Origin of the sequence: Amycolatopsis melonis (assembly GCF_040064235.1) — a bacterium.
Classification (GTDB): domain Bacteria; phylum Actinomycetota; class Actinomycetes; order Mycobacteriales; family Pseudonocardiaceae; genus Amycolatopsis; species Amycolatopsis melonis.
On sequence record NZ_JBDZYD010000023.1, the window covers coordinates 1 to 103,671 of the forward strand.

The 103,671-nt window shown below is 71.2% G+C and carries 91 protein-coding genes; 51 read left to right on the forward strand and 40 right to left on the reverse strand.

The window, feature by feature from the left end; all coding sequences use genetic code 11:
- Positions 1-62 precede the first annotated feature (62 nt).
- Positions 63-992, reverse strand: a complete 930-nt coding sequence (locus ABJI51_RS42295; protein ID WP_348956844.1) for an o-succinylbenzoate synthase — start codon at positions 990-992, stop codon at positions 63-65.
- A gap of 74 nt (positions 993-1,066) precedes the next feature.
- Between ABJI51_RS42295 and ABJI51_RS42300 the strand changes: the two genes are divergently transcribed.
- A complete protein-coding gene (locus tag ABJI51_RS42300) occupies positions 1,067-3,868 on the forward strand; it encodes an AfsR/SARP family transcriptional regulator (RefSeq protein WP_348956845.1) in 2,802 nt (933 codons plus the stop codon).
- 101 nt (positions 3,869-3,969) lie between these two features.
- On the opposite strand, the gene ABJI51_RS42305 is transcribed toward ABJI51_RS42300, so the two are convergent.
- Positions 3,970-4,815: a DUF72 domain-containing protein gene (locus ABJI51_RS42305; protein WP_348956846.1), complete on the reverse strand. Its 846-nt coding sequence runs from the start codon at positions 4,813-4,815 to the stop codon at positions 3,970-3,972.
- An 806-nt stretch (positions 4,816-5,621) separates the two neighbouring features.
- Complete coding sequence (locus ABJI51_RS42310; protein WP_348956847.1) at positions 5,622-6,383, reverse strand: DUF4253 domain-containing protein; 762 nt, start codon at positions 6,381-6,383, stop codon at positions 5,622-5,624.
- Positions 6,384-6,675: 292 nt separating this feature from the next.
- Between ABJI51_RS42310 and ABJI51_RS42315 the strand changes: the two genes are divergently transcribed.
- From ABJI51_RS42315 to ABJI51_RS42325, 3 genes are all read left to right on the forward strand, one after another.
- Entirely contained in the window at positions 6,676-9,729 is a 3,054-nt protein-coding gene (locus ABJI51_RS42315) for an AfsR/SARP family transcriptional regulator (RefSeq protein ID WP_348956848.1), read from the forward strand.
- 128 nt (positions 9,730-9,857) lie between these two features.
- Positions 9,858-11,300 carry a glycoside hydrolase family 19 protein gene (locus tag ABJI51_RS42320; protein ID WP_348956849.1) on the forward strand — a complete coding sequence of 481 codons (1,443 nt, stop codon included), beginning with the start codon at positions 9,858-9,860 and terminating at the stop codon, positions 11,298-11,300.
- Positions 11,301-11,327: 27 nt separating this feature from the next.
- Positions 11,328-12,707, forward strand: a complete 1,380-nt coding sequence (locus ABJI51_RS42325) for a CHAP domain-containing protein (RefSeq protein ID WP_348956850.1) — start codon at positions 11,328-11,330, stop codon at positions 12,705-12,707.
- Between the two features lie 326 nt (positions 12,708-13,033).
- Here ABJI51_RS42325 and ABJI51_RS42330 read toward each other — a convergent pair whose 3' ends face one another.
- Positions 13,034-13,681 (reverse strand): DedA family protein, encoded by a 648-nt coding sequence (locus ABJI51_RS42330; protein ID WP_348956851.1) that lies wholly within the window; start codon positions 13,679-13,681, stop codon positions 13,034-13,036.
- Between the two features lie 106 nt (positions 13,682-13,787).
- On the opposite strand from ABJI51_RS42330, the gene ABJI51_RS42335 reads away from it, so the two are divergent.
- Together ABJI51_RS42335 and ABJI51_RS42340 are read left to right on the forward strand one after the other, a co-directional pair.
- Positions 13,788-14,903, forward strand: a complete 1,116-nt coding sequence (locus ABJI51_RS42335; protein ID WP_348956852.1) for a sensor histidine kinase — start codon at positions 13,788-13,790, stop codon at positions 14,901-14,903.
- Entirely contained in the window at positions 14,894-15,538 is a 645-nt protein-coding gene (locus ABJI51_RS42340) for a response regulator transcription factor (protein WP_348956853.1), read from the forward strand. The genes ABJI51_RS42335 and ABJI51_RS42340 overlap by 10 nt, the downstream gene beginning before the upstream one ends.
- 120 nt (positions 15,539-15,658) lie before the next feature.
- Here the strand turns inward: ABJI51_RS42340 and ABJI51_RS42345 are convergent, their stop codons facing one another.
- Positions 15,659-17,305, reverse strand: a complete 1,647-nt coding sequence (locus ABJI51_RS42345) for a DNA repair helicase XPB (protein ID WP_348956854.1) — start codon at positions 17,303-17,305, stop codon at positions 15,659-15,661.
- 88 nt (positions 17,306-17,393) lie between these two features.
- Between ABJI51_RS42345 and ABJI51_RS42350 the strand changes: the two genes are divergently transcribed.
- A complete protein-coding gene (locus ABJI51_RS42350) occupies positions 17,394-18,014 on the forward strand; it encodes an LppU/SCO3897 family protein (RefSeq protein ID WP_348956855.1) in 621 nt (206 codons plus the stop codon).
- 151 nt (positions 18,015-18,165) lie between these two features.
- On the opposite strand, the gene ABJI51_RS42355 is transcribed toward ABJI51_RS42350, so the two are convergent.
- Together ABJI51_RS42355 and ABJI51_RS42360 are read right to left on the reverse strand one after the other, a co-directional pair.
- Positions 18,166-19,548 carry an FAD-dependent monooxygenase gene (locus ABJI51_RS42355; RefSeq protein ID WP_348956856.1) on the reverse strand — a complete coding sequence of 461 codons (1,383 nt, stop codon included), beginning with the start codon at positions 19,546-19,548 and terminating at the stop codon, positions 18,166-18,168.
- Between the two features lie 58 nt (positions 19,549-19,606).
- Complete coding sequence (locus tag ABJI51_RS42360) at positions 19,607-20,572, reverse strand: ABC transporter substrate-binding protein (protein ID WP_348956857.1); 966 nt, start codon at positions 20,570-20,572, stop codon at positions 19,607-19,609.
- A 187-nt stretch (positions 20,573-20,759) separates the two neighbouring features.
- Between ABJI51_RS42360 and ABJI51_RS42365 the strand changes: the two genes are divergently transcribed.
- The 6 genes from ABJI51_RS42365 (at position 20,760) to mdlC (ending at position 29,276) form a co-directional block, all read left to right on the forward strand.
- The gene (locus tag ABJI51_RS42365; RefSeq protein ID WP_348956858.1) at positions 20,760-23,582 is read left to right on the forward strand and encodes a sensor histidine kinase; all 2,823 of its coding nucleotides are present in this window, start codon (positions 20,760-20,762) and stop codon (positions 23,580-23,582) included.
- Between the two features lie 12 nt (positions 23,583-23,594).
- Complete coding sequence (locus ABJI51_RS42370; protein WP_348956859.1) at positions 23,595-24,272, forward strand: copper homeostasis protein CutC; 678 nt, start codon at positions 23,595-23,597, stop codon at positions 24,270-24,272.
- A gap of 367 nt (positions 24,273-24,639) precedes the next feature.
- Complete coding sequence (locus tag ABJI51_RS42375; protein WP_348956860.1) at positions 24,640-24,852, forward strand: hypothetical protein; 213 nt, start codon at positions 24,640-24,642, stop codon at positions 24,850-24,852.
- Positions 24,853-24,855: 3 nt separating this feature from the next.
- The gene (locus ABJI51_RS42380; protein ID WP_348956861.1) at positions 24,856-25,782 is read left to right on the forward strand and encodes an NsdA family TPR-like regulatory protein; all 927 of its coding nucleotides are present in this window, start codon (positions 24,856-24,858) and stop codon (positions 25,780-25,782) included.
- A 167-nt stretch (positions 25,783-25,949) separates the two neighbouring features.
- Positions 25,950-27,599: a S53 family peptidase gene (locus ABJI51_RS42385; protein WP_348956862.1), complete on the forward strand. Its 1,650-nt coding sequence runs from the start codon at positions 25,950-25,952 to the stop codon at positions 27,597-27,599.
- A 90-nt stretch (positions 27,600-27,689) separates the two neighbouring features.
- Positions 27,690-29,276, forward strand: coding sequence for a benzoylformate decarboxylase (gene mdlC / locus ABJI51_RS42390; protein ID WP_348956863.1), 1,587 nt, complete (start codon positions 27,690-27,692; stop codon positions 29,274-29,276).
- Between the two features lie 77 nt (positions 29,277-29,353).
- On the opposite strand, the gene ABJI51_RS42395 is transcribed toward mdlC, so the two are convergent.
- Genes ABJI51_RS42395 through ABJI51_RS42410 form a run of 4 tightly spaced genes read right to left on the reverse strand, consistent with a single transcriptional unit; the run spans position 29,354 to position 32,843 of the window.
- A complete protein-coding gene (locus ABJI51_RS42395; RefSeq protein WP_348956864.1) occupies positions 29,354-30,211 on the reverse strand; it encodes an ABC transporter ATP-binding protein in 858 nt (285 codons plus the stop codon).
- A 19-nt stretch (positions 30,212-30,230) separates the two neighbouring features.
- Complete coding sequence (locus ABJI51_RS42400) at positions 30,231-31,064, reverse strand: ABC transporter permease (RefSeq protein ID WP_348956865.1); 834 nt, start codon at positions 31,062-31,064, stop codon at positions 30,231-30,233.
- Complete coding sequence (locus tag ABJI51_RS42405) at positions 31,061-31,831, reverse strand: ABC transporter permease (RefSeq protein ID WP_348956866.1); 771 nt, start codon at positions 31,829-31,831, stop codon at positions 31,061-31,063. Before ABJI51_RS42405 ends, ABJI51_RS42400 begins: the two co-directional genes overlap by 4 nt.
- Positions 31,832-31,835: 4 nt before the next feature.
- The gene (locus ABJI51_RS42410) at positions 31,836-32,843 is read right to left on the reverse strand and encodes an ABC transporter substrate-binding protein (RefSeq protein WP_348956867.1); all 1,008 of its coding nucleotides are present in this window, start codon (positions 32,841-32,843) and stop codon (positions 31,836-31,838) included.
- A gap of 721 nt (positions 32,844-33,564) precedes the next feature.
- Here ABJI51_RS42410 and ABJI51_RS42415 point away from each other — a divergent pair.
- From ABJI51_RS42415 to ABJI51_RS42440, 6 genes are all read left to right on the forward strand, one after another.
- Positions 33,565-36,684, forward strand: a complete 3,120-nt coding sequence (locus tag ABJI51_RS42415) for a sensor histidine kinase (RefSeq protein ID WP_348956868.1) — start codon at positions 33,565-33,567, stop codon at positions 36,682-36,684.
- Positions 36,685-36,704: 20 nt separating this feature from the next.
- The gene (locus ABJI51_RS42420) at positions 36,705-37,172 is read left to right on the forward strand and encodes a roadblock/LC7 domain-containing protein (protein WP_348956923.1); all 468 of its coding nucleotides are present in this window, start codon (positions 36,705-36,707) and stop codon (positions 37,170-37,172) included.
- Between the two features lie 25 nt (positions 37,173-37,197).
- Positions 37,198-37,977: a DUF742 domain-containing protein gene (locus ABJI51_RS42425; RefSeq protein ID WP_348956869.1), complete on the forward strand. Its 780-nt coding sequence runs from the start codon at positions 37,198-37,200 to the stop codon at positions 37,975-37,977.
- Positions 37,958-38,566, forward strand: a complete 609-nt coding sequence (locus tag ABJI51_RS42430) for a GTP-binding protein (protein ID WP_003085371.1) — start codon at positions 37,958-37,960, stop codon at positions 38,564-38,566. Before ABJI51_RS42425 ends, ABJI51_RS42430 begins: the two co-directional genes overlap by 20 nt.
- Before the next feature lie 402 nt (positions 38,567-38,968).
- Positions 38,969-39,385, forward strand: a complete 417-nt coding sequence (locus ABJI51_RS42435; RefSeq protein ID WP_072476021.1) for a roadblock/LC7 domain-containing protein — start codon at positions 38,969-38,971, stop codon at positions 39,383-39,385.
- A gap of 6 nt (positions 39,386-39,391) precedes the next feature.
- Positions 39,392-40,240: a DUF742 domain-containing protein gene (locus ABJI51_RS42440; RefSeq protein WP_348956870.1), complete on the forward strand. Its 849-nt coding sequence runs from the start codon at positions 39,392-39,394 to the stop codon at positions 40,238-40,240.
- 122 nt (positions 40,241-40,362) lie between these two features.
- Here ABJI51_RS42440 and ABJI51_RS42445 read toward each other — a convergent pair whose 3' ends face one another.
- On the reverse strand, positions 40,363-42,600 hold the full coding sequence (locus ABJI51_RS42445) for a helicase-associated domain-containing protein (protein WP_348956871.1): 2,238 nt from the start codon (positions 42,598-42,600) through the stop codon (positions 40,363-40,365).
- Positions 42,601-42,691: 91 nt separating this feature from the next.
- Here ABJI51_RS42445 and ABJI51_RS42450 point away from each other — a divergent pair, with 91 nt between their 5' ends.
- The 3 genes from ABJI51_RS42450 (at position 42,692) to ABJI51_RS42460 (ending at position 45,998) form a co-directional block, all read left to right on the forward strand.
- Positions 42,692-42,871: a hypothetical protein gene (locus tag ABJI51_RS42450; RefSeq protein WP_348956872.1), complete on the forward strand. Its 180-nt coding sequence runs from the start codon at positions 42,692-42,694 to the stop codon at positions 42,869-42,871.
- 105 nt (positions 42,872-42,976) lie between these two features.
- Entirely contained in the window at positions 42,977-44,368 is a 1,392-nt protein-coding gene (locus tag ABJI51_RS42455; RefSeq protein WP_348956873.1) for an NAD-dependent malic enzyme, read from the forward strand.
- A 97-nt stretch (positions 44,369-44,465) separates the two neighbouring features.
- A complete protein-coding gene (locus tag ABJI51_RS42460) occupies positions 44,466-45,998 on the forward strand; it encodes an alpha/beta hydrolase (protein WP_348956874.1) in 1,533 nt (510 codons plus the stop codon).
- Positions 45,999-46,018: 20 nt separating this feature from the next.
- Here the strand turns inward: ABJI51_RS42460 and ABJI51_RS42465 are convergent, their stop codons facing one another.
- Complete coding sequence (locus ABJI51_RS42465) at positions 46,019-47,350, reverse strand: MFS transporter (protein WP_348956875.1); 1,332 nt, start codon at positions 47,348-47,350, stop codon at positions 46,019-46,021.
- Between the two features lie 52 nt (positions 47,351-47,402).
- Between ABJI51_RS42465 and moaC the strand changes: the two genes are divergently transcribed.
- Together moaC and ABJI51_RS42475 are read left to right on the forward strand one after the other, a co-directional pair.
- Positions 47,403-47,873, forward strand: coding sequence for a cyclic pyranopterin monophosphate synthase MoaC (gene moaC, locus ABJI51_RS42470; protein ID WP_348956876.1), 471 nt, complete (start codon positions 47,403-47,405; stop codon positions 47,871-47,873).
- The gene (locus ABJI51_RS42475; protein ID WP_348956877.1) at positions 47,870-48,790 is read left to right on the forward strand and encodes a molybdenum cofactor biosynthesis protein MoaE; all 921 of its coding nucleotides are present in this window, start codon (positions 47,870-47,872) and stop codon (positions 48,788-48,790) included. Before moaC ends, ABJI51_RS42475 begins: the two co-directional genes overlap by 4 nt.
- On the opposite strand, the gene ABJI51_RS42480 is transcribed toward ABJI51_RS42475, so the two are convergent.
- Positions 48,777-49,226: a nitroreductase/quinone reductase family protein gene (locus ABJI51_RS42480; protein WP_348956878.1), complete on the reverse strand. Its 450-nt coding sequence runs from the start codon at positions 49,224-49,226 to the stop codon at positions 48,777-48,779. The genes ABJI51_RS42475 and ABJI51_RS42480 overlap by 14 nt on opposite strands.
- Before the next feature lie 54 nt (positions 49,227-49,280).
- Between ABJI51_RS42480 and ABJI51_RS42485 the strand changes: the two genes are divergently transcribed.
- On the forward strand, positions 49,281-49,736 hold the full coding sequence (locus ABJI51_RS42485) for a MarR family winged helix-turn-helix transcriptional regulator (protein ID WP_348956879.1): 456 nt from the start codon (positions 49,281-49,283) through the stop codon (positions 49,734-49,736).
- 116 nt (positions 49,737-49,852) lie between these two features.
- Here the strand turns inward: ABJI51_RS42485 and ABJI51_RS42490 are convergent, their stop codons facing one another.
- The 3 genes from ABJI51_RS42490 to moaA all read right to left on the reverse strand — a co-directional run bounded on the left by ABJI51_RS42490 (position 49,853) and on the right by moaA (position 52,745).
- Positions 49,853-50,476 carry a transglycosylase family protein gene (locus ABJI51_RS42490; RefSeq protein WP_348956880.1) on the reverse strand — a complete coding sequence of 208 codons (624 nt, stop codon included), beginning with the start codon at positions 50,474-50,476 and terminating at the stop codon, positions 49,853-49,855.
- Positions 50,477-51,475: 999 nt separating this feature from the next.
- On the reverse strand, positions 51,476-51,736 hold the full coding sequence (locus ABJI51_RS42495) for a MoaD/ThiS family protein (protein ID WP_348956881.1): 261 nt from the start codon (positions 51,734-51,736) through the stop codon (positions 51,476-51,478).
- 1 nt (position 51,737) lies between these two features.
- Positions 51,738-52,745, reverse strand: a complete 1,008-nt coding sequence (gene moaA, locus ABJI51_RS42500) for a GTP 3',8-cyclase MoaA (protein ID WP_348956882.1) — start codon at positions 52,743-52,745, stop codon at positions 51,738-51,740.
- A 144-nt stretch (positions 52,746-52,889) separates the two neighbouring features.
- Here moaA and ABJI51_RS42505 point away from each other — a divergent pair, with 144 nt between their 5' ends.
- The 5 genes from ABJI51_RS42505 to ABJI51_RS42525 are packed head-to-tail and all read left to right on the forward strand — an operon-like array spanning position 52,890 to position 56,566.
- Positions 52,890-53,369, forward strand: coding sequence for a MarR family winged helix-turn-helix transcriptional regulator (locus tag ABJI51_RS42505; RefSeq protein WP_348956883.1), 480 nt, complete (start codon positions 52,890-52,892; stop codon positions 53,367-53,369).
- Positions 53,370-53,402: 33 nt separating this feature from the next.
- Complete coding sequence (locus tag ABJI51_RS42510; protein ID WP_348956884.1) at positions 53,403-53,807, forward strand: TOBE domain-containing protein; 405 nt, start codon at positions 53,403-53,405, stop codon at positions 53,805-53,807.
- Positions 53,808-53,866: 59 nt separating this feature from the next.
- Complete coding sequence (gene modA / locus ABJI51_RS42515; protein ID WP_348956924.1) at positions 53,867-54,676, forward strand: molybdate ABC transporter substrate-binding protein; 810 nt, start codon at positions 53,867-53,869, stop codon at positions 54,674-54,676.
- A gap of 58 nt (positions 54,677-54,734) precedes the next feature.
- A complete protein-coding gene (locus tag ABJI51_RS42520; RefSeq protein ID WP_348956925.1) occupies positions 54,735-55,502 on the forward strand; it encodes an ABC transporter permease in 768 nt (255 codons plus the stop codon).
- Positions 55,499-56,566, forward strand: a complete 1,068-nt coding sequence (locus ABJI51_RS42525) for a sulfate/molybdate ABC transporter ATP-binding protein (protein ID WP_348956885.1) — start codon at positions 55,499-55,501, stop codon at positions 56,564-56,566. The genes ABJI51_RS42520 and ABJI51_RS42525 overlap by 4 nt, the downstream gene beginning before the upstream one ends.
- A gap of 128 nt (positions 56,567-56,694) precedes the next feature.
- Here ABJI51_RS42525 and ABJI51_RS42530 read toward each other — a convergent pair whose 3' ends face one another.
- The gene (locus tag ABJI51_RS42530) at positions 56,695-58,470 is read right to left on the reverse strand and encodes a multicopper oxidase domain-containing protein (RefSeq protein WP_348956886.1); all 1,776 of its coding nucleotides are present in this window, start codon (positions 58,468-58,470) and stop codon (positions 56,695-56,697) included.
- Between the two features lie 191 nt (positions 58,471-58,661).
- On the opposite strand from ABJI51_RS42530, the gene ABJI51_RS42535 reads away from it, so the two are divergent.
- Together ABJI51_RS42535 and ABJI51_RS42540 are read left to right on the forward strand one after the other, a co-directional pair.
- Complete coding sequence (locus tag ABJI51_RS42535; protein WP_348956887.1) at positions 58,662-59,456, forward strand: HAD-IIA family hydrolase; 795 nt, start codon at positions 58,662-58,664, stop codon at positions 59,454-59,456.
- A gap of 37 nt (positions 59,457-59,493) precedes the next feature.
- On the forward strand, positions 59,494-60,294 hold the full coding sequence (locus ABJI51_RS42540) for a metallophosphoesterase (RefSeq protein ID WP_348956888.1): 801 nt from the start codon (positions 59,494-59,496) through the stop codon (positions 60,292-60,294).
- Between the two features lies 1 nt (position 60,295).
- Here the strand turns inward: ABJI51_RS42540 and ABJI51_RS42545 are convergent, their stop codons facing one another.
- The 7 genes from ABJI51_RS42545 to ABJI51_RS42575 all read right to left on the reverse strand — a co-directional run bounded on the left by ABJI51_RS42545 (position 60,296) and on the right by ABJI51_RS42575 (position 65,311).
- The gene (locus ABJI51_RS42545) at positions 60,296-60,670 is read right to left on the reverse strand and encodes a YccF domain-containing protein (protein ID WP_348956889.1); all 375 of its coding nucleotides are present in this window, start codon (positions 60,668-60,670) and stop codon (positions 60,296-60,298) included.
- The gene (locus tag ABJI51_RS42550; RefSeq protein ID WP_348956890.1) at positions 60,670-61,425 is read right to left on the reverse strand and encodes a PhzF family phenazine biosynthesis protein; all 756 of its coding nucleotides are present in this window, start codon (positions 61,423-61,425) and stop codon (positions 60,670-60,672) included. The genes ABJI51_RS42545 and ABJI51_RS42550 overlap by 1 nt, the downstream gene beginning before the upstream one ends.
- Positions 61,426-61,478: 53 nt before the next feature.
- A complete protein-coding gene (locus ABJI51_RS42555) occupies positions 61,479-62,873 on the reverse strand; it encodes a hypothetical protein (protein ID WP_348956891.1) in 1,395 nt (464 codons plus the stop codon).
- 14 nt (positions 62,874-62,887) lie between these two features.
- Complete coding sequence (locus tag ABJI51_RS42560) at positions 62,888-63,439, reverse strand: DUF3558 family protein (RefSeq protein ID WP_348956892.1); 552 nt, start codon at positions 63,437-63,439, stop codon at positions 62,888-62,890.
- 40 nt (positions 63,440-63,479) lie between these two features.
- Positions 63,480-64,049, reverse strand: coding sequence for a DUF3558 family protein (locus ABJI51_RS42565; protein ID WP_348956893.1), 570 nt, complete (start codon positions 64,047-64,049; stop codon positions 63,480-63,482).
- Positions 64,046-64,543 carry a hypothetical protein gene (locus tag ABJI51_RS42570; protein WP_348956894.1) on the reverse strand — a complete coding sequence of 166 codons (498 nt, stop codon included), beginning with the start codon at positions 64,541-64,543 and terminating at the stop codon, positions 64,046-64,048. Before ABJI51_RS42570 ends, ABJI51_RS42565 begins: the two co-directional genes overlap by 4 nt.
- A 72-nt stretch (positions 64,544-64,615) precedes the next feature.
- Positions 64,616-65,311: an ESX secretion-associated protein EspG gene (locus tag ABJI51_RS42575; RefSeq protein ID WP_348956895.1), complete on the reverse strand. Its 696-nt coding sequence runs from the start codon at positions 65,309-65,311 to the stop codon at positions 64,616-64,618.
- A gap of 243 nt (positions 65,312-65,554) precedes the next feature.
- Here ABJI51_RS42575 and ABJI51_RS42580 point away from each other — a divergent pair, with 243 nt between their 5' ends.
- The 8 genes from ABJI51_RS42580 to ABJI51_RS42615 all read left to right on the forward strand — a co-directional run bounded on the left by ABJI51_RS42580 (position 65,555) and on the right by ABJI51_RS42615 (position 78,110).
- On the forward strand, positions 65,555-66,583 hold the full coding sequence (locus ABJI51_RS42580) for a hypothetical protein (RefSeq protein ID WP_348956926.1): 1,029 nt from the start codon (positions 65,555-65,557) through the stop codon (positions 66,581-66,583).
- 57 nt (positions 66,584-66,640) lie between these two features.
- On the forward strand, positions 66,641-70,804 hold the full coding sequence (locus ABJI51_RS42585; RefSeq protein WP_348956896.1) for a polymorphic toxin-type HINT domain-containing protein: 4,164 nt from the start codon (positions 66,641-66,643) through the stop codon (positions 70,802-70,804).
- A 2-nt stretch (positions 70,805-70,806) separates the two neighbouring features.
- Positions 70,807-71,283 (forward strand): hypothetical protein, encoded by a 477-nt coding sequence (locus tag ABJI51_RS42590; protein WP_348956897.1) that lies wholly within the window; start codon positions 70,807-70,809, stop codon positions 71,281-71,283.
- A 67-nt stretch (positions 71,284-71,350) separates the two neighbouring features.
- On the forward strand, positions 71,351-71,797 hold the full coding sequence (locus ABJI51_RS42595) for a hypothetical protein (RefSeq protein ID WP_348956898.1): 447 nt from the start codon (positions 71,351-71,353) through the stop codon (positions 71,795-71,797).
- A gap of 10 nt (positions 71,798-71,807) precedes the next feature.
- Positions 71,808-72,131 carry a hypothetical protein gene (locus ABJI51_RS42600; RefSeq protein ID WP_348956899.1) on the forward strand — a complete coding sequence of 108 codons (324 nt, stop codon included), beginning with the start codon at positions 71,808-71,810 and terminating at the stop codon, positions 72,129-72,131.
- 83 nt (positions 72,132-72,214) lie between these two features.
- A complete protein-coding gene (locus tag ABJI51_RS42605; RefSeq protein WP_348956900.1) occupies positions 72,215-74,227 on the forward strand; it encodes an AbfB domain-containing protein in 2,013 nt (670 codons plus the stop codon).
- Between the two features lie 53 nt (positions 74,228-74,280).
- The gene (locus ABJI51_RS42610; RefSeq protein ID WP_348956901.1) at positions 74,281-76,332 is read left to right on the forward strand and encodes an AbfB domain-containing protein; all 2,052 of its coding nucleotides are present in this window, start codon (positions 74,281-74,283) and stop codon (positions 76,330-76,332) included.
- A gap of 119 nt (positions 76,333-76,451) precedes the next feature.
- Positions 76,452-78,110 carry an AMP-binding protein gene (locus ABJI51_RS42615; RefSeq protein ID WP_348956902.1) on the forward strand — a complete coding sequence of 553 codons (1,659 nt, stop codon included), beginning with the start codon at positions 76,452-76,454 and terminating at the stop codon, positions 78,108-78,110.
- Between the two features lie 94 nt (positions 78,111-78,204).
- On the opposite strand, the gene ABJI51_RS42620 is transcribed toward ABJI51_RS42615, so the two are convergent.
- Together ABJI51_RS42620 and ABJI51_RS42625 are read right to left on the reverse strand one after the other, a co-directional pair.
- Positions 78,205-79,161 (reverse strand): R2-like ligand-binding oxidase, encoded by a 957-nt coding sequence (locus ABJI51_RS42620; RefSeq protein ID WP_348956903.1) that lies wholly within the window; start codon positions 79,159-79,161, stop codon positions 78,205-78,207.
- Entirely contained in the window at positions 79,158-79,757 is a 600-nt protein-coding gene (locus tag ABJI51_RS42625) for a TetR/AcrR family transcriptional regulator (RefSeq protein ID WP_348956904.1), read from the reverse strand. The genes ABJI51_RS42620 and ABJI51_RS42625 overlap by 4 nt, the downstream gene beginning before the upstream one ends.
- A gap of 96 nt (positions 79,758-79,853) precedes the next feature.
- Between ABJI51_RS42625 and ABJI51_RS42630 the strand changes: the two genes are divergently transcribed.
- Positions 79,854-80,471, forward strand: coding sequence for an HAD family hydrolase (locus tag ABJI51_RS42630; protein WP_348956905.1), 618 nt, complete (start codon positions 79,854-79,856; stop codon positions 80,469-80,471).
- Here ABJI51_RS42630 and ABJI51_RS42635 read toward each other — a convergent pair.
- Positions 80,468-80,650 (reverse strand): hypothetical protein, encoded by a 183-nt coding sequence (locus tag ABJI51_RS42635; protein ID WP_348956927.1) that lies wholly within the window; start codon positions 80,648-80,650, stop codon positions 80,468-80,470. The genes ABJI51_RS42630 and ABJI51_RS42635 overlap by 4 nt on opposite strands.
- Positions 80,651-80,834: 184 nt before the next feature.
- Here ABJI51_RS42635 and ABJI51_RS42640 point away from each other — a divergent pair, with 184 nt between their 5' ends.
- Positions 80,835-81,221 carry a cold-shock protein gene (locus tag ABJI51_RS42640; RefSeq protein ID WP_007033367.1) on the forward strand — a complete coding sequence of 129 codons (387 nt, stop codon included), beginning with the start codon at positions 80,835-80,837 and terminating at the stop codon, positions 81,219-81,221.
- A gap of 409 nt (positions 81,222-81,630) precedes the next feature.
- Here the strand turns inward: ABJI51_RS42640 and ABJI51_RS42645 are convergent, their stop codons facing one another.
- Genes ABJI51_RS42645 through ABJI51_RS42655 form a run of 3 tightly spaced genes read right to left on the reverse strand, consistent with a single transcriptional unit; the run spans position 81,631 to position 84,950 of the window.
- Positions 81,631-82,107 carry a DUF2771 family protein gene (locus ABJI51_RS42645; protein WP_348956906.1) on the reverse strand — a complete coding sequence of 159 codons (477 nt, stop codon included), beginning with the start codon at positions 82,105-82,107 and terminating at the stop codon, positions 81,631-81,633.
- 9 nt (positions 82,108-82,116) lie between these two features.
- A complete protein-coding gene (locus tag ABJI51_RS42650) occupies positions 82,117-84,132 on the reverse strand; it encodes an MFS transporter (RefSeq protein ID WP_348956907.1) in 2,016 nt (671 codons plus the stop codon).
- A 38-nt stretch (positions 84,133-84,170) separates the two neighbouring features.
- Positions 84,171-84,950, reverse strand: a complete 780-nt coding sequence (locus ABJI51_RS42655; RefSeq protein WP_348956908.1) for a glutaminyl-peptide cyclotransferase — start codon at positions 84,948-84,950, stop codon at positions 84,171-84,173.
- A 51-nt stretch (positions 84,951-85,001) separates the two neighbouring features.
- Between ABJI51_RS42655 and ABJI51_RS43655 the strand changes: the two genes are divergently transcribed.
- Positions 85,002-86,666: a DUF3027 domain-containing protein gene (locus ABJI51_RS43655; protein WP_431605723.1), complete on the forward strand. Its 1,665-nt coding sequence runs from the start codon at positions 85,002-85,004 to the stop codon at positions 86,664-86,666.
- Positions 86,638-89,466, forward strand: coding sequence for a sacsin N-terminal ATP-binding-like domain-containing protein (locus tag ABJI51_RS42665; protein ID WP_348956909.1), 2,829 nt, complete (start codon positions 86,638-86,640; stop codon positions 89,464-89,466). The genes ABJI51_RS43655 and ABJI51_RS42665 overlap by 29 nt, the downstream gene beginning before the upstream one ends.
- A 10-nt stretch (positions 89,467-89,476) precedes the next feature.
- On the opposite strand, the gene ABJI51_RS42670 is transcribed toward ABJI51_RS42665, so the two are convergent.
- Complete coding sequence (locus ABJI51_RS42670; protein ID WP_348956928.1) at positions 89,477-89,704, reverse strand: DUF2530 domain-containing protein; 228 nt, start codon at positions 89,702-89,704, stop codon at positions 89,477-89,479.
- Positions 89,705-89,786: 82 nt separating this feature from the next.
- Here ABJI51_RS42670 and ABJI51_RS42675 point away from each other — a divergent pair, with 82 nt between their 5' ends.
- Positions 89,787-91,256, forward strand: coding sequence for an NCS2 family permease (locus tag ABJI51_RS42675; RefSeq protein ID WP_348956929.1), 1,470 nt, complete (start codon positions 89,787-89,789; stop codon positions 91,254-91,256).
- Here ABJI51_RS42675 and ABJI51_RS42680 read toward each other — a convergent pair whose 3' ends face one another.
- Positions 91,257-91,841, reverse strand: a complete 585-nt coding sequence (locus ABJI51_RS42680; protein ID WP_348956910.1) for a hypothetical protein — start codon at positions 91,839-91,841, stop codon at positions 91,257-91,259.
- 97 nt (positions 91,842-91,938) lie between these two features.
- Here ABJI51_RS42680 and ABJI51_RS42685 point away from each other — a divergent pair, with 97 nt between their 5' ends.
- From ABJI51_RS42685 to ABJI51_RS42695, 3 genes are all read left to right on the forward strand, one after another.
- Positions 91,939-92,370: a MarR family winged helix-turn-helix transcriptional regulator gene (locus ABJI51_RS42685; protein WP_348956911.1), complete on the forward strand. Its 432-nt coding sequence runs from the start codon at positions 91,939-91,941 to the stop codon at positions 92,368-92,370.
- A gap of 110 nt (positions 92,371-92,480) precedes the next feature.
- On the forward strand, positions 92,481-93,737 hold the full coding sequence (locus ABJI51_RS42690; RefSeq protein ID WP_348956912.1) for an MFS transporter: 1,257 nt from the start codon (positions 92,481-92,483) through the stop codon (positions 93,735-93,737).
- A 46-nt stretch (positions 93,738-93,783) separates the two neighbouring features.
- Positions 93,784-94,263, forward strand: a complete 480-nt coding sequence (locus ABJI51_RS42695) for a hypothetical protein (protein ID WP_348956913.1) — start codon at positions 93,784-93,786, stop codon at positions 94,261-94,263.
- Between the two features lie 4 nt (positions 94,264-94,267).
- Here the strand turns inward: ABJI51_RS42695 and ABJI51_RS42700 are convergent, their stop codons facing one another.
- The 6 genes from ABJI51_RS42700 to ABJI51_RS42725 form a co-directional block, all read right to left on the reverse strand.
- Positions 94,268-95,125 carry a hypothetical protein gene (locus ABJI51_RS42700; RefSeq protein WP_348956914.1) on the reverse strand — a complete coding sequence of 286 codons (858 nt, stop codon included), beginning with the start codon at positions 95,123-95,125 and terminating at the stop codon, positions 94,268-94,270.
- A 393-nt stretch (positions 95,126-95,518) separates the two neighbouring features.
- Entirely contained in the window at positions 95,519-96,334 is an 816-nt protein-coding gene (locus tag ABJI51_RS42705) for an arylamine N-acetyltransferase family protein (protein WP_348956915.1), read from the reverse strand.
- Positions 96,335-96,436: 102 nt separating this feature from the next.
- Positions 96,437-97,060, reverse strand: coding sequence for a superoxide dismutase (locus ABJI51_RS42710; protein WP_072476063.1), 624 nt, complete (start codon positions 97,058-97,060; stop codon positions 96,437-96,439).
- 252 nt (positions 97,061-97,312) lie between these two features.
- Complete coding sequence (locus ABJI51_RS42715; protein ID WP_348956916.1) at positions 97,313-97,975, reverse strand: biliverdin-producing heme oxygenase; 663 nt, start codon at positions 97,973-97,975, stop codon at positions 97,313-97,315.
- A gap of 74 nt (positions 97,976-98,049) precedes the next feature.
- Positions 98,050-98,646, reverse strand: a complete 597-nt coding sequence (locus ABJI51_RS42720; protein WP_348956917.1) for a TetR/AcrR family transcriptional regulator — start codon at positions 98,644-98,646, stop codon at positions 98,050-98,052.
- A 15-nt stretch (positions 98,647-98,661) separates the two neighbouring features.
- On the reverse strand, positions 98,662-100,158 hold the full coding sequence (locus tag ABJI51_RS42725) for a glutamate-cysteine ligase family protein (protein WP_348956918.1): 1,497 nt from the start codon (positions 100,156-100,158) through the stop codon (positions 98,662-98,664).
- Between the two features lie 211 nt (positions 100,159-100,369).
- Between ABJI51_RS42725 and ABJI51_RS42730 the strand changes: the two genes are divergently transcribed.
- Both ABJI51_RS42730 and ABJI51_RS42735 read left to right on the forward strand, forming a co-directional pair.
- Entirely contained in the window at positions 100,370-101,176 is an 807-nt protein-coding gene (locus ABJI51_RS42730) for a TrmH family RNA methyltransferase (protein ID WP_348956919.1), read from the forward strand.
- Between the two features lie 10 nt (positions 101,177-101,186).
- Positions 101,187-101,801, forward strand: coding sequence for a DUF2537 domain-containing protein (locus ABJI51_RS42735; RefSeq protein ID WP_348956920.1), 615 nt, complete (start codon positions 101,187-101,189; stop codon positions 101,799-101,801).
- On the opposite strand, the gene ABJI51_RS42740 is transcribed toward ABJI51_RS42735, so the two are convergent.
- Positions 101,798-103,225 carry a hypothetical protein gene (locus ABJI51_RS42740; RefSeq protein ID WP_348956921.1) on the reverse strand — a complete coding sequence of 476 codons (1,428 nt, stop codon included), beginning with the start codon at positions 103,223-103,225 and terminating at the stop codon, positions 101,798-101,800. The genes ABJI51_RS42735 and ABJI51_RS42740 overlap by 4 nt on opposite strands.
- A gap of 40 nt (positions 103,226-103,265) precedes the next feature.
- Here ABJI51_RS42740 and ABJI51_RS42745 point away from each other — a divergent pair, with 40 nt between their 5' ends.
- Positions 103,266-103,616 carry an MmcQ/YjbR family DNA-binding protein gene (locus ABJI51_RS42745; protein ID WP_348956922.1) on the forward strand — a complete coding sequence of 117 codons (351 nt, stop codon included), beginning with the start codon at positions 103,266-103,268 and terminating at the stop codon, positions 103,614-103,616.
- Positions 103,617-103,671 lie beyond the last annotated feature (55 nt).

Consider the following 103,671-nt stretch of genomic DNA (forward strand, 5'->3'; position numbering starts at 1 on the left):
CCGCCGGGCACGGGGTTGGTGTTGTCGTGAGTGAGAAACAGTGTTCTACCCCTGTTTCTCACTCACGACAAGCCGCGCACCCTCGCCAGGCGGGCTTCCCACGCTGCCGCCACTTCGGGAGACGCCGCGTAGGTGTCCGTGGGTTCGGGGGCCTGGCGCAGGACCGGCAGCTGTCCGTCCACAGGGGACAGTGATGGCGTGCTGATGTCGCCTTCCAGCAAGGAAATCGTGCCGAGTCCGCAGGCGAAGTCCAGTTCCGGGAGTGCGCCCGCCAGTGCCAGTCCCGCCGCCAGGCCGACGCTCGTCTCCACCGCCGACGACACCACGCACGGCAGCCCGCACGCCTCGGCGACCTCCAGTGCCCGCCGCACGCCGCCCAGCGGGGCCACCTTCAGGACCGCGATGTCCGCCGCTCCCGCGACCGCCACCTTCAGCGGGTCCTCCGCGCGCCGGATCGATTCGTCCGCGGCGATGCGGACGTCCACCCGGCGGCGCACCGCCGCCAGGTCCTCGATCGTCGGGCACGGCTGCTCCGCGTACTCCAGCCCGCCAGCGGCCTTGTCGAGGTCGGTGATCGCGCGCACCGCCGTGTCGACGTCCCAGGCCATGTTGGCGTCGACGCGGATCGCGCCGGCCGGGCCCAGCGCGTCGCGGACCGCCTCCACCCGTGCGCAGTCATCCGTCAGCGAGACCCGCGGGTCCGCGACCTTCACCTTCGCCGTCCGGCAGCCCGAGGCGCGGACCAGGTCGTACGCCTTCTCCGGCGAGACCACCGGCACCGTCGTGTTCACCTCGACGCGGTCGCGGACCGGCGGCGGCCAGCCCGTTTCGCTCGCCTCCAGCGCCGCCCGCAGCCACGGCACGCTCTCGGCGTCGGAGTAGTCGGCGAACGGGCAGAACTCGCCCCAGCCCGCCGGCCCGCGCAGCAGCACGCCCTCACGGACGGTGATGCCGCGGAACCGGGTGCGCAGGGGAATCGCGTAGACCTTCATCGCGCCCGATCATGCCACCGCGTCCCGTTCGGCAAACAGGTGCCGAACAGGAGGTTTCCGGTGAGAATGATCCCGTGGTCCTCGATTTCCGCGTGCTGGGTCCGGCCGAGGTCACGGCCGACGGCCGCCCGGTACCGCTCGGGGGCAGCCGGCCGCTGATCGTGCTGGCCGGCCTGCTGCTGCGTGCCAACCGCGTCGTGCCGGTCGACGAACTGGGCCGCTGGCTGTGGGACGACGACGGCCGCCGGTCCAAGGGCGCGCTCCAGACGTACGTGCTGCGCCTGCGCCGCGCCCTCGGCGACCAGGTCGCGATCCGCACCGAGAGCGGCGGCTACCGGATCGAGATCGAGGACGACCTGCTCGACCTGTCCCGGTTCCGCGCGCTCGCCGCCCGCGGCAAGGCCGCGCTGGACCGCGGCGAGAGCCGCCAGGCCGCCACCCACTTCGCCGACGCGCTCGCGCAGTGGCGTGGCCCGGCGCTGCTGAACGTCGAGTCCGACGCGCTGCACCGCGACGAGGCTGGCCAGCTGGCCGAGGAACGGCTGCGCGTGCGCGAGCAGTGGGCCGACGCACTGCTCGGCGTCGGCGAGTACGGCACCGTCGTCCCCGAACTCACCCGGCTGACCAGGGAAAACCCGCTGCGGGAGCGGTTGCACGAGCAGCTGATGACCGCGCTGTACCGGTCGGGCAGGCAGGCCGAAGCCCTCGACGTGTACCGGCGGATCAGCGGCGTGCTCGCCGAGGAACTCGGGCTCGACCCCGGGCCGTCGCTGCAGCGCACCCGGCAGGCGATCCTCACCGGCGCCGACGACGGCGTCGCCGCCCCGCCGGGGCGGTACCGGCTCGGCGTCGAGCCGCAGGTGCCGCGCCAGCTGCCCGCCGACCTGCGGACGTTCGCCGGGCGCGAGAACGACCTCAAGGCGTTGCACGCGCTGCTGCCGGAGGCCCTCGACGCCGGTGCTTCGACGCCGATCGCGTCCGTCGAAGGCATGGGTGGCATCGGGAAAACCGCGCTGGCAGTGCACTTCGCGCACGAGATCGCCGACCGGTTCCCCGGCGGGCAGGTCTACCTCAACCTGCGTGGTTACGGGCCCGGCGAGCCGGTCGAGCCGCTGGCGGCGCTGGAGGCGATGCTCACCGCGCTCGGCGTGCCGTGCGAGGCGATCCCGGCCGACCTCGACGGGCGCGCGGCGAGCTGGCGGACGCACACCGCGGGACGGCGGCTGCTGGTCCTGCTCGACAACGCCAATCGCACCGAGCAGGTGAGCCCGCTGCTGCCCGGGCCGGGCTGCCTGGTCGTCGTCACCAGCCGCTGGCAGCTGCGCGCGCTGGTCGCGACGCACGGCGCGCGGCGCGTCGCGCTGGAGGAACTCGGCGACGAGGACGCCGTCGAGCTGCTCGCGTCGACGATCGGCCACGACCGCGTGGCGCGTGACCCCGGCGCGGCCGAACGGTTCGTGCGCTACTGCGGCGGGCTGCCGCTGGCGATCCGGATCCTCGCCGTGCGCGCGGCCGAGTACCCGGACCTACCGCTCGACGAGTTCACCGGCTCCCGCGACCTGCTCGGCTCGTTCGACCTCGCCGACGGCGAGGACACGAACATCCGCTCGGTGCTTTCGCACTCCTACCTGGCACTGGAGCCGTCGACGGCGCGGCTGCTGCGGCTGCTCGGCCTGGTCACCGGCGCCGACTTCACCGCACCCGCGGCGGCCGCGGTCGCCGGGATCGACCTCCCGGCGGCGCGGGCGCGGCTGGAAACGCTGGCCGCGGCGCACCTGCTCGGCCGGCCACGGCCGGGCCGCTACCAGTTCCACGACCTCGTCCGCGCGTACGCGAGCGAAGCCGCTTCGCAGTTCGACCCGCCGGCGGAGCGCGCCGCCGCGGTCGACCGGCTGCTGAGCTGGTACCTCGCGTCGGCGCTGAACGCGTCCCGCCGGATGCGGCCCGAGCGCTACTACCGGCTGCTGGAACTGGAAGATCTCGGCGGCGGGCAGGAGTTCGCGTCCTATCACGACGCGTTGAACTGGTTCGGCGAAGAGGCGGGCAACCTGATCGCGGCGGTCCACCTGGCGCGGCGCCGCCGCGACGACGTCTGCTGGAAGCTGGCCTGGCTGCTGCAGACGTACTTCATGACGAGTTCGCGGCTCGACGACTGGCGGTCGGTGTTCGCGGTGGCCCTCGAAGCGGCGCGCGCGAGCGGCCACCGGCCGGGCGAGGCGGGCATCCTCAGCGGGCTCGGCGTCGTCAACGGCGTCGCGCGGCAGTACGGGGAGTCCCGGCGGTACCTGGAGCAGGTGCTGGCGATCCAGCGGGAACTCGGCGCGCGCGAAGGGGAGGCGCGGGCGCAGTACAACCTGGCGCTGGCGGCACACAGCCTGGACGACTACCCCTGGGCGTACGAGCACGGCAAGCAGGCGCTGGCGATCGTGCGCGAGCTGGGCATGGGCCAGTTCGAGGCGAGCGTGCTGCGGGCACTCGGCGACATCTGCACGTCGATGGGCGACCACGAGCAGGCGCTGCGGCTGGCCGACGAGGCGCTGGCGATCGTCGGAGCGGACGGCAAGCCGGTGGACACCAGGTTCACGCAGCACACGCGGGGCCTGGCACTGGTGGGCCTGGGCAGGTTCGACGAAGGCGTCGCATGCATCCGCGAGTCGGTGTCGATGTTCTTCGCGATGGGCGAGCAGTACGAGGCGGCGGACGTGCTGTCCCAGCTGGGCACGATCCACCAGCGTCACGGAGAGGAGGGCCTGGCCCGCGAGTGCTGGCTCAAGTCGGTGCGGTTGCTGACGGAGCTGGGCCACCCGGACGCGGAGGACGTGCGAGCAAAGCTGGCGGCCCTGGTGGGAACCGAGGTGACACCCGGACGGCCGTGAGGGTTTCCGGGGACGGACCGACCGCGTGCCGACCCCCAGCGACAGCACGCGAGCCGGTCCGGCCTGCGCGTCCACTCAAGCCGATAGCGCTCACTGTCCACTCACTGCCGGGTGGGAGGCGCCACCCCGAGCAGATCGGCGAGGGCTTCGGCGTTGCGCGGAGCCTCCACTTTGACGTCGTTGTCGAAGTAGACGTGCACGTCCCGCCGCCCGTCGTCGTGCCAGGCACGGATCTTGTCCGCCCAGGTGCGCAGGGCGCGGTCGGAGTAGCCGCTGACGTACAGCTCCTCGTCGCCGTGCAGCCGGACGTAGGCGAAGTCGGCGGTCTGGTCTTCGAGGAAGGGCCACTTCCCGGCGGTGTCGGCAACAACGAGGGCAACGCGGTGTTCCCGCAGCAGGTCCTTCGCGGCGGGCTCGGCAAAGCTCGGGTGTCGAACTTCGAGCGCATGCCGCAAGGGTCGTCGTGGGCCGGCTTCGAGGTAGGGGGCGGCCTTGAGCTTGTCGTCGTGCTTCATGGCCAGCTGGGCGGCGTCCTCGGTGGTGCGCGGCAGCAGGGAGAAGAAGTTCGCAAGCCGGTCCGGATCGAATGTCAGCCTCGGTGGCAGTTGCCAGAGGAACGGGCCCAGCTTCGGGCCCAGGGCAAGGACGCCGGAGGCATAGAAGTTGGCGAGCGCGGTCTCGACGTCCCGCAGCTGCTTCATGTGGGTGATGAAGCGACCACCCTTGACGGCAAAGAGGAAGTCGGCGGGCGTCTCGTCGAACCAGGCGCGATAGCGTTCCGGCCGCTGCAGGGAGTAGAAGGAGCCGTTGATCTCAACGGCATTCATCCGCCGCGACAGGTATTCGAGTTCCCGCCGCTGCGCAAGGCCGGACGGATAGAAAACCCCGCGCCACGGCGGGTACCGCCACCCCGAAGTGCCGATCCGGATCTCGGCGATCGCCCTCACCGCCTTCCCGCGAAGGGTGATTCCCGTTCGCGGGGGTCGCCAAACGCGGCGGTGCGGGAGGGGGTGGGACGGGCGGACTGTTTGCCGGGACACGTGACCCAGATTCGCGGACGCGCGTCTGAGGGGACCTTTGGTTCGTTTGCTCATGGGGCCGTCCGGGTGGGTTGGGTTTGAGGCTGTGTCCCAAGGCGGCCTTCGGTGCGTTCAACGCACCGAAGGCCACCTTGGGGCGCTCGGGCCGGACCTTTCGCCCGCCGAGTGAGCGGGGTTCGGGTCCGGCCCGAGCGGCCGGCGGCTCGCGCGAGCCGCCGGCCGAAGGCGCTGTCGGGCGCGCGCGGCCACGAAACCGCGGGCCGGGCCTGCGGTCCGCGCTGCCCGAAGTCGCCGTTGAGCGCGGCAACGAGAGGCCCGGCCCCCGGGGCGGTCGTGGCGATGCCCGGCAGCCTCGCCGGACCCCCAGCCCGCCGAGGCTGCCGACTCGCCTGGCCCAGCGCGCCGTCGCCCGGAAACCCCGGCCTCGGCCCCGGCCCCGGGTTCCGGCAAAGTCGCTGTGCCGCGGGGTGGCCGGACGTCATGAACGAGTCGTTCATGACGTCTGACGACAGGAAAGAGTCGTTCATGTCGTGGAGGCACAGGTTTGCCGGGACCAGCGGCCGGGGCTGCTGGCTCGCGCTGAGCTGAAGGGCACCTTCAGCGCGACGGCACAACGCGACTTTGCCTGGCCCCGGCCCCCGGCCCCCGGCCCCCCGGCACCTGCGCCCCCGGACCTGGCCGCCTTCCCCCGCGGCCACCGCCCGCATCACCGCTCACGCCCAGGAAAACCTCCAATGCCGCGACTGCACCAACCCCGACGCGTACTCCCGCAGATTCCCCGGCTGGCCCGCGAACGTCGGCAGGCTGAACGCCCGGTGCTCGGCTGCCACCGTCAGGGCCCTTGCCTGGTTGCGGGGCGGGGCCGACACCGACAGCTCGATTGTGTCGAAGCCCAGGACCACCAGCGTTGCCCCGAACCTGTCCTCCCAGCTGCGCAGGACCGCCGACAGCTCCGCCACCTGGTCGGTGCACTTGATCATGCCCGTCCAGCCGAGCAGGGCCGGGATGTCCGCCGGGCGTTCCGTCTGGACCAGGCCGAGGCGGTGCGGGGCGCGGGTGGCCAGGATCGACCCCGTGTTGCCCGCCTCCGCCAGGGGATCCGACTTCCGTGGGCTGCGCTTGGCCAGCCCCGGGAAGCGGGCGCCGAACGGCCTCAGGCAGGCGCCGTCGCAGCAGGAGCCGTCCCACCAGCGGGCCAGCACCTCTGCCGGGTTGGCCGTTGCCACCCGGTGGCCTGCCGGGGCCAGCCTGCCGCGGTCGTCGATCCAGTCCTCGCCGTTGGCCGCGAAGCGCTGGTCGTGCGGGATCAGCACCGGCCACAGGCCGGACCGCTCGAACTCGGCCACGCAGCCGAGGTAGCGCTCGGGCCGGGTCAGCGGCAGGTCGGACACCCACAGCCTGCCGTGCCACGACCCCGGTGGCAGGGTCTGGACCGGCGGCGCGGGTGTACCGGGGCGGAGCGGTGCGATCGTCATGGACGTCCCCTCGAACTTGTGTTCGGCTGCTGCATCTCGAACAGTAGTTCGAGGGTCCGACAATTTCCAGCGATCCGGCCGCTCATCCGATCGAGTGAATCCACAAAACCGCAGGTCAGAGCGATGCTGGGACTCGTGTGACGCAAGATGTTGCTGAGACACGCCACTGCGCCGAAGGGGTGGCGAGACGAACCCGACAGACCGGTCACCTGTGCGGATCTTGCCTAGCCGCAGCCGGGTTGCCAGGCTCACGGGGACCCGCCGAGCACGACGCGGGCCTCGGAGGGGCGGTATGGAGTTCCACGTGCTGGGCCAGGTCGAAGTGGCGAGCGGCGACCGGACGATCGGCCTCGGCGGCCCTAAGCCGCGCACACTGCTCGCGTTGCTGGCCGTGCAGGCGGGGCACGTCGTCCCGCTGGAGCAGGTGATCGACGCGATCTGGGGCGAGGAACCCCCGGACCAGGCACGCGCCGCCGTCTACACCTACGTCTCCGCCCTTCGGCGCGCCCTGGCCGACGGCGGCGATCCCGACGTGATCGCGCGCAGCGGGGGCGGCTACCGGCTGGCCGTCGACCTCGACCAGGTCGACCTGCACGTCTTCACCCGGAACCTGTCCGCGGGCCGTCGCGCGCGGGCGGCCGGGGAACCCGACCGCGCGATCGCGCTCATCCGGCAGGCGCTCGGCGTCTGGCGGGGGACCGCGCTGGGCGGCACGCAGGGCCGGTGGGCGGAGAACGAACGCGCCCGGCTCGAAGAGCTGCGGATCGCGGCGTTGGAGGACCGCGTCGACGTCGAGCTGGAGACCGGCGAAGGCGAGTCGCTGGTGCCGGAACTGACCTCGGCCGTGGCCGCGCACCCGCTGCGGGAACGGCTGCGTGCCCAGCTCATGCTCGCGCTGCACCAGAGCGGCCGCCGCGCCGACGCGCTCGCCTGCTACCAGGACGGGCGCACGATCCTGCTCGACGAACTGGGGCTGGAACCCGGCCCGGCGCTGCAGGCCGCCCACGACCACGTCCTGCGGGACGAACCCGGGCCGCAGGCCGAGCCGCCGCACGAGCCCGGCGCCGCCCGCCAGGTCCCGGTGCCGAGCCAGCTGCCCTACGACATCGCCGACTTCACCGGCCGTGCGCACGAAGTCGCGGAGCTGACGCGGAGGCTTTCCGAAGAGACCACCGGGTCGCGGCTGTGCGCGGTCTACGGCAAGCCCGGCTCGGGCAAGAGCACCTTCGCCACGCACGTCGCGCACCGCGTGCGCGAGCACTTCCCCGACGGCAGGCTCTACGCCTCGCTGCGCGGGGTGCAGGCCGTCCGCGCCGACCCGGCCGAGGTGCTGGCGGGCTTCCTGCGCGCGCTGGGCGTGCCGGACCAGGACATCCCCGCCGGGCTGGAGGAACGCGCCCAGCTCTACCGCACGATGCTCGCCGACCGGCGCATCCTCGTGGTGCTCGACGACGCGTCCGACGAACGCCAGGTCCGCCCGCTGCTGCCCGGCGGCCACACCTGCGCGGTGCTGGTGACCAGCCGGGAACGGCTCGGCGCGGTCGGCGGCGCGGTCCACCTGCACCTGCCCGTGCTGGACGAGCCGGAGGCGCTGGAACTGCTGAGCCGCGTCGTCGGCGGCACCCGGGTGGCCGAGCATCCCGAAGCCGCCCGCGAGCTGGTGCGCCTGTGCGGCAACCTGCCGCTGGCCGTGCGGATCGCCGGGGCCCGGCTCGCGGCGCGGCCGCAGTGGAAGGTCGGCAGGCTCACCGAACGCCTGCGCGGCCAGCACCGGATCCTGCAGGAACTCACCCTCGGCGACCTGGAGGTGCGCGGCAGTCTCGCGCTCAGCTACGACGGCCTGGCCGAGCGGGAGCGCACCGCGCTGCGCCGGCTCGGCCTGCTCGACGTCTCCTCGTTCGGCGCGTGGGTGGCGGCGCCGCTGCTCGGATGCGACGGCGACGAGGCCGAGGAGGTGGTCGAGCGGCTGGTCGACGCGCAGCTGCTCGACGTGTCCACAGTGGACGACGGTGGGGCGATGCGCTACCAGATCCACGACCTCACGCGGGCCTTCGCCCGGGAACGCGGGGAGGCGGAGGAAACCGCGGAAAGCATCAGGGAGGTGACCACGCGGGCCGCCGAATGCTGGCTCGAGCTGGTCGAACTCGCCGGCCGCCGCGGGCCGCACGTGCCCGCCGAGTCGGGGTCGCTCGCCCGGTACCTGACCGCGGCGCAGGTCGACGAGATCCTCACCGACCCCGACGCGTGGTTCGACGCGGAGCAGACCGGGCTCGTCGGCGTGGTGGAACGCGTCAGCGACCTCGACCTCACCGACGTCGCCACCCGGCTGGCCGCGGCGCTGTGCTCGTCGGTCTTCGCCGTCCGCAACCTGTTCGGCCAGTGGTGGCGCACGCACAACGCCGCGCTCGCGGCCGCCCGCCGGACCGGCGACCGCGCCGGCGAGGCACGGCTGCTGTCCGGGCTGGGCTGGCTGCGCTACGAACAGGACCGCTTCGACGAGTCGATCGCCTACCACGAGCAGGCCCTCGCCGCCCACGAACTGGACGGCGACCGGCGCGGGCAGGCCATGAGCCTGCTCGACCTCAGCATCGTGCAGTGCGAGTACGGCCAGTTCGCCCAGGCCCGGCACTCGCTCGACCTCGCCCTGCCCGAGCTGCGGGAACTGGGCGAGCAGCAGGCGGAGGTCCAGGCCCTGCACGGGCTCGGCCACGTCCTCACCGAGCAGGGCGAGCTGGACGAGGCGCTAGCCGCCGCCGAACTCGCCGTGGCGGGGTACGCGAACTCGGGCGCGGTGAGCAGCCACGCGGTCGCCCTGCGCTCGCTGAGCCTGGTGCACCGTGCCGCCGGACGGCTCGCCGAGGCCGCCCGGTACAGCCAGGAGGCGGTCAACCTGCTGCGCGGCCTCGACGACCCGCTGATGTCCGCCTACGCCGTGCAGGCGCTGGTCAAGGTCCGCATCCGCCAGGGCCGCGGCGACGAGGTGCGCGACGACATGCTCGCGTGCCTGGCCACCTGCCACGAGATGCAGGACGGCTTCGGCCAGGGCCTGATGCTGCGCACCCTCGGCGAGCTGGAGCTGGCCGCCGGCCGGTTCCTCGCCGCCCGCACCTACCTCGAGCGGTCGGTCCAGTGGTGGGACGCCCTCACGCTCCCGGTGTGGCGGGCACGCGCCCTGCGTGACCTGGCCACCACGCTCGACGCCCTCGGCGAGACGGCCCGTGCCGAAGCGGCGTGGACCGAGGCCATGGGCATCTTCCGGCTGCACGGAAGCCGTGAGGCCGGGGAGCCGCGGCCGGTCCTGCGGATCTCAAAACCGGCTGAAAGTTCCCGGTCCGGGAGCCGCTGACGGCTTTCAGGTTTCTTTGATCCCCGCGGGAGAAGCTTCTTCCCGTCCCGAGGAGGACGCAGGGGGCGCCGAGCGCAGCGCCCTCGGGACGGCAGGGATCTTTCCCCACGGTGAAGAAGGGAACCACCATGTCCAAGCTGAAGAAGACGCTGGGCCGGGCTGTCACTGCGGCGCTGGTCGCGGGGGTCGCCGTCGGCGGCCTGCAGGCGACCGCGTCCGCCGGGGACCTGCCTGCCGGCGCCAGCCGGATCGGCGTGCTGGCCGGCGGCAAGCTGCTGGTCAAGGAAGGCAACCTCTACGCGTCGTGGGTCGAGGAAATGACCGGGGTGCAGAAGTTCGAGATCGCCGGCGACCGGATCGGCGTGCTGACGGCGGACGCGCGGCTGTTCGTCAAAGAGGGCAACCTGTGGACCGACTGGACCGAGGAAGCGGGCAACGTCCGCGACTTCCGGCTCGCGGGCAACCGGATCGGCGTGGTGCGCAACGACGGCACCGCCGCGGTCAAGGACGGCGCGCTCAACGCGACCTGGATCGAGCAGACCAACGCCGTCAAGGACCTCGAGCTGACCCCGAACCGGGTCGGCGTCGTGTTCGAAAACGGCCAGGCGAGCGTCAAGGAAGGCGACCTCTACGCGCCGTGGGTGAGCCAGATGGGCTCGGTGGCCGACCTCGAGCTCTCCGCCGACCGGATCGGTGTGCTGCGCACCGACGGGTCGGTGGCGGTCAAGGAGTCGAACCTGTGGTCCAACTGGGTCGAGGAGGTCTCCGGCGTCAAGCAGCTGAAGCTGTCGGGCAGCCGCATCGGCGTCGTGCTCGACAACGGGCTGGCGACGGTCAAGGAGGGCAACCTCTACGCGGGGTGGGTGAACCAGCTGCCCGGCGCCGCCAACCTGCAGATCGCCGGTGACCGCATCGGCGTACTGCGCACCGACGGCAGCGTCACGGTCAAGGACGGCGGCCTCTACGGCACGTGGGTCGAGCAGACCGGCGGCGTCCAGCAGCTGGCGCTCGCCGCCGCCGGGCCCGCCTCGACGGGCGGCCAGGTCTCGCTGTCCGACATCACCGCCATCTACGGCTCCACCTACGCCACCGACACCGTCGCGGCCGGTCTGCCGAGCCTGAACGCCGAGATGGCGGCCGGGGGCATCACGACGGCCAGCCGCAAGGCCGCGCTGCTCGCCACGCTCAAGCACGAGAGCGGTTTCCGGTACAACGCGGGCGAAGCGGGCAACTCCGAGCTGTACCGCGGCCGCGGTTTCATCCAGCTGACCGGTGACTTCAACTACCGTTCCGCGGGCAACGCGCTCGGCTACGACTTCGTCGGCAACCCGGACGCCGCCGCGACGCTCGACTGGAGCGCCAAGATCGCCCGCTGGTACTGGGGTTCCCGCAACATCAACGCCGCCGCGGACAACTACGACATGGGTGCGGTCGGCCGCGCGATCGGCTACTCCTACGCCCTCGACCCGACCGAGTCGCTGAACCGGTGCGCCGACTACAAGAAGGCGCTCGCCTACTTCAACGGTGGCTCGCTGCCTGTCGCCGACAGCGCGATCAACTGCACCCGCTGATCTTTCGTTCCGTCCAAGGAGAACGTCATGTCGCTCAAGCGCGTCACCACGACCGTCCTCGCCACCGCCGTCCTCGGCCTGCTGGGCGCCGTCCCCGCCAGTGCCGACACGCGGACCGACGTCCGCGACCTCGCCGCGGCGAACCTGCACAAGCAGACCTGCAGCACGAACAGCCTCGGCGGCGTCGGGTTCATGGACAGCTGCCGGATGCAGTGGGCCTGGTGCGCCGACTTCGTCCGCTGGGTCTGGGGCAACCGCAACCTCAGCACCGACCGGCTGACCGCGGCCGCGGGCAGCTTCTACCTGTACGGCCAGCAGAAGGGCACGCTGCACACCGATCCCGGGTACGTCCCGCAGGTTGGCGACGCGGTGGTGTTCAACTACCAGGGCAACGGCTACGCCGACCACGTCGGGATGGTCGACACGGTCAACGCCGACGGCACCATCCGCACGATCAACGGCAACTGGGGCAACGGCGGCCCCGCCACCACCAGCGTCGAGTTCGGGTACGGGCCCGGCCGGGTCGGCCAGTACCTCGCCGGCCAGCAGATCTCGGCGTTCGTCAGCCCGGCGGGCCTGAGCGACCCCGCCAAGCCCGCGACCCCGCGGCTGGGCGTGCTGTTCAAGGACAGCTCGGTGCAGGTGAAGGAAGGAAACCTGTACTCGGGCTGGGTCCTCGAGCACGGCGGCGGCATCGCCAAGTCCGAAGTGCACGGTGACATGGTCGGCGTCCTGACGAACACCGGTGACCTGTACGTCAAGCAGGGCAACCTGTACCAGGACTGGGTGCACCAGGCGAACAACGTCAAGGACTTCGCGCTGGAGTCGGCGAAGGGCCGCATCGCGGTCCTGCGCACCGACGGCACCGTGGCGGTCAAGGAGGGCGGCCTCCAGGGCGGCTGGGTCGAGGAGACCAACAACGCCAAGGAGGTCGAGCTCTCGGGCGACTACATCGCCGTGGTCGACAACAACGGCAAGGTGTTCGCCAAGCAGGGCAACCTGTACGCGGCCTGGGTCGACGAGCTGCCCGGCGCGGCCGACGTCGAGCTGGACGCGAGCACCGGCCGGATCGCGGTCGTGCGCACCGACGGTTCGCTGGTGGTCAAGGAAGGCGGCCTCTACGGCACCTGGGTCGAGCAGACGTCGGGCGTGAAGCAGGTCGCGCTGTCCGGTGACTACCTCGGCGTCGTCTTCACCAACGGCCTGGCCTCGGTCAAGCAGGGCAACCTGTACGCGAACTGGATCAACCAGATCTCCGGCGCGGCCGAGATCAAGGTCGACGCACCGTCGGCCCGGGTCGGCGTCCTGCGCGAGGACGGTTCGCTGACGGTCAAGGAAGGCGGCCCGTACGGCGCCTGGGTGGAGCAGACCGGCGGTGTCGGCGACTTCGGGCTGACGAGCTACTGATCTCAGGGGGAGCGCGGGCCACGCCGAGGGGGCGCGGCCCGCACTCTCTTTTGCGTTGTCCATAGTAGACAAACCGATAGTCCTCTCTTCTGCGGATCGCGGGCTTGGGTGGTCTGCCGCGGGTTGTCGTGAGTGATAATTAGGGTTAGAACACTCTTTTCCACTCACGACCCTCCCGGGGAGGCCTCGGCTACCCGGCCGGGCAGGGCGCCTGGGGCCTGGCGGGCTGAAAGGCGCTTTCGTCTCATCCGGTGCGGCGAAAGGGACTTTCGTCGCACCGGACGCAAGGAAAGTCCCTTTCAGCGCACGTCGCCGGGCGGATTCCCTCACCGGGTGGCCGCCCGGCGGCGCAGGCGGATCGTCACGAACAGCCCGATCGCCGCCGCCACCGCCGCCAGTACGACGTACTGGAACACCGACGCGTACTCGTCGACCAGTGACCAGCTCTCGCCGAGCAGGTAGCCCGCGACGACGAAGGCCGTGTTCCACAGCAGGCTTCCCGCCGTCGTCAGCAGCAGGAACCGGCCGAACGGCATGCGTTCCACGCCGGCGGGCAGGGAAATCAGGCTGCGGAAGATCGGCACCATCCGTCCCAGGAACACCGCCTTGCCGCCGTGGCGGGCGAACCAGGCCTCCGTGCGGTCGAAGTCCGCGACGTCCAGCAGCGGGACGCGGGCCAGCAGCGCACGGGTCCGGTCGCGGCCGAGCCACGCGCCGAGCAGGTAGACGATCACCGCGCCGGCCAGTGACCCCAGTGTCGTCCAGAACAGGGCGCCTGCCAGGGTGAACGCGCCCCGGCTCGCGGAGAAACCGGCGAGGGGCAGCACCAGCTCGCTGGGGATCGGCGGGAACAGGTTGTCCAGGCCCACGATGACGGCGGCGCCGGGGCCGCCGAGCGAGTCGATGAGGCCGACGGCCCAGCCTGCCAGTCCGGTCGACGGCTCGGCGGGGACGGTGGTCAGTGCGAAAGTCATGTCACGACCGTAGGAATCCGTGGCGGGCAAGGCATTGCGGAAAGCCGTCACGATCATTGCGGAAAACCGCAATACGCCCGCCCCGCCTCCTGGCTAGCCTGAAGCGGTGATCATCTACGCCGCGCGCACGGCCGCAGGAGTCGGCCTCGGCGCGCTCACCGCGCTCGCCGGGGTGCTGTACCTGCTCCTCGGCGCGCCCCTGCTCGTCGTGCCCGCGAGCCGGAAGGTCGTCCAGCGCGGCGCCCGGCGGCTCTCCGAGCTCGAACGTACCCGGCTGTGGCGGTACCTGGACATCGACAACCTCGGCGACTACGACAACCGCCGGGCCCTGCAGTTCCTCGTGCTGCGCACGCTCGCCGGCCTGCTCGGGCTGGGTGTCTGGGTGTGCATCGGCGGCGGGCTGGTGGCCGCCGTCGTCTACATCGGGCAGCTGGTCACCGGGCGGGCACCCGGCGGGCAGGGTGCCGGGTCCGTCGTCGACTGGCTGGTCGTCGCCGCGCTCGCGACGATGGCGGTGTTCCTCTGCATACAGGGGATCACCGGCGTCGCGGCGCTGGAACGGCGGCTGGCCAAGCGGTTCCTCGGCCCGAGCCGCTGGACGCTGCTGAAGCGCCGGATGGACTTCCTGGCCACCACCCGTGCGGAAGTCGTCGATGCGGTGAACGACGAACGCCGCCGCATCGAACGCGACCTGCACGACGGTGTGCAGCAGCGGCTGGTGGCACTGGGCCTGCTGCTCGGCCGGGCCCGGCGCACCGGTGACTCCGAGCTGGTCCGGCAGGCACACGAGGAATCCCAGGAAGCCCTGCGCGAACTGCGGGACGTCGCCTGGCGGGTGTATCCGGTCGCGCTCGACGAAAGCGGCCTCGAGGCCGCGCTCGAATCGCTCGCCGAGCGGGCGGTGATCCGGGTGCAGCTCGTCTATGCGCTGACCGGATCGCCGCCGACCCCGGTGGCGACCGTCGCGTACTTCGTCGTTTCGGAGTCGGTCACCAACGCCGTCAAGCACGCCGGCGCCACATGGATCACGATCGACGTCCGGCGCCGCGAGAGGAACGTCGTCGTCAAGGTTACCGACGACGGCTGCGGCGGGGCCCGGATCTCCCTGACCGGCGGGCTCGCCGGCCTGCTGCGGCGGGTGGCGGCGGCGGACGGGGAGTTCACTGTGGACAGTCCGCCCCGCGGCGGGACGGTCGTGCAGGCGGTGCTGCCGTGCGGGTGATCCTGGCGGAGGATTCGACGCTGCTGCGCGAAGGACTGGTGCGGCTGCTGCTCGAGGAGGGCCACGACGTGGTCGCCGCGGTCGGCGACGGCAAGGCCCTGCTCGAAGCGGCGGATCGGCACCGGCCCGACGTCGTCGTCACCGACGTCCGCATGCCCCCGACCCACACCGACGAGGGCCTGCGCGCCGCGCTCGAAATCCGCGAGAAGTGGCCGGAAACCGGGGTGCTCGTCCTCTCCCAGTACGTCGAGAAGCGCTACGCCGCCCAGCTCATCAGCGGCGACAGCAGCCGGGTCGGCTACCTGCTCAAGGACCGTGTTGCCCAGGTCGGCGAGTTCCTCGACGCACTGTCCCGGGTCGCCGAGGGCGGCGCGGCCTTCGATCCCGAGGTCGTCCGGCGGCTGTTCGCCCGCACGTCCCACGAGGTCGCCCTTGCCCGGCTGACCTCGCGCGAGCGCGACGTCCTGGAGAAGATGGCGCAGGGCCACACGAACGCGAGCATCGCGCAACTGCTGTACCTCTCGCAGAGCTCGGTGGAGAAGCACGCGAACGCGATCTTCGACAAGCTCGACCTGCCGCAGTCGGCCGGGTACAGCCGCCGGGTGCTGGCGGTCCTGCGTTATCTGGGGTCGTGACTTCGCCGTCAGCCGGAAAGGAACGAGTACGGGAACACGCCCCTGTTCGCCTACCGGGGCCGCGGTGACCTCATCGAGCTGCTCCGGCGGCACGGCGCCGATCCGCAGTTCAGCTGAAGATCAGAGCGGCCGGAGCAGGTCGTCGGCGTCCACGATGTGGTACGCGTAGCCCTGCTCGGCGAGGAACCGCTGCCGGTGCGCCGCGTACTCCGTGTCGACCGTGTCGCGCGAGACGATCGAGTAGAAGTGCGCCTGCCGTCCGTCGCCCTTGGGGCGCAGGAGCCTGCCGAGGCGCTGGGCCTCCTCCTGGCGGGAGCCGAACGTGCCCGAGATCTGGATCGCCACCGAGGCCTCCGGCAGGTCGATCGAGAAGTTCGCGACCTTCGACACCACCAGCGTCCGGATCTCGCCGCGGCGGAAGCGGTCGAACAGCTCTTCGCGCTCCTTGTTGCGGGTCGCGCCCTGGATCACCGGGGCGTCGAGCTCGTCGCCGAGCATCTCCAGCTGGTCGAGGTACGCGCCGATGACCAGCGTCGGCTCGCCCGCGTGCTTGGCCACGATCGACTTGATCACCGGCGTCTTCGTCATCGCCGTCGCGGCCAGCTTGTACCGCTCGTCGGCCTCGGCCGTGGCGTACTCGAGCCGTTCCGCGTCGGTCAGTGTCACGCGGACCTCGGTGCACTCGGCCGGGGCGATCCAGCCCTGCGCCTCGATGTCGCGCCACGGCACGTCGTAGCGCTTCGGGCCGATCAGCGAGAAGACGTCACCCTCGCGGCCGTCCTCCCGCACCAGCGTCGCGGTCAGGCCGAGCCGCCGCCGCGACTGCAGGTCCGCCGTCATCCGGAACACCGGTGCCGGCAGCAGGTGGACCTCGTCGTAGACGACCAGGCCCCAGTCCCGCGAGTCGAACAGCTCCAGGTGCTTGTACTCGCCCTTGGTCTTGCGGGTGATCACCTGGTAGGTGGCGATGGTGACCGGCCGGATCTCCTTCTTCTCACCGGAGTACTCGCCGATCTCCTCCTCGGTCAGCGACGTCCGCGCCACCAGCTCGCGCTTCCACTGCCGCCCGGCCACCGTGTTCGTCACCAGGATCAGCGTCGTCGCCTTCGCCTTCGCCATGGCCGCCGCGCCGACCATCGTCTTGCCCGCCCCGCAGGGCAGCACGACGACGCCCGAGCCGCCCGCCCAGAACGCCTCCGCGGCCTGCCGCTGGTAGTCGCGCAGCCGCCAGTCCGTCTCCTCCAGTGCGATCGGGTGGGCTTCGCCGTCGACGTACCCGGCGAGGTCCTCGGCAGGCCAGCCGACCTTCAGCAGCGCCTGCTTGAGCCGCCCGCGCTCGGACGGGTGCACGACGACGGTGTCCTCGTCGATCCGCGCGCCGAGCATCGGGCTGATCTTCTTGTTCCGGACGACCTCGGCCAGCACCGCGCGGTCGGTGGTCGACATGACCAGCCCGTGCGCCGGGTGGTTGGCGATCTGCAGCCGCCCGAACCGGCCCATCACGTCGACGACGTCGATCAGCAGCGGCTGCGGCACCGGGAAGCGCGAGTACGTCGTCAGCGCGTCGACGACCTGCTCGGCGTCGTGGCCGGCGGCGCGCGCGTTCCACAACGCCAGCGGCGTGATCCGGTAGGTGTGCACGTGCTCCGGCGCCCGTTCCAGCTCGGCGAACGGCGCGATGGCGATCCGCGCGTCGTCGGCCTGGGGGTGGTCGACCTCCAGGAGCACGGTCTTGTCGGACTGGACGATCAGCGGGCCATCAGTCACAACTACTGTTATACGTGCCTCGCTCCGGCCCGCTCCCGTCGCGGTCCGCCGGTGGGCCGAGGTGCCGAGGGGATCACTGGAGGGCACGTTGACCACACCACCGTCCGACGACAACCCGTTCTCGCCGCCGGCCTACGCGACGACGCCCTCCCCGATGCCGCCGCCCGGAGGCCAGCAGGCGATCCCGCACTGGTTCACCACGAAGGTGCGGATCACGCTGGCGGTGTGCGTCGTCCTGGCGCTGGCCCTCGGCTCGCTGGGCGCGCTGGGCATCTCCCGGATCAACGCGAGCGGCCCGCCCTCCGACGGCGACTGCCTGTACCTGACGCGCGAAGCCGGCAGCAAGCTCGCCTACCACCGCGTGGCCTGCAACGCGGACAACGCGACGTACAAGGTCGAGAACGCCTACCGCGGGACGATCGCGTGCGGCTCCGGCGACTACGTGAAGTTCCGCCTCAGCTCGGGCAGCGCCTCCGGCCGGACGCTCTGCCTGGCACTGAACGTCCGGACCGGCGACTGCCTGCGCGACGTCGACGACGAGGCGAAGATCGCCAAGGTCAGCTGCGCCGACCCGGCGGCGAAGGAACGCGCCGAGGTCTTCACCGGCTACCGCGGCGACAACACCTGCGAGGACGCCGACCAGGTCCTGAGCTACCCGGGCCCACCGCGGCGGACGGTGTGCCTGGCCCCGCCCGGCGAGAACATCTAGCCCGCCGGTTCCCGAGCCGCCAGAGCGCCCCAAGGTGGCCTTCGGTGCTCCATCCATGCCCCCGCCACCGCCCTCAACGGAGGCGCTTCGCGCCGCAGCACTGATTCAACGCACCGAAGGCCACATTGGGGCGTTTGGGCGGGGCGCGAAGCTAGCCGAACCACCTGGTCAGGTCGGCTGGGTCGACGGCGTAGCCGTCTGGCCGGACCAGCAGGAGACGGCCTCGGTAGCCGGGGTCCGGGGTGGCCGCGCGGACGTGGGTGACCTGGCCCGTGAAGCCCGCGGGCAGCGGGTGGTCGCCGAGGTCCAGGAGCAGCCCGCGGCCGCTGTGCAGCAGCGCCGACAGCCGCGTCGGGCCCGTGGCCGTCGTCAGGTCGAGGTCGGGGACGCGGGTGGCGCCCGGGTAGGCCAGGCCGAGGCCGGACAGCAGGCCGCTGAAGTAGCGGTTGGCGTCCGGCAGCCGCATCAGGTCGATGACGATCTCGCGCAGCGCCTCGACGTTCTCGCTCCGCCCCGGTGCCGTGAACACGCGCTGGGCCGCCGTGTGCCGCAGCACGCGCTCGGCCGCCGGGTGGCGTTCGGCGTGGTAGGTGTCCAGGAGCCCGGACGGTGCCGTGCCGCGGACCGTTGCCGCCAGCTTCCAGCCGAGGTTCATCGCGTCCTGGACACCCAGGTTGAGGCCCTGCCCGCCGAGCGGTGGGTGGATGTGTGCCGCGTCGCCCGCGAACAGCACCCGGCCGTGCCGGTACTGCTCCAGCTGCCGCGTTGCGTCGTTGAACCGCGAAGCGCCGTACAGCTCGCCCAAGCGCGTCTCGGCGCCGTACAGCGCGTTGAGTGCTTCGGTCACTTCGGTGTCCGACACCGGGGCGTCGCGGCCCGGCTGTGCCGTCGTGGAGCCGAACACGAACCGGTGGGCGCCGTCGCCGAGCGGCGTGAGCATCGACCAGTAGCCGTTCGCCTGCCGCGTCACCTCGCTGAAGTGCGCGGCGCGGGCCGGGACCAGCTCGGACGCGGCCGCCAGCCTGATGTGCGCGAGCGTCGCGACGTAGGTCTCGGTGCGACCGGGGAACGGCACGCCGAGCAGCCTCCGGACCGTGCTGTGCGCGCCGTCGCAGGCCACCAGCCAGCCCGCCCGGATGCCGTCCACCGTGACGCCGTCCGCGTCGACGTCGACCTCGGTCACCTCGTGGTGGCGGACGTCCGCCCCGAGCTGGGTCGCGTGCCGGGCCAGCATCGCTTCGACGTCGTCCTGGGTCCGGTTGATCACCCGCGGGTGACGGGTCTGCCACGCACTGTGGTCCAGCGGGACCGGCAGCCCGGCGAAGTGGCCGCTGGGGCCGTCGGCCTCCCCGTCGGCCGGGTCGAGGCCGCGCAGGTCGAGCAGCTCGGCGGTGCGCGGCTGGAGCCCGACCGGCCGCGGGAGTCCCGGACCCGCCCGGCGTTCAAGGACGGTCACCGAAACTCCGGCCAGAGCGAGTTCGGCGGCCAGCAGCAGGCCGGTCGGGCCGGCTCCGGCGATCAGGACGTCGGGCATCGTGCACTCCTCAAGTAGACTGAGTGCAAAAGTAGACCAAGTGCAGATTTGGCGGAAGCTAATAACCGCCCTGGTCCGGCAGTAGCGTCTGGACGTCGAGACGGCTCCCCAGCAACCCGGAGTTGTGCATCAGGTCGGCGACGCGCTGCAGCCGGATGCCGTTGAGCGACGCCGGGTACGAGCCGAGGGAGATGAGCGCGGCCGTCGTCTCGTCGATGTCGGAGAACTTCGGCAGCGCGTCGCGCACGACCGCCGGGTCCCGCGCGCTCTGCTGGGCCGCGCCCAGCGCCGTGCGGAACGCCGCCAGCGTCCGCGGGTTGGCCTGCGCGAACGGCTTGGCCGACGCGTAGCCCGACAGCGGGAAGTCGAGCGTCGAGCCGCGGGCACCGTCGGCCAGGATGTGCGCGCCGAGGTCCTTCTCCGCGCGGGTGATGTACGGCTCGATCATCAGCGCCGCGTCGGCGTCGCCCGCCTGGAGCGCCTGCGGCATCCGGTCGAACGGCACCTGCCGGAACTTGATCCTCGCCTCGTCGACGCCCGCGGTGCCCAGCACCGAACGCGCGACGAGCGCGCCGATGTCGTCGAGCATGTTCACCGCGATTTCGGGCGACCGCTTCGCCGTCGGCTCGGTGTATTCCGAGCCGGGCAGGGTGACCAGCGCCATCGTGCCGGGCCCGGCCGTGTAGGCCTCACCCTGCAGCTGCAACGCCGTCCCGCCCGCGGCGGCGCGGAAGATGGCAATGTCGGAGGCGAAAGTGACGTCGAGGTCGCCCGCCGTCACCTTTGCCAGGCCGTCGTCGGCTCCGAGCTCGACGAGCTGCACGTTCAGCCCCGCGGACCCGAACTTCCCGGCCGCGACGGCGATCCGCAGCGGCGCGGTGTCGATGGCGTTGCCCACACCGACGCGCAGGGTGGTCCGTTCCAGTGGCGGCGGGGCGGCCGGAGCGCCGGAAGAGAACACGCTGCATCCCGCGGTCGCCAGCAGCGCCGCCACCAGCGGAATCGTCCGTGCCCGTCTGCTCATGCACCTTCACCTACCGCGAGAATCTGGTTCTCGTGCTGGATCGTATGGTCCGCGCCCCATACGATCGCGGGCAGGGCCGTCTCGCGCCAGCACGGCTTTCGGATCTTCATGGGGCGGGCTACCGTTCAGTAGGTTCGAGCTGTCGTCGGATCCGCGGGTTCCCGCCCGCGGCGGAAAAGGAACTTAGGTGACCCGTCGCGAACAGCGTCCCCGCAAGGGCGGCGACGCGGCGGATCCACGTGCGGCAGGCGGCCGGTGGCGGCTGCGGAACTGGCGGCTGGGCACGAAGCTGTTCGCCGTCCTGCTGATCCCCGCGCTGGCCGTGATCGCGCTCGTCGGCCTCCGCATCCAGTCCGACCTCCAGGACGCCCAGCAGCTCGCCGAGTTCGCCACGCGCGGGCGCGTCGACAGCACGGTCGCCGAAGCCGTGCACGAACTGCAGCGCGAGCGCGACCTCACCGTCCGGTTCGTCGCCCAGAACCGCCAGGGCGACACCGCCGAGCTGACCGCCCAGCGCGGCCGCGTCGACCGGGCCATCGGCACGTTCGAGCGGACGCTGGGCGAGAGCAAGCCGCGGCTCGACGCGAAGGCCGCCGAAAGCCTGCAGCAGACCGACGACCGGCTGCGCGTCCTCGGCGGCCTGCGGTTTTCCGCGGAACACTCGGCGTTCCCCGCCGACGCCGTGCTGCGGTCCTACAGCGAGCTGATCTCCGGCCTGCTCGACATCAGCGACTCCGCCGCCGCCGACGTCTCCGACCCGGAACTGGCGCGGATGCGGCTGGCGGGCAACGCACTCGCCCGCGTCAAGGACCAGATGTCGGTCAAGCGCGCGGTGATGGCCGAGGCGCTCGCGTCCGGCTCGCTCAACCGCGACCGCACGCGCGCGCTGCTCGGCGCGGAAGCCGAGCTGGCCGCCGCCCGCAACGACTACCGCACGTTCGCCACGCCCGAGCAGCAGCGGATGTTCGACGACACGGTGATCGGGCTCGTCGTCGACATCGGCAACGACATGGTCGAATCCGCGTTGACCCGCACCGAGAACGGCCAGAACCTCTCCGGCCTCGACCCGAACCAGTGGGACACCTCGGCCACCCACACGGTCAACCTCACCCACCAGGTGCAGCAGGCGCTGCTGGTCCAGTTGCAGGAACGCACGGACGCGCTGGCGGCGCAGGCGCGCACGGCGGCGCTCTGGGACGGCGGCGTGGTGCTCGGCGTCCTGCTCGTCGCGGGCGTGCTGTCGGTGGTCATCGCGCGATCCCTGTTGCGCCCCTTGCGGATCCTGCGCCGCACGGCTCTGGAAGTGGCCGAGCACCGGCTGCCCGCGGCCGTGCAGAACCTGCTCACCGACCCCGAACCCGCGCCGGAGAACCTGCGGAAACGGCTGGCCGTCGCGCCCGTGCCGGTGTTCACCCGCGAAGAACTCGGCCAGGTGGCGCGCGCGTTCGACGCGGTGCACGGCGAAGCCGTCCGGCTGGCCGGTGAACAGGCGATGCTGCGCGAAAACGTCAACGCCATGTTCGTCAACCTTTCGCAGCGCAGCCAGGACCTCGTCGAGCGGCAGCTGTCGGTGCTCGACCGGATGGAGGCCGACGAGCAGGACCCGGACACCCTCGCCGGGCTGTTCGAACTCGACCACCTCGCGACGCGGATGCGGCGCAACAGCGAGAACCTGCTGGTGCTGTCCGGCCACGACTCGGCCCGCGAGGACGCCGGCGCGGTGCCTGCCGACGAGATCGTCGGCGCCGCGCTCTCGGAAGTCGAGCACTACCAGCGCATCGAGCTCGGCCCGGCACCGCAGGTCGCGGTCCGCGGCGAGGCCGTCAACGACCTCGTGCACGTCATTTCCGAGCTGCTGGAGAACGCGACGCGCTACTCCGGCGACGAGCCGGTCACCGTCGCCAGCGCCGAAACCCACGACGGGGACTGGCAGATCGAGATCATCGACCACGGCGCGGGCATGCCGCAGGCGGAGATCGACCGCACCAACGCGCGGCTCGCACAGCCGCCGGAGGTCGACGTCGAGGTCTCGCGCCGGATGGGCCTGTTCGTCGTCGCGACGCTGGCCACGCGCCACCACATCGACGTCAAGCTGAGCGCGGGCCAGGACGGCGGGCTGGTCGCGACCGTGCTGGTGCCGTCGGACCTGATCGTCGAGCTGCCGCCGATGCCCGTCCCGCCGCCGCCCGCCGAGCCGCCCGCGGCCCCCGAACCCGAGCTGCTGGCGCCGCTGGTGTCGCCGGAACCGGAACCCGAGCCGGAGCCGGAAGAGCTGACTCCGCCGTCGATCGAGGCAGGTCCGCCGCGCCGGGCGCCGGTGGTGGCCCGCGACCACACGCCGGACTGGCCGACCGCCGACGACGACAACCACCTGGACCTCGACGCCCCGACCGAGCGGATGCCCGCCTACCGGGACGTGCTGTCCCGCTGGTTCGACGCGTCCGCGCAACCGGAACAGCAGCGGCGCCCCGCCGAGCCGCGTCCGGCTGCCGCTGCGCCCGCGCCCGTCGCGGAGGAACCGCAGCGGCGGCCCGCCGAGCCGCGTCCGGCTGCCGCTGCGCCCGCGCCCGTCGCGGAGGAACCGCAGCGGCCCCCCGCCGAACAGGTTCGGCGGCCCGCCGAACCGCAGCCGCGGCACGCACTTGCCGGCCCGCCACTTTCACGTGAAAGTGGCGCTTCTTCCGGCGACACCGCACTTTCGCGTGAAAAACCCGCGCCGAACCCGGACGACGAGGACACCGATCCGCAGTTCCCGCCGGTGCCGCCGCCCGCGGCGGTCGAGCCCGAGTACCACTGGCCCACCCCGGCCGAGCTGGAACAAGAGGACGGCGCGGAGGACACCTGGCCGTTCCTGCAGCCCGCGGATGCGGCGGCCAGCCCGGGAGCGGTGCCCGAACAGCGGCCGATACTCTCACTCTCCCCGGAAGCGGTGCGCGAACGGATGACGAGCCTGCAAGGCGGCTTCCGGCGAGGGCGGCACGCGAGGGGAGACGACACCCGGAACCAGTGAACGGATTGAGGCATGAGCTCGAAGACGCCCCTGCTGGAAGTGATCGCGCTGGACGCGGCGGACGCCGAAGGTGCGCAGGCAGGCGGAGCGGACCGCCTCGAACTGGTCGCGGACATGGCGCAGGACGGCCTGACGCCGTCGGTGGAGACGCTGCGGGACGTGCTGTCGGCCACCGACCTCCCGGTGCGGGTCATGCTGCGGGACAACGGTTCCTTCGCCGTCGGTGACCTCGAAGGGCTGCGCGCGGACACCGCCCGGCTGATCGAGGCGGGCGCGCGCGAGTTCGTCTTCGGCTTCCTCACCGTGGACAGCGAGATCGACCTGGACGCGTGCGAGGCACTGATCAAGGAGATCGACGGGCTGCCCTGGACGTTCCACCGCGCCATCGACCGCACGCGCGACCCGGTGCGCGCGTACGACCAGCTGGCGTCCCTCGGCTGCGACACGGTGCTGGCGGCGGGCCACCCGGACGGCGTGGCGAGCGGGCTTTCGGTGCTGCAGCGGCTCGCGCAGCGCGAGAGCGGCCCGGAACTGCTCGTGGGCGGCGGTTTGCGGGCGCAGCAGGTGCATCTCTTGCGCGCGGGCGGGGTGCGCGGGTTCCATGTCGGTGGGGCGGTGCGGCCGGGTGGGTGGCAGTCGCCGGTGACCGCGGACGCGGTGCGTACCTGGGTGGATCTCGTCAAATCCTGATCCGCCGCGCGCACCCGTATCCGATTCCCCGAACAATCGAAACGAAATTGCATTCGCCCCTTGCGAATGCGTGCCGGACGTCGGTTGTGCAGGTGCACGTGCAATGCCGTTGTTGGTCTGCTTGGCGGCTGATGCTGTGGCAGGCGCTGGCTATCGTGGGCTTGATGTCGTGAAACAGTGGCAATTTCCGACAGGTGGCGCAGGAGGGTGGCGCTGTGGGTGCGCGTATTCGGTTCGCTGTCAATTCGATGAGGGTGCAACGGGAAAGCAGGCTGCCCGCCGCGAGATGGATTTCCGGCGCCTTGGCAAGGCTGATTCCGCGTGAATATCGCCAGAGTGCCTCGGCGGCAAGCCGGAGGGCCGGATCGTGACCGGCGCGATACCGCGTCAACGCGGTCCCGAAACCTCCGAAGACGAGTTCGCCCGGCTGGGTCTCGGCGGCTCGCTCGCGCTCACCGGTGTCCTGGCGGCGGTCAAGCTCGCGGAAACCGCCACCGGCGTGGTGCTGACCGCCGCCGGCGTGCTGCCCGGGGCGGGCACCCCGAAGGGCAAGGCGCCGGGCCGTCCCGGCGGGGAATGACGCATGCGCGTGGGACTCACCGACGTGTGCCGGCTCGAGGAAACCGTTGCGCGGCTTCGTGCCCGTGACTACCGCTACGGCGGCGGAGCCTGCCGCGAGGCCGTAGAGGTCCAGCTGTGCGGAGCCGTGAAGCTGCTGAGCGGCACGATGCGGGACGCCGTCCGCCCGCGGCTGTACACCGTCGTCGCGGATCTGTACAACCTCGCGGGCTGGACGAGCTTCGACGAGGACCGTCCCGAGGCCGCCCTCGAGGCGTTCGCCCAGGCGATGGATCTCGCCGCCGAGGCGGGGAACGACGACCTCCAGGCCAACATCCGGTACCGCGCCGGGCGGCTGCTGCTGCACTACGACGTCGTCGACCCCGCGCTGACCGAGTTCGCACGGGGCCGGGAGGCTGCGCTGCGGGCGCGGTCCCCGCTCGCCCAGGCGGTCCTGTCGGCCAACCAGGCGTGGGCGTACGCCAGGAAAGCCGACGCCGGGGCCGCGCTGGCGCACCTTTACCGCGCCCGCCAGGAGTTCGCCGCCGCCGAAGGGACCGAACCGTCGCCGTGGGCGGCCTTCTTCGGGCCCACCGACCTGGCGGCGATGATCGGCACCGTGCACGCCGAACTGGCCCAGGTGGTCGACGTCCGGCACGGGCGCGAGGGAATCCCCGCGCTGACCGAGGCGGTCGCCGCCTACGGTCCGGAGATGCCCCGCAGCCGCTCGCTGACCCTGGGGTGGCTGGCGACCGTGCACGCGCTCGACGGCGATCTCGACGTCGCCGCCGCCGTCGGGCAGGAGGCGATCGAGCTGGCCGGGGCACTGCGCTCGCCGCGGACCCGGCAGCGGCTGCGGACCCTGGCCGCCGCGGCGGCCCGGTTCGGCGGCGACCCGCTCGCGCGGGAGATCGTTGAACGCGTCGAAATGTCCGGGCATTCCGGACAATAATCGTCTTACCATGAGAAGGTAAACCTCGCGGAAAACGAAAATGGGATCCGCCGAAGGCCAGACAAAAGTAGGTTCCTCGGCGTGAGTACGGCTTCTTATGCTTCTCGGCAACCTGCGGCGAGGGAATTCGCGCAGGCCCGGTCCCCACCGCCGAGAGGAAATCCCCCATGCGCTTGCGCAAGCTCGTCGCGGCCGCCGTGCCGCTGCCGGCGTTGCTCGGTCTCGCCGTGGCCGTTCCGGCCACCGCGGCGACCGAACCCCTGGTCACACTGGCCGACAACGCCGCGCCGCTGGTCAACAGCGCCCGCACCGGCGACGTCGCGCCCGACCGGCCGATCACCGCGGCGTTGTCGCTGAAACTGCACAACCAGCAGGCGCTCGAAAAGTTTCTCGCCGACGTCCAGAACCCGACTTCACCGCAATACCACCACTTCCTGACCCCGGCGCAGTTCAATGCCCGATTCGGCCCGACCCAGGCCGATGTCGACAAGGCCGTCTCATTCCTCGGGAAAGCGGGTGCGACCGGGATCGAGGTTTCCGGAAACCGCCAGGCCATCACGTTCACCGGGTCGGCCGCCCAGCTCGAATCGGCGTTCCGCACCCGGATCGGGACCTACCACGACCGGGTTTCCGGCCGGGACTTCTTCGCCAACGACGCCGCGCCGGCCCTGCCCGCGGACGTCTCCGCCGTGGTGGGCAACGTCGTCGGCCTCGACAACCACGCGCTGCGGACACACAAGTCGCACGCGGTCGCCAAGCCGAACGTCGTCAAGGCCGTGACCCCGCCGGTCCTCAAGACCGCCTACGGCACCAGCGGAATCGCGGCGACCGGCAGCGGCGTGAGCGTCGGCTTCGTCGAGTTCGACGGCTACCAGAAGGCCAACATCACCAAGTACGACAGCACGTACGGCCTGACCTCGGGCGGATTGACCACCGTCTCGGTCAACGGCGCCAACTACGACTCGTCGCCGGGTGACGGCCAGGTCGAGGTCGAGCTCGACATCGAGGTCGTGCACGCGCTGGCCGCCGCGACGCACGGATACGTCTACGAGGCGCCGAACTCGGGCGCGGGCGAACTGGCGATGTACCAGAAGATCGCGTCGGACAACACCGTCGACGTCGTCTCGATCTCCTGGGGCGCCTGCGAATCCGCCGAGGGATCGAGCCAGGCGAAGAGCGTCAGCTCCGCGATCGCGACCGGCACCGCGGAGGGCATTTCGTACTTCGCCGCCGCGGGCGACGACGGCACGACCGACTGCTACCGCCAGACCGGTTCCACGGCGAAGGCGGTCGACTTCCCGGCGTCGAGCCCGAACGTCACCGGCGTCGGCGGCACGCAGCTGTCGGTGACGTCGTCGAACACCTACAGCAGCGAGTCGACCTGGAACAACGGCGACAGCGGCGGTTCCACCGGCGGCGGCATCTCGACGCTGTTCGCCGCGCCGTCGTGGCAGTCCGCGCAGAGCACCACGAACCGCAAGGTGCCGGACGTCTCCGCGGACGCGTCGCCGACCTCGGGCTACACCATCTACAGTGCCGGCGCGTGGCAGCAGGTGGGCGGCACGTCGGGCGCGGCCCCGCTGTGGGCGGCCTTCGCGGCGCTGCAGACCCAGGTGCACGGCGGTGACCTGGGCAACCTGAACCCGACGTTCTACTCGATCGGCAACAGCTCCTCCTACGGCACGGGCTTCCACGACGTGACGACGGGCAACAATTCCCTGCACGGCACGACCGGGTTCGCCGCCGGGACGGGCTACGACCAGGTGACGGGCTGGGGTTCCTTCAAGGGCACCGGGCTGTCGGGCCTGATCGGCTGACAGGCCGGCTCCGGGGCCGCGGCGGATTGCCGCGGCCCCGGACGGCATTCGGGGGATTTCCTTCGCAAGGCTAAACGTTAACCTGGGGGCATGATCAAGCGCACGGTCCTGGACGCCACCCGCGAGCTGCTCCGCGAACTCGGTCTCACCACGGTGTTCGGCAATCCCGGCACCACCGAGGTCCCGTTCCTCACCGACTGGCCGGACGACTTCGCCTACGTCCTCGGCCTGCAGGAGTCCGCCGTCGTCGCGATGGCCGACGCCTACGCGCAGGCCACCCGCCAGGCCGTGCTGGTCAACCTGCACTCCGCCGGCGGCGTCGGGCACGCGCTCGGCAGCGTCTTCAACGCCTACCGCAACCGGACGCCGCTGATCGTCGTTGCCGGGCAGCAGATCCGCTCGCTCCTGCCGCACGAACCCTTTCTCGGCGCGATGGAAGCGCCGGAGTTCCCGAAGCCGTACGTCAAGTGGTCGGTCGAGCCCGCCTGCGCCGAGGACGTCCCGGCCGCGCTGGCCCGCGCCTACCACGTCGCGACGCAGGCGCCGTCCGGCCCGGTCTTCGTGTCCGTCCCGGCCGACGACTGGGCCGCGGTCACCGAGCGGCCGTCGATCTCCCGGCCCCGCATCCGCGGCTTCGCCCCGGATCCCGAGGCCGTCGACGAGCTGGCGGCGGCGCTCGACGCGGCCGAACGGCCGGCGATCGTGGTCGGGGGAGCGGTCGACCAGGACGGCGCGGTCGTCGAAACCGTCGCGCTCGCCGAGCGGCTCAACGCGGCCGTGTGGGTCGCGCCGATGTCCTACCGCTGCTCGTTCCCCGAGAACCACCCGCTGTTCCAAGGGTTCCTGGACCCCGAGCGCGGCGCGGTGAGCGACGCGCTCGCCGAGTACGACCTGGTCGTCGTGCTCGGCGCCCCGGCGTTCACCTACCACGTCGACCGCGGCCGCGGGGACGCCCCGCTGCCGCCGCTGTACCTGGTCAGCGACGACGAGCAGGTCCTGGCGCGCGCCTTCGAGGGCACCGGTGTCCGCGCGACGCCGAAGCTGGGCATCCGGGCGCTGCTCAACGCCGTCGGGCGGAGCGCGCGGAAGGCGCCGTCGCCGATGCTGCGTCCGGAAAAGCCGGGCGGGGAGCGGCTCACCGCCGAGTTCGTCTACGCGACGCTGGCGGAGCTGCTGCCGGACAACGCCTTGGTGGTCGAGGAGGCGCCAAGCCACCGCGGGATCCTGCACGAGTACCTGCCGATCACCGCGACGGACACGGGTTTCCTGACGATGGCCAGCGGCACGCTCGGCTACGGCATCCCGGGAGCGGTGGGCGCGGCACTGGGCCGCCCGGACCGCACGGTGGTCGCGGTGGTCGGCGACGGTTCGAGCATGTACGGCATCCAGGCCCTGTGGACGGCGGCCCGCGAGGAGCTGCCGGTGACGTTCGTGATCCTGGACAACTCGGAGTACGCGGCGGTCCGCATCCTCGGCGACGCGATCGGCGGCAAGAAGCTCCCGGGCACCCAGCTGGGCGGCATCGGCTTCGCGGCACTGGCGGAAAGCATGGGCTGCCAGGGCATGACGATCGGCGAGCCGTCGGAACTGGTGTCTGGCTTGCGATCGGCACTGGCCGACCCGCGGCCGACGCTGGTCCACGTCCGCGTGGCGCCGTCGGACCGGACGCTGTACTGACCGAGCGCGTGGTCTGCCGCGGCTTGTCGTGAGTGAGAAACAGTGTTCTAACCCTGTTTCTCACTCACGACGCCGGGTCAGCCGGCGGTCTTGGTCTCCGCGGTGTCCGAAGCCTGCTCGGCCAGTTCCCACTCCGCCGCGTCCGAGGCGGCCGCGGCCGCCTCCGGGGTGCCGCCGTGCAGCAGGCGGGCCACTTCGCCGCGCAGGGTCACGAACTCCGCCGACTCGCGGGTGGTGATCTGGTCGCGCTCGGCGGGCAGGCCCACCGGGAGGTCCGCCACGATCGACGCCGGCGACTTCGACAGCACCAGCACCCGGTCGGACAGGTACACGCTCTCGTCGATGTCGTGCGTGACGACCAGGATCGTGCTGCCCTGCTCGCGCTGCACCCGCCGGGTCAGGTCCTCCAGCTCGAACCGCGTCTGGGCGTCGACCGACGCGAACGGCTCGTCCATCAGCAGCAGCGCCGGGCGGCTGGCCAGCGCGCGGGCGATCGACACCCGCTGCTGCATGCCGCCGGACAGCTGCCACGGGTACTTCCCGCCGACGCCGGACAGGCCGACGTGCTCCAGCGCCTCGGCCGCGCGCGCCCGCCGCTCCGCCTTGGAGATCGGCCGCCAGCGCAACGGGAACTCGACGTTCTTCTGCACCGAAAGCCACGGGAACAGCGAGCGGCTGTAGTCCTGGAACACGACGGCGAGGTCGTCCGGCACGCCGTCGACGCGGTCGCCGTGCAGGCTGACCGTGCCCTCGGTCGGCGGGGTCAGGCCGGCGATGCAGCGCAGCAGCGTCGACTTCCCGCAGCCCGACGGGCCGACGATGCTGGCCAGCTGGCCCGCCTCGACGGTGAACGACAGGTTGTTCACGGCGGTGTGCGCCTTCGCGCCGGTGCCGTACCGGTGACTGACGCCGGAAACTTCGAGCATGGTGGACATGGGAGAGGCCTTTCCAGCGTCAGCCGCGGCCGAGGCGGGTCGGCTGCCAGGCCAGCACCCGCCGCTCCGCGGCCAGGAAGATCGTGTTGAAGACGTAGCCGAGGATGCCGAGCAGCACCAGCCACGACCACATGGTCGGGAACTCGAAGTCCTGCTGGGCGTTCATCAGCGACCGGCCGATGCCGTTGTACGCGCCGACCAGTTCGGAGACCACCATCAGCAGCAGCGAGATGGACAGGCTCACCCGCAGCCCGGCGAAGATCTTCGGCGCCGCGGCGGGCAGCACCACCATCGTCAGCCAGTACCGCTTCGGCGTGCGGAACGACCGCGAGGTCTCCACCTTCACCTGGTCGACCGAGCGGACGCCGTCGACGGTGTTGAGCAGCACCGGCCACACCGCGCCGAAGATGATCGACCCGATCTGCATGCCGGAGCTGAGCCCGAACAGCACCGCGAACACCGGGATCAGGGTGGGCGGCGGGATCGAGCGGAAGAACGCGAACAGCGGGCCGACGTAGTCCATGCCCGTCGTGGACCGGCCGATCAGCACGCCGAGGAGGATGCCGGCGAGCGCGGCCAGCACCCAGCCGCCGAGCGTCCGCCCGAGGCTGGGGAACACGTTGTCGAACACCGCGTCGGTGAGGAACAGGTGCGACGCGGGCCCGGTGAACCACAGCTTCGCGGCGGCGACGGCGATCTCGGTCGGTGGCGGGAAGTACTTGCTGCCGCCTGCCCGTGCAGCGAACTCCCACACGACCACGAGGATCGCGAACAGCAGCCAGTTGCGCAGGATCGCGGTGGCCCCGCGCACGGCCCGCCTGCCGACGCGGCCGGAAAGGGTTGCGGTGCTCACGCGATCGCCTCCCGGTCGACGGTGCTCCACCGGAAGAACCGCTTGCCGAGCTGCTCGAGCCCCTCGTTGATCAGGTAGCCCAGCGTGCCGGCGACGACCGTGCCCGCCAGCACCAGGTCGAACCGGATCGAGCCGGTGCTGGCGACGAGGACGAAGCTGCCGAGGCCGAGCTGGGAACCGGCCAGGAACTCGACGCTGACGACGGCGATCAGCGCGATGGTCGCCGACAGCCGGACGCCGGTGAAGACGAACGGCGCGGTCTGGGGCAGCGCGACCGACGAGAGCATGCGGAACCGGCTGGTCCCGCACGCGCGTGCGGTTTCCATCAGCACCGGGTCGATCTCGCCCATGCCGTAGATCGTGTTGAACATGATCGGCCACAGCGACGCGTACACCGCGAGGGAGATCTTCGCGTCCGGCCCGGAGCCGATCACCAGCAGCACCAGCGGCACCAGCGCGGTGACCGGGATCGGGCGGAGGAACTCGACGATCGCGGCGGTGGCCGTGCGCAGCGCGGGGATGCTGCCCAGCAGCAGCCCGGCGGGGACGCCGATGGCGATGGCGATCGCGAGGGCGATCAGCCAGGCCAGCATCGTCGCGACGACGTCGCGGAGGAATTCGCCGTCGCCGAGCAGCTGCCCGACGGTGACCAGGACGACGCTGGGCGGGGGGATGAACGTCTTACTGACCAGGCCGGCCTGGACGACGACCTCCCAGAGCAGGAGGAAGCCGGCCAGACCGGCCAGGCCGCGGAGCAGTTTCGTCACGTTCTCAGCTCGTCGCCTGCGGAGCGATCATCGGCGCGGCCTCGACCTTGCTGGTGATGACACCCATCTGGAGCAGCAGGTCCGGCACCCGCTGCAGACGCCGGGCGTCCAGGGTGGAGCCGTAGCCGGGCAGGGTCAGCAGCTTGGCCGTGTCTTCGTCGATCTTCGCGTACTTGACCAGCAGCGGCTCGACCTTCGAGCGGTCGTTGATCGCGTCGATGGTGGCCTTCTTCATCGCCCGCTGGAAGGCCGTGAGGGTCTTCGGGTTGGCCTGCACCCACTTCGTCGTCGAGCCGTAGCCGGTCAGCGGGAAGTCCTGGCTGGCGCCGGTGTTGATGTCGATGACCGGGGTGGCGCCGGCGATCTTCGCCGCCTGCGTGAGCATCGGCTCCGGCATGTAGGCCGCGTCCACCTGGTTCTGCTGCAGCGCGGCCGCCATGTTCGGCAGCGGCATCGTGACCCACTTGACCTGGCTGAAGTCGACGCCGTGGTCCTTCATGACGGACTTGGTGAGGATGTCCGACGCGGTGTTCTGCGCGGTGATCGCGATCCGCTTGCCCGCCAGGTCGTTGACCGTCTTCACCGGCGAGGTCGGCACCGTCACGATCGCGTTGCTCTTCGCGTTCACCGACGTGCCGTCCGCGACGAGCTGGATGTCGGCGGCGCCCTTGCTCTTGGCCACGAAGAACGGCGTGTACGTCGAAAGGGCGATGTCCGCTTCGCCGGAGAGCGCCTTCGTCATCGACTCCTGGCCGCTCTTGGCGATGATCTGCTCGACTTCGAGCCCTTCGGCCTTGAAGTAGCCCCCGTCCTGCGCCAGCCAGAACGGCCCGAGGTCCACCGTCGGCATGATCGAGACCTTGATCTTCGACTTCTCCAGGCCGCCCCCGTTCGACGAGGCGTTCGAGTCGTCCGAGCCGAGCGCGCTGCAGCCGCTGACGGCTGTGACGGCTGCGACGGTGAGGGCGAGCCCGAGCGCGGCGCGGCGAGTGCGAACCCGGCCACTGCTCATGGCGTTTCCAAGCAAGGCCTGCTCCCTTGACGAAAGTGACGGTTCGTGAACCGATTCCAGTGGAAGTGCGTGACTCATTCCCGGGAGAGCCACGCGGGCCACTGTAGAGAACGTGACTGCTCGCTCACAACGGGTTGGATCACTACCCAGGAGGGTGGCGCATGTCACTCTTTCGGCCTCTGGTCTAGACCCACTGCTCCACTCGCCGTAGCGGTTCACGCAGCGTAGAGGGCGGTTCCCGAATCGGGGACGACTGCCTGTGCGCGCGCTGAGCGAACGCTGTGCAACATCGAGTGCGTCCTGTCGGGAGGGTTACATCTTCCCCGCCCGTTCGCTACCCTCTGCACCTGCGGGGAGGTATCAACCTCCGATGTAGTGAGAGAGAGTGCCTGGATGGCCGATCAAGAGGATCCACTTCGGTTTACCAGGACACACTGTGATTCTCCTGAGAGAAACATCCCCGCAGTGGCCACTGCCTGGCCGGGCACAAGCCGCCGCGCCGGTGGGCTGGGCCGAACGAACTGACCGATGCAGGACCAGCGCAGGGACCCGACCGTGATGCTCAGGCTGAACCGATTCCGTCCGGCCGGACGGGGTTCGGGCAACCCCGTCGAAGACGATCTTTTCACCCGTACGGGTAGCGTCTTGCGCTGGGCTCCTTCCGACCGGCGGGTGCGCCGGAGCGCCGGGAGCGTGCAGACGAGTGGCTGAGGAGAACGTGATGCGCCCTGGCGGGCGCTGGTCCGACCAGGGTTTCACGAGCACGAACGACGATGGTGGTGCGGCGGTGCCGAACGAAGACGCCGCGGGGGCGGGAGGGACCCCCGCGCAGTCGCCCGGAGCGGATCCGGGCCGGAAGTCCGGATGGTTCTCCGGCATGCGCGACTGGCGGCTGCGATCCAAGCTGGCCGCGGTCCTGATCATCCCGACGCTGACCGCGCTGGCGCTGGGGGCGCTGCGCGTGGTCGACGACGCCCGCGAGGCCGTCGAGTTCCAGCGCACCGCCGACCAGGTCGCGTTCGCCGTCAAGGTCACCACGGTCGTGCACGAGCTGCAGAACGAGCGCTCGCTGGCCGTCGCGCGGATCGCGTCCAACAACCCGCTGCTGCAGACCGGGCTGGACGCGCAGATCGCCAAGGTCGACCGCGAGGTCGCCGACCTGCGCAATGCGGCGGGCACCCTCGACTACCCCGACCAGGCCACCAAGGACCGCTACACGCGCGGTCTGCAGCGCCTCGACGCCCTCCGCCCGCTGCGCGCGGCGTTCACCAGCGCGAACGGCCTGCCCGACATCACGGTGATGACCGCCTACTCGGGCGTCCTCGACTCGCTCATCGAGCTCGGCCGCGAGGTGACCACCGCGGTCACCGACCGCGACGTGCTGCGCCTCGGCACGAGCACCCAGGCGATCAGCGAGGCCAAGGAGTTCACCACCCGCTCCGACGCCGAGCTGCAGATCGCCGCCTTCCGCGGCAACTTCTTCGGCGACCTGCTCGACCAGACGCGCGCGTCGGCCTCCAGCGCGGACGCCTCCGTCCAGTCCTTCCTCGCGAACGCCGACGACGACCAGCGCCAGCTCTACAACGACACGTACTCCGGCCCGGAGGTCGACGACCGCCGCCGGATCCAGACCGCGGCGTTCTCCCTCGCCCAGCTGGGTGAGGCACCGAGCATCGACACCACCGCGCTCAGCAAGGACAGCACCGTGTCGGCCGACAAGCTGCACGCGGTCGAGTCGAACCTGCTGGCCCAGCTGAAGACGCGCGCGGACGACCTGGCCACGCAGGCGGTCAACTCGGCGTGGATCGGCGGTGCCGTCGTGCTCGCCGCGCTGGCCGCCGCGATCGCGCTGATGCTCGTCGTCGCCCGGCTCATGCTGCGCCCGCTGCGGGTGCTGCGGAAGAGCGCGCTGGACGTCGCCTACACGCGGCTGCCGGAGACCGTGCAGGCGATCCTCGACGACCCGGACCCGGTCGGCGCCTCGAAGAAGGCCGTCCAGCCGGTGCCCGTCACCTCCCGCGACGAGATCGGCGAGGTCGCGCGGTCGTTCGACATCGTCCACGAGCAGGCCGTCAAGATGGCCGCCGAGCAGGCCCTCCTGCGCGAGAACGTCAACGGCATCTTCGTGAACCTGTCCCGCCGGTCGCAGCGGCTGGTGGAACGCCAGCTCGGCGTCATCGACCGGCTGGAGGCCGACGAGCAGGACCCGGACCACTTGGCCAGCCTGTTCGAGCTGGACCACCTCGCGACGCGGCTGCGGCGCAACGGTGAGTCCCTGCTGGTGCTCTCCGGCGCCGGCCTGGCCAAGTCGGTGCCCAAGCCGGTGCCCGCCGCCGACGTCATCGGCGCCGCGGTGTCGGAGATCGAGCAGTACGCCCGGATCGAGGTCGGCATCGTGCCCGACGTCGCGGTCCAGGGCCTGGCGATCCACGACCTCGTGCACGTCCTCGCCGAGCTGCTCGACAACGCGACCTACTTCTCCGAGCCGGAGACGAAGGTCATCGTGCGGGCCGTGGTGACCCGCCGCAAGGCGCTCGCCATCCAGGTCACCGACCACGGTGTCGGCATGAGCGAGGAGCGGCTGGCCGAGGTCAACGCGCGCTTGGCCGACCCGCCGGACCTGGACGTGTCGGTGACCCGGCGAATGGGTCTGTACGTGGTTTCGCGGCTGGCCAAGCGGCACGGCATCGAGGTCCGCCTGCGCGAGAACGAGGACATCGAAGGCGGCGTCATCGCCCGCGTCGTCGTCCCGGCCGAGCTGCTGACCCCGCTCCGCCCGGGCATGCAGCGGCAGGCCCCGCCGCCGCCGACCCGCTCCGAGACGTCGACGTCGCTGCCGAGCATCCCGCCGATCCCGGCCGCGCGCTCGGACTTCGACCAGACGCAGTCGCACACCCCGGTGCCGCCGTCGTCGGCGCCGACGCCGCTGCCCCCGCCTCCGCCGTCGCCGGCGCCGGTGGCGAACCAGGGCGGGCTGGTCCCGCTCGACCAGCCGATCAGCCTGGACGACCTGGTCAGCGGCGGCCGCGCGGCGGGCCCGTTCCTGTCGCCCGAGCTGCCCAAGTCCGAGACGCCCGCGTGGCCGACCGCCGAGGACCTGGCCCCGCTGACGCCGTCGGCGAACGGCGAGGGCGCCAGCTCGGGCACCGGTGACACGCAGTTCGCGCCGCTGGTGCTGCCCAAGCGCGAGCCGAAGTTCGTGCCGCCCGAGGAGCCGCCGCCGTCGCCGCCGCCCGCGGAGGAGGTCGGCTCGTCGGCCCTCGAAGACGACGTACCCACCCGGCGGCTGCCCATCTACCAGTCGGTGCTGTCACGCTGGTTCAGTGAGGGCGACGACTCGGCTGCCGACCCGGCGCCGCCGCAGGCCGACGGCGACGATCCGAACCTGCCGCCGCTCACCGGCTCCGGCGAGGAGCGGCCCGCGGACGACCTGCAGCCGACCGCGGCGACCCGGCACCCGCTGCTCCCGCCCGACGACGGCTGGCACAGCGCGTCCGACGACGGCTGGCAGGCGGCACAGTCGCTGCTGGAGTCCAAGAACGAGGAGATCACCCCGGCCGGGCTGCCCAAGCGCATCCCGAACGCCTACCTGGTGCCGGGGTCGATCAGCAGCCCGGCGCCCGAGGCACCGGCCCAGAACAACTTCGCGGACGCCACCGCAGGCATGCCCGGAACGGGTGCGATCACCCGCTCGGCGGCCGCGGCGCGGAGCCGGATGGCAAGCTTCCAGCGTGGCTACACGTCGGGACGGCACGCGTTGAAGGAACGCCCGGCCGGGGAGAGGCTGGAAGGCAACGGGGTTCCGGTGAGTGGCAACACCACAGACAGCAGTGAGGAGTGAAAGTGACACGGGCGGGTGCAATGCAGCCGGGTGGCGCCGCGCAGCCGAACGGCCAGGCGCAGGCGAAGGCGGGTAGTGCCGGCAGCTTCGCTTGGCTGATCACGGATTTCGTGCACCGGGTGCCCGGCGCGGCCCACGCGGTCGTGGTGTCGGCCGACGGCCTGCTCCTGGCGGCTTCGCGAGGCCTGCCGAAGGACCGGGCGGACCAGCTGGCGGCGGTGGCGTCGGGGCTGACCAGCCTCGCGCGCGGCGCGGCGAAGGTGTTCGAGGGCGGCACGGTGGCGCAGACCGTGGTCGAGATGGCCAACGGCTTCCTCTTCCTCATGTCGGTTTCCGACGGTTCGTGCCTGGCGGTCCTCGGATCGCCGGAGAGCGACATCGGCCTGGTCGTCTACGAGATGACCCTGCTGGTGGAGCGGGTCGGCCAGCAGCTGACCCCGGAGATGCGGGCGCAACTGCAGGGCGCGGCGGCGGTCGGCCGCCGCTGAGGACCCGGGAACCGAGGAGAGAGCCGTGGACGACGGGCGCTTGAGGGGTGATGGCCGGCTCGGTGACGACTTCTCCGGCGGGTGGTCCGAGCAACCGGGCGACGGCCGGGAGGACTGGCAGTCGTTCCGGGAACGCGTCGACCGCGAGTGGCGGGCGCGGCGCGTGCAGGCTTCCGACAGCGACCCCGTGCGGGAGCCGCCGAACTGGCTGACCGACAGCAACGCGGGGCAGGAGCCGCTCCGGCCGATCGACGCCGGCGGCGAGTACCGCGACCGGCTGCTCGGCGGCCCGGGCGCGGAGCTGTTCGGCGGGTCGAGCGGGCCGCTGTACGACGCGCGCGACTTCGCCGCGTACAGCACCGAGCGGGACTTCTCGTCGGGGCCGGACTCCGGTGAGCTGGCCGCGGCGCTGCCGCGGCAGGCCCACCAGGAGTACGTCGACGAGCCGCCGCCGACCGAGATGGAGACGTCCGGCCTGGTCCGGCCGTACTTCCGGACCCGTGGCCGGACGAAGGCGACGCTCGACCTGGCCATCGAGGCGCTGGTGTCGACCAGCGAGCAGGGCCGGATGCTCGACCGGGTCCGGGTGCCCGAGCACCGGTCGATCTGCGACCTGTGCCTCGACACCCGGTCGGTGGCCGAGGTGGCGGCGCTGCTGCGCCTGCCGCTCGGCGTGGTGCGCGTGTTGATTGGTGACGTGGCGGGCCTCGGGCTGGTGCTGGTGCACTCCAGCAGCCCGACCGTGGGCGACCGCCCGAGTATCGAGTTCATGGAAAGGGTGCTCAGTGGGCTTCGGAGAATTTGACTCCGACGCGAACGCGCCGCAGGTGACGGGTCCGACCTCGTCGGCCAAGATCGTGGTCGCCGGCGGGTTCGGTTCGGGGAAGACGACTTTGGTCGGGGCGATTTCCGAGATCGACCCGCTGACCACCGAGGCCATGATGACCGAGGCGAGCGTCGGGCACGACGACACCTCGGCAACGCCCAACAAGACCACCACCACCGTGGCGATGGACTTCGGGCGCATCTCGCTGGACTCGGACCTGGTGCTGTACGTCTTCGGCACCCCGGGTCAGCACCGGTTCTGGTTCATGTGGGACGACCTGGCGGTCGGCGCCATCGGCGCGGTCGTGCTGGTGGACACGCGGCGGCTGGCCGACGCGTTCCCGTCGATCGACTTCTTCGAGAACCGGAAGCTGCCCTACGTCGTGGCCATCAACTGCTTCGACCGGCTGCTGCACCACCAGATCGAGGACGTCCGGCACGCGCTCACCATCGCGCCGTCGGTGCCGATCATGGCGTGCGACGCGCGGGAGCGGGAGTCCGCCAAGCAGGTGCTGATCTCGGTCGTCCAGCACGCGATCGCGCACGATACGGCGTTGCGCGCGGGATAGCCGATGACGCCCCGGACCGGATGCGGCCGTTGGAGTGAACTCCGCGTGCTTCACCCACTTCGGGGAGTGGTGCGGCCGTCCGGACCAGTCACCCGCCCGGCCCCTTCGGTAGCGTCGGGGGCGGGGTGGCGGAGCCCGGTCGCCGGCACGGTGGCTGACCTGCGCGGACGCCGGACGGCGGTGGCGGGAGACCGGCGGGGCGGAGTGACCCCCGGACGGGTGGCGTGGCACAGGCCGGCGCGGAGTGCACCCGCTCGCGCACGTAGGGTGCGCAGCGGCCGTCCGGTGGCGGGCTCGACACCACCGGCGGGGCGAATACGCTTTACCGAGGCGTCGCCGACCGGCCGTGCCGGACGCTCCGGGGTGCGGCGCGCGGCGCCGCACGAGCAAGGAGGAGCAGGAGTGACGGCTTCCGGACAGGGCACGTTCGGCTGGCTCATCACGGACTTCGTGCGCCGGGTACCCGGCGCCGCGCACGCCGTTCTGGTGTCCGCGGACGGGCTGCTCCTCGCGCCCTCGGAGGGGCTGCCGCAGGAGCGTGCCGAACAGCTGTCCGCGGTGGCGTCCGGGTTGATCAGCCTGACCCAGGGCGCCGCCCGCTGCTTCGAAGCGGGCGGCGTCAACCAGACCGTGGTGGAGATGGAGCGCGGCTACTTGTTCCTGATGTCCGTTTCGGACGGTTCGTCACTGGCGGTCCTCGCCGCGCCGACGTGCGACATCGGCACGGTCGCCTACGAGATGACCCTGCTCGTCGAGCGTGTCGGCCAGCAGATCACCCCCGAGCTGCGCGCGCAGCTCCAGGGCGGCGTTCGTGGGTAGGGCGAGATGAGGATTTCGGGATTCGACGATCCGGACTCCAGCGCCTGGGACGCCCTGCACCGCGGCACCGAGCGCGAGAGCTTCGACTCGCCGAGCAAGTTCGACATGTCGACGCTGTCGATGATCATGCCCAAGCGCAAGCCGTCCCGGCCCAAGCCGGACGCGCAGGGCTACACCGACGAGGACACCCGCGAGTGGGGTTCGTCGCCGGTGCCGGAGGACGACGGCTACGACCCGGCCGAGCCGGAGTGGCAGGACGGCGAGCGCTACGAGCCCCCGCCCCTGGAACCGGCCTGGACCCCACCCCGCGGCGCGGCCCGCCCGCCGGCCCCGCCCCGCCCCCCGGCACCCCGGCCCCCGGTGACCCGCCCGCCCGCACCGCCCTCCCGGGCACAGGCGCCGGCGTGGGCCCCGCCGTCGGACTGGACGCCGCCACCGGACCCGGAGACCCGCTGGATCCCCCAGCCGGAGCCGTGGCAGGAGCCGTCCTGGAACGAGCCTGCCCGCGTGGCCTCGGCGAACTCCCGCGTCCGCCCGTACACGCGCACGGGCGGCCGCACGCGGTCCGACCACAACCTGGCCCTGGAGGCCCTGGTCTCGACGTCCGACGACGGCCGCCGCTACCGCGGTGTCCGGTCGGTGGAGCACCGCCGCATCTGCGACCTGTGCCTCGACACCCGCTCGGTGGCGGAGATCGCGGCCCACCTGCGCCTCCCGCTGGGGGTGGTGAAGGTCCTGGTCGGCGACATGGCGGACATCGGCCTGGTCCTGATCCACCAGACGGAACTGATCCTCGGCGACCGTTCGTCCCGGGAGTTCATGGAACGCGTCCTGGCCGGCCTGCGCGCCCTCTGACGGTCCGCTTCGCCCAAGCGTCCCAATGTGGCCTTCGGTGCTCCTCCCATGCCCCCACCGCCACCCTCAACGGAGGCTGTGTTCACAAGCGCACCCAAGGCCACATTGGGCGCGCGCCCGGGTCAGTCCTCCACGAGGGCCGCGGAGGTGATGCGGTGCAGGGAGTACCGCTCGTTGTTCTCGCCTTCGAGAATCCCGCCCCCGACCCGCACCGGCCGGACCACGCGCTGGGTCGCCGTCCCGCGTGAGTCGACGAATCCGATCCACACCTCGCGCCGCTCCAGGGTCGCCCGGGACAGCAGTTCCAGCGTTGCCGACGTGTCCGCGCCGCCGCCGACCGGTGCCCGGACCGCCGAACCGCGGCGGCGGGCCGATGCCGCGTCGCCTGCGCGCAGGTTCGACACGATCCGCGCGGCCTGGTCCTCGGTCAGCACCGCCTGCTCGCCCGGGCTGCGCCGGGCCGCCCGTGCCTTCGCCGGCAGCCGGCGTCCGCCTGGGCGGATGTCGACCACCCGGCCGTCCGGGCCCTCCGCCGCCGGGGCGAAGCCGGCCGCGCGCAGCCCGGCCAGCACCTCGTGGAGGGGGTCGGGGCTGATCACGACCGTCGGTGCGATCTGGCGCAGGTCGTGCTCGGCCGCGACCGGGTTGGCCAGCACCTCGGCCAGCAACGCCTCGTCGTCGCAGCGCAGGAAGGACGCCGCGACGCCGCCGCGCAGCCGTCCGTGGCGCCGGGCGACGTCGTCGATCAGGTAGCTCAGTCCCTGCGGGACCGGGGTCGCCGACTTCGCCTTGAACAGCGCGTGCAGCTCCCCGGCGGTGCGGCCGGTGTCGAGCGCGCGCCGCACCGACGCCTCGGTGATCCGGTAGACCGTCGCGTGCCCGGCCGACTCGACGTCGGCGACCGCGTCCATCTCCGCGGCCAGCTCCGGCTCCAGCGGGCCGGGCGCGACGACCGTCAGGTCGGCCTGCAGCAGCACGTGGTCCACCGGCGCGGGCAGCGCGTCCAGGATCGCCTCCACCGCGCCCGGCCGGTCGTCGGCGAGCAGGGCCCGCGCCGCCGTGGTGAGCCCGCCGAGCCCGACGAGGCCCAGCGCCGACGCCTCGGCCATCGTCCAGCGGACGGTCTCGTCCCGCAGCCGCCCGCCGCGCCGCGGGGCACGCCAGGCCAGCACCGCGACGAGGTCGTCGACGCTCTTCACGCCGTCGCCCTCGGGCAGGTCGGCCAGCGCGGAAAGCACCCGGCGCCGGGCGACCGGGGCCAGCGGACGGCGCAGGTCCTCCGACAGCGGCGCGATCGGCTTGTCCTTGGCGTCCCGGCCGCCGGCCAGCCCGGGCAGCCGCGGCAGCTCCAGCCACGCCTGGGCGAGCGTCATCCACCGCTGCGCGGCCGGCGACGCGAGCCACGAGTCGGTCAGCGTCGTCGGCACCCACTCGGGCACGGTCGTCTCGCTGTCCGCGACGAGCCCGGCGCCGACGACCAGCTCGGCGAGCAGGGTCGCCTGCGTCTCGTCGACTTCCAGGTCCTTGGCGAGCTTCTTCAGCTCGCGCACGCCGAGCCCGCCCGACTTGAGCACCGGCGGTGGCGTGGCCGACCACGACCGCAGCAGGGATTCGGTGTGCCGCAGGAACTCCATGGCCTCACCGGCCGCCGCCTTGTCCACAGTGGACGGCTCGTGCGGCTGGACCGGCAGCTCCGGCTCGGTCAGGGTCCCCGGCGGGAAGACCCCGCCGCGGACGGCGACGCCGAGTTCGCGCGGCAGCTCGACGGTCTGGTCGTCGCGCCGCAGCAGCAGGCCCCTGGCGAGCAGCTTCTGCACCGGCGTCTCGGCCTTCTCCAGCGACACGTCGAGCCCGGCGTCGCGGGTGCGGCCGATGGGCGGGCCCGCGGCGAGGGCGGTCAGCACCGCGCGTTCGTCGTCGGACAGCTCCGCGAGCCGCGCGCCGAGGTCCTCGCCTGCCAGCGACGGCAGCGACGCGCCGAGCCCGGCCGGGAACGGCCCGAGCGCCTCCCGGGCCGCGGGCGGCACGCGCAGGGCGTCGTCCGGGCCCCAGGCCAGCGCCCGTGCGCGCAGCCGGGCCAGCGGCTCGGCGACGTCGGCCTCGACCAGCTCGGCGACCGCGGACACCGGCACCGGATCGCGGTCCGCGCCGGCCAGCAGGCACGCTTCGAGCACGGCGAGGGTGAAGCTGTCGAGGTCCTCGCAGGCGCGCGCGACCGAGCCCGGCGTGCCGGCCCGGGTGGCCAGCACCGTGCTGTCGGACGGCGGGGGCGTGGACAGGTCGCGCCGCGTGCGGAGCAGCTCGGTGAGTGCGGCGTCGGACTCCGCGCGCAGCCAGTCCGCCAAAGAGGTCGCGGGCATAGAAGACCAGGGTACCGGGCGGTTGCGCTGGTCCGCCCGGGCTGAGGCAGACTGTCTCCCGAAGTGTCGAGCACGTGCTGTGGAGGACGTTGTGGCCAAGGGTGAGAAGAAGCACAAGGGCATCGACCCGACCTGGCCGGGCGAGGACGGCGAGCACCCCGTGACCGAGCTCGCGTCCGACCGTCAGGGCGCGCTGTCGCCGTTCGGCGACGTCACGTTCCCGCTCGAGACGGTGCCCTACGTGCACCCGGAGACCGAGATCAACCGCTGACCCCATAGTTACTGGTCAGTACCGGTATCGGCCCCTCGTGAGGGCGGTCACGGGAGTAGGTTCGCTCCCGTCCCAGCCCACCTTTCCCATGCGGGGGTAAGTGCCATGCCGGTTCCCGGTCCCGGATATTCGATCACCGTCCGGGTCGAGGCCCCGGCCTCGTCCACCGCGGCCGGTGACCTGACCACCGCCGTCGGGCGGGTCGGCGGCGTGCTGACCGCGTTCGACGTCGTCGAGTCCCACACCGACTCGATCGTGGTCGACATCAGCGCCAACGCGCTGTCGGAGAACCACGCGAACGACATCACCCAGACGCTGGACTCGCTGCCCGGCGTCAAGGTCCGCAAGGTCTCCGACCGGACGTTCCTGATCCACCTCGGCGGCAAGATCGAGGTCACGCCGAAGGTCGCGCTCCGCAACCGTGACGACCTCTCCCGCGCCTACACCCCGGGCGTCGCGCGTGTCTGCCAGGCGATCGCCGCGAACCCCGAGGACGCGCGACGGCTGACCATCAAGCGCAACACCGTCGCCGTGCTCACCGACGGCTCCGCCGTGCTCGGCCTCGGCAACATCGGGCCGGCCGCCGCGCTGCCGGTGATGGAGGGCAAGGCGGCGCTGTTCAAGAAGTTCGCCGACGTCGACGCGTGGCCGGTGTGCCTGGACACCCAGGACACCGAGGAGATCATCAAGATCGCGAAGGCGATCGCGCCGGTGTACGCCGGGATCAACCTCGAGGACATCGCGGCGCCGCGCTGCTTCGAGATCGAGAAGCGGCTGCGCGAGCAGCTGGACATCCCGGTGTTCCACGACGACCAGCACGGCACCGCGATCGTGGTCGTGGCCGCGCTGCGCAACGCCCTGCGCGTGGTCGGGAAGAACATCGAGGACTGCAAGATCGTGGTCAGCGGCGTCGGCGCGGCGGGCTCGGCGATCATCCGGCTGCTGCTGCGCAAGAACCCGGCCGACATCGTCGCCGCGGACATCGACGGCATCGTCCACTCCGCGCGCGGCAACCTCGACGACAACCTGGCCTGGATCGCCGCGCACACCAACAAGCAGCAGGTCAGCGGCACCCTGCACGAGGCGCTGCAAGGGGCCGACGTCTTCATCGGCGTCTCCGCGCCGAACCTGTTCGGCGCCGAGCAGGTCGCCACGATGAACAAGGACGCGGTGGTCTTCGCGCTGGCGAACCCGGACCCGGAGATCGACCCGCTGGAGGCGCAGAAGCACGCCGCCGTCGTCGCGACCGGCCGCAGCGACTTCCCGAACCAGATCAACAACGTCCTGGCCTTCCCCGGCGTCTTCCGCGGCCTGCTGGACGCGCACGCGCACAACATCGACGACACGATGCTGCTGGCCGCGGCCGACGCGATCGCCGACGTCGTCGACAACGGCAAGCTCAACGCGTCGTTCATCGTCCCGAGCGTGTTCGACAGCGCGGTGGCCCCCGCGGTCGCCGAGGCGGTCCGCAAGGCGGTCCGGGCGGAGCAGGGCTGAATCCTCACTTCGTAGGACCCCCGATCCTCCTCACGACGGACGACCCGGCGCCCCCTGCCGTCCTAGGCTGAAGGCCGACTCGCAGGGGGTGCGCGGGATGGGGAAGAGCCGGCTGGCCGCCATGGTGGCGGTCGTGACGATGACTGTGGTGCCCGGCGTCGCGTCCGCGGCGCCGGGCCCGATCCGGTGGGGTGCGTGCCCGGCGGACGCGGCCGCGCCGGGGCTGGAGTGCGCGACACTCGACGTCCCGCTGGACTACCGGCGGCCCGACGGGCCGGCGATCCAGGTGGCGATCTCGCGGCTCAAGGCGCCCGACCCGGCGAAGCGCCGGGGTGTGCTGCTGACCAACCCCGGCGGCCCGGGTGGCCCTGGCCTGACGCTCCCGGCGGTGCTGGCGGCGATCGGCCTGCCGAAGAGCGTGCTCGACACGTACGACCTCATCGGCTTCGACCCACGCGGCGTCGGGCACAGCACGCCGGTGACGTGCGACCTGGCGCCCGAGCAGCAGATGAGCAACGTCCCGCCGTACGCACGCAACGCGGCCGACGTCGCCGCGCGCGCGGAGTACGTGAAGGGGATCGCGCGCCAGTGCGGCGCTTCGCGGACGGCGTGGATGCTGCCGTACGTCACGACGGCGAACACGGCCCGCGACATGGACCGGATCCGGGCGGCACTGGGCGAGCCGAGGGTGTCGTACTACGGCGTCTCGTACGGTTCGTACCTCGGCGCGGTGTACACGACGCTGTTTCCGCAGCGCAGCGACCGGATCGTGCTCGACAGCAACACGAGCCCGGGTGGCCTGGACGTCACGGGTTCGCGGTTGTTCGGCCAGGGTTTCGAGGACCGCTTCCCGGACTTCGCGGCGTTCGCGGTGGCCCATCCGGAGTACGGCCTGGGCGCGAACCAGGCCCAGGTGACGGCGAAGTACTTCGACCTGGCCAGGCGGCTGGACGCGCAGCCGAGCCCGCAGGGCATCACCGGGCCGCTGTTCCGCCAGTTCACGCTGGGGATGATGTACAGCGACGCGACGCTGCCGTACCTGGCTTCGGTGTGGCAGGCGCTGGACCGCGGCACCCCGGTCCCGCCACCACCGGGCAGCGGCGTCCCGGACCCGGACAACCTCCTGTCGAGCCAGCTGTACGTGGTGTGCGGCGACTCGGACTGGCCGGAATCGCTGTGGACGTACCAGAAGAACGTGGCCATCGACCGCTTCCGCCACCCGATGTTCGGCGCGGCGGCGGCCAACGTCTGGCCGTGCGCGTTCTGGCCGTCGGATCCGGTCGAGCCCCCGGTCCGCATCGGCGACCACGGCCCGGCGAACGTGCTGATGACCCAGAACCTCCGCGACCCGGCAACACCACTGGCGGGAGCCCTCCGGCTACGCCAGGCGCTGGGCACCCGGGCCCGCCTGGTCACGGCCGACCAGGGTGGCCATGGGGCGTATTTGTTCGGCACGAACAGTTGCTTGAACAACGCTGTGTCGTCGTTCCTGGCATCGGGAGCCCGCCCGGCACAGGACACGGCATGCGCGGCAGAGCCGGCCCGTCCGGTCCCGGCGGAGGCGGCGGCCACGGCCCGGGTGGCAGGAGGGTTCGGCCTGTTCGGCGGGTTGACATCTGTTCGGTCGTGATCATCGAGGTGTTCCGGACATCAGCCCGGCGCCGGCAGGGGTGGCGGCTGACCCTGCTCGTCGGCCGACGTCCGTCCGGCCGCGATCACCGAGGCCACCAGGACAGCCCCGAACACCAGGTAGGAGGCGAACAAGCCGCCGTCGTCACCGGCCGAACTCAGCGCGCCGCCGACGGCGCGGCCCAGGAGCTGTCCGGTGCACTCGGCGGTGATGACGGCAGTGGCCAGCTCCGTGGCGGTGAAGCCGCTCGTGCCCGCAGTGGTCGCCCGGACGTACAACCCGGGATAGGCGAACCCCACACCGATCCCGGCCACCGTCCACGCGACAAGGGCCACGACGAACGAGCGGCCTGCGGCGAGGTCGGCCGCCAGCACGGTGGTGCCGAGCGCCGTCATGCTCAGCCCGGTCGCGGGAAAGTGCGTGCCGGTGAACCGGGTGAGCAGCAGGCTCGTCACCGCCCAGCCGAGCGGGGCGGCGCTCAGGATGATCGCCGCTTCGCCGAGGCTCACCCGGTAGCCGGCCGTCAAGAGCACCGTGATCAGGCTGTCCGCCCCGAAATACCCGACCGCGAACAGCGTCATCGCCCCGAGCGCGGCTGGTGTCCCACGCTGCAACCGCGCGGTGCCCGCGGGCAGAACCGCCACCATTCCCACCAGCGCGGTCCCGGCCCCGACGATCACGAGTGGCCACCAGCCCGAGCTCAGCACGACACCGGCCGCGCCGAGCGGGATCAGCAACGTCCGGCCCAGCGGGCGGTGCGCCGCCGGCGCGGGCGGCTCGGCCCGGACGGCGCGTACGACCAGCAACCGTCCGAAAAGGACGAACGGCACGGGTACCAGCAATGTCCAGCGCCACCCCACGAGCCGCTCCAGGCCCAGTGTCGCGGCGGGGCCGGCCAGCGCGGGCAGGATCCACATCGCCGACGACGCCGCGACGACCCGCAGGCGCAGCCGCTCGTCGAGGTGCCGGATCGCCGAACCGACTCCGAACACCGCCAGCAGGCCACTGGCGAGCCCGGTGGAAAACTGCCCCACGGCGAACATCCACGCCGTCCGGGCGGTGGCGGCGAGGGCGAGCCCGCCGAGGTAGGCGCACATCCCGAGGGTGAGAGTGCCGTGCGCGCCCAGCCGGTGCAGCACCCGGCTCGCCAGCGGAAGCGCGACGAACAGCCCCAGCGTCGAACCCGCGATCAGGAGAGCGAGGGCGTTCTGCGCCGCCAGCTCGCCGGTGACGACCGGCAGCAGGGTGGAAGCCACGAAGCCGGTGACAGCCGCCGCGAACTCGATCGCGACGATTCCCGCCGCCAGGACCAGCGGCCGCGGGCCGGACTGCCGCTCGTCTGCCGGGGTCACCACAAGAGAATCCCGCGGGCCGGTCCGCTCCGCACGGAAGTAGCCTCGCCGTGTGAGTGAACTCAGCCACGTCGACGAGACCGGCGCCGCCCGGATGGTCGACGTCTCCGGCAAGACCGCCACCGCGCGCACCGCGCTTGCCGCGGGCACCGTGCGCACGACCGCCGAGGTGCTCCGGCTGCTGGCCACCGATGGCCTGCCCAAGGGTGACGCGCTGGCGACCGCGCGCATCGCCGGGATCATGGGCGCCAAGCGGGTGCCCGAGCTGATCCCGCTCTGCCACCAGATCGCGCTGTCCGGCGTCAAGGTGGAGTTCGAGCTGGGCGACGCCGAGGTCCGCATCCGCGCGACGGCGAAGACCACCGACGTCACCGGCGTCGAGATGGAGGCGCTGACCGCCGTGGCGGTCGCCGGGCTGACGTTGCACGACATGATCAAGGCCGTCGATCCGGCGGCGACACTGGACGAGGTCCGCCTGCTCCGCAAGGACGGCGGCAAGACCGGAACCTGGGAGCGGCCGTGAAGCGCAGCGCGCGCGTGATCGTGGCGTCCAACCGCGCCGCGAAGGGCGTCTACGAGGACAAGACCGGCCCGGTGATCGCCGCCTGGCTGGCCGACCGCGGCTACGACGTTCCGGCGCCGGTGGTCGTCGAGGACGGCGATCCGGTCGGCGTCGCGCTGCGGGCCGCGCTGGCCGACGGCGTCGCCGTGGTGCTCACCACGGGCGGCACCGGCATCTCGCCGACCGACCGGACGCCGGACGTCACCCGCGCGCTGCTGGACCACGAGCTGCCGGGCGTCGCCGACGCGATCCGCGCCGCCGGGCTGCCGAAGGTCCCGACCGCCGTGCTGTCGCGCGGGGTCGCGGGCGTGGCGGGGCGCACCCTGGTCGTGAACCTGCCGGGCTCCGCCGGCGGCGTGAAGGACGGCCTCGGCGTCCTCGACGGCATCCTCGACCACGCCGTCGACCAGCTGGCGGGCGGCGACCACCCGCGTCCGGCCGCCGCCGGGCCTTCCGTGCGCGTGGCGCGGGCGCTGGTGACCGAGGACGTCCTGTCGGTCGAGGAGCACGCCCGGCTGGTCGAGGACGACGCGGCGGGCGCGGTGGTGACGTTCGCGGGGGTGGTCCGCGACCACGACGGCGGCAAGGGCGTCCGCGACCTGACCTACGAGGGCCACCCGAGCGCGGGCGAGGTGATCGCCGAGGTGGTGGCCGACCTGGCGGCCCGCTGGACCGGCGTCCGGGCGGTGGCGGTGAGCCACCGCGTCGGGCACCTGGCGATCGGCGACGTGGCGCTGGCCTGCGCCGTCGCGGCCGAGCACCGCGGCCAGGCGTTCTCGGCCTGCTCGGACCTCGTGGACGAGGTGAAGGCGCGCCTGCCGGTGTGGAAGCACCAGCACTTCACCGACGGCACGGACGAGTGGGTCAACTCGCCCTGAGCCGGAACACCGCGACCCGGCCGGCGGCCGCGGCGAACTCGTCGGGGTCCGGGCCGGAGACGAGACCGAGCCGGACGAACATCGGCACGCCGTGCGGCACCTCGCGCGGGAAGGCCCGCATGACGTCCGTGCGGACCCCGGGATCGGTGACTTCTTCCAGCGTGACGGCCTCCTTCCGGCGCCCGCAGGCCAGCTCGCCCCGGCCGGCGGCGCGGACGTTGCGCGCCCAGTCGCCCTCGGGAACGCCGGCGATGACGTAGCGCCGGCCGTCGACGGTCAGCGGCGAGACCGGAGTGGGCCGCGGAACGCCCGAGAGACGGCCGGGGACGGTCAGGACGTGGATTGTGCCCAGCGGGAGGCCCAGGCGCGTCAGGAGGCGGATGAGGCGGTTGGCGGGCCGGAGCCAGCGGGGCAGGGCGGCGCGGGTGGTGGTCATGACCAAAACCTTTCGACGATCGAAATACTTACCGGCCAAGGTATACTCTTTCGAGTGTCGAAGCAATCACTGGTCACAGAGGCAACCCACGCGGCATCGGCCTTCGGTGCGGCGAACGACGCCGTGGACGAGGCGGCGGCGGCCAAGCTGGAGGTGAACCGCACGGACCTGCGCATTCTCGGCCTGGTGTCGGCGGAGGGAGCGCTGACGGCGGGGGCGCTGGCGGTCAAGGCGGGCCTGAGCCCGGCGGCCACGACGACGGCAATCCAGCGCCTGACCAGGGCGGGGCACCTGACTCGCCGCACGGACGCGGAGGACCGCCGCCGGGCGGTGGTCGAGCTGACCCCGAAGGCGGCGCAGCTGCTGGCGGAGCTGTACGGGCCGATCGAGCGCGCGGGCCGCGAGCTGCTGGAGGACTACGCCGAGGAGCAGCTGAAGCTCGTGATCGAGGTGCTGCGGAGGGGGGAGCGGATGCAGCTGGCGGAGGCGGAGCGCATCCGCGAAAGCTGAGCGCGCGGCGTTCGACGACGGCGCAAAGCACGAACCCTCCACCGCCCGGGGGATCGGCGGTGGAGGGTTCGTGACGTCACGGCTCGAGGCCGGACTTGCGCATCAGTGCGCGATCGTCACTTGGTGGCGATCTTCTGGCCGACGAGGATCAGGTCCGCGTTCGGGATGTACTTCGCGTTCAGCTCCTGCAGCTTCTTGTAGCCGCCCTGGACGTTGAACTGCTTGGCGATCTTGGACAGCGTGTCGCCCGCCACGACGGTGTAGTCACCGGCCGGGTTCGAGCTGCTCACACCGGTCACCGCCGGGGCCGCCGCCGGCTTCGGGGCAACGGTCTTCTTCGGCGCGGTCGACTTCTTGGTCGTGGTCTTGTGGGTGGCCTTCGGGGCCGACGAGCCGCCGCCCTTCTTGCCACAGACCGGCCACGCACCGAGGCCCTGGCCCTGCAGGACGCGCTCGGCCACGGCGATCTGCTCCTCGCGGGAAGCGTTCGCCGCGCTGCCGGTGCCGCCGTAGGCCTTCCACGTGCTCTGCGAGAACTGCAGGCCGCCGTAGTAGCCGTTGCCGGTGTTGGTGCTCCAGTTGCCGCTGCTTTCGCACTGCGCGATGGCGTCCCAGTTGGTCGCCGACGCGGGGGTCGCGGCGATCGCGAGGGGAGCGCCGACCGCGATGCCCGCGATGGCGACGCGAGCAACGGTGCGGGTAGCAGCGGACATCTTGCGGTGCTTGCCACGGTAAGACATTTGGATGCTTCTCGGTTTCCCAGCGCCTACGAACCTGTGGTGAGGGTCAGGATCGGGGTCCTGGCGCCGGCCATCTCAGACCGGCAGACGAGTCCGACGCACGGCGCGTCTTCGTCGTCCCCTCGTCCCTGTCCGGAAATGCTTTCGCTCGGGGTATGGGTCCGGGGATCCGTTGGACAGGGCTAGGCGCTACGGATTCCCGGTCTTGCGTCGGTCGGTCGGGGCCAACCGAAAAGCGACGGTACGTAACGAGAGCCGTGATCGGAAATTATTCGGGGCGTGACCTACGTCACAGTAACGACACGCAACCCCGGTCGATGAGCCTGTTTTCGCAGGTCAGAGGGCCGTTATCTGCCCGTTTCCTTGCCGAGATAAAACACGGATCGTGAGGCTTGCATCACGTGTTTTGCGCAGCGAATGGACCATTCGCGGCACCCGGTCACGCATTGGAGCGCGCATCTTATGACCCCCGGCGGTGCGGCGCCAGACTTGACAATCGCGTCACTCGTGCCCCATGAGTCACAACTGTCCCACCTGTTAGTGGGGTTTACCGCCCCGGCCGGAGGCGTTCCGGCGGGCGGACGCGGCGACCGGGTGCAACGCAACGCAGTCGACCAGGCGAAATGCGTCACCGGATGGCGTCACGATCGACGGCGTTCAGCCTGCCGCGAACGGCCGGGAGCGCGTAGGTGCCACGCCGAGGCGCGGGAAGGGCGTCGCCGAGCGGTCGGTCCCGTCCTCGAACGGTCGGCCCGCGTACCCGGAGAGTCGGCTCGCGTACCTGGAGGGTCGGGTCGCGTGTCTGGAGGGTCGACTCGCGTGATCAGGAGGTCGACACGCGTGATCAGGAGGTCGACACGCGTAACGGGAGGGTCGACACGGTGGTGCCGGCCACGCCTCGGCGTGTCGGCTGCCCAATCACGCGTGTCGGCTGCTCGATCACGCGTGTCGGCTGCTCGATCACGCGTGTCGGCTCTTGTGGCATGTGGGCCGGGGGCGTCAGCCGCCGGCGAAGGGTGGGAGGACGTCCAGCTCCGCGCCGTCTGTCAGGGGGCGGTTCAGGTCGCGGACCGCGATGCCGTCCAGCAGGTAGCTGGCCGCGTCCAGGACGCGTGGCAGGCCCTCCGGGTGGCGGCGGCGCAGCTCGGCGATCGCCTCCGCGACCGACGCGTCCGAGGACAGCCGCAGCTTCTCCTCCTCCACGCCCGCCGCGGCGCGGGCCGAGGCGAAGTAGCGCACCACGATGGTCAGGGTCTCCATCTCAACCGCCGATCGCGCTCATCGGCCGGATCGGCTGGGCGAATCCGGCGTCGTTGATCTCGTGGCCGGCGAGCTTGCCCCACATCGTCGCCCGCCAGGCGTCCGCAATCTCTTCATCGCGCGCGCCCGCGCGCGCGAGGGAGCGCAGGTCCGTCTCGTCGTTGCTGAACAGGCACGACCGGACCGCGCCGTCCGCGGTCAGCCGGGTCCGCTCGCACGCCGCGCAGAACGGCCTGGTCACCGACGCGATCACGCCGACGTCGCCGGGGCCGCCGTCGACCAGCCAGCGCTCCGCCGGCGCCCCGCCGCGGGCCTCCGAGGCCGGGGTCAGCTTGAACGACGTCTCCAGCATCGAAAGGATCTCGGCCGCGGTGATCATCTCGCCGCGGTTCCAGCCGTGCTGGGCGTCCAGCGGCATCTGCTCGATGAACCGCAGGTGGTAGCCCTCGGCGAGGCAGAACTTCAGCAGCGGCACGGCTTCGGTCTCGTTGAGCCCGCGGATCAGCACGGCGTTGACCTTCACCGGCGACATCCCGGCGTCGCGGGCCGCGGCCAGCCCGGCCAGGACGTGCGAGAGCCGGTCGCGCCGGGTGATCTTGACGAACATCTCCGGGTCGACCGTGTCGAGCGAGACGTTGATCCGGTCCAGGCCCGCCGCGGCGAGCCCGGCCGCGCGCTTGGCGAGGCCGATCCCGTTGGTGGTCATGGACAGCCGGGGCCGCGGCGACAACGCCGTGATCCGCGCGACGAGGTCCTCCAGGCCCGGCCGCAGCAGCGGCTCGCCGCCGGTGAGCCGGATGTCGGTGACGCCGAGCAGTTCGACGGCGATGCGCATCAGCCGTACCAGCTCGTCGTCGGTCAGCACCTGCTCGCCCGGCATCCAGTCGAGGCCTTCCGCGGGCATGCAGTAGGTGCAGCGCAGGTTGCACCGATCCGTCAGGGAAACCCGCAGATCGGTGGCCACCCGGCCGAAGGTGTCGATGAGGCGGGGGTTCTCGGGCCGGGGCACGCGAGACGATCCTCGTGTACCGGGGACGCGAGGAAACCCGAGATCCACTGCTGTCATTACGCACAGGGTAGCTCCGGAACGGCCCGCTAGGATACTTTGCGCAGTAAGTGGTTCAGTTGCCGAACTACCTCGAAAGTGGAGACTGTGACGGAAAAGACTTACCCGGTCACCGACGAGGAACTCTTCCGTTTCGCGGAATTGGGCCGCGAAGGCAGCACGCTCACCGTTCTCCGGCACACCAGGATCGCCGAGCGGATGGGCCTGTCCGGCACCGACCACAAGACGTTCGACCTCGTCGGCCACGCCGAGGGCCCGCTCACCGCCGGCCGGATCGCCGAGCTCACCGGCCTGTCCACCGGCGCGGTCACCGGCGTCATCGACCGGCTGGAGAAGATCGGGCTGGTCCGCCGGGTCCGCGATCCGGAGGACCGGCGCAAGGTCCTCGTCGAGGTCGTGCCCGGGGCCGCCGACCGCTACGCGCCGCTCTTCGAGTCGATCATGGAGCCGCTGCGTGAGCTGCTCGCGCGGTTTTCCCCGGCCGAGCGAAAAGCCATCGAGCGTTATCAGACCGTCATGAACGAACACCTGCGCGCGGAACTGGAGGAGCGCGGGCGCCCCGCATAGCCTTTCCTCAACTGCGGAGATAATGTCTCGGGCATGCCGCAATTTCGGTTGTCCGAGGCCGCGCGCCTGCTCGGGGTCAGCGACGACACCGTCCGGAGGTGGGTGCGCGCGGGGCAGCTGACCGCCACCGACGACGCCGCCGGCCGCAAGGTCGTCGACGGCGCCCAGCTGGCCGGGTTCGCCCGGGCGCAGGCCGCCGGCCCCGACGACCCCACCGCGGTCGGCCGCTCGGCCCGCAACCGGTTCGTCGGGCTGGTCACCGAGGTCATCGCCGACAAGGTGATGGCGCAGGTGGAACTGCAGTGCGGGGCACACCGGGTGGTGTCCCTGATGAGTACGGAAGCCGTCCGCGAGCTGGGCCTGCGCCCTGGGGTGCTCGCGGTTGCGGTGGTCAAAGCGACCACTGTCGTGGTGGAAACACCGGAAGGAAGTAAATGAAGAAGCCTGCTTTTCGGGGGTCCGGGTGGCGGAGCCCCCGGCCCGGGGCGAAGCCCCGGCTGTCACAGCTCGCTCTCGCCGTGGCCGCAGTTGCCCTCTTCGCGGGCGCGTGCAGCAGCTCGGACGAGCCCAGCACGCAGCCCGGCGCGTCGGTCACCGCGCCCGCGCCGAAGGGGTCCGGCAACGCCGGCGGCGGTGGCACGCTGACCGTGTTCGCCGCCGCGTCGCTCACCGAGTCGTTCACCGCGCTCGGCAAGCAGTTCGAAGCCCAGCACTCCGGGGTGACCGTGAAGTTCAGCTTCGCGGGTTCGTCCACCCTGGCGCAGCAGCTGGCCAACGGCGCGAAGGCCGACGTCTTCGCCGCCGCCGACCAGGCGAACATGGACAAGGCCGTGCAGGGCGGGGTGATCGACGGCCAGCCGGCCGTCTTCGCCACGAACAAGCTGGCCATCGCGGTCGCCCCGGGCAACCCGAAGGGCATCCGGTCGCTCGCCGACCTGAACAAGACCGGCGTGTCCGTGATCACCTGCGCGCCGCAGGTGCCGTGCGGGGCGGCGGCCCAGAAGGCCGAGCAGGCCGCCGGCGTCACGCTCAAGCCGAAGAGCGAGGAGCAGGACGTCAAGCAGGTGCTGGCGAAGGTCCAGTCCGGCGACGCCGACGCGGGCCTGGTCTACGTCACCGACGTCAACGCCGCCGCGGGCAAGGTCGACAAGGTGGACTTCCCGCAGGCCGGGCAGGCGATCAACAGCTACCCGATCGCCGTGGTGAAGGGTGGCCAGGCCGACCTGGCGCACCAGTTCGAGGAGTTCGTCCTCGGCACCGAAGGCAAGAACGAGCTGACGAAGGCCGGGTTCGGCGCTGCGCAGTAGGCGATCCGCGAGCGGCCGGCCGGGGCAGTCTCCGGCCGGCCACTCGCGCGTGCCGTGGGTGCTGGCCGTCCCGGCCGCGCTGGCGCTGGCGCTGGTCGTGCTGCCGGTCGTCGGCCTGCTCGTCCGCACGGACCTGACCCGGCTGCCGTCGCTGATCGTCACGCCGTCGTCGCTGCACGCCCTGCGCCTGTCACTGGTCACCGCCGCACTGTCCACAGTGGCCTGTGTGCTGCTTGGTGTCCCGCTGGCCGTGGTGCTCGCGCGGGCCCGCTTCCGCGGTGTCCGGCTGCTGCGGCCGGTCGTGCTCCTGCCGCTCGTGCTGCCGCCGGTGGTCGGCGGGCTCGCGCTGCTCTACCTGCTCGGCCGCAAGGGTTTCCTCGGCATCCTGATCACCGCGCTGACCGGCGAATCCGTCCCGTTCACGACGACCGCCGTGGTCATCGCGCAGACGTTCGTCGCGATGCCGTTCCTGGTGATCAGCCTCGAAGGGGCGCTGCGCGGCTCCGGCGACCGCTACGAGCAGGTCGCCGCGACGCTCGGCGCGCGCCCGTGGACGGTGTTCCGCCGGGTCACGCTGCCGCTGCTGCTGCCCGCGCTCGGCTCCGGCGTCGTCCTCAGCTTCGCCCGCGCGCTCGGCGAGTTCGGCGCCACGATCACCTTCGCGGGCAGCCTCGAAGACGTCACGCGCACGCTGCCGCTGGAGGTCTACACGCAGGCCGAAGTGGACGTCGACAGCGCGGTCGCGCTCGCGCTGCTGCTCATCGTCGTCGCGATCGTCGTCATCGCCCTCGCGCGGCCGCGCTCGTGGGAAGGCGGCCTCCGGTGAGCCTCGCCGCGCGGATCGACGTCGTCCGCGGCTCGTTCCACCTGGACGTCGACCTCGACGTGCCCGCCGGGAGCGTGCTGGCGCTGCTCGGCCCGAACGGCTCCGGCAAGTCGACCGTCCTGGGCTGTCTCGCCGGGCTCGTCACGCCGTCGTCGGCGGAGATCACGGTGGCCGGGCGCGCGCTGGACGGCGTGCCGCCGCATCGCCGTGGCATCGGGCTGCTTTCCCAGGACGCGCTGCTCTTCCCGCACCTGTCCGCGGCCGACAACGTCGCGTTCGCGCCGCGCTCGACCGGCTCGGGGCGCCGCGCCGCGCGGGAGCGGGCGTTCTACTGGCTGGCCGAAGTGGACGCCGTGGCGCTGGCCGACCGGCGGCCGTCGCAGCTGTCAGGAGGGCAGGCCCAGCGCGTCGCGATCGCCAGGGCACTGGCCGCCGAGCCGGACCTGCTGCTGCTCGACGAGCCGTTCGCCGCACTGGACGTCGACGCGGCACCGGCCATCCGCGGCCTGCTGCGGCGGGTGCTGAAGACCGGGCCGACGACCGTGCTGGTCACGCACGACCCGCTGGACGCGCTCGCGCTCGCCGACCACGTCGCGGTGCTGAACGAGGGCCGCATCGTCGAACGCGGCCCGACCCGGGACGTGCTTTCGGCGCCGCGGACGGCCTTCACCGCGCGGATCGCCGGGCTCAACCTGGTCGCCGGGACGGCCGTGCCCGAGGGACTGCGGACGGCGTCCGGCGAGGTGGTCAGCGGCATCCCGGCGCCGGGCGTCGTGCCCGAGGAGCCGGCGGTGGCGGTGTTCCCGCCGAACGCGGTCGCGGTCTACCCGCACGACGGCGAGCACCGCGGCAGCCCCCGCAACACCGCCGGCGCGACCGTCGCGGCCCTCGAACCGCACGGGCCGGTGATCCGCGTCCGCACCGAGGGCGACGGCTGGGCCAGCGGCCTCACCGCCGACCTCACCCCGGCCGCGGTGGCCGAGCTGGCCCTGGAACCGGGCTCGGCGGTGACGCTGTCGGTGAAGGCCGCGACCGTGGCGATCCACCCGGCCGCGGCCCCCTGACCAGAGCACCCCAAGGTGGCCTTTGGTGCTCCGCCCATGCCCCCACCGCCGCCCTCAACGGAGGCGCTTCGCGCCGCAGTGTTCACCAGCGCACCCAAGGCCACATTGGGGCGTTCGGGCCGGTCCCGTCAGTGGTGGTGGTCGCCGCCCGGGTGGACGTGGAACTTCGCCACCTCCGGCGGGTGCACCACGAACGGCCGCATCATGCCCTCGTCCTCGTGGTCGAGGATGTGGCAGTGGAACATGAACTCGCCGGTTCCGCCGCCGAACTGGCCGGCGACGCTCACCCACTCGCCCGGCTTCACGATGATCGTGTCCTTCCAGCCCTCCTCGTACTTCTCCAGCGCGATGTCGTGGAAGCCCGTGAGCGGTGTCGTCGTCCGGCCCGCCTGCGGGTCGAACGTCGTGGTGAAGCCGCGGCGGAACAGCGCCTGGAACTCTGTCAGGTGGATGTGGATCGGGTGCTGCGGACCGCCGTTCGCCACGTGCACGAGGTTCCACACCGCCCACCGGTCGTGGTCGAGGAAGATCCCCGTGGTGTCGTCGAACAGCCGTCCGACCCGGCGGAACGTCCGCAGCCCGCCGTTCGGGTCCTGGAGCTGGATGATCCCCTCGCCGCCCGGATCGGCCTCGATCTGCTCGAGGTCCCACATCTCCGGGTGGCCGTCGGCGTTGAGCAGCAGCGCGACCCAGACGTGGTGGTGGTCGTCCGGCAGCGTCGTGCCGTGCTGGACCCGCACGTACGACGTCGAGATCCGCTCCGGCAGCCGGAACGGGTCGTGCCGGTCCCGGCCGTCCACCCGGAACTCCATCAGGTCCGGCTCGACCGAGCCCAGCCGCGGGTCGGTGTTGCGCAGCTTGACCTTCTGCCCCTTGAAGCGGCTGAAGTCGATCAGGATGTCGAACCGCTCGGCAGGCGCGACGGTCAGGCCGTCCTTCGGCAGCTCCGTGGGCACGGGCAGCAGGCCGCCGTCGGTGCCGATCAGGCGGACGGCCTCGTTGTGCGCCACGTTGCCCTCGTCGACGAGGTTGAGCGTGTAGAAGCGCGAGTTGGCCGCGTTGAGCAGCCGGAAGCGGTACCACCGCGCGTCGACGTCCAGATGCGGCCAGATCACGCCGTTGACCAGGTTGAACGGCCCCGAGAACGGGATCAGCGCGCCGCCCGGCGCCTCCGGCACCTTGAACAGCAGCTGCCCGGTGAGGGTCTGCGTGGCCGGATCGAGGTCGAGGTTGCGGTCGGTGATGATCAGCGGGATCTCGCGGTCGCCGTGCGGCAGGCCGAGCGAGTCCTCCTCGTCGTCGCGGACCAGGTACATCCCCGCCAGGCCCGTGTGCACGTTGAAGCGCGTGATCGCCATGGCGTGGTCGTGGTACCACAGCGGCATCGCCGGCTGGCGGTTCTGGTACTCCGCCAGCTGGGACGTGCCCTTGAGACCCGCGTTGTGCGCCCACCCGTCGTTGCCGGCGTTGGTGCGCGCGCCGTGCAGGTGCACCACCGTCCAGGACGGCAGGTCCGAGACGCCGTCGATGATCCGGTAGCCCGGCCGGTCCAGCTCACGCCCCGGGCGGCTCGTCGGCGCGTCCGCGACCGGGCCCTGAACGGCCACGAGCGGGAACTCGCCGTCGATTTCGTTCGTCCACGAAATCCGCAGCTGCTTGCCGCTGCGCACTTCGATCGTCGGACCCGGGAAATGTCCCGCGTACGTCCACAACGTACTTTCGGGCAATTGCGAGTGCAGCTTCTGCCGTTTGGTGATCATCGGAATAGTGATCATGTCCTGGCCCCACCAAGAATGGGGCCGCAGCACCGGCGGAATGGGCAGCGGGTCGAGGAACTTGGTGAGTCCCCAGTTCGGCCCGGTGGCCGGGGTCGCGGACGCCGGGCGCTCGATGATTTCCGTCATGTGTTCTCCCCCTTTGCGGACGGGGGCAGGACGAATTGCGTCACGGCACTAGCGCCGTCGACGACGAAAAGTATTCCCCCGAACCCCCTCGGTGACCGGCGATGCGACTCCCCTCGCGTGACCGGCAATTTCCACTGTAGCCCTTTTCGGCACGGACCGCAGGTGCCTCGCGCGCGTGATAGGTTCCGCCCATGAACGAACGCCGGTGGACGTACCTTTCCGACATGGACGGCGTCCTGGTGAAGGAGGAGCACCTCGTCCCGGGTGCCGACGAGTTCCTCGCCGAGCTCAAGGCCAACGGCATCGACTTCCTGGTGCTGACGAACAACTCGATCTACACCCCGCGCGACCTGCGGGCCCGGCTGGAGCGCACCGGGCTCGACATCCCCGAGGAGTCGATCTGGACCTCGGCGCTGGCGACCGCGAAGTTCCTCTCCTCGCAGCGGCCGAACGGCTCGGCGTTCGTCATCGGCGAGGCGGGCCTCACCACGGCGCTGCACGAGGTCGGCTACGTGCTCACCGAGCGCGACCCCGACTACGTCGTGCTGGGCGAGACCCGCACGTACAGCTTCAGCGCCATCACCCGCGCGATCCGGCTGATCGAGGGCGGCGCGAAGTTCATCGCGACCAACCCCGACGCGACCGGCCCGAGCCTGGAGGGCTCGATGCCCGCGACCGGGTCCGTCGCGGCGCTGATCGAGCGGGCCACCGGCCGTTCGCCGTACTACGTCGGCAAGCCGAACCCGCTGATGATGCGCTCGGCGCTGCGCCGCCTCGGCGCGCACTCGGAGTCGACGCTGATGATCGGCGACCGGATGGACACCGACGTGCACTCGGGTATCGAAGCCGGGCTGCAGACCATTCTGGTGCTCACCGGCATATCCAGCCGGGAGTCGGCCGAACGCTATCCGTATCGGCCCACACTGGTGATCGACTCGGTCGCTGACCTGATCGGGCGGACCCTGGACCCGTTCGGCGAAGGCTGACCTACGCCGCACCGGGAGCAGGGCTTATCGTCACCGGATGAGCAAGTCGACGTACGTGGTCGGCGACGTCCACGGGCACCGGGACGAGCTGGCCGAAGCGCTGAGATCCGAGGGCCTGCTCGACGAGCGGGACAACTGGTCCGGCGGCGAGGACGAGCTGTGGTTCCTCGGCGACTTCGTCGACCGCGGCCCGGACGGCGTCGGCGCGATCGACCTCGTCATGCGGCTGGAGGAGCAGGCGGCCGTCGACGGCGGCCAGGTCCAGACCCTGCTGGGCAACCACGAGATCCTCGCGCTCGGCATGTACCACTTCGGCGACGAGCCGGTGCCGTCCGACTTCGGCCCGCGCAGCTTCGCCCGCAGCTGGGAGATCAACGGCGGCCTGCTCTCCGACCAGGACCGGCTGACCCCCGAGCACATCGAGTGGCTGGCGGCGCGTCCGCTGGCCGCGCTCGCCGCCGACCACCTGCTGCTGCACTCGGACACGCTCGAGTACCTCGACTGGGGTTCGTCGGTCGAGGAGATCAACGAGACGGCGGGCGAGATCCTCGCGGGTTCCGACATCGAGGCCTGGTGGGACGTCTGGCGCCGGATGACCACGCGTTACGCCTTCCGCGGCCCGGACGGCGAGGAGAACGCGCAGAAGCTGATGGACGTCCTCGGCGGGACCCGGATCGTGCACGGGCACAGCGTCATCGCCGACCAGCTGGGCATCCACCCGACCCAGATCGAAGGGCCGTTCCTGTACGCGGGCGGCAAGGCGCTGGGCGTCGACGGCGGCCTGTTCGTCGGTGGGCCGTGCCTGGTGGTGAAGCTGCCCTACGAACCCGAGTCGTAGGTCAGGGGATTTCGACGATCTCCTTGCCGAGCGGCATCAGCGACACGGGGATCATCTTGAAGTTCGCGATGCCGAGCGGGATGCCGACGATCGTCACGCACAGCGCGATGCCGGTGAAGACGTGCCCGATGGCCAGCCACAGCCCGGCGAAGACGAACCAGATGACGTTGCCGAGGCAGGAGGCGGCGCCGGCGTCGCGCCGGTCGACGACCGTGCGGCCGAACGGCCAGAGCGCGTAGTTGGCGATCCGGAACGACGCCAGCCCGAACGGGATGGTGACGATCAGGATGCAGCAGATCACGCCGGCGACCAGGTAGCCCAGCGCCATCCAGAAGCCGCACAGCAGGAGCCAGATGATGTTCAGCAGGACGCGCATCAGACGTGCAGCTCCCCGCTGAGGACCGTGACGGCCTGGCCGGCGAGGTGGACGCGGTCGCCGTCCTGGCGGGTCCGCACGATCCCGCCGCGCCGCGAGGCCTGCTCGCCGACGAGTTCCTTCCGGCCGAGCCGTTCGGACCAGTAGGGCGACAGGATGCAGTGTGCGGAGCCGGTGACGGGGTCTTCGTCGATGCCGACGCCCGGAGCGAACATGCGGCTGACGTAGTCGGTGCGGTCGCCCTGCGCGGTGACCAGCAGGCGGCCCTTCCAGGTCTTCTTGAGAGCGGCGAGGTCCGGCTCGAGCGTCCGGACGGCTTCGGCGTCGGCGAGGACGGCGAAGAGGTTGTCGACGCCGCGCCCGGTGTAGGTGATTTCGACGCCGGGGAGGATCCCGGCCAGGTCGTCGTCGGTGTCCTGCGGCGGGTCGGACGGGAAGTCCAGCTCGACCCAGCCGTCCGCGGCCCTGGCGCGGAGTTCGCCGCTGAGGGTGGTGTAGACCTGCTCACCGCCGAGCACGTGGGTGGTGGCGAGGGTGGCGTGCCCGCAGAGGGCAACCTCGACCTCGGGCGTGAACCACCGCAACGACTTGGGGCCATCGCCGCCGGTGACGACAAAGGCGGTCTCGGCGTGCTTCATCTCGGCGGCAACGTCCTGCATCCACCCGGCGTCGGCCGGTTCGTCCAGCAGGACGACCCCGGCGGAGTTCCCGGCGAAGGCCCGGTCGGTGAAGGCGTCGACGATGAAGAAGCGCATGCCCCCAATGTAGCCGCGCGGCGGCCCGGCTGATCCGAATTGGGGGATGACCCCTAGGACGTCTCCCCGATGATGGGCCGCACAACCTTCTCGCCGTCCGGGCCCCGATCGGGCCGCAGATCGAAGACATCGTCCTCGACGGCGTACTTGTTCTTGTGCTCCTTGTCGTCTTCTTTCTTTTTGCCGGCCCCGGCCCCGGCGGCTCCAGCGGCCCCGGCGGAACCTTTGCCACCCTTGGCCGCCGCGGCGGCGGTGGCCCCGCGTTCGAGCCGTTCCCCGGTCCGGCTGCCGGTCTTGCCGCCTTCTCCCGGCGCCTCTTTGGGAGCACCGGCGCTGCCGGAAACCCGCGAGCCGGCGAACCCGCTCCCGGGCCGTCCGGAGCCGGGCTTGCTGCGTGTGATGTCGCCACCGGAGTTGGTGCCCCCGGGAGTCCCGGGATTCCCGGCCAGGGCAAGGCCATCGGGCGTCAACCGCGTGAAGGTGCTCGCAGCGGGGGCGGGCCGGAAGCCGGGGTTGCCGCCGAAGTTGTTGTTCCCGACCCCGCTGGTGCTACCGGGCGGAACGTAGCTAGTGGCGGGCGGGGCGGCTCCCGGTGGCGTCTGCCCGGGGACGTAGGTGCCGGTCGTGCCTCCGGTGAGGTTGGGGGTTCCGGTGTATGTGGTCCCGGTTCCGCCGGTGCCGCTTGTGCCATGGAATCCGGAGACGGAGGTGGAGTCCGACCCCAGCTGGGGCGGCGGGGAGTAGGTGGGCTGGGTACTGGCGGTTTCGTGGTAGGTGGAGTCGAGATTCTGGAGTACCTGGACGGCCTGCTGGTGCGCGGCATCGGCCTGCTGCTGCTTGGCCTGGATGCCGGCCATGGTCCCGGCCATGCCGACGAGGTTGCCGGATTCGTACTGCTGCCGAGCCTTGTCCAGTTCGGCTTGCTGATCGAACCCGGTCGGCTCGGGCATGTTGGTCTTGGCATAGTGCGCGGCCGCGGACTGCTGGGAGTAGTGGTTCGACGCCAGCTGCATCGCGTTGCCGGTTTGCTCGGCGTGTCCTGCCGTGCTCTGGAAGAAGGTGTTCGCCTGGTCGGCGGCCGGTCCCTGCCACGCGCCGCCCGCTGCCGTGGCGGCGTCGCGGAACTGGTTGGAGGCGTCGGCCAGCCAGTTCCCGTAGACGTTGGCGACCCGGCTACGGTCGTTCAGGTCCTCGAGATCGAGATTCTGGTGGACCATGTCGTACAGCGCTTCGTGCGGCTGGTTCGCGTAGTTCTCGTTGGGTGTGGGAGCACCGGCCCGCAGGGTCTGCCCTTCCTGCAGCTGCTTTCCCTGGGCAACGGAGTAGTCCGACGCCGCTTGCTGGACCAGCTGCTGGCCCAAGGGCCCCAAGCCCTGGGCCTTCTGAGCGACTTCCGCGTAGTAGTCACCCTCGGACTGGCGATGCTGCGCCCGGTGCGGCTGACTCATGACTGGACTCCGTCTCAGTTGTTCTTCGGCAGCAGTGGTTCGACCTTCTCGGCGAATTCTTCGACCTTCTTGCAGGCGCCGGTGGTGTCTCCTCCGAAACTGACCGACAACAGCGCCCGTGAACTCCCTACCTTGAACCGGATGGCACATTGGCCTTTGGCGTGCAGTGGTTCCTGCTCCTCGATCGCCGGGCGGCCGTTCACGTTCCCGTCACTGGCCTTGGCGGGATTGTTGACGTTGTTCTTGTAGTCCGAGCCCGCCTGCAGGATCAGCCCGACCACCACCCCGGGAGTGTCACCGGAGGTGGGCTTGGCGATGCGACAGCTGTGTTGCGGGTCCGCGACCGCCGGTTCCGCTCGGGGAAGGTTCTGCCCGGTGAAGGCCTGGTCGAGGATCGTGCACGGGCTCATTCCGGCGAAGGGATCGGCTGGATCAGCGGTCGTGCTGTTCGTGGCGGAAACCTGTGTACTCGGGTTCGCCTGCCCGGCGACCTCGCTCGTGCAGGCAGCGAGGCCGAGCCCCAGAACCGGGGCGGCGACCGCGGCGGGGAAGCTTCGTGCGATCAAAGCTCCTGCAGCCCCTTGTGCGACATGGCCGGACTCCGTCTCAGTTGCTCTTCGGCAGCAAAGGCTCGATCTTCTCGGCGAAGCCCTCGACGAGCTGGCAGGCGTTCGCTGTGTCCGATCCCGAGGTCACCAGGACGAGGGCGCGGGAAGACGGTTTGACCTCCATCCAGATGCCGCACTGTCCGGCGGATTGCTGCGGCTCACGTTCCTCGACGGCAGGACGTCCGTTGACGTTCCCTTCGCTCGCCTGGCTCGGGTTGCCGACGTTCTCCTTGTAACCGCGGCCTGGTTGAAGGGAGAGCGCGACGTCCACCGGGTGCACATCGCCGGCGCGCGGTTTCGTGGTGGCACAGGTGACTTTCGCGGACGCGATCGTCGGGGTCGCCTTGGGGAACCCCTGCCCGGCGAGAACCTGGTCCAGAACGGAGCAAGAATTCAAACCCGCGAAGGGATCGTTCGGATCGGCGGGCCGCGTGGCACTGGTGGACGTTCCCACTCCGCCGGTGGAACTCGGCGATGCCTGTCCGCCGACCTGACTGGTGCATGCGGTCAGGACCAGCGTCGCGCAGGCGACGGCGGCCAGGGCCGGGGGAATGCGTCGGGAAATCACTTCTCCTGCAGCTTCTTGTTCAGTTCGGCGAAGGCCACAGTGTGGGCCTCTTCGGTTTCGCGGTAGTTCTTCCGCGCGATCACCATCGCCTCACGTGCCTCTTCGACCCCGCGCTTCATCAGCTGGAGGTTGGGGATCAGGGCCTCCGGATCGCCGTCCGCCACCTGCGCGTTGAACTGGGCGACGGACCGGGCGTAGCTGCTGCCGCCCATGCGGGCTGCGCCGGCGAGAACTCGCACCTCGCGGAGCATCTTGTCGTAACCGTCGATGAAGAAGTCGCAGGCCTTGATGTACGCCTGAAACCCCTCCTCGTTCACGGCGAACTGCCCGTTCTCCGCCAGCGACTTGAGATGACTGCCGCCCGTGCTGACGCGCTGTGCGGCTGCGGAATCCGTCGGTCCGTCGAGCAGCCCCGAGAGGAAGTTGGCGCCCGCGTCCCCTGCCGCCGGTGGTGGTGTGAACGACCCCGGTGCGCCGAACTGTGAACCGCTCATGACGCCCTCCCCGTCGTCTCGGCACCACCCTGCGTGGTCCCCTCGCACTGTACTAGTGACGAACAGGCAGTGTCAGTGGTTCCGGCCACGCTCGTGGAGCCAGCTTCGCAGGTGGGAACCATCCGAAGGGGTGAACCGGACCCGGGTTTCGCCGTCCGGCAGGGGCTCGTGGACCATCAGGAACCGGCCGCCGTCGTTGTCGACGAACGTTGTTGTCCCGATCGGGTGGAGGGCACCCTGGCCGTGGCGGGCGGACAGCTCGAACGTGCCGTAGCGGTGCAGTGGCCACTGGGAGAACTCCGCTGCGGCGGCCGTGTCGGCGCGCGTGGCCGGGGTGACGAACGTCAGCTCCGGCAGCGGGACCGGCCGGTACGCCGGGAGCATCCCGACCACCAGGTCGACCAGGCGGTCCGGGCGGGTCTGGGCGAAGAGGATCTCCTCGTCCGCCAGTTCCGAGAACACACCCAGCCCGTGGCCGACGGCCGCCCGGTAGAACACGCGGCGGCCCTCTTCCGCCGCCCGGACGATGATCAGCACGTCCGGCTGGGTCCATGCGCGCAGGGTCTGCTCGACCTCGATGTCCAGCTTGTCCGGACCCGCCAGGCCGCGGGCCCGCAGCGACTCCCAGCACTGCGCCGCGATGCGGTCGTGCTCCTCCAGGGTGCGGCCCGGGCTGCGGATCTCGAACGGGTGCCAGTTCGCCGGGAGGCCGGTGCGGCGGACCGCCGTGTCGACCTCTGCGAGGCTCAGTGAGAATTCCTCCGGCACGTCCCCGAGCGTAGCGGACCTGCCACCCGCTGCTCACGCCGTGGCGGCCCGTTACTCCGCCGTCAATCGCCGGGGCCGGTTGGTTCGTTACCGATATCCGGCCCATCCTGCCTGTGAGTTTTCTCGCCGTTGAGATTCCCCTTGCCTTCTCCTTACAGTGGCCTCACCCCTGCACGCAGCTGCCGGGGCAGAGGGGGGAAACCAATGCGCAGGCGCGCACTGCTTTGTGCTGCTTGCTTGTCCGTGGCCGTTTCGGTACTGGGGCCCGTCGTCACGCCGTCCGCGAATCTCGCGCTCGCGGCCGGGGCGAGCACCCAGAGCCTGGCCGCCGACAAGGTGTGGGTGCAGTACCTGGCCAAGTACGACCCGCGGTCGACCGTCCGGATCGCCGCCTGGCAGGCGTTGCTGTCCAGCGCGCCGGACGCCGCGATCGCGCAGTTCGTCACTTCGGGTTACGACTACGCGGTCAAGCTCGCCGCGGAACGCAAGGCCCGCAACATGGACTTCGCCAAGCGGGTGCTGGCCACCTACACCGCCGAGTTCTCGCCGGAGGTGCACGCGGCGGCCCAGTTCGCGGTGAACAGCCGGGACGACGCGGACCGCGAGCGCTTCGCCAACGGCGGTTTCGCCGCGGCCAAGCAGCGGGACACCGCGGTGCGTGACGCCAAGGGCGAGCAGGCCGCCGCCCTCGTCGAGGCGGACCGGGCCTTCGTCCGGAACCTCGCCGCGAACGACCCCGGCGCCCAGGTCCGGGTAAGCGCTTCCTACGCCGTTCGGGTCGGCGCCACCGACAGCGACCTCGTCGACTTCTTCGCCAGCGGCTGGGCGTTCGGTGCCCGGCTCGACCTCGAGACGTTCCGCCAGCGCAGCGCCGACGACGACACCCGGTGGCGGGCCGCGCTGGCCCAGCTGATGACCGACGCCGCCGCGGCCGAGCAGGCGGCGAAGGACGCCTCGGCGGACCTCGCCGAGCAGGCCAGGGCCAAGGCCGTCCAGGCGTGGCAGGCCGTCGGCGCCCAGACGACGCCCGCTCGCTCGTACTGGAGCGAAGCGCGGGACATGGCGGACACCCAGGCCGCCAACTGGGCCGCGGTGTACGCGGCCGCGAGCGCCGCCAGCGGTCCGAACTGGACCGCGATCCGCCAGCCGGCGCAGGCCGGGCAGGCCGACTGGGACGCCGAACGGGAGTTCGCCGCGCAGCAGGCCGCGTACTGGAATTCCCTGCTGCAGCAGGCACTCGACGGCGAACAGCGGGTCCGCGCCGGCGCCTGAGCTTCACCCCGGTCCTCGCCGGACCGGGAATCCGCATTTTCTCAGAGGGGGACAAGGGTGAGACGCGCGCGCTCTGCGTTGGTCGTTTTCCTGGCTCTGGCCGTGTTCGCCGGGCTCGTGCAGCCGGTGGCCACCCCGGCCGTGGCCGCCACACCGGCGGTCGCGGCCGACGAGCCGCCTGCCACGACCGCGCCGCGGCCGATGCCGCCGGACCCGTACCGGGAGTGGGACGGCAGCACCGGTGTGCCGGACTGGGGCGACCCCCGGTTCCGGCAGATCGTCGTCGACAACGCGGAACTGGCCGAGGACCAGGAAGTCCGGGACGCCGCTTCGGCGGCGCTGGCGGCCGGTGGCACCGAGCCGCTCATGGACTTCCTCAACCGCGGTCTCGACGAGGCGCGGGCGAAGGCCAAGGCCCGCAAGGACGCGGCGGCGCGCAAGAACCTCGCCGACGTCCAGGCGCTGCGCGGGACCGGCGGCCCTTACCTGCGCGCAGAAGTCGAGCGCGTGCTCGCCGGGTCCGATTCGGACCGGATGCTGTTCCTGGCCTACGGCAAGGACATCGCGAACCAGCGCGACGCGGAGGCCGCGCAGGGTGAGCAGGACCGGCTGGCGCAGAACCGAAGCCGCGTGCAGATGCTCGCCGGTGCCGGCGGTCCCGAGGTGAAGCGGGCCGCACAGTCCGCTTTGGACAGTGGTGACGCGGCCATCGCCACGTTCCTGGCGTCCGGATACCTGGCCGCGGCCAAGGTCGACGCGGACGCGCGTGAGCAGCAGATCAAGGACGAAGAGGCGCGGAACAAGGCCGCGGAGGAACTGTCCGAACTGGCCCGCAAGGCCGCCAGGGCCGCGCAGGCGCGGCGGGATCTGCTGGTGGCGCACGGAAACGGCGTCAAGGCGCTGGAACGGTCGTCGAACGCGCTGATCGCGGCGAGCAACGAGGCCCGGCACGCCGAGCAGATCCTGGTGGCCAACAAGGCGGGCGGGCAGCACCCGGCCGACGCGTTCAACGGCGTGAAGGCGGAAGTCGCGCGCCAGCTGGGATACGCGCGGCAGGCAGCGACGGACGCGCAGTCGGCTTCGGCTTCGGCCCGCGTCCAGGCGAACATCCTCGTCGAAACCGGGCTGACCTACGGCACGCAGTGGGCGCAGATGGCCGACGGGATGGCCGCCGCGGCCGCCGCCGCGGTGTCGGCGTCCGAGACGGCGCAGCACACGATCGACGCGACGGCGTTCACCGACCAGGCGCGCAACGCCCAGGAAGAGGCCGAACGGCACGCCAAGGCGGCCGAGCAGTGGCACCAGTACGCCAAGCAGCACGCGCAGGCGGCCGCCCAGATCGCCGACGCGGCCCGCGTCCAGGCCGAAGCAGCGAAGGACGCGGCGGCCCGGACGAAGGCGGCGCGCGCGGCGGCCGAGCAGGCCGAGCAGCAGGCGTGGGCGGCGGCGGAACGGACGCGCAACGCGCGTATCACCGCCGAACGCGAAGCGGCCAACGCGGCTGCCGCGCGGGCCACGGCCGAGCGCGAGCGGGCCAACGCGGCCGCGGCGCGGGCACGGGCCGACCAGCAGGCGGCCGTCGCGCACGCGGCGCGTGGGGAAGCTGACCGGCAGGCCGGCATCGCCAACGCGGCGATGCTGGACGCCCAGCAGGCGGACGGCGTCGCCGGGCAGTGCGAGGCCAACGCCCGCACCCAGGCCGACAATGCCGCCCAGGCAAGGGATCGCGCGTACGCGGCCGAGCGTGACCAGCGCGCGGCGGAAGCACGCGCGGCGGCAATGGACGCCATGGCGGCGGCCTCGGCGGGTGGGGCGAACGAAGCCCCGGCGCGCGAGGCGGCGGCCAGGGCACGCACGGACGCGGGGATCGCGCGGAACGCGGCGGGTGCCGCACGCGGGGCGGCCAACACGGCTACCGGCGCGGCGGCGGGCGCCCGAGCGGCGGCGACGGACGCAACTCGTGCCGCGGCGCGGGCCCGTGCGGCAGCTCAGGCGGCCGCGGCCGCCGCGGCGAGGGCGAACGCGGCGGCGAACAAGGCCGAAGCCGAAGCTGCCGCAACGCACGCCGCGGCACTGCGGTCGAACTCGGCCGCGTCCGACGCGACGCTGAACGAGACGAAGGCGGCGGAGGCCGCTCGTGCCGCGGTTTCGCTGGCCGAGCAGGCGGCTTCCGAGTCGATCCAGGCGCTGCGCGCGGCCGAGCGGACGAAGGCGGAAGCCGACGCGGCGGCAGCGGAGGCGGTGTCGGCGGCCACCCAGGCGACCCTGGCGGTCCAGGCGGCAACGGCGGCGAGGACGTCGTCCCAGGCGATCACCGAGCCGGCGAACACGGCGATCACGATCGCCGCACCGTTCAGCGGCACGGACCTCGACGCCGACTTCGTGCTGCTGGTGGCGGGCCAGGCCCAGGCGGTCGGCGCCGAGCAGGCGGCCGCAGCCCAGCGGCGCGCGGCCGAGGCCCTGGAAGCGGCCCGCCTGGCCCAGGAAGCCGCGAACAAGGCCAAGGACGAGGTCAAGCCGGCCTTCGACGAGGCAGCGGCGGCGGCCCGCTCGGCGGCCAACGCGGCCCAGTCGGCGGCAGAAGCCCAGCAGTCGGCAGCCGACGCGGCGGTCGACGGAGCGGCAGCCCGAGCGGCGGCAGCCCGAGCAAACCAGGCGGACGCCCAGGCCCACGACGACGCGGTCCGAGCCCGCCGAGCAGCCAACGCGGCCAACAACGACGCGGCCATCGCAGGCCGCGCGGCTTCGGCGGCCGAAGGTGAGGCGGCAGCAGCCCGTTCGGCGGCGTCGCGGGCGGAGGCCGACGCAGCGGCGGCCCGCGACGCGGCAAGCCGAGCCGAAGCGGACGCAACGACGGCGGAAGCCGCGGCGGACAGCGCACAGAAGCACGCGGACGCGACGGCGGAGCTGGCGAAGACCGCGATGGATGCCGCCATCGAAGCGGGCAAGGCCGCGGACCGCGCGGAAGAAGCCCAGCGGCAGCGCGATGCGGAAAACCGCAAGCAGGATCTTGCCGCGGACGAGAACGAGCAGGAGATCTCCGTTGACGACGAGGAGATCCTGTTCATGGAGGGCGGCCCGGACGCGCTCAAGGAGTACAAGGACGCGCTCAACCAGGCCAAGGGCGGCATCATCGATTACCTGATCGCCAATGGTGGTCAGATTCTGCTCGACCTCGTCGGGATCACCGATGCCAAGAAGTGCTTCGGTGAGGGCGATGTCGAAGCCTGTTTGTGGACTGTGCTCAATGTCGGATCGCTGGTGACCCTGCTGGCGAAGCTTCCGGCCGTGGCGGCGGCGGTCGGCAAGGTGGCCGCTGGGCTGACCAAGTTCCTCGAGGGATCGAGGCTCGGCCGCAAGATCCTCGAGTTGTCCAAGAAGACCATCCAAGACGCGAAGATTGTCTGCAAGCCGAAGAACAGTTTCGCCGCAGATACGCCTGTCCTGATGGCCGACGGCTCGCATCGGCGCATCGACAGTGTCGCCTCCGGTGACCAAGTCGTTGCGACTGACCCGTTGACGCGGCAGACAGCGTCGAAGCGAGTAAGCGCAGTGATCACAGGTGAAGGTGAGAAGCACCTTGTCGAGATCACTGTCGATCTCGACGGCGATGGCGGCGACCGGACCGGTTCGGTCGTGGCCACCGGCGGTCATCCCTTCTGGGTCGATGGGGAAGGCCGCTGGATCGATGCCGAGGATCTGAAGCCAGGCGAGCTGCTGAGCACGGTCCAGGGTGTGCAGCGGGCGATCGTCTCGGTGCGGAGCTGGACCGAAGTACGCAAGGTCTACAACCTCACCGTCGACGGCATCCACACCTATTACGTGGACGCGCGGGGCGCGGATGTTCTCGTCCACAACTCCGAGGGCCCGTGCGACGAGGGTGAAATACCGACACCCAAGAAGAGCAAAGAAATTCCGGTCGACACCCATAGCTGGGAGGCTGCACGCAACGAGGCTCTCCAGTTGCTGGGCGAGATCGATCCGGCGACCCGCATTCCCTACGTCGGCCGGATGGAGACCGCGACGTCGACCTACAACAAGGTTTGCGGATTCGAGACCAGGGTGAACGGGGTGTTCAAGCGGTTCCGGCTGGACTGGGACCCCGTGAAGGGCCCGCATATCAACGTGATGGTCGGAAGTGGTCGCACTGGCCAGAAATGGGCAATAAAATGGCCGGGAACCCAGGCGGAATTCGAGGCAATTCTACGCGGTAATATCTAGACATGAATACCTATTACGGAACTCATCCTGGCGCGTTGAAGCCTCTGCTGGACACCGTCGGTCCCGCCGAGCGCGAACTCGTCAGGCAGTTCACGGCAGCTGAGGACGCCGAGTTCGGCTCCCGGAGCGTCAACCGGTTTCCGATCGATCGGAACACGACCGGCGCGAAGGACTGGTCGGGAACTCGGATCCACGAACAGCGGGTCGAAGATGACTACGACGAGGCGGCTCGGCTGCTTGCCGAACTCGTGCTCAGGTACTCGCCGTCGACTTCCGAGGTCGTCGTGTTCTGGGGAAACGTGGTCATCCCTTCGATCGGTATACCGGCTCGGCTTGCTGCGGAGAACGCTGGATTGCTGATTGATATCGGCGACGATGTCTGGATCTATGCGCCGGGCAGCGGTGTCCTCATCGAGTACTGGCACTCCGGTCGGATTACGGCGGGTGAGGTGCCGAAAGAAACGCAGAGGGGAACATGAGGAGGGCTAACGTGCTGTCCCGTGCCGCACCCGCATGACGCCCACTGAAGGAGAAACGGAAATCGCCGTGATCGAAGTACGCACGTTCCTGCGGAATCCGGACGGAACGTTCGGGCAGCTTTCGGAGTCGTCGGCTCCGCCGAAGGATCCGTGGTACGTCGAAGGGGCGATCGAGCTGGTGGTCGACGGGGTCGAGGTCTGCGGGCAGGCGCAGTGGGACCTCGTCGACCAGCTCTGGGCCTACATCTGCACGATGCTGGAGGAGTTCCGCACACAGGACCGGGTTTCCACGAACTTTCCCGACATGCCGGTGGAACTCGTTTTCGAGCGCCTTCCCGCCGGACGCGTACTGGTCACCTGTGCCGGTAGTGAAGTTCGCCGGGCGGCGACCGGCGAGGGCGAGTTCGTGCGTGCGCTGAGCAGTGCGGCACGGTCGGCGTTGGAGCAGTTGTCGGCTCTTCTTCCGTCGAATTCGGCGGGGTACGAAGACGCTTTGCGGCGTCTCGGCAAGTAAAAACTCGTAGGTGGTTATGTACCGGATCAGCGCCGAAAACCTGGTGCTCGACGTCGAACTCGGCGGAGACGCGCCGGACGAGGTCGAGGCCGCGGATGCGTGGGTGACCCTCGCCGACGGGACGAGGTGGACGGCGACGTTCTTCACCCACGCCGAGGTCGGGCGGGTCATGGAGCGCTGGCGGGCATCCGGTGAATGCCTGGGCGGCCGCTACTTCGCGTGCCGGCCGGACCTGGTGATCACCCGCGAGTCCGGCGTGCGCGAGATGCTCGCCGTCGTGCGGGATCTCGTGGCCACCGGGCAGCACGAGTCGATGTTGCACCGGGTCTGCTGATGGGCGGCTCCGGCTCTGGGGCGGCTGAACGGCGTCCGTCCGTCAACGAACGAGGGAAAATGCGAAGAAAATCTTCAGGTCGAGTGAGAAGCAGCGTCCTGGTGGCCGCGACGGCGGTCACCCTGCTGGCCGGAGTCCCGGCGCAGGCCGCGCCCACGAGTCAGGCGGTCACGGCCGCTGCGGCCACCGCCGTGCCCGAGTCCACAATGGAGGACAAGGTCCGCGCGGCCGCGGTACTCGGCATCGTCGCGGGGGACGACCTGCTCGTGCTCGCCGACCGCAACTTCGTCATCGCCCTCTGGCGGCAGGCGACCGGCCTCGAGGTGCGGGCCTCGGCCGAACTGGCCTTCGCCGGGTCGGATCTCGAATGCACCCAGTGGATCAAGACCGGGCTGGCCGAGGCCAAGAAACGCGACGACGTCAACCAGATCCGCGACGCCGAAATCGCCAGGCAGGCACGGGAACTCAAGCAGCACGCCGCCGCCACGATCGGGATCACCGCCGAGCCCGAACTGCTCGTGCAGAGCTACCGGGACTTCGTCTACGCACTGTGGCAGCGGGCGACCGGCCCCAAGGTCAAGGCCGCCGCGCTGACCGCGTTCGGAGCCGATGAGGCCGCGCAGAAGGAGTTCCTGCTCAACGGGATCGTCGCCGCGCACGCGCAGGACCAGCAGGACGCCATCGACGCCGACCACGCCGCGACCGAGGCCGAGAAGGCGCGCATCGCCGCTCGCAACGCCAAGGCCAACGCCGCCGCAGTACTCGGGATCGTCGCGACCGAAAGCCTGCTCGTTCTCTCTGACGACAACTTCGTCCGGGAAATCTGGAACCGCGCCGTGCCGGGGTCGGAGGTCGCCGTCGCCGCCGAGACGGCGTTGCGCAGTAGCCTTCCGGCCGACTGGAAGGCCTTCATCGACACCGGCATCTACGACGCCAACCGGCGCGACATCGCCATTGCGCTGCAGAAGAAAGCCGATGCCGACCGCAAACGCCTTCAGGAACTGAAGACCAGGGCCGAGAACAGCGGCGTGCACCCAGCGCTCGCCGCGGCCGCGGCGACCGCGCTGACGGGTGACCCCGCGACCGTCGACCGGTTCCTGCGGATCGGCCAGTACGAGGACGCTGCCCTGCGGCAGTCGCTGCAGTCGGATTCGCCCGGCTTGCGGGGGACCTTCGTCCGCGGCGCCAAGGGCGGGCAGGCCGTGGTCGCGGCAGGCAACACCGATCCGCGACCGGGCGACGGCGTGGACGCGACGTGGAAGGTCGTTCCCGGCCTGGCCGACCCCGACTGCCACTCCTTCGAGTCCGCCGCCGACCCGGGTTTCTACCTGCGGCAGCTCGACTTCAAGGTGCTCATCGTCCAAAGTGACGGGTCCGACAGGTTCCGCGCCGACGCCACCTGGTGCACCCGTCCCGGTGTCGCGGCGGACGGGCTTTCGCTGGAGTCGAAGGGCGCGCCCGGCCGGTTCCTGCGGAACTACGGCGGCCTGGTGTACGCGGCGGACAGCAGCGGCGCGCACCCGTACGACGCCAAGACCTCCTACGACGTCGACCGGTTCTGGCGGATCCGCGGGGAAAACCCGGCCATCACGGCGATCCAGTTCCGCTGGCTCAACGACGACGCCGTGCGCGCCCGCGTCGGTGACCCGGCCGGGGACGAGGTCGTCACCGGATCCCTGCGCTACCGCGACTACACCAAGGGACGGCTGACCTGGTCGGCCGCCACCGGGGTCAAGGAGATGGAAGGCAACATCCTCGCCCGGTACAAGCAGACCGGCGGGATCAGCTCGCCGCTCTACGGCGCGCCGACGACCGACGAGACCAGCACCCCGGACCGCGTCGGCCGCTACAACCACTTCGCCGGCGGCGGCTCGATCTACTGGTCGGCGAACACCGGCGCGCACCTGATCCACGGCGCGATCAAGGATCGCTGGCAGGCACTCGACTGGGAGCGGTCGTACCTCGGCTACCCCGTCACCGACCCGTTCGACAGCAAGCCGGGCGTCCTGTGCAGCAACTTCCAGCACGGCTCGATCACCGTCACCAAGGCGACCGGCGCCGTCACCGACTCGCGCACGCTGTGCCCGGTGCCATGACGGACCCGGGCCACCACAGGGGAATCCACAGGGGAAATCCGCAGGGAGAAATCATGCAGGGAAGAAGACCCGGGTTGCTGACCCGGACGGTCGTCGCGGCCACCGCGCTGACCGTCCTCACCGGACTGATCGGTCAGGTGCCCGCCTCCGCGGCCGGCACTCCGGCAGCCTCCACTTCGGCCACCGCCGCTCAGCTTCCTGAGGCCACTCAGGAAGAAAAGGTCAACGCGATCCGCACGCTCGGCTTCGACATCGACAACAGCTGGCTGGTGCTGCGGGACCGCGACTTCGTGTTCAAGATCTTCGACACCACCGACGAAATGAAGAACACGCTCGTGAAGGCCGCCGCGCTGCAGGCGTACCGGGACGGCGACGCCGCCGCGACGCAGTTCATCCGGACCGACATCTACGCTCTCGACCGGCAGGACAAGGAAAACTACGCCCGGACGAAGCTCGAACGCGACCAGGCGCGCAAGCTCAAGCAGTCCGCCGCCGCGCTGATCGCGATGCCGGTCACCGACCAGCAGCTGGATCTCGGGTACCGCGACTTCATCTACGACATGTGGCGCTTCGTCACCGGCTACCCGAAGGTCAAGGCCGGGCTGCTCGACGCGTTCGGGGCCGACGAGCCCGCGCAGAAGGTCTTCCTCGCCTCCGGCCTGCTCGCCGCGAAGCGGCAGGACCAGCAGGACGCCATCGACGCCGACAAGGCCAAGACCGAGGCGGACAAGGCCCGCGACGCCGCCCGCAACGCCCGCGCGAACGCGGCGACCGTGGTGCTGCTGCAGACCACCGACGCGATGCTCGACCTGCCGGACGACTTCTTCATCCGGAAGCTGCTCGAGAAGGCCGTCGCCGGTAGTGAGGTCGCCAAGGCCGCGCAGGCCGCGCTGAACAGCTCCGCCGCCGCCGACTGGCGGGCGTTCCTCGTCACCGGGATCTTCGCCGCCGACAAGCGGGACGTCGAGATCGCGCGGGAGCGCAAGGCCGCCGAGGACCGCCAGCGCCTGCTGCAGCTCAAGGCGAAGGCGGAGGCAGGCGGCATGCGTCCGCGGCTGGTGGCCGCCGCCGCGGCGGCGCTCGCCGGCGGGGCCGACGCGGTCGCCGCGTTCCTCGCCAAGGACGTCCAGCAGGCCGGTCTCCTCGACCAGGCACTCGAGGTCACGACGCCCGGCTACAAGGGCCGGTACGTGCAGAGCAGCGGCGGCGACGCCTGGACGGCCACCGGCGACGCGGGCACCAGCGGCACGGCCAAGGTGGGCGCGGCGACCTGGACCGTCACCGAAGGACTGGCCGACCCGGACTGCTTCTCGCTGAAGTCCACTGAGGTCGAAGGCGCCTACCTGCGGATCAAGGACCTGCGCGTCCAGCTCGCGGCGAACGACGGCACCGACGCCTTCAAGCGCGACGCCACCTGGTGCTCGAAGCCCGGCCTGTCCGGCACCGGTGTCTCGCTCGAGGTGAAGTCCCAGCCGGGCCGCTTCCTGCGGCACGTCAACGCGCAGATGTGGGCCGCGAACAACTCCGGGGCGAACTGGTTCGACGCCGACCGCCTGTTCCTCGAGGACGCGTCGTGGGCGGTCGTCGGGCCGGACCCGGTGGTGACCACGCCGATCACCACGCGCTGGCTCAACGACGACGCGTTCCACGCCGCCGTCGGCAACCCGAAGGCCGACGAGGTCTACGACGCCAACGGCGTGAACGGCCTTCCGGTGCGCTACCGCGACTTCGACAAGGCACGCGTCTACTTCAGTGACGCGGCGGGCGTGCACGCCGTTTCCGGCGCGGCGCTGGAGAAGTACAAGAGCGTCGGCGAGTACCACTGGCTGCTGCCGATCATCGACACCACGGGGACGCCGGACGGCATCGGCAGCTACACCCACTTCCAGAACGGGGCGTCGATCTACTGGAGCCCGAACACCGGCGCACACCTGGTGTACGGCGCGATCCGGACCTGGTGGGAGAACCTGGGCTGGGAGAAGTCCTACCTCGGTTACCCGCTGACGGACGAGTCCCCGGCGGGCAACCTCCGCCGGAGCACGTTCGAGCACGGCAACATCGACCACGACCCGGCCACCGGCCGGACGTGGGACTACCGCGTCTGAACGCGGGCTTCGTGACCGTTCCGGGCGGCTCCGGCCGCCCGGAACGGTTCGCGTGACTGGCTCCCCGGCGACGGTGTTCCTAGACTCGGCGCAAGTCACCGCCGACTTCAGGAGGCACCATGCCTGACGCGCCCGCCTTGCCGAGTTACTCCTCGGGGGTTTCGGAGGTCCCGCTGCTCGGGGACACGATCGGTGACAACTTCGACCGGACGGTGGCCGCGTTCGGGGAGCGGGACGCCCTGGTCGACCGGGCCGCCGGCCGCCGGTGGACCTACCGGGAGCTGGCCTCCGAAGTGGACGCGCTGGCGCTGGGGCTCGCCGGCCGGGGCATCGGCAAGGGCGACCGGGTCGGGATCTGGGCGCCGAACCGGGCGGAGTGGACGTTCCTGCAGTACGCGACCGCCAAGATCGGCGCGATCCTGGTCAACATCAACCCGGCCTACCGCTCGCACGAGCTGGAGTTCGTGCTCAACCAGGCCGGGATCCGGCTGCTGGTCGCCGCGGAGAAGTTCAAGACCTCCGACTACGCCGCGATGATCGGCGAGGTCCGGGAGCGCTGCCCGCGGCTGGAGCAGGTCGTGCTCCTCGGCAGCGACGACTGGCAGGCCCTGCTCGACGCCGGCGCCGAAGGTGACCGGGAGCAGCTGCGGCACCTGCAGGCGGGGCTGTCGGCCGACGACCCGATCAACATCCAGTACACCTCGGGCACGACCGGCTTCCCCAAGGGCGCCACCCTGTCCCACCACAACATCCTCAACAACGGCTTCTTCGTCGGCGAGCTGTGCGGCTACAGCGAGCAGGACCGGGTGTGCATCCCGGTGCCGTTCTACCACTGCTTCGGCATGGTCATGGGCAACCTCGCCTGCACCAGCCACGGCGCCTGCATGGTCATCCCGGCCCCGGCGTTCGACCCGCTCGCGACCCTCGAAGCGGTCGCCGCCGAGCGGTGCACGTCGCTCTACGGCGTGCCGACCATGTTCATCGCCGAGCTGAACCACCCGGACTTCGGCCGCTTCGACCTGTCGTCGCTGCGCACCGGCATCATGGCGGGCTCGCCGTGCCCGGTCGAGGTGATGAAGCAGGTCATCGACCGGATGGGCATGCGGGAGGTGTCGATCTGCTACGGCATGACCGAGACCTCGCCGGTGTCGACGCAGACGCGCGCCGACGACTCCGTCGAGCGTCGCGTGTCGACGGTCGGGCGCGTCGGGCCGCACCTGGAGGTCAAGGTCGTCGACCCGGAAACCGGGCTGACCGTGCCGCGCGGCGAGCCGGGCGAGCTGTGCACGCGTGGGTATTCGGTGATGCTCGGCTACTGGGAGCAACCGGACAAGACGGCCGAAGCGATCGACGCGGCCCGCTGGATGCACACCGGCGACCTGGCGATCATGGACGGCGACGGCTACCTCAACATCACCGGCCGCATCAAGGACATGGTCATCCGCGGCGGCGAGAACCTCTACCCGCGCGAGATCGAGGAGTTCCTCTACACCCACCCGGACATCGTCGACGCGCAGGTCGTCGGCGTCCCGGACGAGAAGTACGGCGAGGAGCTGATGGCCTGGATCCGGCTGCGCGAGGGCGCTTCGCCGCTGACGGCGGAGAAGCTGCGCGAGTTCTGCACCGGCAAGCTGGCCCACTACAAGATCCCGCGGTACGTGCACGTCGTCGAGGAGTTCCCGATGACCGTCACCGGCAAGGTCCGCAAGGTCGAGATGCGCGAGCAGGCGATCAGCCTGCTCGGCCTGGAGAAGGCGGCCGCGGCGAAGCACGCCTGAACCGGACGGCGCGCTCGCGTGCGCCTCTTACGCAAGCGATGTCTCGACGAGGGAGGTGAACCGTGACTCGATCTTGGGACTGGTGAGAAGGGGCTCAGCCCGCCGCGGCGGCGGCCTCGGCGATCGCCTTCGCGTCTTCCTCGCCGAAGGTTTCCTCGAGGTGCTCGGGGGAGTAGTCCAGGTCGATCTGCTCCACCGGCATCCCGCGCGCCGACTCGATCGCGCCCAGCCTGCGCTGGGCGCGATCCGCCGCGTACTGGACGATCTCCTGCGGGTCGTTGTCGAACGGGAGCTCCTCGAACTGGTCCTGCACCCACTGGATCATGTTCAGCGCGTGCGGCAGCAGCTCGCCCATCCGCTGCTGCACCGCGTCCCACAGCGAGTCGTCCGCCGCGACGTGGCGGCGGCACGTGAACGTGCCCCACGCCATGTGACGGCGTTCGTCGTCGCCGATGCGGCGGACCAGTTCCTGCATGCCCGGCAGGATGTCGTGCTGGGTGCAGATCAGCTGCCACGAGTAGTAGCCGGTCAGCGCCAGGCTGCCCTCGATCACGTGGTTGTACGTCACGCTGGCGCGGATCTGGTTGAGCGGGCTCGGATCGTCCTCCAGTGCCCGCAGCGACTGCGGCAGCTCTTCGTAGAAAAGCTTGCGGTAGTGCGGGTTCTCGGCGACGAACGGATGGAGGTCGCCGGTCAGCCCGACCGCGTCCATCCAGCGCCGGAACACCTCCGTGTGCTTGGCCTCCTCGAAGCAGAACTGCGTCAGGTACATCTCGTCGCCGAACCGGCCGGTCGCCGACATCGCCCGGATGAACGGCTGGATGTCCTCGGTGACGGCCTCTTCGCCGGCGATGAACTGCGCGACCAGGTATGTCGTGCTGCGCTGCTGTTCGGGGTTGAGGGTGTCCCAGCCTTCGCGTTCGCGGCTGAAGTCGATGTCGGCGGGGTTCCAGAACTTGCTGTTGCCCTTGACGAACAACCGCAGGGGGAACGAGTCCCAGTTCAGCCCGCCCTGGCGCAGCGAGGAGAATCCGGTCCGCAGCTCGGTCATCGTGTCACTCCATTGTGGACGAATTGGCGGATGGCGGGTGCGACGACGGCGGTGACGGCGTCGGCCGCCTCGGCCGCCGAGTGGGTCGGCAGCACCAGGTGCGACAGGGAAAGCCGGACGACGGTCTCCGCGAGCAGGGCCGCCGCCTCGGCGGACAGGCGTGGCTCCAGCTCCCGGTACAGCCCGGCGGCGAGGTCCGCGGCCGCGGTCAGGATCGGCTCGCCCCTGCTCGTGAGCAGCGGCAGCAGGTCCTCGCCCGCTTCGGTGCCGAGCGCGGCGGCGACCAGGCGGTTCTCCCGGGCATGCTCGATCGTGTAGACGACGGCCTGGTGGATGCCCGGCAGCAGCCCGCCTGCCGCCTCGAACCGCTGCCGGATGCCGTCGAGGAACTCCGCCGCGGTCCGCAGCGCCACCGCCTGGGTCAGCGCCGCCTTGCTGCCGAACTCGTTGTAGACGGTCTGCCTGCTCACCCCGGCCCTGGCCGCGACGTCGGCCATCCGCAGCCCGGCGTGCCCGCGGTCGGGCAGCAGGTCCGCGGCGGCGTCGAGCAGGGCCTCCCGCAGGGACGCCTTCATCCGGCTGGTGAAGCTCGTCACACCCCCACCTTGACACAGATCGCCCCGGTGTCAAGACGGTGTACACGGTCAGTGATCGCGTCAAAATTGTCGGTGGTGGTCATTAGGGTGGATCGCGTGGGCATCACTGTGGGGTTCGACCTCGACATGACACTGATCGACGCCCGGCCGGGCATGGCCGCGGCGATGAACGCGCTCGGCGTGGAGTCCGGCCTGCCACTGGACGGCGAGGCGTTCGCGGCCAACCTCGGCCCGCCGCTGGACGACATCCTGCGCGGCTTCGAGGCGCCGGAGGAACGCATCCCGGGGCTCGTCGACCGGTTCCGCGCGATGTACCCGGAGGTGGTCGTGCCGAGCGCCGTCGCGCTGCCGGGCGCGGTGGCGGCGCTGCGGGCCGTCCACGCCGCCGGCGGGCGCACGCTGGTCGTCACGGGCAAGTACGGGCCCAACGCGCAGCTGCACGTCGACGCGCTCGGCCTGGAGGTGGACGAGGTCATCGGCGAGCTGTGGTCGACACAGAAGGCCGAGGCGCTCCTGGCACACGACGCGCGCGTGTATGTCGGAGATCACGCCGGCGACATCCGGGGTGCGCTCGCCGCCGGGGCGATCCCGGTCGGCGTCACGACGGGGCCGTGCGACCGCACGCTCCTGCTGAGCGAAGGAGCGGAGGTGGTGTTCGACTCGCTGACGGAGTTCCCGGAGTGGTTCGCGAAGACGTGCGCGGCGGTGCCCTAACTCTTGGCGCGCGCTTCCCGGACCAGCGCGATCAGGCCGAGCAGCAGCCCGAGCGGCGTGATCACGCCTGCCGCGACGGACAGCCAGATCGGCAGGTTCTCCAGGCCGGCGGCGAACATGATGAACACCGTCAGCACGGCGAGCATGCCGATGCCGAACAAGCCGATGCCGATGCGCATCAGGAACGGTTTGCCGGGGGCAGCCACGGCGGCCTCCTTCGTCGCGGTCTTCACGACGCAAAGGGTATCCGCCGGTATCGACTTCTCCCCAGGGCCTGTGGCGAGATACCCTTTACCCAGCGCGCCCTGGGTACGCCCCGGGCGCGTTCGTCGTGAGCGGACAGCAGAAGGATTGGTGAGGGAAGTGCCGACCGGCAAGGTCAAGTGGTACGACGCGGAGAAGGGGTTCGGGTTCGTCACGCAGGACGGTGGCGCCGACGTCTACATCCGCAAGGCCGCGCTGCCGCAGGGCGTCGAGGGGCTCAAGGCCGGTCAGCGGCTGGAGTTCGGCGTCGCCGACGGCCGCCGGGGTCCGCAAGCGCTCTCCGTCCGGCTGCTCGACCCGCCGCCGTCCGTCGCCGAGGCGCGCCGCCGCCCGGCCGAGGAGCTGCACGGCCTGATCGAGGACATGATCAAGCTGCTCGAGCTGAAGGTGCAGCCGGACCTGCGGCGCAACCGCTACCCGGACCGCAAGCACACCAAGCAGATCGCCGAGATCATGCGCGCGGTCGCCCGGGACCTCGACCCGTAAGCCGTCGATCGCCGACCGAGCCGCGGCCCGACCCGCTCCGCGGGCCGCGGCAGCCCACGCGCGCGAGCCGGTACCGACCCAAGCGCCCCAATGTGGCCTTGGCGAACCACCTTTGCTGACCTCTGTCTCCGCGGGGAACCGTGGTCCAGGGGCAGTCGGAGGGTGGTGCGGTGTCTTGAATGACTCATTCAGGTCTTCGGAGGTCCTGAATGAGTCATTCACGACGCTGAGGTGAGCCACCGCCGCCCGCGCTGGGCCTGCGCTCTGCCCGTCGGGGCAGTAGGTCACCAATTGACCGTTCGCCTTGGGTGCGTTGAATCGGCACTGCGGCGCGAAGCGCCTCCGTTGAGGGTGGTGGCGGGGGCATGGATGGAGCACCGAAGGCCACATTGGGCGCTCGTGAGGCGGCCTAGGCCTCCAGCCGCAGACCCCACACGTCGCTGGGCAGCAGGCCCGACTCGCCGGTGTCCGCGTTGAGCACGGCGGTGTACTTCTGCACGTCCACGGCCGAAATGCGGTCGGCGGGCGTGGGCGGCTTGACCGTGTACGCGTAGCGGTCCAGCGACGTGAACGGGATCGGGTCGCTCTGCTTGTACTCGCCCCGCGGGGTGACGTACTCGAAGACGATCTGCCACGGCGAGTCCGCGACCTCGCCCGGCACCGAGATCTGCACCGGCTTGCCGGGGCGGACCTTCAGCGTCTGCGTGCCGCCCTTCGCGCTGCACGGCTGCGGGAGCCGCTGCGAGTAGTCGCAGGTGAGCACCGGCGTGGCGCGGATCGTGTGGCCGTCGGCGTAGAACGTGACCTCGGCCGGGCCGGGGGCCGAGCAGCCGGCCACCGCGAACCCACCGGCCGCAAGCAGGGCCACCACCCGGGAACGTCGCATGGCCGGAGCCTACCGGCGGGCCGTCCGGTCGCCGGGCAGGCCCTGTGCCGGGAAGCTGCCGGTCGGCTCGGGGCGCAGCGGCCGGTCGCCGCCGAGGCCCGGCACGAGTGAGCCGCCGCGGCGCACCAGGTACGTCTGGGTCAGGCCCACCGCCAGCACGATCGTGATCACCAGGAAGCCGATCCAGTACGTCGGCGGCAGCAGCAGGCCGACCGCGCCGCCGAGGCACCAGGCCAGCTGCAGCACGGTTTCCGAGCGGCCGAACGCCGACGCGCGCGACTCCTCGGGCAGGTCCTCCTGGATGACGGCGTCGAGGCTGATCTTCGCCAGCGCGCTCGCCGTCGCACCGATCAGGCCGACGATCGCGGCGGTGGCCAGGCCGGGCAGGATCGTCGCGACCAGCGCCGCCAGCACACAGCCCGCGACACAGCCGACGATCACCTGGTCGGGACTGCCGAAGTGCAGCCGCGAGCCCAGCGCGTTGCCGAGGAACCCGCCGGCGCCCGCGGCGGCGCCGATCACGCCGAGCAGCAGCAGCTGCACGAACGGGCTGTGCCCGCTGCCCTCGGTCTGCGCCTTGACGGCGAACGCGGCGAACATCATGAGGAAGCCGGTGAGCACGCGCACCGAGCCGTTGCCCCACAGCGCGACGACGATGTGGCGCCCCATCGGCTGGCGGCGTTTCTTCTCCTTCGGGTGGGCCCACAGCGACGTCGGGACCTCGCCCTCGGTCGCCTCCACCCAGGACGGGATCCGCATCGACTGCACCGCGGCGGCCACGCAGATCAGCGCCGTGAACCACAGCGCGCCCGCCGACCCGGTGATCGCGTTGACCCCGCTGGCCAGCGCGCCGAACACGCCCGCGGCGACCAGGCCGAAGGTGGTCAGCCGGGCGTTGGTCTTGGAGAGCGTGATCTCCGAGGGCAGCACCCGGGGCGTCACCGCGGCCTTGAGCACGGTGAACGACTTCGACAGCACCATCATCCCGAGCGCGGCGGGGTAGAGCAGCCAGTCGTCGAAGTGCAGCGCCATCACGACGGCCATCAGGCCCTGCCCGATCGACGACGCGCACATCGCCAGCCGCCTGCCGCGCTGCACCTTGTCGAGCGCGGGCCCGATCACCGGCGCGACCAGCGCGAACGGCGCGATCGTGATGAGCAGGTAGAGCGCGACCTTGCCCTTGCTCTCGCCGCTGGTCGCGGCGAAGAACAGGGTGTTGGCCAGCGCGATGGCCATGGTCGCGTCGCTGGCGTAGTTCAGCATCACGGCGTAGGTCAGCGACGTGAGGCCGGACTTCTCGGCGCCGTCGGCCTTCGTCGCCCGCTGGAAGGCGCCGACGGCCTGCCCGGTCAGCTGGCGGCTGCGCATGGCCGCGACCCGCGTGACGGTGATCTTCTTCGGCAGCTTCGGCGTGCCACCGGGTGTGCGCGGTTCCTCCCGCGGTGGTTCGGGTTCGGGCCGCGGCTCGCCGGCGTAACCGCCGGTGTCGTAGTGCTCGTATTCGCCGCTGCCGGGATAGCGGTCACCCTGGTAGAACCCGCCGGGTTCGCGGCGCACGGGTTCGGTGCGGTGCGGGTCGTAGGGCCGCGCACCGCGCGGCGGCGGCCGGTGCCCCGTGGGCGCGGCGGCGGTCGGGGCCTCGTTCGCGTCCGGCACGCGAGGGGCGGACCGCGGACGTTCGGCACGCGGGGGCGGCGGTGCGCTGCGGTGGTCGGCGTGCGGCGCTTGGGGTTCGCCCCGGGTCGGCGGTGGCGCGCTGGCGTGCGGCGCTTGGGGTTGGACGCGGGGCGGTGCGCCGCGGTGGTCGGCGTGCGGCGCTTGCGGTTCGACGCGGGTCGGCGGCGGCGCGCTGCGGTGCTCGGCGCGGGTCGTCGGCGGCGTGTCCCTGGCGACGTCGCGCCAGGACCTGGCCTGCGCCGCGCCCGGCTCCGGCGTCCAGCGCCGCTTGGACTTCCGGCCGCCCGGCTGCCCCGGCCGTCCGGAACGCGAACCGTCGGAGTCGGAGCGGGAGCCGAAGAGTGCCACGTCTCAATCCTGCCTTACTCCGGGCCGGTTCCGCCTGCTCATCCGTGCTTTCCGGGCGAAGCCGGGACGAACCTCACGCGGAACGTGACCGGCCACTGCTTCCCGGTGAGCAGGAATTCGCCGGTCCCGGGGACGGCGGCGATGCCGTTGAGCACGTCCTCGGCACCGGTCGTGTTCACCTGGGCACGCAGGCGAGCCGCGTCGATCGTCGCGGTGACGTGCCCGGTGGCGGCGTCGATCCGCAGGATCGTGTCGGTGTGCCAAACGTTTGCGTAGACGTCGCCGCCGACGCATTCGAGCTCGTTGAGCTGGTCGCGCCCGACGTCGACGCTGCCGGTCACGGCGAAGGTCTCCGGATCGCGGAAGGTCAGCCACGAGGAGCCGTTGCTCATCACGAGCCGTCCGCTGTCCTGGTGACACAGTCCCCAGCCTTCACCCTGGTAGGGGACGCGGCGCAGCTCGGCGAGGGTCCTGGAGTCGCGTTCGATGGCGAAGCCGTCCTGCCAGGTGAGCTGCCACAGCGTCGGCCCGAGCACGGTGACGCCCTCGCCGAAGAGGGGCGACGGCAGCGTGGCCGTCGTGGCGGGCGGCCCGCCGGCGGGGCCCGCGGTGAGCGTCGACCGGCCGGCGAGCCCGGTGCTTTCGTACAGGGTGTCCCCGGAGAATTCGAGGCCTTCGGTGAAGGCGGCGGGGTCGTGCGGCAGGGTGGCGACGACCTCGACGGTGAGCTGCTCGGGGCCGGGTTCGGCGGCGGGCGCGCCGGCACAGCCGCCGAGCGAGGCGGCGAGCAGCAGGGCGGTGATGATCGGCGTGCGCACGTTGAACAGCCTGGCACGGGCGTCGCGGATGCGTGCGGCACAATTGGCCGCATGACTTTGCTGCTGACCCTGGACGACGGTTCCGTGCAGCGCAAGCTCGCCGACGCGGTGGAGTTCGCGCGAGCTGCGGTGCTCGAGGACGCACCCGAGGAGCAGCTGGGCGCCCATGTGGGGGTCACCCGCGAGGACGCGGTCACGGCAAGTCACCTGTTCGAGGCCCAGGTCCCGGGCTACGGCGGCTGGCGCTGGTCGGTGACGGTCGCGGTGGCGGGCGAAGACGAGCCGGTGACGGTGAGCGAAGTGGTGCTGGTCCCGGGCCCGGACGCGCTGGTCGCGCCGGCCTGGGTGCCATGGGAGCGCCGGGTCCGCGCGGGCGACCTCGGCGTCGGCGACATCTTCCCGACGGACGAGAACGACCCGCGCCTGGCCCCGGCGTACCTCCAGTCGGACGACCCGGCGGTGGAGGAGGTGGCCCACGAGGCAGGACTGGGCCGAGTCCACGTACTGTCCCGCTTCGGCCGCACAGAGGCGGCGGCCCGCTGGCACGCGGGCGAGTTCGGCCCTCGGTCGGACATGGCCCGCAGCGCCCCGGACGTGTGCGGAACGTGCGGGTTCTTCGTGCCGTTGGCGGGTTCGCTGCGCGGAGTGTTCGGGGTATGCAGCAACGACATAGCCCCAGCGGACGGCCACGTGGTCGACGTGGAGTACGGCTGCGGAGCCCATTCGGAGGTCGAGGTCGAGCTGACATCGTCGATCCCGGTGGCAGAGCTGGTGTACGACGATTCGTTGCTGGACTTCACCCCGGCCCCGGAGGTGGTGGAGACGCCGGCGGCCGAGCCGGAGACGGCGGTGGCGGAGTCGGACGTATCGCCGGTGGAGACGGAGGTTGCCGAGCCTGCGGAGGCGGAGCCGACCCAGGCCGAGGTGACCGATGGGGTTGCCGAGGCGCCGGAGGCCGCGGGGGCGGAGCCGACCCAGGCGGAGGTGACCGATGGGGTTGCCGAGGCGCAGGTGCCGGAGTCTGTGGAGGCGGAGCCGACACCAGCTGAAGCGACTGGCGCGGTCGCCGAGCCGGTGGAGAGTGAGGTTCCCGAGCCTGCGGAAGCGGAGCCGACCCAGGCGGAGGTGACCGATGCGGTCGCCGAGCCGGAGCAGATCGAGGCGACCGAGGCGCGCACCGAGCCGACTCACGGGCATGAGCCGGTTGGTGCTGATGCCGAGGCGCCCGAAACGGCTGTCACCGAGACCCCGGAGCCGGAAGCTGCCGGGACCGAACCAGGCCAGGCCGCCGATGTGGTCGCCGAGCCGGCGGCCGCCGGGGCGGAGCTGGCTCCGGTTGTGGCGACCGATGCGGTCTCCGCGCCGGAGGAAGCCAGCGCGGAGCCGAGCCCAACGGAAGCCGTGGAGCAGACTGCTGCAGCCGAGGCGCCTGTGACCGCCGGGATCGAGCCGGTGCAGGCTGAAACGATCGCCGAGGCTCCGGCTGCCGTGGGTGAGCCTCGGGTCGGCGAGTCGGAACCCGCCCAGGCCGATGTCGCCGCCGAACCGCATGCTGCCGAGGGCGGGTCGCCGCAGGCCGATGTGGCTCCTGAGCGCGAGTCGGCGGCGGCCGCCGAGGCCCAGCACGGTGGGAGCGAACCTTCCTCCCAGGCCGATGAAGCTCAGGCCGAGGTTGACTCTGCTGGTGATGTGGCCGGTGACTCGCGCTTCCACTGAACCGCTCGGGGCCGATCCCTTCGGCACCGAGCGGCTTCGGGCCGCCACTCTGCGGGCCTGGCAGGACTCGCCCACCCGGCTCATCGAAGACACCAGCGTCGAACGGGATCTGCGTGTCGGTGCCTACCGGGATCGGCTCTTCGTCGAACTTGCCCAGAATGCCGCCGATGCCGCCATGGCCGGGGGCTCTCCCGGGCGGGTCAAAGTGTCCCTTGTGGACGGCGAACTGCGGTTCGCCAACACCGGGGCGCCGCTCGACTCACGGGGGGTTGCCTCGCTCGCCTCGCTGCGGGCCTCCGGCAAGACCGGGGACACCGTCGGGCGCTTCGGGGTCGGCTTTGCCGCCGTGCGGACCGTCTCCGATGAACCTCGCGTTCTCTCCACCAGCGGGGGCGTCCTCTTCTCCGCCGAACGGACCCGCGAAGCCGCCGGCATCTCCGGGGAAGTTCCCGTCCTGCGGCTGCCCTGGCCCGCGCCCGCCGAGGTGCCCGATGGCTATGACACCGAAGTTCGGCTGCCGCTGCGGGACGGTGTTGACGGGCAGGCTCTGCTCGACCAGCTCAAGGATGACATCGCCGATCTTCTCCTTGCCCTTCCTTGGCTCGCCGAGGCCGATGTGGACGGTCTCAAGTGGACTCGGACCGTGCATCAGGATGTCGTCGAAATCCGTGGGCCGGAAAGGGAAACTCGCTGGCTGACGCATCGCGGTGACGTCGTCTGGGCCGTTCCGGTCGACGAAGAAGGCACGCCGGAACCGCTCGATGAAGACGTTCTGCACGCTCCCACTCCGACCGACGACGGGCTTTCGCTGCCTGCACGGCTGCTTGCCTCTGTGCCGGTCGAGCCTTCGCGGCGGCGCGCACTTCCCGGACCCGAGCTGAACGACGCGCTCGAGAAGGCCGCCGCCGAATACGTTGGTCTCGTCAGGCTTCTGCCTCCAGGGAAACGGTTTGCGCTCGTTCCGGCGCCCGGGTTTCCCAAGTCTGCTGTGGACGCCAAGCTGCGTGACGACGTACTGGCGAATCTGGCCGCGGAACCATGGCTGTCCACTGAGGACGGTAACGAGGTTTCCGGGCGGCAGGCCAAGGTGCTTGACGTCGAGGTGCCGGGACTGCCCGCCCTGCTCGCCGAGATCGTTCCCGGGCTGCTCAAGGGTGACGCACCTGTGCAGACACTGAAAGCCGTTGCGGTGCAAGTCGTCCGCATCGAAGAGGTGCTGGAAACGCTTACCGGCGTCACGCGCGAGCCGGGCTGGTGGCGGGACGTCTACGCGGCCCTCGCGTTCGCCGTCGACACCCATGCGCTGGCCACGTCCCGATTGGACGGACTGCCCGTCCCGCTGTCCGACGGCCGGACGCTGCCGGGTGCTCGTGGCTGCCTGCTCGTCGAGGGCTCCGCCGAACTGCTCGAACTGCTGTCCGATGTGGATATTCCCGGCCTTCGGCTTGTGCACCCTGCCGCGTCGCATCCGTTGCTGGAACGCTTGGGCGCCAAGCATGCCGACGCGCGGGAGCTGCTCAACGCCGACCAGCTGCGTGACGCCGTCGAACGCAGTGTCGAAGACGTCCGGTCCGGTTTGGACGGTACGACGCTCGCCGGTGCCGTGCTCCGGCTGATTGCCGACTGCGGCGACGACGCGCCGGGCTGGGTGGGTGCGCTCGCCCTGCCCGGCACCGACACCTGGCGCCGGGCCGACGAACTCGTCCTGCCTGCCTCGCCGCTGCTGGACATCTTCGACGAAGAGGTCTTCGAGGAGGACGGTGCGCTGGACGTCCTCGACGAGGACTTCGCCGGGGACTGGCCGGACAGCACGCTGAAGGCCGCCGGGGTGCTCGACTCGTTCGCGCTGGTCGTCGACGAGGAACCGCACGAGCCCGACCACGACCTGCCCGACGAGGAAGCCTGGTGGGACTCGCTGCCGGAGCCGCCGTCGACGCTCGTCGCGATCCGGGACCTCGACCTCGTCGCCGACGACGCCTGGCCCGCCGCGCTGCGCCTGCTCGCCGCGCGGCCCGCCACCTGGCACGCCCTGCGCGCGGCGCACGGCCATGCCGCCTGGTGGATCGCGCAGTACGCGGTGCTCGACGGTCTCGCTCCCGCCGAATGGCGGCTGCCGGACGCCGATCTCGACGGGCTCTACGACGAGGTCCCCGACCTCGGCCTCGGCGAGGAGCTGCTCAAGGCCGCGGGCGTGCGCGCCGACCTGACACTGTCCACAGTGGAAGAAGCGGACGATCTCCTGGCACGGCTTGCCGATCCGGATCGGACTGTCCCGGCCGGACTGGTCACGCGTGCCTACGAAGCCGTCGTGGCGTCGGGGCTGGAGCCGGGCGTGCCGCGGGCCGTCCGGGCCGCCGACGGGTCCGTTGTGGACGACGCACTCGTCCTGGACGTGCCCTGGGTGGCCGGGGCGCTCGAAGCGGACCGGTACGTCGTCGCCCCGGACGAGCCGGAACGGCTGGCGGAGCTGCTGGACCTGCCACTCGCGAGCACCGAAGAAGCCCAGGTGGCCAGCGAAGGCGAGTACGTGCCGTGGAGTGAACTGCCCGCGCTGAAGCTCGTCGCGGACCAGCTCGGCATCCGGCTGCCCGAGGGCGGGGTCCTGGTGCACGACCCGCTCACCGTGCACATCCAGGGTGCCGATCACGACGTCCAGTGGTGGTCCGATGACCGGCTGCACGCGGCCGACACGTCGGAAGGCCTGGCACGCGCCTTCGCCTGGGCGGCGGGGCGCTGGCCGGACCGGCACCTGATCACGGCGCTGCTCGACGACCCCTCGCCGCGGACGCTGCTGGCGTAGGCCGCAACCCTCAGAGCCGCTGGGCCGACTTCGAGCCGCGCCGGGCGGCGGCGCGCTGCCACGCGATGATCGCCATGCCGACGAAACCGAGCCCGAACCCGGACAGCGCCGTCTGCACCCACAGCCCCGAAGTCGTGAAGAAGAGCACCACCAGTGCGACAGCCCAGATCGAAGTGCCTACGATCACCACCGGCGTCAGGTCGGTCAGCTTCTTGGGCAGCTCCGGCGTGTGCCGCAACGAGCCCGTAACCTCCGGTGGATTGATCGGTTCACTCACGAGGTGCAGGGTACTCCGCAGCAGCGAGAGAATGGGCAGGCGAATGGCGGAGCAGGAGACGACCCGCACCGGGACGTCCACACTGGACCGGTTCTTCAAGATCACCGAGCGGGGTTCGACCGTGTCGCGCGAGCTGCGCGGCGGGCTGGTCACCTTCGTCACGATGGCCTACATCGTGGTGCTGAACCCGCTGATCATCGGCAGTTTCTCGGCCGACGACGCGGGTGCGCACAAGGACCTCCTCGGCGGCATCCTGCCCGTCCCGCAGGTCGCCGCGGTGACCGCGCTGGTCGCCGGCGTCATGACCATCCTCATGGGCCTGGTCGCGAACTACCCCTTCGCGATCGCGACCGGCCTGGGCATCAACAGCCTGGTCGCGGTCACCATCGCCCCGCAGATGACCTGGCCCGAGGCGATGGGCCTGGTGGTCATCGAGGGCGTGATCATCGTGCTGCTCGTGCTCACCGGCTTCCGCACCGCGGTGTTCCGGGCCGTGCCGGCCGCGCTGAAGTCCGCGATCGCCGTCGGCATCGGCGTGTTCATCTGCCTGATCGGCCTGGTGGACGCCGGGTTCGTGCGCCGGCTGCCGGACGCCGCGCACACCACCGTCCCGGTGGGCCTTGGCATCAACGGCTCGATCGCGTCGTGGCCGACCGCGGTGTTCGTCGTCGGCCTGCTGGTCACCGGCATCCTGGTCGTGCGCAAGGTCAAGGGCGCGATCCTGATCGGCGTGCTCACCTCGACCGTGCTGGCCATCGTCGTCGAGGCGATCGTCAAGGCCGGGCCGTCGCAGGGCACGAACCCGAAGGGCTGGAACCTCGGCTACCCGGCGCTGCCGGACCAGGTCCTCGGCCTGCCGAACCTCTCGCTGGTCGGCGACGTCTCGTTCGGCGCATGGACGCGGCTGCCGATCATCACCGTCGTCCTGCTGGTGTTCACCCTGGTGCTCGCCGACTTCTTCGACGCGATGGGCACCATGACCGGCCTCGCGAAGGAGGCCAGCCTGCTGCCGAAGGACGGCCAGCTGCCCAACGTCGGCAAGGCGCTGTTCGTCGAGGGCCTCGCGGGTGCCGCGGGCGGGTTCGGCTCGGCCAGCTCCAACACGGTGTTCGTCGAGTCGGCGTCCGGTATCGCCGAGGGCGCGCGGACCGGCCTGGCGAACGTCGTCACCGGCGTGCTCTTCCTCGCCGCGATGTTCCTGACCCCGCTGTACCAGGTGGTGCCGGTCGAGGCGGCCGCGCCGGCGCTGGTCGTGGTCGGCGCGATGCTGATGTCGCAGGTCCGCGAGATCGACTTCACCGACTTCTCGATCGCGCTGCCGGCGTTCCTGACCATCGTCGTCATGCCGTTCACCTACTCGATCGCCAACGGCATCGGCGCGGGCTTCGTCAGCTACGTCGTGATCCGCGCGGCCACCGGCAAGGCCCGCCAGGTGCACCCGCTGATGTGGGCGATCGCGCTGGCGTTCGTGGCGTACTTCGCGGTCGGGCCGCTGCAGGCCGCGTTCCGGTGATCAGCGGGGGCCGCTGATCCTCAGTGCGTCGTCGATGACCTTGACGTGCTCGGTGAACTGGGACTCCGGCGCGTCGTAACGGATGGTGATCATGGCGTCCCGGACGGCGATCCAGACTTCCCGCACCTGCCGGGTGCTGCCGTCGCGCTGGTAGGAGTACTCCCATTTGGCGGCGGGGTAGCCACCGACGGGTGGGTGGGTGGTGACCGCGTGCAGCCGGTAGCCGGGGCGGCGGGTGGTCTGCTCGGCCGACGCGAGGGCGAGCATCGGGTCCCGCTGCCCGAGTGGCGCGCGGTCGGTCTCCAGCACGAACTCGCCGCTGCGGTAGGTCGCGCGGTTCTCGTCGTGCGTCTCGGTCCAGCCGGTCGGCACCGGGATCTGCATCGGCCAGCCCTCGTCGCCCTCGGCGTGCGGGAACCGGTAGACCTCGAACGACTGCTGGTACGGCAGCGTCGTGGCCGTCGGCATGGTGGCCGTGGGCGGGGGCGCGGCCTTCGATGCGTCCTCGCCACCGGCGAACTGCGCCACCACGATCACCAGGGCCGCCGCGCCGACCACGGCCGAGCCCACCAGCTTCCGGTTCATCAGACCCCCAGTCGTCCTGAGAGAAGGACGCTTGGGCGCGCTCCGGGTTGACGGAGATCACCCGTTCGCCGGAAGTTTCGTAAGGTATGCTAACTATATGTCCGGCGACACGCACGAGCGCTCCCTGGCGAGCCGTCTGCGTCTCGCGGTGGTCCGGCTCAACCGCCGGCTCCGGGCACAGCGCGTCGGGGACGACCTCACGCTGACACAGGTCGCCGCGCTGTCCACCCTGCACAAGTGCGGTGCGCTGACCCCCGGTCAGCTCGCCGCGAAGGAAGGCGTCCAGCCACCTTCGATGACGAGGGTGATCGCCGCGCTCGAGGACCTGGGGTATGTCGAGCGGCGCCCGCACCCGACCGACGGCAGGCAAGCCATCGTCGAGTTGTCCGAGAGCGGGCTGGCCTACGTTCGCAAGGCCATCTCGGTGCGGGAGGCATGGCTGGACCGGCAATTGGCGGAACTCGGCGACGAAGAGCGCGAAGTGCTCTCCAAAGCCGCCGAAATCATCGACAGGATGGCGGGGAACTAACCACGGTGACGGCCACGGGTAGCGAAACGAAGCGTTCGATCCAGACCACTGCTACCCGGGAAACGGCCCCACCGCCGTCCGCTTCGCCGCCGTCTTCCCAGCGCGGCGGCATGTTCGCCTCGCTGCGCGTCCGCAACTACCGGCTGTTCTTCACCGGCCAGGTCATCTCGAACATCGGCACCTGGATGCAGCGCATCGCCCAGGACTGGCTGGTGTTCACCCTCAGCGGCAACAACCCGATCGCGCTCGGCGTCGCGGTGGCGCTGCAGTTCACGCCGACGCTGTTCCTCTCGCTGTGGGCAGGCGTCCTCGCCGACCGCGTCGACAAGCGGCGGCTGCTCACCTGGATCCAGACGGCGGCCTGCGCCCAGGCGGTCGTCCTCGGCGTGCTCGACCTGACCGGGATCGCCGCGCTGTGGCACGTCTACGTCCTGTGCTTCACCCTCGGCGTGACGGCGGCGCTCGAAGTGCCGACGCGGCAGTCGTTCGTGGCCGAGATGGTGGGCCGCGACCAGGTCGCCAACGCCGTCGCGCTGAACTCGTCGATCTTCAACATGGCGCGCATCGTCGGCCCGGCGATCGCCGGGTTCGCGATCACCTGGATCGGCACCGGCTGGCTGTTCGTCGCGAACGCGCTCAGCACGGTCGCGGTCATCGTCGGGCTGATCCTGATGAACCCGGACAGGCTGTTCCGCGTCGCGGCGGTCCCGCGCGAGAAGGGACAGCTGGCCGAGGGCCTGCGGTACGTCCGCCGCCGGTCGGACCTGATGACGGTGATGGTGCTGGTGCTGTTCGTCAGCACGTTCGGCATCACGTACTTCAGCTCGCTGCCGATCGTCGCGGCGAACGTGTTCCACACCGCGGCGGACGGCTACGGGCTGCTGTCCACGCTGGTCGCGGTGGGCACCTTCACCGGCGCGGTGATGTCGGCTCGCCGCGGGACCAAGGGGCGGCCTCGCGTCCGGCTGATGCTGGTGTCGGCGTTCTTCCTCGGCGTGTTCGAGCTGATCACGGCGTTCATGCCGACGTACCTGACGTTCGGCCTCGGCCTGATTCCGCTCGGCTTCGCCACGATGACGTTCCTCAACACGGCCAACGCGCTGGTGCAGACGTCGGTCAGCCCCGAGATGCGCGGCCGCGTGATGGGCCTGTACGTGCTGGTCCTGATCGGCGGCAACCCGATCGGCGGCCCGATGGTCGGCTGGATGGCCCAGGCGTTCGGCGGCCGGTCCCCGTTCGCCATCGGCGGCGCGATCTCCGCGCTGGCCGCGGTGGTGTGCGCGGTGGTCCTGATCCGCCGCGGCGGGGTTTCCTGGCCGGTGAAGCGGGGCTTCGGGCTGCGGGTGCTGAAGCGGGCCAAGGTCTGAGTATTTCGCTGGTCGGCGTCCTGGCAGCGGCCGTAGCCTCGGCGTCATGGAGAAGTGGACGCGGTGGTTCCAGCCGGACCCGGGCTGCGACGAGCTCAGGCCGGACGAGCAGGCCTTCCTCACCGCGCTCCAGCAGGCCGCCGTGCAGTGGGACGTCGGATACGCCGCCAGCTGGGCGAACCGGGACGAGGAGGAGCACCCCTGCCTGCTCGCCGTCGTGTCGATCAGTGACCGGAACGTCCAGCTGGCCGAGTTCGGCGTCCACTACCGCGACGGGCACGCACAGGGCGACCTGCTGCACAGCTGCCTGCACGAGCTGCCGGACGAGCCGACGCCGGACGCCCTCGACGTACGCGGCGAACCCGGGCAGGTGGCGGCCGAGTGCGCGGCGTGGTTCGAGTCGATCCTGCGCCGGCCGGTCGTCTCCGCGCAGCGGGTTTACGCCGGTGTGGTGACCAAGCCGGGCGTTGCGCCCCAGCGGCCGTGGAAGCGGCTGTTCCGCTTCGGCCGTGGCGCGGGGATCTAGGACCCTAACGGCCGAGCAGGGGTGGCACCACCTTCTCGGCGAAGGCCCGTACGCCCGGCGTGGACCGGTCGAAGTCGTTCAGCTGGATGACGAGGGTCTGGTCGGAGCCGTCGACGAGCCGGACTTCGGCGGCACCTCCCGGTTCGGACACGTCCGCCGGGCGGCCCGCGATGCGGTCGCCGAAGTGCTTCGCCGGGCTGCGGGCGCTGTACGAGAGCTTGACCTCGACCCCGTCGCGCTTGTGCCTGCACGTGCCGGGCCACTCGGGTTCGGTTTCGTCCAGTGGACGGCCCAGCGCCCGGGCCAGCTGGGTGCAGAGCTGGCGCATGATCAGCGGATAGGGCGCGTCGGCGATGCCGGTGCCGGCAATCGGCGTCAGCTCGGCTGGGTGGCGTTTCTCCTCCTCGGTCGGTAGTGACGGCCCCGGGCTGGTGATCGCCGCGGTCATCGCGGTGCCGAGCGCTTCCGCCATGCCACGGAAGTCGCGTTCGGTGCGGACGCCCAGCTGGTTCGCGACCCGGATCCACAGGGTGGGTGCCGCCCAGCGCTCGCTGGTGGCGGCGAGCGGGACGGTCAGCATCGCGTCCATGGCGGGTTTCGCGGGGCTCTTCGTCACCGTGCCGCGGTGCCCGGCCACGGTGACTTCGGCCGGTTCGACCCCGCCGAACGGCACCCGGTCGTAGGTGCCCGCGGTGACGTCCAGGTCGGCGGTGACCACGTGGCAGGACGTGACGGCGACCTCGCGCAGGACCGGGCCGCCCAGCACCCCACGCCACGTCTCCTCCGGGACGGCGCTGCAGAGCACGTGGCCGGCGGTGCCGGCGGGGAGGGCCGCGGCCAGCTCACCGGTCGGCATCGGCACCGGCCGGACTGCCTCGCTGCCCGCTCTTGGCCATGGCGACGGTAAGGCCCTGGGTGGCGCTTCGGGTGTGTCGCGGGTCAGGAACCAGGCCGTTCCGGCTGTCAGCGCGAATACCACTGTGAGCACCACGGCGATCAAGACTGTGGTGTCTTTCTTCTGCTGCGTCCCCCTCATGTTCACGCCGTGACCGTATCGGCACGCACCGACAAAAATCGGGGGTTCGAGGGGGTTGTGTCACCCGAAGAGGTGAGATCCGGGTCTCCGCCGCCCACCCCTTGCCGTGGGAGGTGAGGTTAGGCTAACCTCATACATGTCCGCTTCGTGGTGGGAGCGGCAGTCAGTTCGGGAACGGGCGGAGCCCCGGCACTGGGAACCCCGGTGCCGGGGCTCCGTTCATTGCGCGTGGACGGCAGTGTCCGGGTGGTCCGCCCGGGGCGTCAAGGGGATCTCACCCGGTGGTGTCGGCAGGCGGGTCAAGGGGAGGCCGAAGTAGACGCGGTACGCCATGCGGATTGCCGCTTCCGTTGGCAGCTCGACCTCGTTGCGGACCCCGTCGACCGTCTCGATCAGCTTGCTTCCCGACAGCGTCACCCGGCCCTGGGACGTCGGGCGGGAGCACGTCAGGGACCGCGTGAAGTGTGACTCCGGGGACGTCGACTGCCACCACGCCATCGGGACGAAGTCGGCCAGCGGGCGGCGGCGGCGCTCCAGGCGGTACTGGGGCTTGCCGTCCAGCAGTACGTCTATGTCGCCGTCGGGGGTGTCCAGCAGGAGGAACTCGCCCTCCGGGTCGCTTTGGGCGTCCACTCCGGACAGGCGCAGCGGGTGGCGGGCGAACCGGCCGAAGCCCACGTCCACCAGCCATGGCTCCGCCAGCTCGACCACGATCGCCGCGTGGTCCAGGGGTGGGCCCAGCGTGCCGTCGGGGCGGAAGACCTGGGCCGCGTGCAGGGATGCCGTGAAGCCCAGTTCGCGCAGCAGGGCCGCGAACAGGCCGTTCAGCTCGTAGCAGAATCCGCCGCGGCGGCGGCGGACGATCTTGTCGAACAGGACGTCCTCGGCCAGGGAGACGTGCTCGCCGAGGTGGATGCTCAGGTTCTCGAAGGGGACGGCTGCCAGGTGGCGTTCCTGCAGGTGACGCAGTGTCGCGAGGTCGGCCGCCGCGGGCCGCTCCGCGTTCAGGCGGGCCAGGTACTCGTCGACGTTCATGTTCTCCACTGAAACACTTCGAGCGCACTGGAGGTCAAGCGATTTCACGCCGACGAAAACGGGGCCCTTCCGCGAAGGAAGGACCCCGTCCGGTGGAGCAGCTCAGCCGAGCAGCAGGCCGTTGCCGCCGGCGACGGCGTTGTCGAAGCGCTTGCTGATCTCGGCCCAGTTGAAGATGTTCCACAGGGCCTTGACGTAGTCCGGCTTCACGTTCTTGTAGTCCAGGTAGAACGCGTGCTCCCAGACGTCGACCAGCAGGATCGGCACGGTCGGCAGGATCAGGTTGTTGTGGTGGTCGCGCAGCTGCTGGGTGATCAGCGTCTTGCCGATCGGGTCCCAGGACAGCGCGCCCCAGCCGTTGCCCTGGATCGTGGTGGAGACGGCGGTGAACTGCGCCTTGAACTTGTCGAACGAGCCGAACGCCTCGTCGATCGCCGCGGCCAGCTCGCCGGTCGGCTTGTCGCCACCCTCCGGCGACAGGATCTTCCACCACACGACGTGGTTCGCGTGCCCGGCCAGGTTGAAGGCCAGCGTGGTCTCCAGGCCGACGATCGAGCCGAAGTCGTTCGCTTCGCGGGCGGCTTCGAGCTTCTCGAGCGTGTCGTTCGCGCCCTTGACGTAGGTCGCGTGGTGCTTGCTGTGGTGCAGCTCGTTGATCTCGCCGGAGATGTGCGGCGCGAGAGCGCCGTAGTCGTAGTCGAGATCGGGCAGCTCGTAGCGGGCCATTGGCCCTCCTTACTGTCTTCGACGCAAGTTTCCGGTACCGAACCTAGTAGCACACGCCCCCTCGCGGCGAGCGGGGGCGGGTGGCCGTCACACCAATTCGGGGGGTCCGGGTGGCGGAGCCCCCGGCCCGGGGCGGAGCCCCGGATGTTGCAGCGGGACGGCGGTTCGTGAGTGGCGTACCCCGGGGGTACCCCTCTCGAAACCGAGCCTGCAACCTGAAGCTAACTGGAGGTCAACGACGTGTGACCGCGATCATTCCGCGCGGAACTCGTCCAGCCGCAGCGCCAGCTCGTCGAACACCGCGACGTTGCACTCGAACGCCACCAGTGCCTCGTCGATGACCCGTGCCCGCTCGGCCTCGTCCCACGGCGCGTTGTCCAGTTTCGCGCGGTAGGCGTCCCGGAACCGGGGCGCGCTGCCGATCCCGTCGAAGTGGTAGAACAGCGCGCCCGCCTGGGTGAGGCCGTACTTCTGCTCCAGTGTCCGGCGGATCACCTGGCCGCCCGCGATGTCGCCGAGGTAGCGCGTGTAGTGGTGGGCCACGTACCCGCCCGCCCACGAAGACGCTTCGCGCACGCGATCGACGTACGCCTGCGTCGAGGCCAGTGGCGTGATGGCCGAGCGCCAGTCCGGGCCCACCAGGTGGGCGAGGTCGCGCTCGATGTTGGGCAGCCGCCGCAGCTCGTCGAAGACGAACTCGCCGCCGACCGGGTCGCCCGCCATCGCGTCGCTCGCCGCCTCGATCGCGCCGTAGACGAAGTAGTACTGGATCGCCAGCTGCGTGTAGCCGTCCTGGGTCAGCTCGCCGCCGAGCAGGGCCCGCATGTACGCCGAGTAGTTCGCCCGGTCGTGGACTTCGAGCGTCGACGCGCGCAGCGCCGCCGAGAAGGGGCGGGTGTCCGTGGTCACCGACATGAGCGCAGCCTCCCGGCGATCGATCTGACACGCTGTCAGAAAGATCGTAGGGCACGAACCGGGCTTAGGCCACCCTAAATCGACGCGCCGACCGCTCGCAGCACGAACCGCACGGCCCCTTCGACGACGTCGTCCAGCTGCTCCGGCGGCCCGTCGACCAGCGCCCGGTTGCCCAGCGCCGCGGTGATCATCGGGATCAGGACGTCCGGGTCCTCGGCGGGCCAGCGGCCGAGGTCGACGCCGCAGGCGAGGATCGCGCGCAGCCGGTCGGTGATCGGGTCGGCGTGCGCGCTGATCCGCCGGTACGCCGCGGGTGCCAGCGCCGACGCGAGTGCCGTGCCCGGCGGCATGTGGTACTCGGCCAGCACGCGCAGCTGCAGCCGGACGAACGTGGCCAGCTGGTCGGCCGGGTCGGCCTGTGCCTCGACGGCTTCGGTCAGCCGCGTGACGTACCGGGCGGCTTCGTCCTCGACGAAGGCGACCAGCAGGCTCTCCTTGTCGGGGAAGTGGTTGTACAGCGCGGTCCGCCCGACGCCCGCCGCGGCCGCGACCCCGGCGAGCGTGATGGCGTCGAAGCCGCGTTCGTAGAGCTGCGTGCGCAGGACGTCGAAGACCCGCGCCCGCACCTCACGCCGGTGCGCCTCCAGCGACTCACCGAGAATCTTCGGCATCCGCCCAGGCTAGCCTCATTCGCCGGACGGCCAGGTGTGCACCGGCTCGCCCGCCTCCGACAGCTCCAGGTAGCGCCCCAGCATCCGGGTCAGCGCCGTCTCGCGGTCCATTCCGCGTTCCTGCGCGCGCACGACGTAGTCGCGCTGCCAGGTCGCGCCGGTCCGCCGCGCCAGGCAGCGGCGCTCGATGATCCCGAGGTAGCGCTCGCGGGCCTCGTCGGAGACGTCGGAGCGGCGCAGCCCCTCGTGGGCCAGCGGCAGCAGCACGCGCAGGGTCAGCTCGTCCGGCGGGACCCAGCCGATGCCCGGCCAGTACAGCTGCGCGTCGAAGCCGCGGCGCGCACCCGCGTAGAGGTTCTCCTCCGCGGCCTGGAACGACATCTGGGTCCACACCGGGCGTTCCGCCTCGGCCAGCGCGCGCTGGGCGCCGTAGAAGAACGCCGCGTTCGCCACCGTGTCGACGACCGTCGGGCCCGCCGGCAGCACCCGGTTCTCGACACGCAGGTGCGGCAGGCCGTCGACGACGTCGTACACCGGGCGGTTCCAGCGCCAGATGGTGCCGTTGTGCATCCGCAGCTCGGTCAGCTTCGGCGCCTGGCCCGCGTCGAGTGCCTCGATCGGGTCCTCGGCGTCGGTTTCCGGGAGCAGGCCGGGGAAATACCGGACGTTTTCCTCGAACAAGTCGAAGATCGACGTGATCCAGCGTTCGCCGAACCACACGCGCGGCCGCACGCCCTGGTTCTTCAGCTCTTCCGGCCGGGTGTCGGTCGCCTGCAGGAACAACGGGATCCGCGTCTCGTGCCACAGCGCCTTCCCCAGCAGGAACGGCGAATTCGACGCGAGCGCGATCTGCAGCCCGGCCAGGCACTGCGCCGCGTTCCAGTGCGCGGCGAACTCCTCCGGCGCGACCTGCAGGTGCAGCTGCACGCTGGTGCACGCCGCCTCCGGCAGGATCGATTCGGCGTAGCTGCGCAGGCGTTCGGGCTGCTGGCCCGGCAGCGCCGCGCCCTCCATGGCCAGCACCGTGCGTTCGCCGCGGGCGGCGAAGATCTGGTCGTTCAGCGTGGCGTAGCGGGTCTTGTTGGTGAGCCACTTCTGGTCGAAGTGCTCGTGCTTCAACGTCGGCAGGATGCCGATCATGGCCACGGCCGACCCGGTGTCGCGGGCCCGCGCCGCGGCGGTGTCGAGGTACGCGCGGAGATCGTTCTCCAGCTGCAGGGCCGAATCGCCGGCCAGCGGCCGCGGCGGCACGTTCAGCTCGATGTTGTGCTGGCCCAGCTCGGTGGTGAACGACGGGTCGTCCAGCGCCTCCAGCACCGCGGTGTTCGTCATCGACGGGCGCAGCTCGCGGTCGACGAGGTTCAGCTCGACTTCGAGCCCGATGTTCTTGCGGGGGAACGAAAAGCTGCCGTCGGTGAGCATGCGGGCCAGCGTGTCGAGGCAGCGCTGCACCTTCCGGCGGTACCTTCCGCGGTCCAGCGTGTTCGGTTGAGCCGCGAGGTCCATCCCCATGACCATCCCTGCTTTGCGTCGGCGTGGAACTAGGACGTGTTTCCGGCCCCGGCGGACAACCGTTTCACAGGCGATGCAGCCGGGCTAGCGGCCAAACTGGTGCTCTCCGTCACGGGGGGTTGACCCAAAGCAAAATGAACCCGTTCGTACCACCGCCGGTTCGACGTTCGGACCAGCCGGGCGCCCGGCAAGCGGGTGACAGACTGGGCGAATGGGCTTGATCCACGTCGAGGACTCCGCGGACCCTCGAGTCGACGATTTCCGTGATTTGTCCACAGCGGACCGCCGCCCCGACCGGCCGGGCGGCCGGGGGCTGGTCATCGCCGAAGGCACCGTCGTGGTGTCCCGGCTGCTGGCGTCCCGCTACCCGGTGCGCGCGCTGCTGGGCGTGCGCCGCCGCTTCGACGAGCTGGCGGGCGAACTCGACGGCCTCGACGTGCCCCAGTACGTCACCTCCGCGGAGGTCATGGCCGAGGTGGTGGGCTTCCACCTCAACCGCGGGATCCTCGCCGTGGCCGACCGGCCGGCGCCGCTGACGGTTTCCGAGGTCGTGGCCGGGGCGGACACCATCGCCGTGCTGGAAGGCGTGGGGGACCACGAAAACCTCGGCGCGCTCTTCCGCAACGCGGCCGCGCTCGGCGTCGGCGGCGTGCTGCTCGGGCCCGGCTGCTCCGACCCGCTGTACCGGCGCAGCGTGCGCGTGTCGATGGGGCACGTCCTGCGCGTCCCGTTCGGTCCGCTGACCGACTGGCCGGGCGGGCTCGACGACCTGCGGGCACGCGGGTTCTCCGTCGCGGCGTTCACCCCGCGCCCCGGCTCGATCCCGCTGCGCGAGCTGCGCAGGCACGCGCCCGGCCGGGTGGCGTTGCTCTTCGGCGCCGAAGGTCCCGGGCTGACCGAAACGGCGCTCGCGGCGGCTGATCACGCCGTCCGGATACCCATGCCCGCGGGAGTCGATTCACTCAACATCGCCACGGCCGCCGCCGTCGCCTTCTACGAACTGGCTCCGGGTGGCTAAGGTGATCCCCATGGAGCTGCGGATCCGCGGCGAGCGCGCCGTGCTGGCCGGCCCCGGCGGGGAGCACGCGCGCGAGGTGGACCCGCACAAGCTGGCGATCGGCGCCGACCTGGCACAGGCCCTGCACGAGTGGGCCCGCGTCGCCGCGGCGGTCACCGCCGGCTCCGGCGCGGAGGCAGGCTCGGTGGTGTCGCAGCGCGGCCGCCAGCTGGCCACGCGGCTGGCCTCGGTGATGGGCACGACCGTCCGGTTCGTGGACCCGGTGACCGGCGCCGAGACGGTCGTCGAGCCGCCGGCCCGCGCCGAGGACCGGCCGGGCCAGCGGTTCCTCCGGTCGGTGCTGGGGCCGCCGGGCCCGCCGGACGAGCCGACGCCGTGGCTGACCGGCCTGACGGTCTCGGCGTTCATCGCGGCGGTGGTCGTCGTCGCGATGCTCGCGCTGGCCACGACGCTGGCGCGGCAGACCAACGGCTGGCTGGCGCTGGTGGCGTCGGTCATCGTGACGGCGGGAATCACGCCGTCGCTGTGGCTGATCCGCCGCACGCCGATCCTGCGCTGGGCCGCCTACGGCGCGGCGGGCGGCGTGGTGATCGCGTGGATCGGCGTTCTGGTGATCGCCCTCTAGCGCAGCTTGGCGTAGGTGACGAGCCTGCCCTGGGCCCGGGTCGACGTCTCGCTGCGGAGGAAGTAGCCGTGGAACGCGGCGATCTGGCGGGTCAGCTCCGGCGAGACGTCGAACTGGCCGGAGAAGAACGTCACGCCGTCGCTGCCGTCGAACTCGCCGGCCAGCCAGCCGACGCGTGCCGAACGGGGAAAGGCCCGCAGTACCCACAGCAGCGGCGGCACGCCCAGCACCGCGAGGCCGAAGCCGATCGCGAAGACGCGCTCCTCGCCGGTGATCGCGCCGGTGAGGGCGCCGCCGCCGAAGCACAGCACCGCCCACAGCACCGGGGCGGCGAAGCCGGCGCACGACATCCGGAACCGCCGCCCGGCCACCGGCGGGGACGGGGTGGTGCGGCGCAGCAGCAGGATCACGTCGGTGCGGTCGGCGAACTCCGCCACGGCGGCGAATCCTTCGCTGCCCGCGATCTCGGCAATGCGGGCCGGGGTCAGCTTCGCGTGCCGGACGCTCACCCACAGCTCGCCGCGGCCGTCGAGGTGGTTGCGCAGCCACTGCTCCCGGCCGGGCGGCTCGGCAGGCGGCGTGAACACCGCGGGCGCGGGGTGGCCGAACACCAGGCCGGGACGGCACTTGGCGAAGAGGAGCTGCGTGTTGCCGCGGCCGGAGTCGTGGTGACCGCCGAAGAAGTAGCCGTACCGCGCGGCGACCTCGCCGAGCAGCTCGGTGGACAGCGACGGCGGAGGCGGCACGAGCACCTGCGGGCTGCCGTCGAACGGCGCGTCCAGCCACGGCATGCGCGGTGACCGGCCGGCGATCGCGCGGATCAGGAGCTGCACGCCGACGACGGCGGCCAAGGCGACCGGGATCAGCAGGAGCGGCCAGGTGCGGCCGGACTGCGCCGCGAACCAGGTGCCCACGCCGACGCCCAGGACGCAGACGACCGCGGCGACGCCCTGGACCACGCCCACCCGGTACCCGGTGGTGCGCGGCCGCAGCTCCTCGTCCGGCAGGCCGGTGCGCCGCAGCAACAGCAGCCGGTCGGTGGGGTCGGCGACCTCGGCCACGACCGTCATTCCGGCCGCCGCCGCGGTCGCGGCGACGTCGTCACGGCCCAGCCGCAACCGCCGCAGGCTGGCCCAGAACTGGTCCTGCCGGGCGAGCAGCTTCGCGAGCCTGCGTCGGGCGCCGCCGGTGCCGGGGCCCCGGTCGAAGTGCGGCGGGAAGAACGCGGGCGCGAACTCGAACCGCAGGAATCCGGGCCGAACCGGCGGGGTTTCGCGGTACCGGCGCGAGGCCGCGGCCTGCCGGACGGCCGTGGAGTCCAGGCCCCACTGCGCGGGGTCGATCTCGACCACCGGCGTGCCCGAGAACCCGTGGTACCGCAGCTCGGCGAACCGGAGCAGCCAGGCGCGGCTGTCACGCAGCATGATCGATCCCTCCCTCAGCGTGACATCGTAGCCTGGCGGGATGGAGCAGCTGGACGCGTTGCGGAAGGTGTGCCTGGCGCTGCCGGAGACGACCGAGCGGCTTTCCCACGGCGAACCGGCCTGGTTCGTCCGCGGCCGGAAGACGTTCGTGATGTTCGCCGACCGCCACCACGACGACAAGCTCGCCTTCTGGTGCCCGGCGCCGCCCGGGGTGCAGGAGGAGCTGGTGCGCACCGAGCCGGAGCGCTTCTTCCGGCCGCCGTACGTCGGACACCGCGGCTGGCTGGGCGTGCGGCTGGACGTCGACGTCGACTGGGACGAAGTCGACCGGATCGTGCGGGAGGCCTATCGCCTGGTGGCGCCGAAGACCCTCGCGGCCCAGGTGCCCTGAGAGGTGCGTCGGGCTTGGGTGGTCTGCCGCGGCTTGTCGTGAGTGGTAATTAGGG

Bases quoted from the DNA above. Each gene is read 5' to 3' on its own strand.
- ABJI51_RS42295 (WP_348956844.1), bottom strand. From the start codon at position 992: ATGAAGGTCTACGCGATTCCCCTGCGCACCCGGTTCCGCGGCATCACC.
- ABJI51_RS42310 (WP_348956847.1), bottom strand. From the start codon at position 6,383: ATGACGATCGCACCGCTCCGCCCCGGTACACCCGCGCCGCCGGTCCAG.
- ABJI51_RS42315 (WP_348956848.1), top strand. From the start codon at position 6,676: ATGGAGTTCCACGTGCTGGGCCAGGTCGAAGTGGCGAGCGGCGACCGG.
- ABJI51_RS42320 (WP_348956849.1), top strand. From the start codon at position 9,858: ATGTCCAAGCTGAAGAAGACGCTGGGCCGGGCTGTCACTGCGGCGCTG.
- ABJI51_RS42325 (WP_348956850.1), top strand. From the start codon at position 11,328: ATGTCGCTCAAGCGCGTCACCACGACCGTCCTCGCCACCGCCGTCCTC.
- ABJI51_RS42330 (WP_348956851.1), bottom strand. From the start codon at position 13,681: ATGACTTTCGCACTGACCACCGTCCCCGCCGAGCCGTCGACCGGACTG.
- ABJI51_RS42355 (WP_348956856.1), bottom strand. From the start codon at position 19,548: ATGCCCGACGTCCTGATCGCCGGAGCCGGCCCGACCGGCCTGCTGCTG.
- ABJI51_RS42360 (WP_348956857.1), bottom strand. From the start codon at position 20,572: ATGAGCAGACGGGCACGGACGATTCCGCTGGTGGCGGCGCTGCTGGCG.
- ABJI51_RS42370 (WP_348956859.1), top strand. From the start codon at position 23,595: ATGAGCTCGAAGACGCCCCTGCTGGAAGTGATCGCGCTGGACGCGGCG.
- ABJI51_RS42380 (WP_348956861.1), top strand. From the start codon at position 24,856: ATGCGCGTGGGACTCACCGACGTGTGCCGGCTCGAGGAAACCGTTGCG.
- ABJI51_RS42385 (WP_348956862.1), top strand. From the start codon at position 25,950: ATGCGCTTGCGCAAGCTCGTCGCGGCCGCCGTGCCGCTGCCGGCGTTG.
- mdlC (WP_348956863.1), top strand. From the start codon at position 27,690: ATGATCAAGCGCACGGTCCTGGACGCCACCCGCGAGCTGCTCCGCGAA.
- ABJI51_RS42395 (WP_348956864.1), bottom strand. From the start codon at position 30,211: ATGTCCACCATGCTCGAAGTTTCCGGCGTCAGTCACCGGTACGGCACC.
- ABJI51_RS42410 (WP_348956867.1), bottom strand. From the start codon at position 32,843: ATGAGCAGTGGCCGGGTTCGCACTCGCCGCGCCGCGCTCGGGCTCGCC.
- ABJI51_RS42415 (WP_348956868.1), top strand. From the start codon at position 33,565: ATGCGCCCTGGCGGGCGCTGGTCCGACCAGGGTTTCACGAGCACGAAC.
- ABJI51_RS42420 (WP_348956923.1), top strand. From the start codon at position 36,705: ATGCAGCCGGGTGGCGCCGCGCAGCCGAACGGCCAGGCGCAGGCGAAG.
- ABJI51_RS42440 (WP_348956870.1), top strand. From the start codon at position 39,392: ATGAGGATTTCGGGATTCGACGATCCGGACTCCAGCGCCTGGGACGCC.
- ABJI51_RS42445 (WP_348956871.1), bottom strand. From the start codon at position 42,600: ATGCCCGCGACCTCTTTGGCGGACTGGCTGCGCGCGGAGTCCGACGCC.
- ABJI51_RS42455 (WP_348956873.1), top strand. From the start codon at position 42,977: ATGCCGGTTCCCGGTCCCGGATATTCGATCACCGTCCGGGTCGAGGCC.
- ABJI51_RS42460 (WP_348956874.1), top strand. From the start codon at position 44,466: ATGGGGAAGAGCCGGCTGGCCGCCATGGTGGCGGTCGTGACGATGACT.
- ABJI51_RS42480 (WP_348956878.1), bottom strand. From the start codon at position 49,226: ATGACCACCACCCGCGCCGCCCTGCCCCGCTGGCTCCGGCCCGCCAAC.
- ABJI51_RS42490 (WP_348956880.1), bottom strand. From the start codon at position 50,476: ATGTCTTACCGTGGCAAGCACCGCAAGATGTCCGCTGCTACCCGCACC.
- ABJI51_RS42495 (WP_348956881.1), bottom strand. From the start codon at position 51,736: ATGGAGACCCTGACCATCGTGGTGCGCTACTTCGCCTCGGCCCGCGCC.
- ABJI51_RS42510 (WP_348956884.1), top strand. From the start codon at position 53,403: ATGCCGCAATTTCGGTTGTCCGAGGCCGCGCGCCTGCTCGGGGTCAGC.
- ABJI51_RS42530 (WP_348956886.1), bottom strand. From the start codon at position 58,470: ATGACGGAAATCATCGAGCGCCCGGCGTCCGCGACCCCGGCCACCGGG.
- ABJI51_RS42535 (WP_348956887.1), top strand. From the start codon at position 58,662: ATGAACGAACGCCGGTGGACGTACCTTTCCGACATGGACGGCGTCCTG.
- ABJI51_RS42540 (WP_348956888.1), top strand. From the start codon at position 59,494: ATGAGCAAGTCGACGTACGTGGTCGGCGACGTCCACGGGCACCGGGAC.
- ABJI51_RS42545 (WP_348956889.1), bottom strand. From the start codon at position 60,670: ATGCGCGTCCTGCTGAACATCATCTGGCTCCTGCTGTGCGGCTTCTGG.
- ABJI51_RS42550 (WP_348956890.1), bottom strand. From the start codon at position 61,425: ATGCGCTTCTTCATCGTCGACGCCTTCACCGACCGGGCCTTCGCCGGG.
- ABJI51_RS42555 (WP_348956891.1), bottom strand. From the start codon at position 62,873: ATGAGTCAGCCGCACCGGGCGCAGCATCGCCAGTCCGAGGGTGACTAC.
- ABJI51_RS42570 (WP_348956894.1), bottom strand. From the start codon at position 64,543: ATGAGCGGTTCACAGTTCGGCGCACCGGGGTCGTTCACACCACCACCG.
- ABJI51_RS42590 (WP_348956897.1), top strand. From the start codon at position 70,807: ATGAATACCTATTACGGAACTCATCCTGGCGCGTTGAAGCCTCTGCTG.
- ABJI51_RS42610 (WP_348956901.1), top strand. From the start codon at position 74,281: ATGCAGGGAAGAAGACCCGGGTTGCTGACCCGGACGGTCGTCGCGGCC.
- ABJI51_RS42615 (WP_348956902.1), top strand. From the start codon at position 76,452: ATGCCTGACGCGCCCGCCTTGCCGAGTTACTCCTCGGGGGTTTCGGAG.
- ABJI51_RS42620 (WP_348956903.1), bottom strand. From the start codon at position 79,161: ATGACCGAGCTGCGGACCGGATTCTCCTCGCTGCGCCAGGGCGGGCTG.
- ABJI51_RS42635 (WP_348956927.1), bottom strand. From the start codon at position 80,650: ATGCGCATCGGCATCGGCTTGTTCGGCATCGGCATGCTCGCCGTGCTG.
- ABJI51_RS42645 (WP_348956906.1), bottom strand. From the start codon at position 82,107: ATGCGACGTTCCCGGGTGGTGGCCCTGCTTGCGGCCGGTGGGTTCGCG.
- ABJI51_RS43655 (WP_431605723.1), top strand. From the start codon at position 85,002: ATGACTTTGCTGCTGACCCTGGACGACGGTTCCGTGCAGCGCAAGCTC.
- ABJI51_RS42665 (WP_348956909.1), top strand. From the start codon at position 86,638: ATGTGGCCGGTGACTCGCGCTTCCACTGAACCGCTCGGGGCCGATCCC.
- ABJI51_RS42675 (WP_348956929.1), top strand. From the start codon at position 89,787: ATGGCGGAGCAGGAGACGACCCGCACCGGGACGTCCACACTGGACCGG.
- ABJI51_RS42680 (WP_348956910.1), bottom strand. From the start codon at position 91,841: ATGAACCGGAAGCTGGTGGGCTCGGCCGTGGTCGGCGCGGCGGCCCTG.
- ABJI51_RS42685 (WP_348956911.1), top strand. From the start codon at position 91,939: ATGTCCGGCGACACGCACGAGCGCTCCCTGGCGAGCCGTCTGCGTCTC.
- ABJI51_RS42690 (WP_348956912.1), top strand. From the start codon at position 92,481: ATGTTCGCCTCGCTGCGCGTCCGCAACTACCGGCTGTTCTTCACCGGC.
- ABJI51_RS42695 (WP_348956913.1), top strand. From the start codon at position 93,784: ATGGAGAAGTGGACGCGGTGGTTCCAGCCGGACCCGGGCTGCGACGAG.
- ABJI51_RS42705 (WP_348956915.1), bottom strand. From the start codon at position 96,334: ATGAACGTCGACGAGTACCTGGCCCGCCTGAACGCGGAGCGGCCCGCG.
- ABJI51_RS42710 (WP_072476063.1), bottom strand. From the start codon at position 97,060: ATGGCCCGCTACGAGCTGCCCGATCTCGACTACGACTACGGCGCTCTC.
- ABJI51_RS42715 (WP_348956916.1), bottom strand. From the start codon at position 97,975: ATGTCGGTGACCACGGACACCCGCCCCTTCTCGGCGGCGCTGCGCGCG.
- ABJI51_RS42720 (WP_348956917.1), bottom strand. From the start codon at position 98,646: ATGCCGAAGATTCTCGGTGAGTCGCTGGAGGCGCACCGGCGTGAGGTG.
- ABJI51_RS42725 (WP_348956918.1), bottom strand. From the start codon at position 100,158: ATGGGGATGGACCTCGCGGCTCAACCGAACACGCTGGACCGCGGAAGG.
- ABJI51_RS42730 (WP_348956919.1), top strand. From the start codon at position 100,370: ATGGGCTTGATCCACGTCGAGGACTCCGCGGACCCTCGAGTCGACGAT.
- ABJI51_RS42735 (WP_348956920.1), top strand. From the start codon at position 101,187: ATGGAGCTGCGGATCCGCGGCGAGCGCGCCGTGCTGGCCGGCCCCGGC.
- ABJI51_RS42740 (WP_348956921.1), bottom strand. From the start codon at position 103,225: ATGCTGCGTGACAGCCGCGCCTGGCTGCTCCGGTTCGCCGAGCTGCGG.
- ABJI51_RS42745 (WP_348956922.1), top strand. From the start codon at position 103,266: ATGGAGCAGCTGGACGCGTTGCGGAAGGTGTGCCTGGCGCTGCCGGAG.